The sequence below is a fragment of the Marinihelvus fidelis genome (genome assembly GCF_008725655.1).
Taxonomy (GTDB): Bacteria; Pseudomonadota; Gammaproteobacteria; order Xanthomonadales; family SZUA-36; genus Marinihelvus; species Marinihelvus fidelis.
Map to the genome: position 1 here is coordinate 56,255 of NZ_VYXP01000001.1, position 115,343 is coordinate 171,597.

At 62.4% G+C, this 115,343-nt stretch carries 88 protein-coding genes and 1 pseudogene (2 of these 89 running past the window's edge); 49 read left to right on the forward strand and 40 right to left on the reverse strand.

Annotated elements, in window-relative coordinates; genetic code table 11:
* A protein-coding gene (locus tag F3N42_RS00270) for a carbohydrate-binding family V/XII (RefSeq protein ID WP_150862371.1) crosses the window boundary here: on the forward strand, window positions 1-875 show its final stretch. It extends 1,399 nt beyond the left edge of the window; the window shows 875 of its 2,274 coding nt (coding positions 1,400-2,274); its start codon lies beyond the left edge, outside the window; the stop codon is at window positions 873-875.
* Window positions 876-895: 20 nt separating this feature from the next.
* Here the strand turns inward: F3N42_RS00270 and F3N42_RS00275 are convergent, their stop codons facing one another.
* The 4 genes from F3N42_RS00275 to F3N42_RS00290 all read right to left on the reverse strand — a co-directional run bounded on the left by F3N42_RS00275 (window position 896) and on the right by F3N42_RS00290 (window position 6,816).
* Entirely contained in the window at window positions 896-2,368 is a 1,473-nt protein-coding gene (locus F3N42_RS00275; protein WP_191621128.1) for an MBL fold metallo-hydrolase, read from the reverse strand.
* 508 nt (window positions 2,369-2,876) lie between these two features.
* Complete coding sequence (locus tag F3N42_RS00280) at window positions 2,877-3,911, reverse strand: DUF1611 domain-containing protein (RefSeq protein ID WP_224784599.1); 1,035 nt, start codon at window positions 3,909-3,911, stop codon at window positions 2,877-2,879.
* Window positions 3,912-3,915: 4 nt separating this feature from the next.
* Window positions 3,916-4,890, reverse strand: a complete 975-nt coding sequence (dgcA, locus tag F3N42_RS00285) for an N-acetyl-D-Glu racemase DgcA (RefSeq protein WP_150862373.1) — start codon at window positions 4,888-4,890, stop codon at window positions 3,916-3,918.
* 15 nt (window positions 4,891-4,905) lie between these two features.
* Entirely contained in the window at window positions 4,906-6,816 is a 1,911-nt protein-coding gene (locus F3N42_RS00290; protein WP_191621129.1) for a serine hydrolase domain-containing protein, read from the reverse strand.
* A gap of 136 nt (window positions 6,817-6,952) precedes the next feature.
* Here F3N42_RS00290 and F3N42_RS00295 point away from each other — a divergent pair, with 136 nt between their 5' ends.
* From F3N42_RS00295 to F3N42_RS00320, 6 genes are all read left to right on the forward strand, one after another.
* A complete protein-coding gene (locus tag F3N42_RS00295; protein WP_150862375.1) occupies window positions 6,953-7,999 on the forward strand; it encodes a helix-turn-helix transcriptional regulator in 1,047 nt (348 codons plus the stop codon).
* 97 nt (window positions 8,000-8,096) lie between these two features.
* Window positions 8,097-10,331, forward strand: coding sequence for a TonB-dependent receptor (locus tag F3N42_RS00300; RefSeq protein WP_150862376.1), 2,235 nt, complete (start codon window positions 8,097-8,099; stop codon window positions 10,329-10,331).
* Between the two features lie 63 nt (window positions 10,332-10,394).
* A complete protein-coding gene (locus tag F3N42_RS00305; protein ID WP_150862377.1) occupies window positions 10,395-11,954 on the forward strand; it encodes a serine hydrolase in 1,560 nt (519 codons plus the stop codon).
* A gap of 13 nt (window positions 11,955-11,967) precedes the next feature.
* A complete protein-coding gene (locus F3N42_RS00310; RefSeq protein WP_150862378.1) occupies window positions 11,968-13,128 on the forward strand; it encodes a DUF819 family protein in 1,161 nt (386 codons plus the stop codon).
* Between the two features lie 126 nt (window positions 13,129-13,254).
* Window positions 13,255-14,457, forward strand: coding sequence for a cation:proton antiporter (locus F3N42_RS00315; protein WP_150862379.1), 1,203 nt, complete (start codon window positions 13,255-13,257; stop codon window positions 14,455-14,457).
* A gap of 45 nt (window positions 14,458-14,502) precedes the next feature.
* The gene (locus F3N42_RS00320) at window positions 14,503-15,282 is read left to right on the forward strand and encodes an outer membrane protein (RefSeq protein ID WP_150862380.1); all 780 of its coding nucleotides are present in this window, start codon (window positions 14,503-14,505) and stop codon (window positions 15,280-15,282) included.
* 27 nt (window positions 15,283-15,309) lie between these two features.
* On the opposite strand, the gene F3N42_RS00325 is transcribed toward F3N42_RS00320, so the two are convergent.
* The 3 genes from F3N42_RS00325 to F3N42_RS00340 form a co-directional block, all read right to left on the reverse strand.
* Window positions 15,310-16,497, reverse strand: a complete 1,188-nt coding sequence (locus F3N42_RS00325) for a hypothetical protein (RefSeq protein ID WP_191621130.1) — start codon at window positions 16,495-16,497, stop codon at window positions 15,310-15,312.
* A gap of 24 nt (window positions 16,498-16,521) precedes the next feature.
* On the reverse strand, window positions 16,522-17,055 hold the full coding sequence (locus tag F3N42_RS00330; RefSeq protein WP_191621131.1) for a BON domain-containing protein: 534 nt from the start codon (window positions 17,053-17,055) through the stop codon (window positions 16,522-16,524).
* Window positions 17,056-17,307: 252 nt separating this feature from the next.
* Window positions 17,308-17,859 (reverse strand): DUF7010 family protein, encoded by a 552-nt coding sequence (locus F3N42_RS00340; RefSeq protein ID WP_150862384.1) that lies wholly within the window; start codon window positions 17,857-17,859, stop codon window positions 17,308-17,310.
* A gap of 91 nt (window positions 17,860-17,950) precedes the next feature.
* Between F3N42_RS00340 and F3N42_RS00345 the strand changes: the two genes are divergently transcribed.
* The 9 genes from F3N42_RS00345 to F3N42_RS00385 all read left to right on the forward strand — a co-directional run bounded on the left by F3N42_RS00345 (window position 17,951) and on the right by F3N42_RS00385 (window position 33,611).
* Entirely contained in the window at window positions 17,951-18,835 is an 885-nt protein-coding gene (locus tag F3N42_RS00345) for a hypothetical protein (RefSeq protein ID WP_150862385.1), read from the forward strand.
* Between the two features lie 86 nt (window positions 18,836-18,921).
* Entirely contained in the window at window positions 18,922-19,494 is a 573-nt protein-coding gene (locus tag F3N42_RS00350) for an ECF-type sigma factor (protein WP_150862386.1), read from the forward strand.
* Between the two features lie 10 nt (window positions 19,495-19,504).
* Window positions 19,505-22,132, forward strand: a complete 2,628-nt coding sequence (locus F3N42_RS00355; protein WP_150862387.1) for a serine/threonine-protein kinase — start codon at window positions 19,505-19,507, stop codon at window positions 22,130-22,132.
* Between the two features lie 62 nt (window positions 22,133-22,194).
* A complete protein-coding gene (locus tag F3N42_RS00360; RefSeq protein WP_150862388.1) occupies window positions 22,195-27,588 on the forward strand; it encodes a VWA domain-containing protein in 5,394 nt (1,797 codons plus the stop codon).
* A 69-nt stretch (window positions 27,589-27,657) separates the two neighbouring features.
* Window positions 27,658-28,251: a peptidoglycan-binding domain-containing protein gene (locus F3N42_RS00365; protein ID WP_191621132.1), complete on the forward strand. Its 594-nt coding sequence runs from the start codon at window positions 27,658-27,660 to the stop codon at window positions 28,249-28,251.
* Window positions 28,248-29,738: a peptidoglycan-binding domain-containing protein gene (locus tag F3N42_RS00370; RefSeq protein WP_150862390.1), complete on the forward strand. Its 1,491-nt coding sequence runs from the start codon at window positions 28,248-28,250 to the stop codon at window positions 29,736-29,738. The genes F3N42_RS00365 and F3N42_RS00370 overlap by 4 nt, the downstream gene beginning before the upstream one ends.
* Window positions 29,738-32,029, forward strand: a complete 2,292-nt coding sequence (locus tag F3N42_RS00375) for a transglutaminase domain-containing protein (protein ID WP_150862391.1) — start codon at window positions 29,738-29,740, stop codon at window positions 32,027-32,029. The genes F3N42_RS00370 and F3N42_RS00375 overlap by 1 nt, the downstream gene beginning before the upstream one ends.
* Window positions 32,030-32,064: 35 nt before the next feature.
* Window positions 32,065-32,493: a hypothetical protein gene (locus tag F3N42_RS00380; RefSeq protein WP_150862392.1), complete on the forward strand. Its 429-nt coding sequence runs from the start codon at window positions 32,065-32,067 to the stop codon at window positions 32,491-32,493.
* 5 nt (window positions 32,494-32,498) lie between these two features.
* A complete protein-coding gene (locus F3N42_RS00385) occupies window positions 32,499-33,611 on the forward strand; it encodes a Yip1 family protein (protein ID WP_150862393.1) in 1,113 nt (370 codons plus the stop codon).
* A 13-nt stretch (window positions 33,612-33,624) separates the two neighbouring features.
* On the opposite strand, the gene F3N42_RS00390 is transcribed toward F3N42_RS00385, so the two are convergent.
* The gene (locus F3N42_RS00390; protein ID WP_150862394.1) at window positions 33,625-34,608 is read right to left on the reverse strand and encodes a nucleoside hydrolase; all 984 of its coding nucleotides are present in this window, start codon (window positions 34,606-34,608) and stop codon (window positions 33,625-33,627) included.
* Window positions 34,609-34,614: 6 nt separating this feature from the next.
* Window positions 34,615-36,162, reverse strand: a complete 1,548-nt coding sequence (locus F3N42_RS00395; RefSeq protein ID WP_150862395.1) for a TolB family protein — start codon at window positions 36,160-36,162, stop codon at window positions 34,615-34,617.
* A 139-nt stretch (window positions 36,163-36,301) separates the two neighbouring features.
* Here F3N42_RS00395 and F3N42_RS00400 point away from each other — a divergent pair, with 139 nt between their 5' ends.
* Both F3N42_RS00400 and F3N42_RS00405 read left to right on the forward strand, forming a co-directional pair.
* Window positions 36,302-36,802, forward strand: a complete 501-nt coding sequence (locus tag F3N42_RS00400; RefSeq protein ID WP_150862396.1) for a hypothetical protein — start codon at window positions 36,302-36,304, stop codon at window positions 36,800-36,802.
* A 99-nt stretch (window positions 36,803-36,901) separates the two neighbouring features.
* Window positions 36,902-38,482 carry a glycoside hydrolase family 43 protein gene (locus F3N42_RS00405; protein WP_150862397.1) on the forward strand — a complete coding sequence of 527 codons (1,581 nt, stop codon included), beginning with the start codon at window positions 36,902-36,904 and terminating at the stop codon, window positions 38,480-38,482.
* Here F3N42_RS00405 and F3N42_RS00410 read toward each other — a convergent pair.
* Window positions 38,431-38,907 carry a type II toxin-antitoxin system VapC family toxin gene (locus tag F3N42_RS00410; protein ID WP_150862398.1) on the reverse strand — a complete coding sequence of 159 codons (477 nt, stop codon included), beginning with the start codon at window positions 38,905-38,907 and terminating at the stop codon, window positions 38,431-38,433. The two genes, F3N42_RS00405 and F3N42_RS00410, sit on opposite strands and share 52 nt — an antisense overlap.
* Window positions 38,904-39,173, reverse strand: a complete 270-nt coding sequence (locus F3N42_RS00415; RefSeq protein WP_224784600.1) for a DUF6364 family protein — start codon at window positions 39,171-39,173, stop codon at window positions 38,904-38,906. The genes F3N42_RS00410 and F3N42_RS00415 overlap by 4 nt, the downstream gene beginning before the upstream one ends.
* Window positions 39,174-39,325: 152 nt before the next feature.
* Between F3N42_RS00415 and F3N42_RS00420 the strand changes: the two genes are divergently transcribed.
* Complete coding sequence (locus F3N42_RS00420; RefSeq protein WP_150862399.1) at window positions 39,326-40,012, forward strand: carbohydrate-binding family 9-like protein; 687 nt, start codon at window positions 39,326-39,328, stop codon at window positions 40,010-40,012.
* A 23-nt stretch (window positions 40,013-40,035) separates the two neighbouring features.
* On the opposite strand, the gene F3N42_RS00425 is transcribed toward F3N42_RS00420, so the two are convergent.
* Window positions 40,036-41,274, reverse strand: a complete 1,239-nt coding sequence (locus F3N42_RS00425) for a cation:proton antiporter (protein WP_150862400.1) — start codon at window positions 41,272-41,274, stop codon at window positions 40,036-40,038.
* A gap of 182 nt (window positions 41,275-41,456) precedes the next feature.
* Here F3N42_RS00425 and F3N42_RS00430 point away from each other — a divergent pair, with 182 nt between their 5' ends.
* From F3N42_RS00430 to F3N42_RS00445, 4 genes are all read left to right on the forward strand, one after another.
* Entirely contained in the window at window positions 41,457-44,924 is a 3,468-nt protein-coding gene (locus tag F3N42_RS00430; protein WP_150862401.1) for a methylmalonyl-CoA mutase family protein, read from the forward strand.
* Between the two features lie 99 nt (window positions 44,925-45,023).
* The gene (locus F3N42_RS00435; RefSeq protein ID WP_150862402.1) at window positions 45,024-48,395 is read left to right on the forward strand and encodes a hypothetical protein; all 3,372 of its coding nucleotides are present in this window, start codon (window positions 45,024-45,026) and stop codon (window positions 48,393-48,395) included.
* An 8-nt stretch (window positions 48,396-48,403) separates the two neighbouring features.
* Window positions 48,404-48,829, forward strand: a complete 426-nt coding sequence (locus tag F3N42_RS00440) for a response regulator (RefSeq protein WP_191621133.1) — start codon at window positions 48,404-48,406, stop codon at window positions 48,827-48,829.
* Window positions 48,829-50,064: a phosphorylase family protein gene (locus tag F3N42_RS00445; RefSeq protein WP_150862404.1), complete on the forward strand. Its 1,236-nt coding sequence runs from the start codon at window positions 48,829-48,831 to the stop codon at window positions 50,062-50,064. The genes F3N42_RS00440 and F3N42_RS00445 overlap by 1 nt, the downstream gene beginning before the upstream one ends.
* Window positions 50,065-50,166: 102 nt before the next feature.
* On the opposite strand, the pseudogene F3N42_RS00450 reads toward F3N42_RS00445, so the two are convergent.
* The 3 genes and pseudogenes from F3N42_RS00450 to F3N42_RS00460 form a co-directional block, all read right to left on the reverse strand.
* Window positions 50,167-50,836 (reverse strand): annotated as a pseudogene (locus F3N42_RS00450) (DNA/RNA helicase domain-containing protein); the annotation flags it as partial.
* 231 nt (window positions 50,837-51,067) lie between these two features.
* Complete coding sequence (locus F3N42_RS00455; protein WP_150862406.1) at window positions 51,068-52,270, reverse strand: hypothetical protein; 1,203 nt, start codon at window positions 52,268-52,270, stop codon at window positions 51,068-51,070.
* 127 nt (window positions 52,271-52,397) lie between these two features.
* Complete coding sequence (locus tag F3N42_RS00460) at window positions 52,398-53,555, reverse strand: hypothetical protein (protein ID WP_191621134.1); 1,158 nt, start codon at window positions 53,553-53,555, stop codon at window positions 52,398-52,400.
* A 91-nt stretch (window positions 53,556-53,646) separates the two neighbouring features.
* Here F3N42_RS00460 and F3N42_RS00465 point away from each other — a divergent pair, with 91 nt between their 5' ends.
* Entirely contained in the window at window positions 53,647-55,233 is a 1,587-nt protein-coding gene (locus tag F3N42_RS00465) for a winged helix-turn-helix domain-containing protein (protein WP_150862408.1), read from the forward strand.
* A gap of 224 nt (window positions 55,234-55,457) precedes the next feature.
* Window positions 55,458-55,679: a type II toxin-antitoxin system RelB family antitoxin gene (gene relB / locus F3N42_RS00470; RefSeq protein WP_150862409.1), complete on the forward strand. Its 222-nt coding sequence runs from the start codon at window positions 55,458-55,460 to the stop codon at window positions 55,677-55,679.
* Between the two features lie 239 nt (window positions 55,680-55,918).
* Here relB and F3N42_RS00475 read toward each other — a convergent pair whose 3' ends face one another.
* Window positions 55,919-56,848, reverse strand: a complete 930-nt coding sequence (locus F3N42_RS00475; RefSeq protein ID WP_150862410.1) for a LytTR family DNA-binding domain-containing protein — start codon at window positions 56,846-56,848, stop codon at window positions 55,919-55,921.
* Window positions 56,845-59,211 (reverse strand): TonB-dependent receptor, encoded by a 2,367-nt coding sequence (locus F3N42_RS00480; protein ID WP_191621135.1) that lies wholly within the window; start codon window positions 59,209-59,211, stop codon window positions 56,845-56,847. Before F3N42_RS00480 ends, F3N42_RS00475 begins: the two co-directional genes overlap by 4 nt.
* 369 nt (window positions 59,212-59,580) lie before the next feature.
* On the opposite strand from F3N42_RS00480, the gene F3N42_RS00485 reads away from it, so the two are divergent.
* From F3N42_RS00485 to F3N42_RS00495, 3 genes are all read left to right on the forward strand, one after another.
* Window positions 59,581-60,756 carry a hypothetical protein gene (locus F3N42_RS00485; protein ID WP_150862412.1) on the forward strand — a complete coding sequence of 392 codons (1,176 nt, stop codon included), beginning with the start codon at window positions 59,581-59,583 and terminating at the stop codon, window positions 60,754-60,756.
* A 430-nt stretch (window positions 60,757-61,186) separates the two neighbouring features.
* On the forward strand, window positions 61,187-62,368 hold the full coding sequence (locus F3N42_RS00490; RefSeq protein ID WP_224784601.1) for a thrombospondin type 3 repeat-containing protein: 1,182 nt from the start codon (window positions 61,187-61,189) through the stop codon (window positions 62,366-62,368).
* 56 nt (window positions 62,369-62,424) lie between these two features.
* The gene (locus F3N42_RS00495) at window positions 62,425-63,633 is read left to right on the forward strand and encodes a hypothetical protein (RefSeq protein WP_150862414.1); all 1,209 of its coding nucleotides are present in this window, start codon (window positions 62,425-62,427) and stop codon (window positions 63,631-63,633) included.
* 68 nt (window positions 63,634-63,701) lie between these two features.
* On the opposite strand, the gene F3N42_RS00500 is transcribed toward F3N42_RS00495, so the two are convergent.
* From F3N42_RS00500 to F3N42_RS00510, 3 genes are all read right to left on the reverse strand, one after another.
* Complete coding sequence (locus F3N42_RS00500; protein WP_150862415.1) at window positions 63,702-63,917, reverse strand: RNA-binding S4 domain-containing protein; 216 nt, start codon at window positions 63,915-63,917, stop codon at window positions 63,702-63,704.
* A gap of 123 nt (window positions 63,918-64,040) precedes the next feature.
* The gene (locus F3N42_RS00505) at window positions 64,041-64,391 is read right to left on the reverse strand and encodes a nucleotide pyrophosphohydrolase (protein WP_150862416.1); all 351 of its coding nucleotides are present in this window, start codon (window positions 64,389-64,391) and stop codon (window positions 64,041-64,043) included.
* Between the two features lie 75 nt (window positions 64,392-64,466).
* Window positions 64,467-65,432 (reverse strand): MBL fold metallo-hydrolase, encoded by a 966-nt coding sequence (locus F3N42_RS00510; protein WP_224784602.1) that lies wholly within the window; start codon window positions 65,430-65,432, stop codon window positions 64,467-64,469.
* 108 nt (window positions 65,433-65,540) lie between these two features.
* Here F3N42_RS00510 and F3N42_RS00515 point away from each other — a divergent pair, with 108 nt between their 5' ends.
* The gene (locus F3N42_RS00515; RefSeq protein ID WP_150862417.1) at window positions 65,541-66,413 is read left to right on the forward strand and encodes a TIM barrel protein; all 873 of its coding nucleotides are present in this window, start codon (window positions 65,541-65,543) and stop codon (window positions 66,411-66,413) included.
* 18 nt (window positions 66,414-66,431) lie between these two features.
* Here F3N42_RS00515 and F3N42_RS00520 read toward each other — a convergent pair whose 3' ends face one another.
* From F3N42_RS00520 to F3N42_RS00530, 3 genes are read right to left on the reverse strand one after another with little or no spacing between them, the layout of a single operon-like run.
* Window positions 66,432-67,142 (reverse strand): CPBP family intramembrane glutamic endopeptidase, encoded by a 711-nt coding sequence (locus tag F3N42_RS00520; RefSeq protein ID WP_150862418.1) that lies wholly within the window; start codon window positions 67,140-67,142, stop codon window positions 66,432-66,434.
* Window positions 67,143-67,189: 47 nt separating this feature from the next.
* Window positions 67,190-68,014 (reverse strand): trypsin-like peptidase domain-containing protein, encoded by an 825-nt coding sequence (locus F3N42_RS00525; protein ID WP_150862419.1) that lies wholly within the window; start codon window positions 68,012-68,014, stop codon window positions 67,190-67,192.
* A 2-nt stretch (window positions 68,015-68,016) separates the two neighbouring features.
* Complete coding sequence (locus F3N42_RS00530) at window positions 68,017-70,143, reverse strand: PDZ domain-containing protein (RefSeq protein ID WP_191621136.1); 2,127 nt, start codon at window positions 70,141-70,143, stop codon at window positions 68,017-68,019.
* Window positions 70,144-70,385: 242 nt separating this feature from the next.
* Here F3N42_RS00530 and F3N42_RS00535 point away from each other — a divergent pair, with 242 nt between their 5' ends.
* On the forward strand, window positions 70,386-71,780 hold the full coding sequence (locus F3N42_RS00535; protein ID WP_224784603.1) for a Gfo/Idh/MocA family protein: 1,395 nt from the start codon (window positions 70,386-70,388) through the stop codon (window positions 71,778-71,780).
* Window positions 71,781-71,802: 22 nt separating this feature from the next.
* On the opposite strand, the gene F3N42_RS00540 is transcribed toward F3N42_RS00535, so the two are convergent.
* Window positions 71,803-72,201: a hypothetical protein gene (locus F3N42_RS00540; protein ID WP_150862421.1), complete on the reverse strand. Its 399-nt coding sequence runs from the start codon at window positions 72,199-72,201 to the stop codon at window positions 71,803-71,805.
* Between the two features lie 112 nt (window positions 72,202-72,313).
* Between F3N42_RS00540 and truD the strand changes: the two genes are divergently transcribed.
* Both truD and F3N42_RS00550 read left to right on the forward strand, forming a co-directional pair.
* Window positions 72,314-73,411, forward strand: a complete 1,098-nt coding sequence (gene truD / locus F3N42_RS00545) for a tRNA pseudouridine(13) synthase TruD (RefSeq protein ID WP_150862422.1) — start codon at window positions 72,314-72,316, stop codon at window positions 73,409-73,411.
* 41 nt (window positions 73,412-73,452) lie between these two features.
* On the forward strand, window positions 73,453-74,214 hold the full coding sequence (locus F3N42_RS00550) for a hypothetical protein (protein ID WP_150862423.1): 762 nt from the start codon (window positions 73,453-73,455) through the stop codon (window positions 74,212-74,214).
* A gap of 5 nt (window positions 74,215-74,219) precedes the next feature.
* On the opposite strand, the gene F3N42_RS00555 is transcribed toward F3N42_RS00550, so the two are convergent.
* The 3 genes from F3N42_RS00555 to F3N42_RS00565 all read right to left on the reverse strand — a co-directional run bounded on the left by F3N42_RS00555 (window position 74,220) and on the right by F3N42_RS00565 (window position 76,868).
* Window positions 74,220-74,954, reverse strand: a complete 735-nt coding sequence (locus F3N42_RS00555; RefSeq protein WP_150862424.1) for a creatininase family protein — start codon at window positions 74,952-74,954, stop codon at window positions 74,220-74,222.
* A 147-nt stretch (window positions 74,955-75,101) separates the two neighbouring features.
* Window positions 75,102-75,950, reverse strand: coding sequence for a glycosyltransferase (locus F3N42_RS00560; protein WP_150862425.1), 849 nt, complete (start codon window positions 75,948-75,950; stop codon window positions 75,102-75,104).
* A gap of 345 nt (window positions 75,951-76,295) precedes the next feature.
* Window positions 76,296-76,868 (reverse strand): hypothetical protein, encoded by a 573-nt coding sequence (locus F3N42_RS00565; RefSeq protein WP_150862426.1) that lies wholly within the window; start codon window positions 76,866-76,868, stop codon window positions 76,296-76,298.
* 149 nt (window positions 76,869-77,017) lie between these two features.
* Here F3N42_RS00565 and arfB point away from each other — a divergent pair, with 149 nt between their 5' ends.
* Complete coding sequence (gene arfB / locus F3N42_RS00570) at window positions 77,018-77,425, forward strand: alternative ribosome rescue aminoacyl-tRNA hydrolase ArfB (protein WP_150862427.1); 408 nt, start codon at window positions 77,018-77,020, stop codon at window positions 77,423-77,425.
* Between the two features lie 153 nt (window positions 77,426-77,578).
* The gene (locus F3N42_RS00575) at window positions 77,579-78,190 is read left to right on the forward strand and encodes an ECF-type sigma factor (RefSeq protein WP_191621137.1); all 612 of its coding nucleotides are present in this window, start codon (window positions 77,579-77,581) and stop codon (window positions 78,188-78,190) included.
* Here the strand turns inward: F3N42_RS00575 and F3N42_RS00580 are convergent.
* Window positions 78,169-80,832 (reverse strand): protein kinase domain-containing protein, encoded by a 2,664-nt coding sequence (locus F3N42_RS00580; protein ID WP_150862429.1) that lies wholly within the window; start codon window positions 80,830-80,832, stop codon window positions 78,169-78,171. The genes F3N42_RS00575 and F3N42_RS00580 overlap by 22 nt on opposite strands.
* Before the next feature lie 148 nt (window positions 80,833-80,980).
* Between F3N42_RS00580 and F3N42_RS00585 the strand changes: the two genes are divergently transcribed.
* From F3N42_RS00585 to F3N42_RS00605, 5 genes are all read left to right on the forward strand, one after another.
* Complete coding sequence (locus F3N42_RS00585) at window positions 80,981-81,538, forward strand: dTDP-4-dehydrorhamnose 3,5-epimerase family protein (protein WP_150862430.1); 558 nt, start codon at window positions 80,981-80,983, stop codon at window positions 81,536-81,538.
* A gap of 6 nt (window positions 81,539-81,544) precedes the next feature.
* Window positions 81,545-82,810, forward strand: coding sequence for a glycosyltransferase (locus F3N42_RS00590; RefSeq protein ID WP_150862431.1), 1,266 nt, complete (start codon window positions 81,545-81,547; stop codon window positions 82,808-82,810).
* 79 nt (window positions 82,811-82,889) lie between these two features.
* On the forward strand, window positions 82,890-84,806 hold the full coding sequence (locus F3N42_RS00595; RefSeq protein WP_191621138.1) for an alpha/beta hydrolase family protein: 1,917 nt from the start codon (window positions 82,890-82,892) through the stop codon (window positions 84,804-84,806).
* 41 nt (window positions 84,807-84,847) lie between these two features.
* Window positions 84,848-86,302: an MBOAT family O-acyltransferase gene (locus F3N42_RS00600; protein ID WP_150862433.1), complete on the forward strand. Its 1,455-nt coding sequence runs from the start codon at window positions 84,848-84,850 to the stop codon at window positions 86,300-86,302.
* 1 nt (window position 86,303) lies between these two features.
* A complete protein-coding gene (locus tag F3N42_RS00605) occupies window positions 86,304-87,266 on the forward strand; it encodes a hypothetical protein (RefSeq protein ID WP_150862434.1) in 963 nt (320 codons plus the stop codon).
* On the opposite strand, the gene lepB is transcribed toward F3N42_RS00605, so the two are convergent.
* Window positions 87,217-88,017 carry a signal peptidase I gene (gene lepB, locus F3N42_RS00610; protein ID WP_150862435.1) on the reverse strand — a complete coding sequence of 267 codons (801 nt, stop codon included), beginning with the start codon at window positions 88,015-88,017 and terminating at the stop codon, window positions 87,217-87,219. The two genes, F3N42_RS00605 and lepB, sit on opposite strands and share 50 nt — an antisense overlap.
* A gap of 19 nt (window positions 88,018-88,036) precedes the next feature.
* On the reverse strand, window positions 88,037-89,476 hold the full coding sequence (locus F3N42_RS00615) for a M20/M25/M40 family metallo-hydrolase (protein WP_150862436.1): 1,440 nt from the start codon (window positions 89,474-89,476) through the stop codon (window positions 88,037-88,039).
* 168 nt (window positions 89,477-89,644) lie between these two features.
* On the opposite strand from F3N42_RS00615, the gene F3N42_RS00620 reads away from it, so the two are divergent.
* The 4 genes from F3N42_RS00620 to F3N42_RS15680 all read left to right on the forward strand — a co-directional run bounded on the left by F3N42_RS00620 (window position 89,645) and on the right by F3N42_RS15680 (window position 93,117).
* Window positions 89,645-90,499: a DUF7933 domain-containing protein gene (locus F3N42_RS00620; RefSeq protein WP_150862437.1), complete on the forward strand. Its 855-nt coding sequence runs from the start codon at window positions 89,645-89,647 to the stop codon at window positions 90,497-90,499.
* A gap of 68 nt (window positions 90,500-90,567) precedes the next feature.
* Window positions 90,568-90,843, forward strand: a complete 276-nt coding sequence (locus tag F3N42_RS00625) for a hypothetical protein (protein WP_150862438.1) — start codon at window positions 90,568-90,570, stop codon at window positions 90,841-90,843.
* Window positions 90,840-91,628: a DUF2306 domain-containing protein gene (locus F3N42_RS00630; protein WP_150862439.1), complete on the forward strand. Its 789-nt coding sequence runs from the start codon at window positions 90,840-90,842 to the stop codon at window positions 91,626-91,628. The genes F3N42_RS00625 and F3N42_RS00630 overlap by 4 nt, the downstream gene beginning before the upstream one ends.
* Window positions 91,629-91,668: 40 nt before the next feature.
* Entirely contained in the window at window positions 91,669-93,117 is a 1,449-nt protein-coding gene (locus F3N42_RS15680) for a cyclase family protein (RefSeq protein ID WP_224784604.1), read from the forward strand.
* On the opposite strand, the gene F3N42_RS00640 is transcribed toward F3N42_RS15680, so the two are convergent.
* Both F3N42_RS00640 and F3N42_RS00645 read right to left on the reverse strand, forming a co-directional pair.
* Window positions 93,110-94,402, reverse strand: coding sequence for a type II toxin-antitoxin system HipA family toxin (locus F3N42_RS00640; protein ID WP_150862440.1), 1,293 nt, complete (start codon window positions 94,400-94,402; stop codon window positions 93,110-93,112). The two genes, F3N42_RS15680 and F3N42_RS00640, sit on opposite strands and share 8 nt — an antisense overlap.
* Window positions 94,399-94,740, reverse strand: a complete 342-nt coding sequence (locus F3N42_RS00645; RefSeq protein ID WP_150862441.1) for a helix-turn-helix domain-containing protein — start codon at window positions 94,738-94,740, stop codon at window positions 94,399-94,401. Before F3N42_RS00645 ends, F3N42_RS00640 begins: the two co-directional genes overlap by 4 nt.
* Before the next feature lie 358 nt (window positions 94,741-95,098).
* Between F3N42_RS00645 and F3N42_RS00650 the strand changes: the two genes are divergently transcribed.
* A complete protein-coding gene (locus tag F3N42_RS00650) occupies window positions 95,099-97,801 on the forward strand; it encodes a DUF3857 domain-containing protein (protein WP_191621139.1) in 2,703 nt (900 codons plus the stop codon).
* A 12-nt stretch (window positions 97,802-97,813) separates the two neighbouring features.
* On the opposite strand, the gene F3N42_RS00655 is transcribed toward F3N42_RS00650, so the two are convergent.
* On the reverse strand, window positions 97,814-99,361 hold the full coding sequence (locus F3N42_RS00655; RefSeq protein ID WP_150862443.1) for an amidohydrolase family protein: 1,548 nt from the start codon (window positions 99,359-99,361) through the stop codon (window positions 97,814-97,816).
* Between the two features lie 176 nt (window positions 99,362-99,537).
* Here F3N42_RS00655 and F3N42_RS00660 point away from each other — a divergent pair, with 176 nt between their 5' ends.
* A complete protein-coding gene (locus F3N42_RS00660) occupies window positions 99,538-101,934 on the forward strand; it encodes a TonB-dependent receptor domain-containing protein (RefSeq protein WP_224784605.1) in 2,397 nt (798 codons plus the stop codon).
* A 41-nt stretch (window positions 101,935-101,975) separates the two neighbouring features.
* On the opposite strand, the gene F3N42_RS00665 is transcribed toward F3N42_RS00660, so the two are convergent.
* From F3N42_RS00665 to F3N42_RS00680, 4 genes are read right to left on the reverse strand one after another with little or no spacing between them, the layout of a single operon-like run.
* Window positions 101,976-103,505 (reverse strand): flavodoxin domain-containing protein, encoded by a 1,530-nt coding sequence (locus tag F3N42_RS00665; RefSeq protein ID WP_150862444.1) that lies wholly within the window; start codon window positions 103,503-103,505, stop codon window positions 101,976-101,978.
* 12 nt (window positions 103,506-103,517) lie between these two features.
* Window positions 103,518-104,339 (reverse strand): DUF4198 domain-containing protein, encoded by an 822-nt coding sequence (locus tag F3N42_RS00670; RefSeq protein WP_150862445.1) that lies wholly within the window; start codon window positions 104,337-104,339, stop codon window positions 103,518-103,520.
* 36 nt (window positions 104,340-104,375) lie between these two features.
* Window positions 104,376-104,897 (reverse strand): DUF2271 domain-containing protein, encoded by a 522-nt coding sequence (locus F3N42_RS00675; protein WP_150862446.1) that lies wholly within the window; start codon window positions 104,895-104,897, stop codon window positions 104,376-104,378.
* Between the two features lie 9 nt (window positions 104,898-104,906).
* Complete coding sequence (locus tag F3N42_RS00680; protein ID WP_224784606.1) at window positions 104,907-105,524, reverse strand: PepSY-associated TM helix domain-containing protein; 618 nt, start codon at window positions 105,522-105,524, stop codon at window positions 104,907-104,909.
* Window positions 105,525-105,798: 274 nt separating this feature from the next.
* Here F3N42_RS00680 and F3N42_RS00685 point away from each other — a divergent pair, with 274 nt between their 5' ends.
* A complete protein-coding gene (locus tag F3N42_RS00685) occupies window positions 105,799-108,114 on the forward strand; it encodes a TonB-dependent receptor (RefSeq protein WP_224784607.1) in 2,316 nt (771 codons plus the stop codon).
* A 121-nt stretch (window positions 108,115-108,235) separates the two neighbouring features.
* Here the strand turns inward: F3N42_RS00685 and F3N42_RS00690 are convergent, their stop codons facing one another.
* On the reverse strand, window positions 108,236-108,748 hold the full coding sequence (locus F3N42_RS00690) for a hypothetical protein (RefSeq protein ID WP_150862448.1): 513 nt from the start codon (window positions 108,746-108,748) through the stop codon (window positions 108,236-108,238).
* Window positions 108,749-108,965: 217 nt separating this feature from the next.
* Between F3N42_RS00690 and F3N42_RS00695 the strand changes: the two genes are divergently transcribed.
* On the forward strand, window positions 108,966-111,338 hold the full coding sequence (locus F3N42_RS00695; RefSeq protein WP_150862449.1) for an SUMF1/EgtB/PvdO family nonheme iron enzyme: 2,373 nt from the start codon (window positions 108,966-108,968) through the stop codon (window positions 111,336-111,338).
* A 15-nt stretch (window positions 111,339-111,353) separates the two neighbouring features.
* Here the strand turns inward: F3N42_RS00695 and F3N42_RS00700 are convergent, their stop codons facing one another.
* Window positions 111,354-112,553 (reverse strand): Vgb family protein, encoded by a 1,200-nt coding sequence (locus tag F3N42_RS00700; protein ID WP_150862450.1) that lies wholly within the window; start codon window positions 112,551-112,553, stop codon window positions 111,354-111,356.
* 53 nt (window positions 112,554-112,606) lie between these two features.
* The gene (locus F3N42_RS00705) at window positions 112,607-113,908 is read right to left on the reverse strand and encodes an MFS transporter (RefSeq protein ID WP_150862451.1); all 1,302 of its coding nucleotides are present in this window, start codon (window positions 113,906-113,908) and stop codon (window positions 112,607-112,609) included.
* Between the two features lie 390 nt (window positions 113,909-114,298).
* On the opposite strand from F3N42_RS00705, the gene F3N42_RS00710 reads away from it, so the two are divergent.
* Both F3N42_RS00710 and F3N42_RS00715 read left to right on the forward strand, forming a co-directional pair.
* A complete protein-coding gene (locus F3N42_RS00710; RefSeq protein ID WP_150862452.1) occupies window positions 114,299-114,940 on the forward strand; it encodes an RpiB/LacA/LacB family sugar-phosphate isomerase in 642 nt (213 codons plus the stop codon).
* 89 nt (window positions 114,941-115,029) lie between these two features.
* On the forward strand, window positions 115,030-115,343 hold the beginning of the coding sequence (locus F3N42_RS00715) for a JmjC domain-containing protein (RefSeq protein ID WP_150862453.1). 994 nt of this gene lie beyond the right edge of the window; the window shows 314 of its 1,308 coding nt (coding positions 1-314); it begins with the start codon at window positions 115,030-115,032; the stop codon falls past the right edge of the window.

Consider the following 115,343-nt stretch of genomic DNA (forward strand, 5'->3'; position numbering starts at 1 on the left):
CGTTCCCGTACTACGGCGTGCCGGTTTACGGCACCGGCTGGTACTACCCGCCGTACTGGGGCGGCGCCTACTACCCGCGCCCGCCGACCTGGGGCTTCAACGTCGGCTACAACCCGTGGACCGGCTGGTCATTCGGGCTCAGCTGGTCGAACGGGTTCTTCAACTTCGGCATGAGCTGGGGCGGCGGTTATCCCGGCCCGTACCGGCCCTGGGGCTGCTGTGGCGGCTGGTATGGCGGTGGCTACCACGGCGGTTACCACGGCGGCGGTAACGTCATCATCAACACCGGTGATATCAATATCGGCAACAACATCAACATTGGTAACCGCACCAATATCAGCAACCGTATCGGCAACGACACGCGCCTGAACAACCTGTCGAAGCAGAACAACCTCTACAACCGCCCCGAGAACCGCGCCCGCAAGGCCGACCCGGCGGTGGTGCGGCGTGACCTGCAGAACGCGCGACCGGCGCAGGGCAAGCTGAACAATGTCTACGCCGACCGCAGCGGCGCGGTCACCCGGCCGAATGGCGATCAGTGGCAGGTGCGCGAAGACGGCCAGTGGAAAGACGCCGCCGACCGCGTCAGCCCGGACACCCGTGACCAGGTGGCCAATGCCGGCCAGCAGGCCCGCGACCGTGCCGCCCAGGCCACGCCGGAGCAGCGCCAGCAGGCGCAGAACAGCGCCCGCCAGGCCCAGGAACGGGCCACGCAGGCGGCCCAGAACCGTTCCGCGGCGAACCGGGCCAGCGGCAGCTACAACCTCAATACCCGCGACCTGAACCGCGACTACTCGGCGCGCCAGCGTGGCCGCAGCATGGAGCGTTCACGGCCGATGCCGCGCGGCGGGAATTTTGGTGGTCGCCGCCGCTGACCGGGCGGCGACCGGTTCGGTCAGAGCCCGGCGGTCTTGACCCTGGATGTCAGGCCCAGCGCCGTGTGCAGGTCGGCGATGGGCGCGACGCGCGGGCTGTGCGCGCCGACGATATAGCGGACATCCAGTTGCTCGCGCTCAATCGCGGCAGCCAGCGCGCGGGTGTTTGAATTCGCCGGCACCATGCGGCCGTTGGGCGGGTTGGGGAAGTGGTCGGCTTCAAACATCACGCCCTCTTCCGGCAGCCAGGCCACCAGCAGGTGTTCGACATGCGGGGTGGGGCCCAGGTCGATGATTTCCACGCGCCGGTCGCCGCTCTCAAACACCAGGCGGTCCTCGACGAAAACCAGGTCCAGGGTGTCACCGTCTTCCGCGTTGTCGCGCACCACGGACTCGTTTTCGGCCACGGTGTACAGCGTCGCGCCTTCGGCCTCGTAGTCCTTCACGCCCACCAGGTGGTCGTTGTGGTGATGGGTGAGGACGGCATGGCGGATGGGCTTGTCGACGCCGGCTTCGCGCAGCGCCTCGATGCGGTCGGCGATGCCGGCCGTTGCGCCGACGGCGACCACGTGGTCATCCATCTCGACGAACATGGCGTAGGTGCCGTTGGCCCCGGCCAGGAAGACCCCTTCCTCGAACTCCTCCAGCACCATTTCCGTGGGCTGCGCGGCGCCTTCGACACGCTCGAAGTCATCGGGCAGGGCGGCGAACTGCGCGATCGGCTGGTTCACCTGTGTTGAGCTGTAGTCAATGGTGATGTTCGGCTGGTCGTTGACCAGCAGCTTGAAGGTGCTGGCGAACGGAATGCCGTCGATGGTGGTGTAGTCCAGGAAGCGGTAATCGACCTGGCCGAACGGCGGTAACACACGCTCGGAACGGCTCAGCAGGTGCGTTTCCCGGTCGAAATACAGCGCCAGGCCCGGCCCGACTTCCATGACCAGCGTAATGATGTCGTGCGGGCGACCGTCGACATCGGCCTCGCCCAGCCAGTGCGAGGTCTGGCGGCGTTCCATCAGTTGCCGGACCAGCAACGGCGCGGTGACCCGCACGAACGGGCCGGACGCGGTATTGAAGTCGGCGTTGGGGTTGTCGGTGACCGTGCCGGCCCGGTAGTCGACGTTCCAGCCCTCTTCACCATCGATCACCACGGTGGTATCGAACTCGAAGCCACCGGCATCGCCGGCCTGGCGGCTGGCATACACGCCGTTCTCCAGGTCAATGGCCTGCAGCGTGGACTGCGCGCCCTCGTCCCATGGCGGGCCCGGTTTGCGGCTTTGGTTCGTGGCCCAGGTGGTAAAGGTGCTCTGGCGCGCCACGGTCTTCAGGTTCTCAATGGTCTCCTCGCCACCGTAGGCCGCGATGGCCGCGTCGATGATCTCGCCCGCCTTGTTGACGGACTTCAACGGCAGGGTTTCTTCGGCCAGTACGGTGCCGGCCATCGGCATGGCGGCAGCAGCGGCAAGGGACAGGGCAGTGCGGTGAATGCGTTTCATGGGCGCTCCTCTTTGTGAATCGGCCGGAACGTGTTCGCTCGAACAGTTCCGCGCGCCCAGCATGCGCATCCCCACATCGCCTGTCTGCGGTGATTCGTTGAATGCGCTTTCCGCCGCGCCAGGCGGCCATAAAAGTGCGACGACTGCGACGAAGCGAGTTGGGGTGACGCGTGACGCGTGACGCGTAACGCGGCGCGTTTGGCCAGGTCGCGCAGGACCGAGACGTCGGCGTTGCAGATAGGGCTCGGTTTGGCTTTTGATGTTGGCTTGCAGGCGGCCTGTGGCCTTCGCGTCACGCGTCACGCGTCACGCGTCACAAAAAAAGCCCCGGGAAGGGGAACCCGGGGCCAGTAACAGCCGGCGTTCGGTGCCGACTGACAGGGACCACGTGGAGAGATCCAGAGAGAGGGCGCGGGAGGGGCCGCACCGGGGTCGTGATCCTGACTCTGTTGCTACGGGGGATTAGATGGAAAAGCGGGGGTGGAGTTCCGGGTTTAGCGGAACTTAATCATTCCGTCAGAAATTGCCCGATGGCGTTGCGCGCGATGGCTTCGGCGCCGATGGCGACGGGGTCGATGCAGGGCAGGCCGGTCTCGGCTGCGAGTTGCTCCAGGTGGGGCTGGCGCGCGTCGGCGGGCAGTCCGGAGGTGTTGACGGCAATCCCCAGGCAGCGGATCGCCGGGTTGGTGCGCCGGCCGAGCGCCAGGTGCGTCTCGATCACTTCTTCCAGCGGCGGCAGCCGGTAATGCGGCCAGCCGGAAACCACGGCACGCAGCGGGTCGTGGCAGACCACGAAGCCGTCGGGCTGCGAGCCATGCATCAGGCCCAGTGCGACACCGGAATAGCCGGGGTGAAAAATGGAGCCCTGGCCTTCGATGACATCAATATGGGCCGGGTCGGCCGCCGGTGACAGCACCTCGGCGGCACCGGAGATGAAATCGGCGACCACGGCGTCGATGGGCAGGCCCTCGCCGGCAATCATGATGCCGGTCTGGCCGGTGGCGCGATAGGTGGAATCGGCGCCCAGGTCCTGCAGGGCACGGTGTAGCGCCAGGGCGGTGTATTTCTTGCCGATGGCGCAATCCGCGGCGACCGTGAGAATGCGTTTGCCGGTGCGGGGTTTGCCGTTACCTACCGGCAGGCCTTTCGGCGGTACGCGGACGTCGACCAGGCGGGCGTGGGCGTTGCGGGCAATGTCGGCCAGGCCATCGCGGTCGGCCAGGCGGATATGCAGGCCGCTGACGATGTCGAGGCCGGCGCGGGCCGCCTCGGTGATGATCGCCCACCAGCTGTCGGGTACGGTGCCGCCCACCGGCGCCACGCCGATGACCAGGCTGCCGCAGCCCTGTGCCGCGGCTTCCGCCACCGACATGTCGGGCACGCCCAGGTCGACGTCGGCGCCGTCGAAGCGCAACTGGCCCATGACCTTTTCCGGGCACCACTGGACAATGCCCAGCGCGGTCTTGGCGTAGGTGGCATCGCTCTCCGCGCCGATCAGCAGCAGGTACGGCGGTTTCAGCTGGACGCGGGTCAGCGTGGTCACGTGGCTACCCCCACAACTCGGTAGGCGGCGCGTCGACGCGGCCCTGGTGGTAGCTCATGCCCGGGTCGCGGTCGCGTTCCAGGAACAGCGCGCCATCCAGGTCGACAAAACGGCACATCTGCGCCAGCACGTAGCCGGGCGCCATGGCCAGGGATGTCCCGACCATGTTGCCAACCATGACCTCCAGGCCACGATCAATGGCCATGTCCGCCAGCCGCAGGCCCTCGGTCAGGCCGCCGGCCTTGTCGAGCTTGATGTTGATGACCTGGTAGCGGCGCGCGGCGGCCTCGAACTCGCCGGTATGCAGGCAGGATTCGTCGGCGCCCAGCGGCACCGGCGGTGAATAACCTTCGAGCTCGGCGTCGCCGCCACGGGGCAGGGGCTGCTCGATCATGGCCACGCCCAGGTCGCGGAAGCGGGGCGCCAGGTCCTGCAGTTGTGCAAACGTCCAGCCCTGGTTCACGTCGACGATGATCTCGGCGTCCGGGCGTGCGGCGCGCACGGCGGAGATCCGCTCCAGCGGCAGTTCGCCGTTCAGCTTCACCTTGATCCGGGGGCTGGCGAGCGCGGCGGCCTGTTCGGCCATTTTCTCTGGAGTGTCGATGCCCACCGTTTCGAACGTGGTGGTCGCGCCCGGGTGGACATCGGCCAGGGCCCAGGCGCGCTGGCCGCGTTGCTTGGCTTCCAGGTCCCAGAGCGCGCAGTCGATCGCGTTGCGCGCACCGCCGGCGGGCAGGAGGTCGAGCAGTTCCTGGCGGCCGGCACCCTGGCGCAGCGCGTCGGACACGGACTCCGCCTGCGCCAGCATGTGCGCGACGTCGTCGTCCATGTAGTAGACGCCGGCGCCCTCGCCACGGCCGCTGTGCTCACCCTCGGTGAGGGTCACCACCAGCGTGTCGACGCTGGTGAAGACATGCCCGGTGATGATGAAGGGCTGCTTCAGGTTCCACGTTTCCGTGTGGAATTTGATCTCGCGCATTGCCGTTGTGCTCCGTCAGGCCAGGTACTGGAAGCCCAGGATGTTCCAGAACCAGTAGAACCAGATCATGAACAGCCCGCACAGGGTAACGCCCAGGTAGCGAATCCGGGCCCAGGCACCTTCCAGCAGGCTGCCGCGCCAAACCGCGAACAGCTTGACCAGCAGCCAGGCGCCGGCGACGGCCGCCAGGATGGGCAGCACCAGCCAGGCCTTGAACAGGCCGGGTACTTCGCTGAACAGGCGGTCCTGAACCGCGGAAATCGTCACGACGCCGGCGATGACGACAATCCAGTTGGCCGCCGCGCACCAGGTCGCGGCGCGGATGGCCGAGCGGTCGGCGGCGGGCAGCTTGCGGATGCGCTCACGCTGGTAGAAGCGTTTCAACAGCACCAGTGCGAACACCAGCAGCGACAGGCCCAGCAGCATGAAGTTGAATCCGGCGGTCTCGTACGTGGCCAGGCGACGCAGCGACATGAACGGCAGGCCGTCCATGACAAAACCGGTGATGTTGCCGGCACCGTCTTCCTGGAAGGCAATCTGGCGCGGGCTGATACCGGGCACCATCGACGCCCCCGGGTTGGATTCGCGGAACAGGTTCTCTTCGATCTCGACGTAGCGCTTGGCCTTGCCGGAGAATGCGACCACCAGTTCATTGTCGACCGGGTAGACCTTGACGCCGCCGCTCAGGCCCAGTGATTTTTCGATCTTGGAGAAGTTGCTGCGCCAGAAACCGTAATCGCCGGCGTAGCGCCCGGCGCGCGTGGCGAAGTCCGCCGGCGGCTCGGGCATGGCGTCCTGGCGCGGGAAGTACTCGGCGTAGAGCGCCGGCGTCAGTGACGAGCGCGGAATGCGGCCGCCGGTGGCCGCAAAGGACACGAAGAACGCCAGGCCGTTCTCGGCGTCGATGCCCAGGTAGGAATGGAACCACTGCGTGTCGCCGCCGTGACCCATGACCCGGTGGCCTTCCAGGTCGGTGGCGTAGAAGCCCAGGCCCATGCCCATCAGGCGTTCGTCATGGCTGAACTGGTCGGACAGTTGCTCGCGCACGGTGGCCTCGGAGAGGATCCGCTGGCCATCGAGCTCACCGCCATTCAGGATCGCCTGCGCGAACCGGACCATGTCGGTGGCGCTGGCGGACTGGCCGCCGGCGGGGCCGAAACTGGCGACGATTTCAAAAGGCTTTTCGACATAGTCGCCGTTTTCGAACGCGTAGCTGGTGGCCATCTTGTCCGCGAGTTCCGCGGGCAGCGGCTCTTCAAACGTCGCGTTGCTCATGCCCAGCGGCTCGAAAATATGGTTGTGCACGTAATCTTCGAAGGATTCACCGGAGACATTGGCGACGATCAGGCCGGCCAGTGCGGTGGCGTAGTTCGAGTAGGCCGTCTGCTTGCCCGGCGGATTGACGCGCTCCTGGCGGTACTTCGACATGGCCTCCTTCAGCGGCACCGCGCGTTCGGGGTCGTCGATGATCAGGTAGCCCAGGGCGCCGTCTTCGAAGCCGGCCGTGTGGGTCATGATGTGGCGCAGGGTGATGGGCTCATCGAAGGTATCGGGAATCTCGACGCTGTCGAGATATTCATTGACGTCGGTGTCGAGGTCGAGCTTGCCCTGTTCCACCAGCTGCATGACCGACACCCAGGTGAACAGCTTGGACACGGAACCGGGGCGGAACAGCGTGGTGTAGGGGTCGACCGCCTTGCCGCTGTCGATGTCCTGGTAGCCGTAGCCCTTGGCGAAGATCAGCTCACCGTCCTTGGCAATGGCGACCACGCCGGACGGGCTGTTGTTGTTCTTCATCAGCGGCTCGACCACGCCGTCGACGAACGCTTCCAGGGCGACCGGGTCGTCCATCGTGGGTGCGGCGAATGCGGCGGTGCCGACCAGTGCGGCCAGCGCGGCGGCGGCAATGCGGGAGAAAAATGTCATGGGACCCGTCCTCGTTGTGCGTTTATCCGGCATATCCGGGGGTGTCCGGCGATGTTACCCGCCCGCCTATCGAGTTTGGTAGGCGAAAAAGACAGTAAAATATGCATATTGGACAAAGGGCGGTACACTGCGCCCTATGCGATATGACGACGAGTACGCCGCGAACCTGCCCCCCGGCTTTGACCCCGAAGCGGCATCACCCGCCGAACTGGGCGCGCTCTTTGAAGGTGCGCGCTGCATTTCCCGGTTTCACTCGGCGGCGGATGGCAGCTTTGTCAAGGAACTGCAGCAGGCCCGGCTGGGTCGCTCCTACAGTTACAGGATTGACGCTGGGGGTCTTCTGGAGGTCAACGATTCGTTCCTGAGAACACCCGTCGTCATTCGTAATGAAGTTGATGACCTGATCAGTTTTCAGTTCGTGTCCTCGGTAAAACGGGCCGAATTCCTGGGCGAACGCAAAAATGTCCACGACCTGGGTCCGGCGGTCATCGTGTCCGCGATCCCGCGGCCCGAGTACACCTATCGTGTTCCCCGAACCAATGAAACGATCCGCCATGTCGTGGTGTACACCACGCTGTCAAACCTGATGGAACGCATGGGAGAGTGTGCCCTCGATTACCCGGTCTGGTTGCGGGAGATTCTCGAGCTTCGTCATACAGCGCCGCGCCAGCGCGTGCTTTTTCTCGAGGATGTTCATCGGGAACTGACATGGCCCTTTTTCCACCAACCCGTTTCCGGTCACCTGCTCAATCACTGGATGAACGCGAAATTCAATGAGCTGCTGACCATAGGCCTTCAAATCCTGAAGAACGACCATGCCTGGCTGGACACCGGTCAGCAGGACGCCGACGTGCCTCGCGGTGACATTATCCGCCGGGCCCGGACCATACTCGATCGCGAGTACGCGAATCCGCCATCACTGCCGCAACTGGCGCGGCACCTTGGTATTTCCGGGACGCAGCTGAAGAGTGGGTTCAAGTCAATGCACGGCACGACGGTTGGCCAGTACACCATCGAGCGGCGGATCGAGGCCGCCCGACTTTTGTTGAATGAGAACAGTCATTCCATTTCCGAGATCGCCGACATCGTTGGGTACCAGGATCATTCCGCGTTCACCCGGGCCTTCCGGCGCCTCAGTGGCTGTACGCCGAGAGCCTGGAGGCTGTCACGCAGGCGCGTCTGAACTGCATATTAAATTGTCGAATCAGCCTAATTATATGGCTGGGGACGGATTAGCATGATGCGGCACCCCCCAGTTTGATGACAACGGGAATACAAAAATGATTCGCACAGCATGCTACCGACTCTCCACCCTGGCCTGCGCCATCGCCGCCGGCCTGGGCGTTTCCGCCACCGCGATCGCCCAGGAAAGCGATGACGACGAAAGCCTTAACACCATCCTCGAGGAAGTGATCGTCACCGCCTCGCGGCGCGAAGAATCACTACAGGATGTCGCCGCCGCCGTCGCCGTGGTCGATACTGGCAAGTACGCCGACGCGGGGCTGGTCGGACTGGCCGACGTCTTGCCATTCGTTCCCGGCGTCTCGGTGATCGATTCCGGGCGGCCGTATTTCAACCTGGTTTACATGCGCGGCATCAATGCCGTGCTGTCGGCCGGCGTGACCAGCTACCTGGACGAGATTCCCGTGGGGTCGTCCACCGTTTACACCACGCCCGCGCCGCTGGATGGCACCTTGCTCGACCTGGGCACCATGGATGTCCTGAAGGGCCCCCAGGGCACGCTTTACGGTGCCAGCGCCATTGGCGGCATCCTGAAATTCAACACCCGCGCGCCGTCGCTGGAGAACTGGTCCGGGAGCGCTTCCGCCAACCTGTCCGACACGCACGGCGGCGGTTTCAACCAGCTCTACCGCGCCAACCTCAATGGACCGATCATCGGTGACACTCTCGGTATCAGCTTCACCGCGTTCTCCCAGGAGGACGATGGCTATATCGATAACGTCGCCCTGGGCAAGGAAAACTGGGATTCCTACGAATATTACGGCGGTTCGGGCAGCCTGTTGTGGCAGGCCACCGAAAACCTGTCGTTCACCTTCCAGGCGATGGTCCAGAACGCGACGCAGGACGGCGCGACGACAGTACAGGCCAACCACGCGCAGGACCAGTTGCAGCCGGGGCTGGCCGCGGGTGAGCCGTGGTACGGCGAGTACGAAACCGGGGCGGCGGATCTGAACCCCAGCGAATATGAAGCCGAGTTGCTGGGCCTGACCATTCGCTATTCAACCGGCTTTGGTGAGTTCCTGTCAGTCACCAGCAGCCAGGAAGTGAATTTTACCCAGGAAACCGACCTGACGGTGCCGTACGCCGCCTACGCTGACCTGTTCTACCCGGACAACGCGCCGCACACCAAGGCGTTGTTCATTGGCGACCTGGGCTTCGAGAAAGTGACGCAGGAGTTCCGCCTGGTTTCCGAGTCGAACGAAACTTTCGAATGGATCGTCGGCGCGTTTTACACGGAAGAAGAAGGCCATAACATCCAGCGACTGGACACCACGCCGGCGTCCGACCTGTTGTTCGTTGACTTTCCGTCGACCTACCAGGAAAAGTCGGCGTTCGCGACGGGCACCTGGTATTTCACGCCCGATTTCGACGCCAGCGTAGGCCTGCGCTACACCGATTATTCGAACGACGTCGAACTGGCGGCGGTGGGGCCGCTGATCGCGCCCCTGCCGTACATCGAGATCGAAGACGACGTGACCAACTACCTGGCCAACTTGCGCTGGCGGCCCAGTGACAATATGTCCATCTACGCGCGAGTGGCCAGCGGCTTCCGTCCGGGTGGCGCCAATTTTCTGTTGCTGGACGCGGATGGTAACCCGCTCACTGACCCCTTTTTCCGGCCCGACGAGCTGGTCAGCTACGAACTGGGTCTGAAAGGCACGACAGCCGATGGCCGTTTCTCCTATGACCTGGCGGCATTTCATATCGACTGGGAAGACTACCAGGTGCGGACCTCGGTAGGCGGTGTGAGCGTTGCGGCCAATGCCGGCAAGGCCAGCAGTGACGGCGTCGAAGCGGCACTGGGCTTCGCGCTCACCGACAACCTGATCCTGACGGGTTCACTCACCTGGACCGATGCCAGGATGGGTGAAGACGAACCCGTGATTGGCAGCCCCAAGGGCGAGCGACTGCCGCTGACGCCGGAATGGCAGGCCGCTCTGGATGCCCAGTACAACTTCCAGTTGGGCAACCTGCCGGCCTACGTTGGCGCGGCCTGGCGTTACAAGGGCGAAATGTTCGTCGGCATGAGTGGTTACACGGACGCTTTCGGCACATTCTATCCGGGCCAGTCACCCAGGATCACGCTGCCCAGTTATGACCTGGTTGACTTGCGAGGTGGTGTCACCGTCGGCGCGTTCGACTTCTCGCTGTACGTCACCAACGTATTCGACGAATGGGCCTGGACGAGTTTTGACTCGCTGGCCGCGGGTATTTCCACTGGCACCCCCACCCGTCCGCGTACCGTGGGTGGCGTTGTACGCTGGAACTTCTGATACATTTCCCGGCATTAAAGGGGCCCCGGTAACGGGCCCCTTCTTCTTTACAGGCATCCCGATATGAATCGTATCCCGCTTGGTTCCGTGGTGCTTGCCGCCACCCTGGCATCGACACCGGTCTTCGCCAACCCATCCGACGACGACATTGCCGCGATTGCCCACCGCGCCATGGAGACGTTCAACGCGCCCGGCATCACCGTGTCCGTTGTTAAAGACGGAGAGCTGGTCTACGCCGGTGGCCAGGGCGTGCTGGAGGCTGGCAAGCGCGGCGATGTCGATGCCGACACGCTGTTCCAGATCGGCTCGGTGTCCAAGGCCTTTACCGCGGCTGCGCTGGCGGTGCTGGCCGATGACGGCAAGCTGTCCTTCGACGACCGGGTCATCGACCATATCCCCGAATTCCGCATGTTTGATGCCTGGGTGACACGCGAGTTCACCGTGCGTGACCTTCTCACGCACCGCAGCGGCCTGCCGCTGGGCGCCGGCGACCTGCTGATGTTTCCCGAGGCGGATACGAGCCGGGATGAGATTATCGCGGCGCTGGCGCACCTGGAGCCCAGCAGCAGCTTCCGCTCGAAGTACGACTACGACAATACGCTGTACATCGTTGCCGGCGTGGTGGTCGAGCGCACCTCGGGGCAGTCCTTCGAGTCGTTCGTCGAAGACCGGCTGTTGAAGCCGCTGGGCATGAACGATTGCGCAGCCACGTTTGGGCGCGCGCCGGAAAAGGCCGACAAGGCCGTGCCGCACATGTACATCGACGGCGAGTACCAGGTCACCCCCACGGGCCTGAAGGGTGACACGGCGGCGCCGGCCGGCGGCGTCATCTGTAGTGCCAACAGCATGGCGAAGTGGATGAACTTCATCCTGGCAGGCGGCACCACGCCGGACGGCCAGGCCCTGATCAGTGCGGGCCAGTTCGCCCAGTTGCTGAACCCCGTCACCATCACATCAACACCGGGGTTCCTGCGTGAGCATGCCGGCGCCGAACTGTCCGCCTATGCACTGGGCTGGGGCGTGTCGACCTTCCACGGCCAGCCGCTGCATTCGCACGGCGGCGGCCTGCTGGGCATGACCTCGCACCTGGCCCTGTGGCCGCGCCAGAACCTGGGCGTGTTCGTCAGCAACAACCAGATGTCCGTGGCGCCGCGGCCGGTAGCCTACGACATCGCCGAACTGTTCCTGGATGACGCGGCCAACGATCCGGACTGGATCGCCGTGGTCGATGAACTGATCGGCCAGATGCGAGCGGCCGGCGACGATGTGGTCGCGCAGGCCATGGAAGCGCGCAACGCCGACAGCACACCCAGCCTGCCGCTGGACGCCTACGCCGGCACTTACCGGGATGACTGGTACGGCCCCATCGAGCTGAGCCTGGAAGACGACGGCCAACTGTGGTTCACCTCGCCGCGCAGTGCGCCGCTCCGTGGGCCGCTGGAGCATTTCCAGTACGATACCTTCATCGTTCGCTGGCAGGACCGGCGCCTGAACGCCGACGCCTACGTGACCTTCACGCTGGGGGCACAGGGCGACATCGAGGGCATCCGCATGAAAGCCGTTTCACCCAACACGGACTTCTCGTTCGACTTTCACGACCTGGACCTGGTCAAGGTCCAGTGAGCGGCCGCGCTTCGTGATCCAGGCCGACTGGACGTTCATTCTCTGGGCCGTGCTGGCGGCCCTGGCCGCGCTGGGCTTCTGGGCCGACCGCACCCGCATCGGCAGCCAGGTCTCCGGCCTGGCCATCGTGCTGGCCACCGGCATGCTGCTGTCCAACATCGGCGTGCTGCCCAAGTCGGCGCCCACTTATGGCGTGATCTGGGTCTACCTGGTGCCGGTGGCAATTTCGCTGCTGCTGCTCAAGGCCGATCTGCGGCGGGTGCTGACCGAGACCCGCGGCATGCTGCTGCCATTTGCGCTGGGCGCGGTGGGCACCACCATTGGCGCGCTACTGGGCGTCTGGTTGCTGCCGCTGGGCGAGCACTCGGCCAAGCTCGCGGGCGTGTTCAGCGCCACCTATATCGGTGGCTCCATGAACATGGCCGCAGTCACCCAGGCGGTTGAACTGGACCCGTCCATCGCCACCGCCGCGGTGGCTGCAGATAACGTGGTCGGCGTGCTGTACCTGGCGTTCCTGGCGCTGGTGCCTTCGATGGCGCTGTTTCGGCGCTGGTTTGGGGTTACGGGTGACGGGTTACGCGTGACGCGTGACGACCCCACGGCCGGCGACAATGGTGACGAAGAAGACGTTACGCGTCACGCGTCACGCGTCACCCACCTCGACCTGGTGCACCTGGGCCTGGCACTGGCCATCGCCTTCGTCATCTGTGGCATCGGCCAGTGGCTGGCCAACCTGATGGGTGTCGGTGGCTACGCGGTGCTGTTCATCACGGCGCTCACGGTGCTGGTGGCAAATGTTTTCCCGCGCCAGCTGGCCAGGCTCCAGGGTGATTACGACATCGGCCTGTTCTTCATGTACCTGTTCTTCGCCGCCATCGGCATCAGCGCAGACGTCGCGGCGATGGTCACTTCCGCGCCGCTGCTGGCGCTGTACGCGGCCATCATCGTGCTCTGCCACGCACTCGCCGTGTTTGGGCTGGGCCGTTTCCTGCGTACCGACCTGATGGACTCGGTCATCGCCTCCAACGCCTGTGCCTCCGGCCCGGCCAGTGCCGCCGCCCTGGCCGCCGGCAAGGGCCGCCCGGACCTGGTCGCGCCGGCGGTTTTGCTGGGCGTTTTCGGTTACGCCGTCGCCAACTTTATCGGCATTGGCCTGGTGACCTGGCTGGGCTAGTCGTCCTTTCGCCAGTCACCGACGGCCCGTCTGGTGCAACGATATCCATCCTTGACCATAATGAGGCCTGGATTGACCAATGCCCGGAATTCGCCGGGCACCTTTCCATGACTGGCGGAGTCCGTAATGGAATTGCACGAACAACTGGCCGTCATCGCGCTGTTTGTCTTCGCCTATTCACTGGTGGCCAAACGGGTGGAGCAGTCGTGGGTGTCCGGGCCCATGGTGTTCGTCACGGCCGGCTTCCTGATGGGCCCGGCCGCACTCGGCTGGTTCAGTGGCGAAGAATCCCGTCACACGCTGCGGTTCCTGGCCGACCTGACGCTGGCGTTGTTCCTGTTCAATGATTCGGCCAATGCCAACCTGAGAACTCTGAAGCGTTATTACGGCTTGCCGGCGCGCATGTTGCTCATCGGCCTTCCCGGGGCCGTGCTGCTGGGTTTTCTCGCCGCGTTCGTGATGTTCGACGCGCTCAGCCTGTACGAGGCGGCGGCCCTGGGCGCCATGCTGGCGGCCACGGACGCCGCGCTGGGCAAGGCTGTGGTGACCAACCCCGCCGTTCCATCACGCCTGCGCGAAGGCCTGAATGTCGAAAGCGGCCTTAACGACGGCTTGTGTGTGCCCATCCTGCTGCTGTTCGTCGGCCTTGAGGTCGGCAGCGAAGCCCATGCGGGTGGCGGCGCGGTCCTGCACCTGCTGGCAGAGGAACTGGGTATTGGCACGTTGGTGGGTGTGAGCCTGGCCGCGGTCGGGGTATGGCTGTTCAGGACCTGCTGGGACCGCGGCTGGATGTCTTCCGTCTGGGGCCAGATCACCTCGGCCGCATTGGCCATCGGCTGCTTTTCCGTTGCCCAGAGCCTGGGAGGTAGTGGCTACATTGCCGCCTTCGTTGGCGGCATGCTGTTCGGGCACCTGGCCGGTGAAGAGACCCACGAGGTCCTGCACTCTTCGGAGGGCATGGCCGAAACACTGGCATTGCTCACATGGATGCTGTTCGGCATGGCCGTGGTCTGGCAGGTCATCGGCCAGGTCACCTGGGAAGTGTTTGTCTATGCGCTGCTGAGCCTGACCGTTGTGCGGATGCTGCCGGTCTGGCTGTCCCTGGCCGGCACGGGTGAATCGAATGCCAACAAGCTGTTCCTGGGGTGGTTCGGGCCACGTGGCCTGGCCAGTATCGTGTTTGCCGTCATGGTCCTGGATGCGGGTTTGCCGGGCGCTGAACTCATGAACCTGGTGGTGCTGTGCACCGTGTTTCTCAGCCTGGTTGCGCATGGCATGACCGCCAACCCACTTGCGCGCCGCATATCTGCTTCGCGGCAGGGTTCATAATCGATTGCCAGGCCCCCTGGACATCCGCTAACGAGGAATGGACTGATGAATGGAAACGCGATTTCGAAAGGCTCGGTCCTGGTACGGCCGGCACTGGCTGCGCTGGTGGTGGGCATAGGCATGGCGCCTATCGACACGCGGGCGCAGGCTGGTGGTGAGGATGAATGGAAACAGTCCTTCCACATTTACCTGTTGGGCCCGACCATCGAGGGCACCGCGGGCGTCGGGCCGGCCGATGCGGATGTCGATGTCGACGCCGGTGATGTGTTCGACATGCTTGAGGGCGCCTTTCTGGGTATGTATTCGGCGGAGAAAAACGGTTGGGGCGTTTTCGCAGACGTGGTCTACATGGACCTCGAATCCGATTTCAGTCTGGCCAATGGGGCGGTGACCGGCGAGTTCGGCAATAAGCAGCTGACCGCCGCCGTTTCCGCCACGCGGCGACTGAACGCGAACTGGGAGTTGCTGGCCGGCGGCATGTATACCGACGTGAAGCTGGCGCTGGATACCCAGGGGCCGGCCGGCGGGCAGAGCCGCCGACGCTCGGAGTCGTGGATCGACCCGTTCGTGGGCGCCCGTTTCCAGGCGCCGATGGGCGAGCACTGGACGTTTGCCAGTTTCGGCTACCTGGGTGGCTTCGGCGTGGGCTCCGACCTGATGTGGTCACTGAATGCCGGCCTGGCGTACCAGGTGACCGAGCACAATGCCTTTACCGTGTTGTATCGCTACATCGACTTCGACTACGAAGATGGCGACGGCCTGGACCGCTTCCGGTTCGACATCGCCGAGCACGGCCCGGCCATCGGCTGGCGTTTCAGCTTCTGAGCCGGCCTCCAGGGGGCAGGCCAAGGGTCAGAACGACACGTTCCAGTCGACGCGCAGGCGGTTTCCGGTTTCCTTTGTCGTGTCACCGGGGTTGAACAGGTCGACCGCGTCGATCAGGAACAGCCGAGCGCGGACATTCATGCGCGCGGCTGGCACGTAGGTCACGCGGAACTCGTGACCCTTGATGTTGGTGGCGCGGACCTGGTTGGCGTTGCCCCAGCGCACCCACTCGTCCTGGGTGTAGGAGCTGTTGGCCACCAGGGCTTCCTGGTAGGCGTAGTCGTAACCCAGCTGCCAGTGTCCGGGGTCCTGCGTCGATCCCCACCGCAGGCCCAGCACGTATCCGTCGACATGATCCTGGTGGACATCCGTGAAGCTGCCGGGCTCGGCATCGGCATAGTCCGCGAAGTTGTGGGTGTAGTCGACGCCCAGTCGCGTGGGCTGGCCCAGGAACGCCGTGCGGTAGCGCAGCTGCAGGTGCATGGACTGGTACGCACGGCTGCCGTTGTCGGTCAGCAGGGCGTCGTTGTCCGGGTCATCGGGGTCCGGGTTGCTGACGAAGCCGCCCAGGGCCACGGTCACGTCTTCCCCCGGTGCAAACTCACGCTGATAGCCCACCTGGCCCACAAGCGCACGGCCCGAAAATTCCCGCATGCCCACGGGCAGGGCGACATAGTTGATGGATGCAAACGCGCTTGAGTGGTCATCGAGTTTTCGCCGCACGCGGGCCCCGACACCCAGGTAAGTGAGGTTGTCGATGGTGAAAATGTCGTTCTGGTGCAGGTATTCGAGCTCGTTCCGGCCCACCCAGGCGTTCAGGCCGCCGCGCTGGTAGCCGACGACATACTGGTCAGGATTGAAGTTGTAGGGGCCATCCGGGCCGCCGTCGAAATCATGAATGGTGATATGCGGGGACTGCTGCGAGTGCCGGGAGCCACTGCGGACCCGCGCGCGCACATACCAGTGATCGCCCAGGTAGTATCCCAGCCCGGCGCGAAGGCGGATTCGCAGGCGGAGGCGGTCGTCGCGCTCCGTGCCGTCGCCATTGAGCGAATCCCAGTCCTGCTCAAGGCGCAGCCTGAAATCGGCCATGTAGTCCCAGTCACCGGCGCGTTTCGTTTCAGGGCCTTCGGCCTGCCCGGCGCATGGCAGCCCCAGTGCCAAAACCAGCCCCAGCCGGCAGGCCTGTCGGACAAGTCCATAGCCTGCCTGCACCGGGGCTACCGTCGTCGTCGCGGGTCAGTCGGCCGGTTTCAGGTCCATGCCGTTAATGACCTTCTTGACGCCCTTGACAGTGCCGGCCAGCTGAATGGCCTGGTCGCGCTGCTCAGTGCTGTCGACGAAACCGCTCAGCAGCACCACGCCGCGGTTGACCTCCACGTTAACGTCGATGCCACGTGACAGGTCGCCATCAGCGACAGCGGACTTCACTTTCGTCGACATCACGCCGTCGTCGAGCATCGTGCCGGCGCTGCGGTTGCTCTCGACCACGTAAATCCGGTTCAGCACCTTCTTCACGCCGGTGATCTCGGCCGCCAGTTTGGGCAGCCGCTCCTTCAGTTCAGGGTTGGTGGTGAATGCCGCCAGCTGCACGTAGCCGTGGTACACCTCGATGTTGACGCTGCCGCCCTGGTTGGTGGCCAGGTTGGCTTTCACCTTGGTGTGAATCCAGGTGTCATCAACGACATCGCCCGCGGTCTTGCTGTCCTGCGCGGCCACCGGCAATGCGATCGCGAGCAATGCGCAGGCGATAAAACGGGAGAATCTGGTCATGTCATTCACTCCATCGGGCATGGGTTGGATGGCCCGTAGTTTAATTCACCAACTTTCGACTGGGCCACTGGTATTCAGTTCCGAAGGGGGGACCGGGGCGCCTGTCCCGTCGCTTGCGGCGGGTGGGCGCCCCATTTTTGTTTTGGGAGGTGGGCTCCAACAGGTTTTTACCGCAGATTTCGCGAATTTCGCAGATTACGCGAAAGGAGTTGACGTGGGTGGTCGTGGGCTGGAGCCTTGTCGCGTGACGCGTCACGCGTCACGGGCTCGTTTCTCGAGGACCACGATGGTGACGAGATAGATGGCGACGATGATGAAGGGGATCACTACGAAGCGCTGGTCGGGGAACAGGTACCAGGCCGCGACCACCAGGCCCGCGCGCGCCAGGCCGTGAAACAGGCCGATCCAGTGGCTGGCCAGCCAGCTGAACGGTATCCACATCAGTCCGGTCAGGATCCCGACGGTCATCGGCAGCGAGGTGTAGTCGACCAGGAAGAAGGGGATGGCAATCGCGTAGACGGCCAGTGCCTGGACGATGGTCATGAAGAACAGGCGGTCGAAGGTGTTTTTGGGCTTTGACTTGTCGAGGAAGTCTTCGCCGGTGAACTTCGACAGCGCCATGCCCAGGTAGACGGTCGAGCCGCTGCCGATAAAAACGGCCCACACTGCCACGACAGGGCTCGCGACGGCACCGATGAGGCCGATCACGGCCCACGCGATGGTGCCGGCCAGTGGCATGGCCAGGAAGCGTCGGTGCTCAAAGGCCTGCTTCTGTTGTTCGAGTGTCAGCGTGGCGTCGATCATGTTGAGTTTCCCCTGGCCTTTAAATTCCGTGCTGGCAGTTAGAATACGCCTCCCAATCACGACTCGCGCAGGCCGTAGGTCATTGTCCGTAATGCAACGCCAGGTCACATCACTTTTGCAGGCTTCCACTTTGTGGTTCGCCGCGCTTTGGCTGCCTGGCAGCCTGGTGCATGCCCAGGAGGGCGCGGAGCTTCTGGACAGCGAGGCACCGGTGAACTGGGCGCTCGCGCCCGTGCTGGGGACCGGCTGGTACACGCTGGGGGACGGTCGTGATGCCTTCATCATTTACGCGCCGTACACGCAGACGCTGCGCGAGGTCGATGCCGGTGGCACCGGGCTGGAGGCCGCAGGCTGGTACATCAACTGGGCTGGCTCGCTGGGTCTGTTCGAACTGGACCTGGACCCCGGCATCATCGATCCGGACAACTTCGGCACCTTCAGCTTCACACCGGGTATCGAGGCGGAGATCCCGATGGGGGCGCGCTGGTCGTTGCGGCCCTACCTGCATTTCGGGCGCGGCGTGAGCATCGGCGACGGGCCGGAGGCCTGGATCTATTACGGTGGCTTAAAAAGCCGGACCTGGCTCGATGATGACCAGCGCCTGTCGCTGATGGTTGGTGCGGGATATGCCGGCTTTGACCCCCAGGGTGGGCGCTCGGGTGGGCTGTGGACGCTGTACACCGGTGGTGAGTATCGCTTGCCCCTGGAACCGGTGTCAGGGCCGGCGCTCGACCTGTTCATGCAGGCGGGCTACCGCGCCATCGACGACACGGCCGACTTCGGGCTGCGCAGTGACAGCAATGCGCTGAAGGCCATCGGTGACACGGTCGAAGTGGGCCTGGCGATGGGGCCGTCGACGGGCGAGTTCCGCTGGGGCTTCCTTGCCGTGGAGCGCATTGGCCTGACCTGGAACTTCGAGCCGAGTGGCGATTTCAACTCGATTACGCTGGATTTCCGTAGCTGGTTCCGCCAGTAGCGGCGGCCCGGGAGCCGGCCATTTGTCTTTGGCCGGCATTGATTGCAGACTAGTCGCACTGTACGGGTTGAGGGGCAGCAGACGTCGTGGACGCAAGTAAACAACGGGTCGACACCGCAACGGCTGGCCCCGGTGAAACGGCATCCGTGCAGGATCGCCTGGTCGCCACCGTCTACGACGAACTCAGGCGTATCGCCCACGCCCACAACCGCCACGAACGCTTCAACGCCACCCTGCAGACCACGGCGCTGGTCCACGAGGCCTGGTTGCGCCTGGCCGAGAGTGATGCCGCGCTGCAGCCGAAGACCGAGGCACACCTGAAGGCGCTGACCTCGCGCGTGGTTCGCCATGTGCTGGTCGATTACGCGCGCCAGTCCACGGCCCGCAAGCGCAGCCCCGACGCCAACGATATCGCCGAGATGCAGTCGACGCTGATCGACCCCGGTCTTGATGTCGACCTGCTTGACCTGGACGAGGCCCTGCACGCACTGGCCGGGCAGTCGCCACGGCTGGCTGAGCTGGTGGAGTACCGCTTCTTCGGCGGACTGAGCATCCCGGAGACCGCCGAGGTGCTGGAACTGTCCACCCGCACGGTCGAGCGCGACTGGATCAAGGCGCGCGCCTACCTGGTGAGCCAGCTGCGCGAGCAGAAGGGCTGAGCGCGACGCGATGGGCGACCCGCGCGACTTCGAGACACTCGACGCGTGGTTCGACCGTTTGCTGGATGCCGCGCCCGACGAACGGGAGCGCACACTGGCCGACCTGCGCCGCGATGACCCGGAACTGGCTGATTCCCTGGTCGCGCTGCTGACCGACGTCACGGCCAGCGAGGGCTTTCTCGAAAACGAGGCCAGCGCAGCTCGCGACCGGATGCTGGCGGAGATGCTGACCGACGATGGCTGGCGGCCCTCCGGCGCATCGCCAAAGGACCGTTGTGGCGAAACACTGGGTCCGTACCGTCTCGAATCGGTGCTGGGGCGCGGGCAGAAGTCGGTGGTCTACCTTGCCCGCCGTGCCGATGGCGAGTGGGACGAGCAGGTCGCCGTGAAAGTGCTGTCGCGCGGCGTTGACACGGACGACGTGCTGCGCCGCTTCCTGGCCGAGCGGCAAATCATGACCGTCCTGCGCCACCCGCATATCGGCGTGATGCTCGATGGCGGCGTCACCGATGATGGCCTGCCGTACTTCGCCATGGAATATATCGATGGCCAGCCGATCGACGATTGGTGTCGTGAGCAGGCGCTGCCGCTGGCCGGCCGACTGGCGCTGGTCAGAAGCGTCTGCGAGGCCGTGGCCTTCGCACACCGCCGCCTGGTGGTGCACCGCGACATCAAGCCATCCAACATCCTGGTCAACCGCGATCGCCAGGTGAAACTGCTCGACTTCGGCATCGCCAAGTGGCTGGATCCGCAGGCGCAGCCGGGCTTCAGCGCGCGCACGCAGCACATGGTGCGGCCGATGACACCGGCCTACGCGGCACCCGAGCAGCGCGAGGGTGGCCCGGTCTCCACAGCCACCGATGTCTACCAGCTGGGCCTGCTGATGGTCACCCTTCTGTGCGGCGTGGACCGGCCCAGGCACGCAATGGGCGTTGACGACAGGGGCGCCCCGCAACGCCGCGCCAGCACAGTGGCCACCGCGGCCAACTTGCCCTACCCGCCAGCGGAATTGCGGGGCGACCTGGATGGCATCATTCACAAGGCGCTGTCCGCCGACCCCGAGCAGCGCTACGGTTCCGCGGCCGAACTGCTGGCCGACCTGGACAACTACCGCGAACATCGCGCCGTGCAGGCGAGAACACCGGGTGCCGCCTACATGTTCGGCAAGTTCGTCCGCCGCCGTCCGCTGGTCACCAGTGCCATCGCCTTCGCACTGGTGGCGCTGTCGGTCTGGGCGCTGCTGGTCGCGCACTACAACCGCCAGTTGCAGGCCGAGAAAGCTGCGGCACTGGATGCGCTGGAACGTGCCGAAGAAACCCGCAATGTGCTGGTCCGCTTCATGACCGAGGCCGACCCGTTCAATAACGAAGGCAGCGGTGCCGACGCCCGCATCCGCGACGCCCTGGCCGGTGCCGACGAGATCATCGGCCACGAGCTGGCCGGCCGCCCGGCGCTGCAGGCCGACCTGTACGGCGTGGTCGCCGATGTCTGGGATGGCTTGAGCGAGGGTGAGGCGGCGGGGCAGGCACGCCGTGGCGAGCTGGCGGCCCTGGCATCCCTGCCCGATGCGGATCCGGTACGGGTGCTGATGTCGCGCCACAAGCTGCTGAATGCTGACGCGAGCGACCTGGACACGGCGACATTTCTTGCCGAGATCGAAAAGATTCGCGATACGCTGGCCCGCGACTGGCCCGACGCCGTGGTCGAACGGGCCACGGTGGAGAAGGACCTGGGTTACCTGCATCGCCGATACGGTTCACCGGATGTCGCCCTTGCGCATACCCGGGCGGCCGTCGAGCTGCTGGACACGGAGCCGTCACCCGACCCGATACAACTCAGTTTTGCGCTGATCGACCTGGGCGAACAGCTCGCCGTGGACCGGCAGTTCGACCAGGCCATGACCATGATGGAGCGTGCGCTGGCCATTCGCCTGGAGCGCCTGGGTGAAACCCATGCATGGACCCTGACCAATCGCCTGCAAATCGCCTCGTTACTCACCGACATGGGCCGGCTGGAAGAAGCCATCGAACTCTACGACGCCCTGGTGCCCGGCTATGAGCAGCGCCTGGGGCCGCTGCACGGCCAGACTGTCTCGGTAATGAATAACCACGCGATGTCGTTGATGGGGATGGGTCGCTACGAGGAGGCCGAGGACGTCTTGTCCGACGTGGTGGCACGTCGGCGCAGGGCGGGTGGTGAAAGCAGCCGCAGCCTGGCCGACGGCCTGCAGAACCTGGGCGCGATCCAGCTTCGGCTGGGCATGATTGACCAGGCCGTGGTGAACCTGAACACGGCCGCCGAGATCTACCAGCAGGTCCTGCTGCCCGGCAACCCGCTGCTGGGATACCCGCATCTCACCCTGGCCTCGATCCACGCGGACAGGGGTGATGTCGACGCGCTGATCTTTCATGCAGGTCAGGCAGAGTTGCTCCTGCAAGGCAACGTCCCTGAGCACCATCCCGCATGGCAAAAAGTTCATTGCCTGGTGGGTGATGCGCAGTTGCGCCAGGGGCAGCTGGAAGCGGGCGAGGCCAGGGTGCGCCAGGGCCTGGCCGGGTTCGAGGCCATCCCCGGCATGGAGGCCCGTCACCTCGACGAGTGCCGCGCGGCGCTGGCCCGGGCCGGTATCGCCGAGTAGGCCATGTCGGGGTTTTACCCTCGAGTTCGCACTCTGGGTATGACGAACGTTGGAGATGCAAGGTGACGAAGCTCAGGTTTCTATTCTTCGGAGTACTGACCTTTACCGGGGCGCTGGTCGTGACCGACAGCCTGGCCCAGCCCACGGTCTACGAAGCCGAACCCAACGACACGCCGATGGACGCCAACCCCATCAGCGGTCCGGTAAAGCTCTACGGCAGCATGGTGAACAAGGACCAGGACGGTTTTATCTGGACCGTCACCGATGATGATGCCCGCAAGACCTGGGATTTTGAACTGCACGGGATTCCCGGCGCCCTGACCGTGGTGGACCTGGTCAAGGTCGAAATGACCGAGGACGGTACCGGGGTCGAGTCGTACCAGACCATCATGAAGATGGGTACTCGTGACGGCGTCACGCCCTCCATCCATCGCAAACAACTGTTCGAACCCGGCGAATACCTGTTGGGTATTGCCTACGCGGGTGGGCCGTCGCAGGGTGGCGGCGTGTACCGCCCGCCCATGGCGACGCTGTCGTTCGGCGACGAAGCGGGTGACGTGAATGAATCGATCACCAACGAGTTGCCGGCCGCCGATTCCAATCCTGGGCGTGCACGCGCATGGCAGTTCCTGATCCGTGAGAGCGGCTCACTGACCGTCAGCCGCAACCCTGGCGGGCGCGAACAGCGAGAGCAGGCGCAGTCCGTGCGCCTGGGCAGCTATTTCGCTACCTACGAGGCGCTGGAGACCGCCTGGTACTCTTTTACCTTCAACGAGCATGACGCTACGCAACGCTGGGACATCGAAATCAGGTCCCCGATCGGTCGACCGTTGCGCGCCCGACTGGTCGACGGGGAAGGCCAGGCCCTGGTTGATGGCAAAACCGACAGCCACGGGCGGATCCTGTTTCCCGGGCTTGCGCCGGCGCCAGGCACCTGGTACCTGGAACTGACAACGTCCGAACCCGGCTTCATCCAGGCGGTGTTTGCGACCGCCGCCGGCCAGCGGGTAGAGGGTGAGGAGGCCGAACCTAACAACACCAAGGAGATCGCCAACCGCGTGGAGTTCAGCCAGCCGGTGGTCGGGCGAATCAATCGTTCCGATTCTGCCGACATTTTTCGCTTCGAGATCGATGAACCCACATCCGACCAGGTGCTGGCTTTCCGGGTGGAATCCAATCCACCGGCAAGCATGAAAGTGTGCCTGTTTGATGCCGACTGGACGACAACCCAGTGCCGCAGCCAGGTGTCGCCGGTCGAGTTGACCAACCTGCAACTCTCGCCCGGCGAATGGGGTGTCAGTATTTCGCGCGCTGACGAAACCGAGTACTCCCTGTCGATGCAAACGTTAGGTGCAATCGAGTCGGGCGTGGAAGCTGAGCCCAACGATTACAGGACGTTCGCCACCGGTGTTCCGGAAAACCTGCGGATCAAGGGCCAGTTTGATGGTGCGGATACCGACTGGTACCGCTTCCAGATCGCCGACGAGGCACAGTTGTGGCGCTTCCAGGTTATTGGCGACAACCTTCACGAAGTGAGGTACTTCAACGGTGCCGGCGAAGAGCGGGCCTCCCAGCGGGTCGACAAGGGCCGCCGCAGAGTACGGCTTGAAGATACCTACCTGCTGCCGGGCACGCACTACCTGTCGCTGTCTGCAAAGGAAGAAGAGGCCGGCGGTGAGTACACCGTGCTGGCCCGTCCACTGGGCCCACCTGATCCGGATGGCGAGCTGGAGCCCAATAACTCGGCCAACAAACAAAGGCTCGCCTTTGGTCAGACGCGCAATGGTCTGCTGGCCGATGATGTCGACCACGACTGGTACCGGTTCTTCCTGCCTGGCGAGGACCACATCCGGCTGACACTGACGCCGCCGGCGGATGGGCACGTGTGGATGGATATGTACTGGTATTCGGCCCTGATGGGTAACGGCCGGCGTGACGGACCCGGGGAACCGTTGGTGATTCAGGGCCTGTTCCCGCCCGGCGATTATTCTGTGAAGCTCAACGCAAAAGTGCCCAGCGACGCCGAGTACACCTTGTCGCTGGAGCGCCTGCCACGGTTTTCCTGCCCCGCCGACTGCGAACCGAACGGTATGAAGGCCGTACCACTGGCCGCCCCGTTGCCTGCGGACCTGGTGCTCGAAGGCAGAGCCGGCGACTGGGGTGACTGGGACTATTACCAGCTACCGGCTTTCGATGCCCCCGTGACACTGCGGGTGATGACGCCGGAGCCCATCCGGCAATTGAAGCTGGGCACGGCGTTTCACGCCAGTACGCAGCTTTCGTACGATTCTGAACTTGGCGGTTACCAGGCCGAGGTGCCGGCCGGCGACGCGCAACGGCTGATGGTGAGTTCCTCGGGCGCTACGTATCGGCTGGCCGTCGAATTTCCCAATGGCGAAATTGAAGCGGTTACCGAGGCCCTGCCGGCCATGCTGGACATGACATTCGAAGCCGATACCGTGGCGGCGTTCCGGCGTTTCGGGCAGGAGTTGCCCGGCGAGCTGCGGGTGACCAATACCGGCGACGCTGAGCTGGCGGTGGAACTGGAGGCAGCCACAAGTGATCATCGCTGGCACGTCAACCTTGAGGACACTGCAGTCACGGTACCTGCAGGCGCGGAACGGGTCGTGCCGGTCACCGTGCTGGTACCGGACGATGCCTGGGCCGACCGCCCGGTGCGGATCAGCGCCGTGGCGCGTGATCCGGCCAGGCGGCAGGTTGAAACCGGTCGGGACATCGCGGTAGACCGTGATGTGCTGCCCGTTGGGTCGCGCCTGGACTGGCCGATTGCCGAAGGCTTGCGCGGTGGCCTGAATGCCGCATGGGCGCCGTTCGGCGCTACGTGGATGGATAGCCCCAATCCCGTGGGGCGTGATCGATATATGCGTGACGACGTACTGTTCGGTGGCAAAAACGCGTTCAATTCCTGCCGCCGCGACACCCTCGGTATGCCCGAGTGGTCGCTGGACCTGCCGGGTGACGAACCGCTTCCGGTCGCCGGTTTTGCCCTGAACCATTTTGGCATCGACAAGGCATTCCAGATGGCACACCAGGTCACATTACTGGTGTCCGATGACGGGGTGGAATGGGAGCCGGTGCTGAGTGTCGATGTGCCGCCGTTGATGACCGAGCAGTCATTCGCCATGGAAAGGTCGGTGCCGGCGCGCTTTGCCAGGCTCCGCATCGACGCGATCTGGCAGGAAGCCAGTTACTGCTATGCCGTCCAGGCCGGGGAATGGAAAGTGGTCCTGGAGCCCGGCTTTGACCTGTCGGGTGGCCAGGGCTTCGACATCGCACAGCTGGACCTGGGCGGGCACGTGGTTCGCCAGATCCCGCTGTCCGCGAGTGGCCCGGCTCCAATCCTGGAGGTCGATGGGAACAAGGAAACGGTCTATCCGCGCGGTTGGGCGACGCGGGACTACGTTATCGGCTTCAAACGGAACCGCACCGCCCAGGTGGCACGGGTGGAATGGATCGAACTGGAAGGCCAGGAGCACGGCTTCGACCACCTGACGGTCATGGGCAGCCTGGAATCGCCGTCGGGTCCGTGGGTGCGTCTGGGCGAGGTTGATATTGTTGACGGTGAGAATCATGCCGAGGTGGTTCTGCCCCGGCCCGAGTGGGCTCGATTCATCCGCGTCGCCGCGCGCTTCAAGCCCGACCGGAAAAGCGCGCTTGCACCCGAGCAAATCAAGGTCTGGGAGCGACCCATCGATGTCGAGTACCGCTCGGTGCTGTCCGAGTGGGGCGACATCAATTATCGCGCGTACTACGAACACCAGGCCGGTGTTCCCGCCACGCCCGAAGAATGGACTTCGGACAACACTTCACGTGACCGGGCTGCCCCGCTGGCACCCGGTAAACCGGCCCGCGGCCGCGTGTCGCTGGAAACCGGCACCGCGCACTGGTACCGCATTACCCTGCCAGCGGATCACAACACCCTGACCATCGACCTCAGTGGCGAAAACACTGTCAGGACGATTCTGGCGCTGGAGGACGAGGCCGGTAACCCGGTGCCGTTGCGGCGTATCGACCCGCGAACCAAGGCCAACCTTAACGTGTTCCAGGCCGTTCTCGAACCCGGCGGCAGCGCCTGGCTGAACGTCGAGGAACCACCCCGCAACGTGGTCTTCGCCTGGGACACCAGCCCCAGTGTGGCTTCCCTGATTCCGCGGATCCGCAACACCCTGGTGGCTTACGCCAGCGAGGTCGTGCCCGGTCGAGAGGCGGTCAACCTGATGCCGTTTTCTTCCCCGCCGTTGTTAAAACAATGGCTTGGCCAACCCTACATCCTGCAGACTGCGCTCAACGAATATGACCGTGGGACTGGCTCCAGTGCCGCTTTGACGACGCTCAAGGGCGCGTCCATGGCGCTGGCGCCACGGGCAGGCTCCAAGGCCGTGCTGATCATTACCGATGGCGGCACGACGCCGAACTACGGCGCCTGGCCGGAGATGGACGAGGCCAGGCCGCGGATATTCGGCCTGCAGGTCGCGGGTGATTCGCGCTGGAACCTGGACGTCATGCGCGACTGGTCCAGCGTTAACGCCGGCCATTTCAGCCAGCTGCGCTACGACGGCGAAATGGAAGTGGCTTACGACCGTGCCGCCACGCTGATGCGCCGGCCGGCCGAGTACGTGCTGACCGCAAACACCGAGTTTAACGAGGCCCCCGGGCCCGGGTTGTTGAATGTTCTTCGGGGGGAGAACGGCCCGGGCTCCGGCGGCGCTGCCATCGCGCTGATCCTGGATGCCTCCGGCTCCATGCTGCAGCGCGTTGATGGCAAGCGCCGCATCGCCGTTGCCCGCGAGGTGCTGACCGAGGCCGTGCGGGAGCAGATTCCCGCCGGCACCCCGGTGGCCCTGCGGGTGTTCGGCCATCGCGAAGTCGATTCCTGTCGTACCGACCTGGAAATCCCGTTGGGGCCGCTCGACCCCGCCGCGGCAGCGGAGAAGATCGCCGGAATCCAGGCCATGAACCTGGCGCGCACGCCCATCGCCGATTCGCTGGCTGCCGTTCCCGGCGACCTGGGCGGCCGAACCGCTGGCACCGTCGTGCTGGTCACTGACGGCGAAGAAACCTGCGATGGCGACCCGGCTGCGGTGGTCGAGTCCCTGCGTGAAAAGGGCTTCAACGTCACCCTGAACATTGTCGGCTTCGCCATCGACGAGCCGGAGCTGGCAGCGCAGTTCGAGGCCTGGGCGACGGCCGGTGGTGGCCGCTACTTCGGCGCCGCGGACCAGGCCGGCCTGAGTGGCGCGCTGGCGCAGGCGCTGCGGGTGCCGTTCCGGGTGCTGGATGCCGGCGGCAACGAAGTGGCCAGCGGCCAGGTGGGCGGGGACGCCGTGGAACTGGAGCCGGGTATCTACCGCGTCATCGTCGCGACAGAGCCCGCGCAGGTCTTCGAAGACATCACCGTACTGGGTGAAGACCAGCAGGACATTGTCATCGACTGAATGTCGGGGTTTTCGCCGCCAATGCGCACTTGCCCATGAAACCACGTGAACATCAACGGGGGTGTAATGATGGGCAAACGAGCAGGAATGATCATGATGCTGCTGCTGGGCCTGGTGCTGGTGCCAGTGGCCGGTGCCGATGACCTGACAAAGATGGCGCAACAGGACCTGGCGACGCTGGGTTACGAGGTGGGCGCCATCGATGGCAATGCCGGCACCCAGACGGTAATCGCGATATCAAAGTTCCAGGCCGAGCAGGGCCTGGATGTCACCGGCGAGGTCAGCCCGCAGTTGGTGGGCGCCCTTCGGGCCGCCATCAAGAAGCAGGGCCAGCCGGCCACCGGTCGCCCGGCCCCGGCCACCGTCGCCGCGACCAGCCCGCAGAGCAACCCGCGGGCGGACCTGCAGGCACGCCAGCAGGCCTGCCTGCAGCAGAAAGTGGAAGCCAGCCAGAAACAACAAAAGACGAAACGCGCATTTATGCGTATCCTAAATACCGTATCTCGTTCCAGTTCGCGCTATGGCAGTGGCGAGCTGGCCAAGACCATTTCGACCGCTTCCGGCCAGGCCTACGACGCCAACGCCACCTATGAAGACGTCAAGGGTGCGGCGCAGGACCTGGGACTGTCCGAAAGCGACATGGAGGAGTGCCGTAACCCATGAAGCAGAATACCCGCGCGATCGTCCGTTTTCCCCGCCCTCGTTCACTGGCCATGGCGACCGCCATCGCCCTGGCGACCAGCGCTGCCGGCGCCGTCGCCGACCAGCGTGTCATCGTCACCGGCACCATGACTGACTCCCAGTCCATGGGGAACCCGTCCGGCAACATGGGTGGGCAGAACATCAGCCTGCAGGACATCTGCAACGCCGCCAGCATGGCCGGCATGTACGCCGGCGCCGCCGAGGTCGAACTGGCCAACCAGATGGCCCGGATCGGCGCGCCGCCGGATACCGCGGCCCAGGCACGCGAGGCCATGGGCGATGCCATGGACCAGGTCTGCAACGACCCCATTGATGAGGGTGAAAAGACGGCGCCCTTCGTCATCGAGTACACGCAATGCATGATGCGGATGGAATCCGCCGGCCAGAGCATGGCCATTCGCCTGGTGCCCAGCGCCAACGAGGCCATCATGGAGATCGTCGACCACAACACCCGCGAAGCGCAGACCATCGATATGAATTACGACCTTGGCCAGGTGCAGCAAGTCACCGGCCGGGGCGAGGCCACCGCGCTGCAGATGAGCCCCAGTGGCCAGACCGGCACCCGGGTGGGCTATGACGTGAAGGAATACACCTTCAACTACAGCATCAGCGCCGGCGACGGCATCTTCGGCCAGATGGAAGGCGGCGAGGCCATGGCCGGCATGTTTGGCGGCCTGTCTGAAATGACCCGCGTGACGACCACCGGCAGCGCGTGGATCGCCGCCGATGCCCCCGGCGTCGGCATCGTCAGTGATTTTTACGACAACCTTGCCGGCATCGCCGAGGATGGCCAGGGCGCCGGTTTCTTCAGCGGCATGCTCAAATCCATGGCCGGCATCGTCGAGCACGGCATCCCCATGGAGACCCGCACCACGGTGTCCGCCGCCATGGGTATGGGTGGCGACTCGCACTCGGTGGTCGAGAGCGTGCAGCTGGCCTCGTTTGATGACGCCGCCTGCGCCCGGACCATCATTCCCGAGGGCTACAACGTCCAGTCCATGGACGAAGCCATGAACGCCGCCATGGGCGGTGGCAACCAGGGCGACCAGGCCGAGGCCGCCGCGTCGATGAACGAGGCCATGTCCGAGCTCAACAAGGCCATGGAAAGTATGACCCCGGAGCAGCGTGAGGCCATGCAGAGCATGGGCCTGGGCGGCCTGTTTGGCGGTGCCGCCGCCGGAGGCAACCAGGCCGCCGCCTCTGCACCGGCTGCCGCCAGCGCATCGGGCGCGTCGCGCTCGGCCGCAATGAGTACCGGTAGCCTGGAACAGAGCGCGCAGAAGATGCTGCAGGCCCTGGGTTACGACGTCGGCAACACCGACGGCAACATCGACACCACCACCATGATCTCGATCTCGCAGTTCCAGGCCGAAAACGGCCTGCCGGTGACCGGCGAGGTCTCACCACAACTGATCGGGGTGCTGTCGGCGAAAGTGGACGCGCAGTAATGGCCAGGGCCACCGTGATGGCCCTGGCGTTGCTGCTGGCCGGTGCGGGCACCTGTGAGGGTGCCGGCGCTGAGCCGGAGGTTGAGCAATCGCTGCAGCGCGTCTCCGATTTCATGGGGGCCATCAACCAGGAACTGTACCGGCCGGCGTTTGAGCTGGACGCGCTGCTGGACGAGCTGGCTTACGACGAGGTCGCCATTTTCGAGTTCGTTCGCGACCACGTCGCCTACCAGGTGTATCCCGGCATCATGCGGGGTGCGCAGGGCACACTACTAAGCCGCGCGGGGAACGCCGCCGACCAGTCGGTGCTGCTGGCGCGGCTGATGCGCGATTCCGGGTACGACGCGCGCATGGCGCGAGCCCGTTTGAGTGAAGACCAGGCGCTACTGGTGCTGCAGGCGCTGCGACAGCCGGTCAGTGAAGCGCCCGCGATGGGCAACGCGGCGGCCATGGTCGAGGTGCTGAACCAGTGGCGCGGGAGCGACGACCCGCTTTCCGACGAGCAGATCCAGGCTTACCGTGACTACATCCAGGCGCCGTACCGGGTGGGTGTCCAGGGTGACCAGCAGGCCGCCGAGCTGGAGACGATTTCTGCCCGGATTCGCGGCACGCTGGACGCGGCCGGCGCCGCGTTCGATGTCTCGTCGCTCAACCAGGCACTGGTCGAGGACGCCCGTGACTACTTCTGGGTCCAGGTGCGGCCTTCGCCGAGCGCCGATTGGCAGGATCTCCATCCCGTGTTCCAGGGCGAAGCGCCCCTGTCCGCCCTGGAAGCCACCCAGCACATCGCCGACGAGATTCCGGACGACCTGCTGCACAAGCTGCGTTTCCAGGTCTTTATCGAGAAAACCCAGGGCCAGGCCATCGAGGCCCTGCCGATCACGGCGGCCTGGGAACGGCCGGTGGCCAACCTGGTCGGCGTGCCCCTGACATTCACGAACGTGCCGGACGCCATGCTGCAGTCCGGCGCCCTGGGCCAGAACATGGAAGAGCTGCTGCAGAAGGCGCGCTCTTTCGTGCCTGGCTTCGGCTCCGAGATGGCGCCCGGCGGGCGGTTCTTCGACTACCGCGCCAGCCTGATCGACCCGATGGCCGCGGCCAGCCCAGCAGCGGGCCTGTTTGCCACGCTGGGCGACAGCCTGGCCGGTGCCACCCTGGATATCGACCCCAACGCGGCATTGCCGATGCTGACCGGGCAGTGGGTCGAGTTCACGCTGGTCTCGCCCAACGGCGAGGAGCAGGTGTTCCGACGCATGACCATGGACCGCATCGGCGCCGATGCCCGCGCGCGCGGGGAGCCGCCGGCAGACCTGGAGCCGACTGACAGTGATGATGTCCGCACGCTGATGCGGCGGCACACGTTCATGGTGCAGGTGGGTGAGATCGCACGTGGGTACGTGGTCGACGCGGCCTACCGGCAGTACCAGGCATCGCGGCCCGGAATCGAGGCCACGGTGGCCCTGGTCAAGGGTGAAGAGCCCAACGAGGACGCGATGGCCGGCCTGCCGCCGGGCTGGCCCGGTCACCTGGGCCTGTTCACGGTCTTTGATGCTGCCGGCGGCATTGGCGACCAGCACCGCAATTTCCGCTCCGGCCCCGCGCTGGTGATCCACAGCGAGGGCCTGGGCGGTCCGGACGAGTGGGTCGAGTCCATCGATATCGTCAGCAATCCGCGCCGGGCGGTCAGCCTGGCCGGTGATGTGCCGGTGATCGACCCGTGGGTGGCGCTGCAGTCGGGCATCTGGGAGACCCGCGTGGAAGGCGTGCTGCTGGAGGGCGACTCACAACTGAGTACGGACAAGGTTTTCGAGCAGGCGCGGGATGCGGGCATCGACACCATCGCGGTGACCGATCGGGCAACGCTGGCACAAGTGGGTTACTCGGCTGACATCCAGGCCGCCATGGCGCGCGAGATCGACCGCGGTTACTACCTGGTCACCCCGTCACGACCGCCGGCGCAGGACCTGGTCGCCTGGTGGCGTGTTGACCCGGCTTCGGGCGAAACGCTGGGGCAGATTGCCGACGGGCAGGGCGGCGAAATGGCGCAGTACGTCATCGGCCTGACGTTTTCACTGGGTGCTTATGCCTATGGCATGTACGGCTGCACCCAGACATCCTCCGTGGGCGCGGCGACCTGCTGTGCCGTGGCCAATACCGGCCTGGCGCTGTTCACATTTGGCATCGGCACGCAGTTGAAAGGCGCCATGGGCGTGATCGCCGGCATGGTGCTGGACACCAATCGCATGCTCATCCCCATTCCGGATGTCTGCGACTCGGCGTTCTCTGATTGAAACAACAAACTGGAAACGATTAAAGGGGGTATTCCATGGGTTTTAACCTGAAGGTTCTTACGCTGGTGACCGGCCTGGGTACCGCGCTCGCGGCCTCGGCCGCCGACCTGGAATGGCAATTCACCTACGCGGGTGACATCGAGGGCGAAGTCGCCGGCGAAGTACTGTCGTCGACCGCCGTCATGACCAACCTGACCATCGCCGGCGGCGCCTACGGCGAACAGCCGGGCAAGCGCGCGACGCAGAAATTCCGCATGACGGTCAGCCGGTCGCCGGATGGTGCGCCGGCGTCGGTGCTGTTCAACCTGACCCTGCCGGACGGCACGAAATGCAACAACACCGGTGCCGTGGAAGCCGACATCCAGGATGACAACAAGAAGACCCTGGAGGCGACATTCGCCGGTGAAATGGACTGTGACGGCCAGCGCGCCGACTTCGAGGGCTGGGTCAACGCGGACCCGTAAGCAACATGACTGAAAATAACGAGGAGAACGGGATGGAGTTCGATATCAACAAGACGGTCGCGCTGGTCAAGGGTGGCGTGCTGGAGCCGCAGACAACCTGGAGCGAGTACCTGGCGGACAACCCGGGCTGGCAGAAGACGCTGTTCCTGCTGACCGGGCCGTTGCTACTGGCCAACGTGCTGTTGTCGACCCTTTTTACCTGGATTTTTGGAGGCCTGAGCAAGTACGCCATGGGGGACAGCTTTATCGCGGCCCTGCTGTTCACGCTGGTGACCGCCGTGGCGGGCTTTCTGCTGGCCGTCTTTATCATCAGTGCCCTGGCGGGTGTGTTCGGGGGCAAGCCCAGTTTCGACCGCACGTTTGCCGCGGTATCGCTGGTGGCCATCCCAGCCTGGCTGGCCGGTATCGTCGGCGCGTTAATTCCATGGGTCGGTTTCCTGGTCGCCCTGGCGGGTGGTATCTGGTCCCTGGTGCTGCTGTACAAGATCATCCCGCTGGCGCTGGAGGTGCCCGATGACAAGCGCGTCGGCCACTATATCGTCAGCATTATCGCGGTCATCATCTGCAACATGATCCTGGGTGCCGTGCTGGCGTTCAGCGGGCTGCGCCCCGGGCCAGACCTGTCCGACATCGGTAGCCGCAATGACGGCAAGACCAGCATTTCCGGCGATATCGCCTCCGGCACCGGTATCTTCGGCCAGGCCCAGCGCCAGGCCGAGCTGGTGCAGGCCGCATCGCGAGACCAGTTCGAGCCGCCCAGCGACGGCAAGGTCAGCGAGGACCAGGTCGAGGACCTGGTCGAGGTGGTGAAAAAGGCCGAGGCCGCGCTGGCCGATCGAGCCGAGCGGCTGAAGAAGATCTCCGAGGAGGTCGAGGAAGGTGAGGTGAAATCCCCCGGCGACCTGATGGCCATCTACGAGGGCATGGGCACCGCGGTGAGCCTGCAGAACGTGGAGATGGAAGTGGTCAAGACCGGCGGCGGCAACTGGGCCGAGTACCGCTGGGTCAAGGAGCAGCTACGCGTGGCCAAGCTGCAGCAGGGCAGCGGCTCGGACGCGCTGGAGCACAACTTCGAGCTCTACAAGGAGTACGAAGACGTGCTGGGCGACCTGTTCTGAACGACAGCAGTCGCTATTTCATCATCCATTCGCGGATGACGGCGGCGATGTTGTCCGGCGCCGTTTCCGCCACCAGGTAGCGGTGCCGGCCCTGCGGGTCGGGCTGCCAGCGGTTGCCGCCCTCGTCATCGGCGAGGACGGTGCCGGGCTGGGACAGCGACCACCACTCGCCTTCACCACCCAGCACGGCAAACAGCACCGCGGTCTGGTCGTAGGATGCATTGTCCAGGATCTGCCCGGTGAAACGGTCCTTCATCCAGAACGCGTGTTGGCTGAAATACCGGTAGCCGACCCGTAAAGGGTGTTTTTCCGGCAGCTTGGCGAGCGCCGGGCCAGTACGAATGGGCTCACCCAGTTCGTAGCCGGAAAAGACCACCGGGACGTCGATCATCTCCAGTGTGCGGCGGGTCACGCCCGGCTGGTCGCCGTCAAAGTTCCATTCGTTGTCACCCTGTGGGTACTGGCCGCCCATGATGACGAAGCGCTGTACGCGGCTGGCGACCAGCTCGCGGCCGCCCATGTCCGAGTGCTCGTCCGGACCGGATTCCAGTAGCGCCAGGATGTTGGCCAGCGGCCCTACGGTGACGAATTGCACTGTGCCCGGTGCTTGCGCGGCCAGCGTGGCGCGGTACACGTCCACGACCGACGGCGCGGCTTCAGTGGGGTCGGGCGCCAACTCCGGCAGCGCTTCAGCCACCGGGCGCGAGTACTGCCAGTCGGCCGCCCAGCCATCGCCCGGCCGCAGGCCGACCGGGATGTCGCCCTGGCCATAGAAGCGGTTGGTGGCCACGATGGCGGACTGGGCGTAACGCTCGGTGTTCCAGTTGCCAATGGCCAGCAGCTCGCAGTGACCCGCTTTTTGCAGGTTGTGCAGCATGGCCAGGGCGCCCAGGTCGTCGGCATCGCCGCCGAAATCGGTGTCGAAGATGATTTTGGGCGCAGCCAACGCGGTCGCGCCGGACCACATCAGCAGCAGTACAAGGATAAATGTCTTCATGGTGGCTCAGTCGACCTGTTCGGCCGCAAAACGATAACTGACGAACGCCACCCGGGTGCTGTCCGGCGACCACGACGGCACGTTGATGGTGCCCTGGCCACCGAACAGCTTGGTCAGCGTCCGGGGCGGCTCGCTGCCGTCGGTGGGCGCAATGCGCAGCTCCACGCGGCGGTTGGGCGGGTGGTCGTTGACGTCGATATCGGTGTAGAAAGCGATGTACACCATCCAGCGGCCGTCCGGCGAGAAGTGCGGGAACCAGTCGCGGGTGTCGTCGCCGAAGGTGACCTTCTCGGGCGCGCTGCCGTCCGCGCGGGCGCGCCAGATCTTCATCTGCCCGGAGCGTGATGAGTTGAAGTAGACCCACTGGCCGTCCGGCGTGAACTCGGCGCCGTCATCCAGCCCGTCTGAACCCACCAGCCGGAACTCGTCACCGCCGGACAGGCGCTTGGCCCAGATGTCGTAGACGTCGGAGACCTCTGGCCGCCGCGCCGTGTAGCCGACCAGGTCGCCGTCCGGGTGCCAGGCATGCCAGTAGGAGCGATCGGTGGGGTGGCCGACCACCAGTTCCGGGTTGTCACTGCCGGTGATCGGCAGGATATAGATGCGCGACAGGTCGTCCGGCTCGGACTGGTCAGAGATGATCAGCCGGGTGCCGTCCGGCGAGATGCCGTGGTCGTTGTTGTTGCGGTTCAGCGGCCCGGTGTTGATGACCTGCGGCGTGCCGCCCGCCACCGGGATGCGGTAGATCAGCCCGCCCTGGTTGTAGATCAGCTGGTCGTCGGCGCTCCAGTTGGGCGCCTCGAACTTGGTGCCGGCCAGGTGGTGCACCACGCGGCGGTTGCCGTCGCGGATGTCGATGACCTCCAGCGTGCTGTCCACCTCGGCGCCATAGCCGGGGTCCGGCGGCGGCGTGAAATCGATGGCCTCGAACACCACGTCACTGAACACCGCGGTTTCGGTGACGGTGTTGTTGTGTGCGCTCAGCGCCAGGCCGACATAGACCTCCGGGCCCAGGTCCAGGCGCGCGTTGCCGCCGGCGCGGGCCAGTGGCTCGCCCTGGCGCGCGAGCGACCAGTAGACGGCGTCGTCGATGCGCTCGATCTTGAGGCGTTCGGCATGCGTTTCGTTCCAGGTGATCTGGTGTGTCTCACTGCCCTGGCCGTCCCGCCACTGCATGGAGGTGAGACCATCACCGTGCAGGATGACATCGACATAGGCCGCGTCGTCATCCAGCGACTGGCGGATCATCAACCCGGCCTTGCGGTGCGGGTCGGCGCCTTCGCCGACAAAGGCGATATCGGCGGCCAGCGACAGGTCCTGTGCGGGGATCTTCTTCCAGACGAAATGAAAGCCGTCACGGTCGCCCCACAGGTTGCGGCCGCTGGCGGTGACCCGGTAGCTGCCTGCATCGGCGTCAAACACTGCCGAGCCGGTGTGACCGACATCGCCGATATCCTGGCTACTGTCGAACTGGCCGACCTCGGCATGCGCCGCCAGCAGGCCGGCGAAGGGCAGGGTTGCCAGGGCAAACGTACGGATTCCGGACTTGGCCATGGGTTTTTACCTGTGTGTGAGCCTGCTGACAGGTTATAACGCCGCGGCGCCGTTGCAAACGCGGCGGCGCCGTCTATATTTCGATAATCCGGCGGTCTGGCCATCCGGTGCGGCGCCGGGTATTCGGGAGATCACACTCATGTCACGCTCTATCCAGCGCGCTGGTTTTGCCGGCGCGGCGCTGCTTGTCATGCTTTTTGCGCCGACATTTGCATCCGCGGAGATCGGCTCAGACCCCAAGAACAATGGCCGAGCGAACCGCATCGTCGGCATCTGGGATGTCGATGTGGCCGTCGGGCCCTGTGGCGGTATGGCCGGCCCGCCGTTCCAGGCCCTGCACATGTATGCGCAGGGCGGCACCGGCCAGGTCGTGCCATCCAGCAACCCGGCCGCGAACTCCGCGCACCTGATGGTCTGGGAGCACCTGGGCGGCAACCACTACCGCGCGGCGATGAAGTTCTATCGCTATGACCTCGCCACCGGCGCGGCCATCGGCTACAACATCATCACCAACGACGTCACCATCAGCGATGACGGCAACGAGTATGCCGGCTCCGGCGTGGCCGAGTTCTACGCCATGGACGACACCTTCCAGGGGCAGGTCTGCCCGCAGTTCGCCGGGACGCGGTTTTCCGGTTAGCGCGTTGTGCCAGGCGGGTCCGTCCATCGGTGATGGGCCCGCCGCCGGCAAATCACTTAAAGTGGGGCCGTCCCGTACTTCATTCCGCGGATGGCCCGGATGCGCTTACGAAAAACCATCTTCTTCCTGTTCGTCACCCTTGCCGTGTCGCCGATGACGGCGCGATCGGACGAGGCAGGTGCCCGCAACCCCGTCATCTGGGCGGACGTCCCGGACGTGTCGGTGATCCGGGCCGGTGATCGGTACTACATGAGCAGCACCACGATGCACATGAACCCGGGCCTGCCGATCATGCGCTCGCCGGATCTCGTGAACTGGACGCTGGTGCGTTACGCCTACGACACGTTGGTGCACAACGATTCGATGAACCTGGTGAACGGCGAGGACGCCTACGGTGCCGGGTCGTGGGCCAGCAGCCTGCGGTATCACGAAGGCCGCTATTACGTGTCGACGTTCTCCTCGACGTCGGGCCGGACCCACGTGTACTGGACCGACGACATCGAAGACGGCGAATGGCAGTCGTCGTCATTCGAGCCGATGCTGCATGACCACTCGCTGTTTTTCGAGGACGGTCGCGTCTACATGGTCTGGGGCGCCGGGGAAATCCGCATGGTCGAACTTGAGCCGGATTTCTCGGGCATCCGTGCGGGCACCGAGCCGCGGGTCATCATCGCCGACGCCAGCGCGCCCATCGACGGCGAGATCATGCTGAAGGCCGAGGGCTCGCAGCTGTACAGGGTCGACGGCCGCTACTACCTGTTCAACATTGCCTGGCCGCGCGGTGGTATGCGCACGGTGCTGGTGCACCGCGCCGACTCGCTGGACGGCCCCTGGGAAGGGCGCATCGCGCTGCAGGACGCGGGCATCGCCCAGGGTGGCCTGGTCGACACACCGGACGGCCGCTGGTACGCCATGCTGTTCGGTGACCGCGGCGCCGTTGGCCGCATCCCCTACCTGGTGCCGGTAACCTGGGAGGACGGCTGGCCGGTGCTGGGCGAAGACGGCCAGGTGCCAGACACGCTCGACATCGCGGTGGCCAACACGAATGTCGCCGGTATCGTCACCTCCGACGAGTTCGACGGCCCCGGGCTGCCGTTGGCCTGGCAGTGGAACCACAACCCGTTGCCGGCGTACTGGTCGCTGGACGCGCGACCCGGTTTTCTGCGCCTGACGACCGACCGCGTTGATAACGGTTTCCTGGATACGCGCAACACCCTGACCCAGCGCACCTACGGCCCGGTCAGTGACGCGACCGTCAGCCTGGACGTGTCCGGCATGCGCGACGGTGATGTGGCCGGGCTGGGATTGCTGCAGCGGCACTATGGCTACGTGGCGGTGCGCCAGGAAGACGGCCAGCGCTTCATGGTCATGGTCAACGCTGGCGGTGATGCGCCTTTAGAGCAGGCCCGCGTGCCGCTGGACGGCGACGTGGTGCATTTCGCCGCCCGCGCGGATTTCCGTGACCTGGCCGACACGACGAGCTTCGAATTCAGCACCGACGGCACCACGTGGACGTCAATCGGCGAACCGCTAATGATGCGCTACACGCTGCCGCACTTCATGGGCTACCGGTTCGCACTGTTCAACGCCGCCACCCGCGAGGCCGGCGGTTACGTCGATTTCGACCACTACCGGGTTGAGCCGCCACCGGCCTGGGACGCGCCGCCGCCGCTGCCGTAGCGGCGCGTGAAGGACTCGTGGACTTCGTTGATGACCAGTTCATCGGGCAGAACCGCCGGCACAACTGAACCACGAAAGTCGCGCACATTGCGGGTGACGATGTGGGTGCAACCGGCAGATTCGGCAGCGGCCGCCACAACGGCATCTTCAAAGCCGGGCCAGTTCAGGGCCAAAGCCCTGTCGAGTTCTTTCTGGCCCACGGGTATGACCTCGAAGCGGCGTGCCGCCCAGTCCACCGATCGGTTGGCCACTTCACGCCCGGAGTGCTTTCTCATCAGAAAATAAAGTGTTGTTACGGAGTGGGACGCGAGTGCCGCAAGACGCTTGCCCGCCATGATTCGATTCAGCGTTCCCAATGATGTCGAATGAAAGGGGTGCCGAACCTGGAGGACGTCGACGATCACATTAAGGTTGACCAGGATCATAACCCGTACTTCTCTTTCAGATATTCGTATCGAAGTTCATCGACATCGACATCCGGCGGAATGATGCCAACCAGCCACTCCAGGTCGGGGTGGATTTCATCGGGCGTCTCGGCCTGCAGATACTCGAAGTATCGACCGATGACCTCGGTAACGGTCACGCCATGCTGCTTGGCGAACCGCTTTGCGAACTCCACGCGCTCGCGCGGCAAGCGGATGGTTAGTTTGGTGGTTTCAGGTTTCAAAGCCTTGGACTTTGGTTTGCTCATGACCTGCCTCCATAATACGGCTCATTTTTAAAAAGTATACGGCTAATCAGCCAGGTTTTCTGTAGGAACTTGTCGATCGGTCCCCGGTTTTTCGTTTTCCAGCCGGAATCGGGCATGCTGTCCCGGTCTTTGATATCGCCTGGAGCGAATGTATGAGCAACCCGCCCACCCGGTTGGACACAGAGCCCGCGCCTCCCAGCCTCACCGTCCCTCACCGCCCGGACTTCAGCCTGACCGGCGCAGGCGACGCCCCGGCCTGGGCCGACATCGACTGGGTACCGCTGAACCGCCGCCCGGGCGGCGCGCACGACTACAGCGCGCGCTTCAAATTGTGCTGGTCCGATACAGGCATTTACGTGCTGTTCGACGGCAGCGACCGGGTGCTCACCGCCACCCTGGGGGAAGACTTCCTGGACCTGTGGGAAGAAGACGTCTACGAGGTGTTTTTCTGGCCCGACGAGTCACACCCGGTCTATTTCGAGTACGAGATTTCGCCGCTGGGCTACGAGCTACCCATCCTGGTGCCCAACCTGGGTGGCCGCTTCCTGGGTTGGCGCCCGTGGCATTACGAGGGCGAGCGCAAGACCCGCAGGAAGGTGGCGGTTCGCGGCGGCGAGCAGGCGGCCATGGCCGAAGTCACAGGCTGGAGCGCCGAGGTTTTCATCCCCTTCGACCTGCTTAAACCGCTGGCCAATGTCCCCCCAGGACCGGGTACCACCTGGCGCGCCAACGTCTACCGCATGGACTACGACGACGGCAAAAAGACCCAGTGGGACTGGGCCCGGGTGGGCCCCAGCTTCCACGAGTTCCAGCGCTTCGGCGCGCTCGTTTTTGCCTGAGCCGCGACCGTTTCGGTACGCTCTCAGTCGTCGGAAAAACGGCGGGTGAGGGGGATCACGGTGACACCGTGCAGCACGATGGAGGTTGTCACCACCACCAGCGTGGCCGAGGTCAACACGACGGCGTCCGGCCCGTCCAGGCCGTGCTGGAGGGCGTAGGCCAGGTAGTAGAGCGAGCCGATGCCGCGGATGCCGAACCAGGACATCAGCCAGCGATCACGGCGATGGATGCCGGACCCCAGCATCCCCAGCTGCACCGCCACCGGGCGGATCACGAAAAACAGGCAGGCGGCCAGCAGCAGGTAGTGAACGGGCCATGAGTCCGCGAACAGCATGCCCCCCATCAGGATGATCAGGCCGACTTCGCCCAGTCGTTCGAGCGGCTGGATAAAGCGCAGCGAAACGAGTGTCATGTGGGGATCGCGCTCGTCCGTCTCGTCCTCCGTGGCGCACAGGTGGTGCTCGGTGCGGTGCAGCATGTAGCCGGCCGCGAACACGGCCAGGAACCCGTAGCTCTTCAGCAAGAGGGCGGCGCCGTAGGCAATCGCGATCAAGGCAAGCCCGGAGAAGTCCTCCGTGAATGCGCTGCTCAGCCCCCGGCGGTGGAGATGGGCGATGATCCAAGCGAACAGCGCGCCCAGCAGCCCGCCCACCGCCAGGCCGGCCGTCGTGGCCCAGATCACGTCGACGCCAAGCCAGCGCAGGTAGTGGTCGCCGAGTTCGTGCGCGCCCAGCAGACCCAGGCCCAGCATGACGAACGGAAACGCCGTGCCGTCGTTCAGGCCCGCTTCTCCGGTCAGGCTGAACCGCAGGGTGCTGGGGTCACGGATGTCCTTGACCTGGACATCGGAGGCCAGCACCGGGTCGGTAGGCGCCAGGATAGCGCCCAGCAGGACGGCCGCGCCCAGCGAGAGCCCCAGGAAGCCCATGCCGAACATGGCCACCAGCGCGATGCTGATCACCATGGTCACGGTCGCCAGGCGGAACGGTTTCCACCACGAGCGGTTGCCCAGCGGCGCGGCCAGTTTCAGCCCGGCCACGAACACGGAAATGATCACGCCGATCTCGGTCAGCACTTCGAACAGGCCGGACCGCGCGATCGGGTTGAAATGGAACACGGCAAACCCGGCCGGGCCCAGGGCAATGCCCGCCGCCAGGTAGACCATCGAGCTCGAAATCGAGAAACGCCGCACGTGCGCGGCCGTCATGGCCATGACGGCCATGACCGCACCCACGACCAGGAACCATCCCGCTACGCTCATCGGGCACCCGCGCCAGTAAAGGTGAACAAGGCGAAGGCGGGCGCCAATTGCGGGTTCAACATGCTTCTGCTCCTCGGTCGAATGGTTTTTGCCCCGGGGATTAAAGCATAAGCCGTGTCGTGGCACTGTGGCGAAGCAAAAGCGCTAAAATGGTGGGCCTTCACATGCCAACGTGATTCTTCATGAGCCGACCCGCCTCTGAACTCGAGACCGGCAAGCACGACGGCGACGCCGCCCGCCAGGGCGCGCACGACACGCCGCTGCGCTTTGTCACCGCCGCCAGCCTGTTCGACGGCCACGACGCCGCCATCAACATTATGCGCCGCCTGATCCAGGCGCAGGGCTGCGAGGTGATCCACCTGGGCCACAACCGCAGCGTGCTGGACATCGTCCGCGCGGCCATCCAGGAAGACGCCGACGCCATCGCCATTTCCAGCTACCAGGGCGGCCACAACGAGTATTTCCGCTTCATGATCGACCAGCTGCGCGAGCGCGGCGCCGGCCACATCAAGGTGTTCGGCGGCGGTGGCGGCACCATCACGCTGGATGAGATCGCCGAGCTGGAAGCCTACGGCGTGGAGCGCATCTACCACCCCGACGACGGCATGGGCCTGGGGCTGGTGGAGATGATCGAGGACGTGGTCGAGCGGGCAGGGCGCGACCGTGTCGACCCCGAGGACCCGGAAAAACTGCGCCGCGAAAACGCCAACGACGTCGCCGCCGTGCTCAGCATGATCGAGGAAGAGCGCTACGGCGACGCCGAACTGAAGATGAAACGCCACGAGTGGGCCGGCGCTGCGAAGCAGGCCCCCGTGATCGGCATCACCGGCACCGGCGGCGCCGGCAAGAGCTCGGTCACCGACGAGATCCTGAACCGCTTCCTGGCCTGCTTCCCGGGCAAGAACGTGGCCGTACTGGCCGTCGACCCCACCCGCCGCCGCACCGGCGGCGCGCTGCTGGGCGACCGCATCCGCATGAACAGCTTAAGGTCCGAGCACGTCTACATGCGCTCAATGGCCACGAGACGCCAGCACCTGGCCACCAGCAAGATGCTGAAAGACGCCGTGGATTTCCTCAAATCCGCCGGCTTTGATCTCGTCATCGTCGAGACCGCGGGCATCGGCCAGAGCGATTCCGAGATCGTCGACCTGGTGGATTTCCCGGTCTACGTGATGACCAGCGAGTTCGGCGCCCAGAGCCAGCTGGAGAAGATCGACATGCTCGACTTCGCCGAGCTGGTGATCCTGAACAAGTTCGACAAGCGCGGCGCCGAAGACGCGCTGCGCGATGTGCGCAAGCAGTGGAAGCGCAACCACCTGAAGTTCGACCTGGCCGACGAGCAGGTGCCGGTCTACCCGACCATCGCCAGCCAGTTCAACGACCCGGGCGTGACCTGGATGTTCGCCAACCTGGCGCGCCTGCTACAGGAAAAGCTGGATCTGCCGAAAGACGAGTGGACCGCCAACCTCGACACCCGCGTCAAGGAACCCAAGGCCACCGTGCTGATCCCGCCGGCGCGCACCCGGTACCTGGCCGAGATCGCCGAGCAGGGCAGGGCGATCAACGAGAATATCGAACGCCAGGCCGAGACCGCCCACCTGGCCCAGAGCTACCACGACGCCCTGGGCGCGCTGGAGGACTGCACCCGCCCGGCGCCGTTCGAGCGCTACACCGCCGAGCAGCTGAAACAGGAAGGCGAAGACGCCAGCCTGCTGACCCTGCGGCAGAAATATGACGCCGCCATCGGCGAGCTCAGCGAGGAAGCCCTGCAGCTGCTGCGCACCTGGCCGGAAAGAAAGGAAGGCATCCGCACCGAGCAATACGAATACCAGGTGCGCGGCAAGACCATCACCGGCAACAACTACCGCGAGAGCCTGTCCCACCTGCAGATCCCCAAGATCGGCATGCCCCGTGACGCCGACTGGGGCGAACTGCTCAGCTTCCTGATGCGCGAGAACCTGCCCGGCGGCTATCCCTACACCGCCGGCGTGTTCCCGTACCGCCGCACCGGCGAGGACCCGACCCGCATGTTCGCCGGCGAAGGCACGCCCGAGCGGACAAATCGGAGGTTCCACTACGTCAGCAAGGGCCAGCCCGCCGCCCGCCTGAGCACCGCCTTCGACTCGGTCACGCTCTACGGCGAGGACCCGGCCATCCGCCCGGACATCTACGGCAAGGTCGGCAACAGCGGCGTCAGCATCGCCACGCTGGACGACATGAAGAAGCTCTACAGCGGCTTTGATCTCTGCGCCCCCACCACATCGGTCAGCATGACGATCAACGGCCCCGCGCCGATGATCCTGGCGTTTTTCATGAACGCCGCCGTCGACCAGCAGGTGGAGAAGTACCTGAAGGAAGGAGGTAGGTGGGAGGAGGCAGAAAAGACCATCGACGCGTACTTCCAAGACAGGGAGCGCCCCAAGTACCACGGCGACCTCCCCGAAGGTAACGACGGTCTCGGCCTGGGCCTGCTCGGCATCACCGGCGACAAGCTGGTCGACGCCGACACCTACGCGAAGATCAAGAAGGACACGCTGAGCAAAGTCCGCGGCACCGTCCAGGCCGATATCCTGAAAGAGGACCAGGCCCAGAACACGTGTATTTTCAGCACCGAATTCGCCATGCGCATGATGGGCGACATCCAGCAGTACTTCGTCGACCACAACGTCCGCAATTTCTACAGCGTCAGCATCTCCGGCTACCACATCGCCGAGGCCGGCGCGAACCCGATCAGCCAGCTCGCGTTTACATTGAGCAACGGCTTCACCATCGTCGAGTACTACCTGGCCCGCGGCATGGCCATCGACGACTTCGCCCCCAACCTGAGCTTCTTCTTCAGCAACGGCATGGACCCCGAATACACGGTAATCGGCCGAGTCGCCCGCCGCATCTGGGCCCGCGCCATGCGCGAACGCTACGGCGCCAACACAAGGAGCCAGATGCTCAAATACCACATCCAGACGAGTGGAAGGAGCCTGCACGCCCAGGAAATCCAGTTCAACGATATAAGAACGACGCTGCAGGCCCTCTACGCCCTGTTCGACAACTGCAACAGCCTGCACACCAACGCCTACGACGAAGCCATCACCACCCCCACGGAAGAAAGCGTGCGCCGCGCCGTGGCCATCCAGATGATCATCAGCAAGGAACTGGGCCTGAACTACTGCGAAAACCCCTGGCAAGGCAGCTTCATCGTGGATGAATTGACCGACCTGGTCGAAGAAGCCGTCTACCAGGAATTCGAACGCCTAAGCGAACGCGGCGGCGTCCTCGGCGCCATGGACACCATGTACCAACGCTCCAAAATCCAGGAAGAATCCCTCTACTACGAACACAAAAAACACGACGGCTCCCTGCCCCTGATCGGCGTCAACACCTTCCTGGGTGGGAAAGACCCGCATGCCGAAGGCGGCGAGCTGGAGTTGATGCGGTCTACCGATGCTGAGAAGGATCAGCAGGTGGAGAACGTGGAGACCTACCGCTCAGCGCATGGGGATGAGAGTGGGGCGTTGCTTAGGGAGCTGCAGGACGTGGCTCGGAAGCGAGAAAATACTTTTGAGGCGTTGATGGCGGCGGGCAAGGTTTGTTCGCTGGGGTCGATGTCGCACGCGCTTTATGAGGTTGGGGGGGAGTATCGGAGGAATATGTAGAAGGGTTATTTCTGTAACAAAGATTCCCTTTCTTGAGAATGTAGAACTATCATGTCCTTCGGCCATTGGTTTGAGTAAATTTTTCTATCTGGAATCAAGATGGGGCTTCGCGAAGACGTTCAAAAATATGGTTTAGAGAAAGTTGTAAAGAGGAAGATCAAGAGGCTCTCCATTGAGGAAGTTCCGGAATTTATATCCTCGCTATTTTCGGTAGAAAATAGCCCTCCATTGGTTAAGAAAGGTGACTATTTCCCAACTATTGAAGGGTTAGGAAATGCGCCGATTTTTATTGAAGGGCCTGCGGAAATAAAGCTGCAGTTTCTACTAGCACTACAGAAAACCTTCCAATCTGAAATCGAATTTTTCTTAGATATTCGTGAATCAATCGCCGATGCTTTCCTCGTAAACGATTTTACGAAGGTCGATGCACTTGTCGCTGACCTTGAAACTCGCTGTGGTATTTCTTACTGGTCGGTGCAATGCCGACTCTTAATCGATGTTTTTGGAAATGACCATACGAAAAGAATTCAAAATTTAGAGAGTCACGCAGAATCGTTTTTCTCTCGTTATTGCAGCGCACTTCTTCGCCTCAAATTTACGCCAGGAATTAATATCTTTGAATTCAAGAATGTTGTGGCGTCAGTCAACGACGATTTGGGGGCAGAATACCAACACAACAGTGGTTTCAAAAATTTTACATCTCACTCTTCAGTAATCGAGCTGCTCTTGCTTCCTTCGACCTCATGGGAGCCGAGAGTCTCAATATCGCGGTTCTTAACGTCTCTTCAGTCGTTGCCCGTAATTGACCAGTTCTATGTGCTTCGAAAACTGTTGAGTCAACCCAAGGCATTGAAATCGATAAAAATGTCTGACGAAGAAGTTGCTCGAATTCTACCCGTTGATAAAGACCGTGTTTTCGCCAACCTGCGAGTTTCAATTGGCGATTTCAATGATCTGGGCAATTTTGAGTTTCCGATTGAACTGCATCAGAAGTATACGGTGGGTAAATATGCTGACGTAGTGAATTCTCGAAACGAGTTTTGTCAATCGGCAGCATTGTTTAGTGACACATTAGAAATAGTGGCGAATAGCATTCGGCGATGTAAACGAGATTTCGGTTCTCAGCAAGATATAGCCGAGCGTATCCAGTTCTCTGTCTCGACGCTCCTAAGAGGTGGAACACCTTCTGAAAAAGATCTGATCTCCCTACGGTCGATGTGTTTATTGTTTGCAAACTTTGACTGGTCCGAAATACTTTCAGATCTTGTTGCTAAATACTCGTCCATGATTAGCCCTGACGAGAGAATGCAGCTACGAACTGCTGATTTTTTTCGATGCCCAGTCAATCCTCGCTCGATCAAACTCATAACCGATCGCCGAACGCGACAAAAATTCATCAACTATTGCCGAAAGTTGTACGGTGATTCAGATGTTCTAAATCTGGTTGAAGCCGTTGAAAGTCAAAACTCAGAGCAAGTGAATCTGCTCACTTTGCCGGAATACAGGAAGCAAAAATATTGCGCAAAAATTGCTTTTACGACCGGGGAAATAGAGAAACTAGAAAGGATATTGGTGGCCCTTTCTACATCAAATGACCAGATAGCCGCAGGATTCGCAATTCAGTTTTTGGCATATGCCTTTCTCAAGACCGGTCAGCTTGAAAAGTCCATAAATTTGATTTCACAAGAAATAGCGGAAGACGAATTGAGGCACAGGATGCTTCCTGTCGTTGATATCGTTACTTTGATCAAAAAAATTGGTTTGAAAAATCTTCAGCGAGAGTTGGGAATTTGTAATGTTATTGGTGTTCATGAACGGTTTTTTGAAGCCAATTCCGAGTCATTGCTAAGGGCCGCCTTTCGAAATTACCTGGACGCTCAAGGTGTACGATCTCCCGCAGAATTGTTACGTCTAGGTATTGATGGTGATCAGCAGCTAATCTACTTTCTGGGTCGCGTCTGTCAAACTAATCTGCTTGACTGCCTTGAAACATTCGATAGCCAATCGTCTATTGATGAAGAACGAGTAAGAATTCTGCTAGAGCTACTGCGAACCGATTCTCAGTTTTCGCAAGAGGTTGAGAAAGAACTTCTCGCGATTACACGTGAGCGAGAACTAAGAAAGATTCTAGACCAACTCGGAGCAGGTAAGATTAACGTTGATCACGTTCGTCTTTTTGAAGCGATTAAAGACAAGTTGGCCAATGATTTTTCTAAACTCGAGGCACAATTGTCTGAAGGGATTCTTCCAAAGATCACTCGAGCGCAGATATTGACGGGAGAGAGAAAGGCCGGTCAGTTATTAGTGGCAAATCAGTCTTATCAGTATTTGACATCGATATTCAACAAAATCAAAGAAGGCTTTCTGTTTAGCAACGAGTTTGGCCTTGACGGCTACTTGAGCGTAAAGATTCGACATGCCGTGCTATCGGGCCGGATACTTGCTGTTTTCAAACAACGTGACCTGGTGTTGACCCAAACCGGCAACAACTCCTACGAGCATTCCGAGAGTTGGAAAGGTTTATTAAAAAGCGAATATAGCATCGCATTTGATGCGCTAAGGGCACTCAACGACGCGATTCATCAAATGAACTCATGGCTCCTAAAGGAAGTCATTCAAATTGAAATAGAGAATCAGAACCATCAGGCAGCTTTCAACTTCCATTACTCTCATGAGCAATTTGATGAAGTGTGCCGCGACGTTACCAAAGGTATGTCACTACCTGAAGTCTATGATGTTTGTATAGACCACCTTTATCGCCGATTAGCACGTTGTTTGGAGCGGGCAAAGATCGTCATTCAGGGGCGAGCAAAGGGTGAACTAGTTTCTGCGATTGATCAAATGCATGCTTTTGCCTTGACCCTAAATAATTCCCAGCAATTAGCTGACAATGCTACGGCTGTGAGAACAAGCATTCCTTCTGCAATTAATGAGATTTCAGACTGGTTTTCTCTCTCGAATGTGAAGAAGTACGTTGACTTTTCATTGGATACTTTAATTGATGCTGCCGTACGAACAATACGCCTTCGCCACCCGAATACTCAATTGGAAGTGACAAAGAACATTGCCACATTTTTACGTTTTCCAGGAAGTGCGCTAGAGCCCGTTTTCGACATTCTTCTTCTCGCGTTTGGCAATGTAATGACTCACTCGAAGCGTTCTAGCGAAGGTTGTGCTTGTGAAGTTGGATTATTCCAGGAGGAAGAAAAATACCGCATTGAATTTACGAATGAGGTGAGGTTCGCAAATTTAGAGGAATGTAGAGCATTAAATGATGACTTGGTTCAACGTCAGAGTTCCTATGATTCTGATACGCCAGATCTAATTCGAACGGAAGGTGGTAGCGGACTTGCGAAGATTCGCAAACTGGCCCGGGTGGATTTAGAGGCGGAGATTTCCCCTGAGTTTGGGATAGAGAACGGTAGATTTTATCTCAAAGTTTGGTTGCCAAGCATTTGTCGAGTCCAATGAAAATACTTGTGGTTGAAGACGATTCACGGAAGAGCGATCAGATAAAGGATGCGATTGACAATTTGACTGGTTCGAAAGGGGTTAATGTGGCTGATTCATGGCAATCGGGTTTATTGATGCTTAAGAGTGACGAGTGGGATTTTCTGGTTCTTGACATTTCGATTCCTCAGTTTTCCGGAAAAGGAGATGAAGGGCGTTTTAGGCACTTCGGAGGGATGGAGATACTCGAAGAATTAGAAAGAGTCGAAAAATTGATTCCTTTTGTCGTTATCACTGGATTTGATGAAATTGGCCATGGTGAAGACAAGAAGTCGTTTAACGAGCTCAAGTCCGATCTGCTTCGGCAGTACCCGAGCTTTTGCCGCGGCGTTGTCAGGTTCAAACCAAGTTCTACGTGGCGGCATGAACTTTCATTGGTAATGGAAGCATTCTGATGACCGGACTGAAAGTTCTTATTGTCGACGACAATCCAGTCAAAGCGAGAGAGATTTCTCGAGAAATATTAGGAATTGATCTTGAAGCATCAGTAGATGTCGCTAATACCGTAAATGAAGCCAAGAGAAAGCTTGTAGATTGGTATGACGTGCTGTTCTTGGATCTTGTCTTGCCCTTAAGGGATGGTGAAGAGCCAAGATCGGGCTCCGGGATTGAATTGTTGGGGGAAATCGAAGAGAACGACCGGTTTCGTTTACCTCCTCATGTTTTCGCTATTTCAGAGTATGGAGATCAGATAGAACAACACAGTGAACACTTCGAAAATCGAATTCTGGGGTTGCTCGCGTATGATGAAACATCGAATGAATGGAAGAAAAAACTTCGAAACCGGTTAGGTTATTTGTTGGAATCAAGGCGCCGCCGAGAAGCGTCTGTTTCTGATGGTTACGACGTCGATGTAGCTATCATATGTGCGCTTCGCGATCCGGAATTGAAACAAGTGCTCGCGTTGAGTGATAGTTGGAGCGATGAAGTTCCATTTAATGACACGACTCGGTATTGGCGAACAGAACTGCAACCTCAAGAAAACAGCATTAGTGTTGTGGCCTGTCATGTTGGCGACATGGGATCTACACCATGTGCAATCTTGTGTTCAAAGGTCGTGCGTTTGTTTAGGCCAAAGTTCCTGATTCTCACCGGAATTTGCGCAGGAATGAAGGAAACAGGTTTGGGGGACGTTTTAGTCGGAGACCCGGTTTGGAATTACCTTTCTGGCAAGTTGTGTCAGGAGGAGGGACTCTTAAAGCTTTATGCAGCGCCTAAGCAACTAAGGCTTGATCCGAGGGTGATTCCAATAATAGAAAAGGTCGAAGACTCGGGTGTTGTGAAGGAAGCGTACGATAGTTGGAAACAGGCCAAGCCACAATTTAGCCCGAAAGTTCATATTGGACCAATTGTTAGTGGTTCATCGGTTGTCGCTGATGACTCTGGGAATATTCAAGATATGGTGCTTTCTCAAAACCGCAAAACTGTTGGGCTAGAAATGGAAGCATACGGAGCAATGTACGCGGCATCTGTAGCGCCTGCACCACCACCAATTGCAATCGTTGTTAAATCAGTATGTGACTTCGCGGATGGAACTAAGAATGATGACTATCAAGACTACGCTGCATACACGAGCGCAAGGTTCTGTGCTCATTTAATTCCAAACTTGGTGTCCAACTTAAATCCATGAATACCTAGCCCAAATGGGTCTTTGCGCTCATTGCGCAACAGTAAGCTTACTCGGTTTGAGTATGAGTCAGCACGCAAACGCTAGGGGTTTGTCATTCTTCTCGGCAAACACGCGGCGCAGTTCGGTGGGGGAGTCGCAGACGCGGAAGTCGTAGTCGATGTCTTCCAGGGTGGTGTTGGCGGTGGGGCGGATTTGCAGGGCGTGGTCGAGCCAGGCTAGGTAGCCGTCGGAGCTGTTGCACCTGAATTGCGATTCCAGGGCGAGTTCGGTGACTTTTGCGCCGGCGCGTTGGGCCCAGGCCTTGATTTCTTCCTTGGTGCCGATGTCCTTCAGGGTCACACGCTGGTCTTCGTCGATGAAGAATACGCTGCAGCGCGCGGCGTCGATCAGTTCCTTGACCTGGTTTTCGCCCAGGTTGCCGTACAGGCCGGACTTCTCGTTCAGGCGGTGGGCCTCGTCGACCACCAGCACGTCCATGCCGTTGGGCTCGGCGTTGCGGGTCACGTAGTGCACCAGCTTCTCGCGGGCGGTGAGTTCGACCAGCAGGTTGATGGCCACCACGGACTTGCCGGTGCCGGGGCCGCCTTCGACGATCAGCTGGAACTCGCGGTTGCTCTGCAGCAGGCTGGACAGGTGGTCGGCCAGGTTCTTGGACGGCTTCAGCTCGATGTGGTCCTGCTGCACGGTTTCGTTGAAGTCGCGGATCAGGGTGGCGTAGGTCCAAGCTTGGTAGCTGGGGTTGGGGCACCTCGCGGTGGGCGCCGCCAGCATAGCGATGTTGGGACTGGTTTGCGAGGATTGAGGGCGAAACGGTTGTGGGTTTGAACTTTCTTACCTGTGATTTTGAACATTATAGGTTCACAGTAAAAACATGCAGAATAAACACTTGAACCTGAAGGAAATAACCAACGGCGTAACGCTTGAGACTACGGCCTAAAATGCCACAGGACCCGGTTTCAGAATGAAACCGGGTCCTCTTTCCACCCCTGACGGGGAATTTCAACTAGTTACCGTTGCCCCGGTTCGGCCAATCGCAACCCTCGCCGTCACAGGCGGGTACATCTGTCGATCGTTGACCCTGTGGGGTATTGAGCAAACGTATGGTTTCCAGTTGTCGCGCCAGGGAGGTTTCAAGAAGGGCCTGATTGGCATCAACAACTGCCTGAAGAGTGGCTAATAGCGCCTTGACGTCACCATCATGCAACGCCACTGCGGACTTTATATCCGCATCGTGATTTGCGACGGTGGTTTTTATGTCCAGATCGTGGATCGACACGATGCTCTTCATGTCTGAATCGTGATCCGCCAGGTTGGTATCGTGCGCCGCGATCTGGTTCCCAAGCGCGGTCTGCCCATTCAGCAGGTCGGCGTGGTCGTCTGACAAATCACTGATATCACTAAACAGTTCGTCGTGATCCATGTTCAGCTCGGCATCGGTATCGATAAGCTGGTCGTATATGACAACTGTATTTTCGAAAGCGGCCTCGATTTCAGCGGAATCCACCAATGCGTCCTGCAACGAGCATTGGGCCATAGCGATCTCAAGGCCCGACACCGTTGCAGCGACTACAGCGGCAGCCACGTAACAGACCTTGTCAGCAATAGGCGGCAAGGCAGCGCAGGCAACATTCAAGGAATCAATGGTGCCCGTTGCCGCGATACCAATTTCCAGCCCCGCCTCATAGTCAGCACTGCAGCGTTCGTCATTCAGTTTTCCGTCACCATCTGAGTCGGTCAGCGCACCCAAACCTTCCAGCGTTGCCGTGAAAGCAGTGTAGTTTCCGGCACCACCTGGGCTCGCAGGGTAAGGAGGAACCGCAGGGTTCCAGGGTGAAGGATCACCTCGAATAATGTTCTGTGTAGATATCTGCGGACTATCCTTCAAACGAATATCGGGCCCGCGAGCATAGATGTTTGGATCCAGTGACCGCTCGAGATAGTCAAGACTCAGGGACAGCGAGTCCAGGTCGCCCATCACACTCCGCAAAGCTTCGAGTGTCGTATCGTCGGCGTTCTCCAGCACCGATCTGTAGTCAGCAATACCGGGTCTGATAACGGATCCATAATCGTGAAATCGAAGCAACGTATTACGAAACTCTTCATTCGATTCACCGAATGCCGTACCCGGTAGTGCCAATACAAAAAGCGTTGTCACGAACGCGGCCTTCTGCAAAGGGTTCCACCCGAACTTTCCCAATAGCTTCATTATTGATTTCTCCCTTGGAATTCATGACCCGAAATGAGTCACTGAAATGGAATCCCCCTCTCACTACAGATTGCGGATTTTTAGGGGGATTTGTTTGCCTCCTGTCCGCTAAAGGCTCCATTTTCGATTACTGGTCGCTTCGCACCGTCCAAACCAGAGATGCATATGTGTTCCACCCCCGAATAAAACCCAGCACCTGGCCGGAATTGTTGATATCGGTGGCTTCAGATCTTTCCCCTTCCGGTCGGTTGTCCGGAATGGGCAGGCGGATCATCTTGTTGTTGGCATCCCAGATCACCGGGATGGTTAACCCATTCCAGTCATTTGCAATTTCGCCGGTGAAGACCGTTCCGGCAATCTGGCCGCGATCGTTGATGTCCGCGGAGTCCGCAGCCATGCCCGGGGGGTGCTCCAGCAGCGATGCCGAACCGTCTCGTTCCCACCTGACGGCATCGCCATAGCCCGGGGCGGCGCAGGCACCGGTCGCGACATTGTTGTTGTTGATGGCTCTCGGAAACGCGTTATTGCAGGTGTTTGGCCCTGGGGGCAATTCGAGTTGAGTCGGATTGCCAAACCGGTCCCAGCGAACCGGCTTCATGAAGTTGTTGTAGTCGAGGTCCCACCAACCGCTTCGACCAATCGCCGTGCCACCATTATTCACATCCGTGGCAATGGCGACGTCATCACCCGGAAGCGGAACCAGGATTTCCAGTTCATGACCAGGGTTCCAAAGCACCGCGGTGGAATAGGTAAAGTTGGTCGGGTTGCTGTCACCGACGGCGATACCGCGATTGTTCATCCCCCTGAAAAAAAGTTCTGAGTCACCGCTCAGTGGGTAGGTGATTTCTATCGTGCCATCGCTGCCCCAGAATACATTGGTCGTCCGCTCGGGAATGCAATTGCCGATCGCGTCACCCTTGTTGTTGATCAGGTAAGGGACGGCGGAGACACTGCATTCGATCGGAATCGGCAGCGCTATGGGAACACCGCTGTTGTCCCATACCACGGGCTGCAGGTTCGGTGAATCTGAGTCTGACAGGCCAACAACGAATCCGGCATCGTTGATGTCATAGGCATAGGCAACCGTGCCGCCTTCGAGCGGAGCGAGAATCACCGGATCACTGATCTCAACCTGGGCGAGCGCCCCGGAACTGAGGGTCATCATGGATGAAAAAAATATGCCCCGGGCACATGTGGATAATTTTAGCTGGCTCATCATTTCGTAAGCATCCCTGGTTCCATGGGTGTCAATTGCGCCGTTCGAAATCGCAATCGCACTAAACACATTTACAGTAGACAAGTGCCTGTATCGAGTCCTGAGGGTGACATGATTTTTTTATGATGGGTGACCGGCCGGCGTGCTAGGTTATCGGTCAATGGAAGCCTGCGAAGACAACGCGATGAACAGTCGCATGCCCTTCTTCATGAATGGCGTGTATATCGAGCCCGACGCCCTGCGGATCAGCAGAAAAAAGTCCGAATTGCGAATTGAACCCAAGGTCATGGCCCTGTTGGTGGCACTTTCCGAGCGGCCGGGCAAGCTGTGGACGCGTGATGAACTCATCACGCGCATCTGGGCGGGTGAATCGGCAAACGACGAGACGCTGACCCGCATTGTCTATTTGCTGCGCAAGGCGCTCTCGAGTGTCGCCGCGGCGGCCGGGGCCGTGAGAACGGTGCCAAAACTCGGCTACCGCCTGGACGCGGAAGTCTGGGCTGTAGGCGATGAGTCCGATGAGGGGGCGTCAAAGACGGCAATCATGACGCCGTTTTCAGTGGCCGTGCTTCCCGTGGTCGATGTTTCTGCTGGAAGTGATGGCGGCTTCCTGGCCGACGGCCTGACCAGGGATCTCACTACCCTGATGTCACGTACGCCCCGTTTTCGCGTTACCCCGCAGAGTTCTGCCGCGCGTTACTCCGCCGACGACCTGGGCACTGTGGATGTTGCCAAGGCCCTCTGTGCTCGTTACCTGGTCACGGCCTCGCTGGCGCGCTCCGGGAACTCGGTACGGATTCGCGTTGACCTGGCTGACGCCGCCGACGACACGCTGCTCTGGGCGGACAAGTTTCAAACGGATCTCGACCACTTTTTCGAAGTGCAGGAAGACGTCGTGTGCAGCATCACGACCGCCATCGCCGCAAAAGTCAATGTCGTACAGCCATTGCGCGTTCGACGCACCGGTCGATTCAATCTCTCGGCCTATGAGCGGGTTCAGGCGGCCGAGTCATTGCGCCTGAATTACGGGCGCGAAAGCGCAAAGAAAATCGTCGCCATGTTGCAGGAAGCGCTCGAGATCGAACCCGACGACCCGATCGCGCGCGCTGCACTTTCTGTGCAACTCAGCCAGAACGTGGTCAGCCAGTGGGCGGATGATCCGGCGGCGACCATCGCCGAGGCGGACCGCCTGATCGCCGAAGCGCTCGCTGCCGCACCAACGGACCCGGAGGTTCTGACGGCCGCCGGCATCGTCGCCACCATGTTTCATCGGCCCGACGAAGCCATCCGCTACCTGGAAGTCGCGACCGCTCGTAACCCCAACGACGCACACGCCCTGGCCGTACTGGGCTGGCAGCATTGCCTGCGCCACTCGGACCCTGCCGGGATCGGCCTGATCGAAACCGCCGAGGATCGCGCCCCGCACCATCCCCGATTCGGCTTGTGGGCGACGTACCGCGCCACCGCTCACTTGTTCATGCTGAACTATGCGGAGGGGCTGCGAGGGGGGCGGCACGCGGTCGAGCGTACCCCCCATTACTACCAGCCACGCCTGACGTGCGCCTGGGCACACACGGGCCTTGGAGACGAACAGTCGGCGTTGCGTGAAATCGACAAAGCCCGCAAACAGGAATCCGAAGACATCATGGAAAAGTTCGTCGCGGAAATGCGTCGGTGGTCAGCAAACTCGCCAAACAGGGACCAGTGCTGGGCAGTACTGGAACAACTCCGCGCCTTGCGGGATTAGATTGCCGCTTGTCCAATCGTTGAGATCGGCCAGGATTTTCTGATCGATGACATTGGCGAAAACGTCCCTTGTGAACTGGGCGCGGGTGCCGCTGTAGATGATCATGGAAATCCCCCTCTAGTACAGCTTACGGATTTTGCTCGGTTTGGTATGCCGGCCATTTTGACTACATGTATTCATGCGAATACAATTTGGATCACTTCACAATGCGCACCATAACTTTCATGCCGACCACAATCCGCTTGAAGCCGGAAACCGAGGCGCGACTTGACCGGTTGGCGCAGCAAACCGGCCGCAGCAAGGCGTTCTACCTGCGCCAGTTGATCGAGGATAACCTCGACGATCTAGAGGATATCTACCTGGCCGAGAAACGCCTGGAAGATCTGCGCGCCGGTAAGTCTTCAACCATGAGCGCGGATGAGGTGTGGGGTGAGCTGGACGATTGAGTTCGAGCGCGCCGCGGCCCGTGAATTCAAAAAGCTCGACTTAGGGGCGCAGAGGCGAATTCGGGACTACTTCAGGAAACGTGTACTCGCCGCTGATCATCCCCGCGTACTGGGTAAGCCGTTGCGTGGTCGTCAGAGCGACTTGTGGCGATACCGTGTTGATCGTTCGAGTAGGGCACCGGGGGCAGGTCTACAAAAGCTAGTCCTGGTACTCTTCCATGATCGGAGGAACGCGTTGACTAGCCCACGCCCCTTTTCGAACCCTTCACCCGTACGATCTTCGTCGATTGTCCGAACCAGCCGGCCACGACCGATTTCTTGCGGCGGCTGATCGGGATTTTCAGGTCGTTCGTCAGCAGGCAGGACCATTGCTGGCCGTCCTTGACGATCTTGACGATGGCGCGGCGCGCGACCCAGTGCGCGCGGTGCACGCGAATGCCGCGGTCGCCCATGGCGTCCTCCGCGCGTTGCAGCGAACCCAGTATCATGCAGCGCCCGAGGTCCGTGTAGACGTGCAGGTAATGCAGGTCGGATGAAATCGCCAGCACGTTGGTGCCCAGCGATTCCGGTATTTCGCCCAGGAACTGGTTGCGGACGTCGTCGGCGTAGCGTCCGGCCTCTTCCTTGTCGACATCCACCACGGGCTGGCGGCGGTGGCCATCGCCGCCGGGGCCCGGCGGGTGGTTGAGTGTCGGCCTGGCGGTGAAAAACGGCAGGTTGATGGCCAGCCATATCACCATGACCTGCGGGCCGGCTTGCAGAAACTCCGCGACGATGCCCTGCCAGGCGCCACTCCGCTCGAAATCATCCAGCCAGCCGCCACCTTCGGTCACCGCCCACGAATCGGGCTGCACCAACTCGAACAGGTAGCCCAGCGGGGCCATCAGGACGGCGCCGGCGACGCCCACCAGCAGCAACGCCAGCCACGGCGGCATGCGATGCACCAGTCTCGGCATCAACAACCAGCTGGCCGCGTACAGCGCACCGAGCGCGAGCACCACGTTGGTCACCCAGAACAGGGTCCGGTCGAGCAGACCGAGTCCGTGGCTCGCCTCGGGTTCGACCAGTATGAGGATGGCGACCAGCACGGCGCCGATAAAGACCATCGACCGGCCCATGGGCCAGAGGCCAAAAACGGTACCGTTGCTGATGACCGTATTCCGGTTCACCAGGCGTACTCCACGATCAGGCCCATCAGGGGCAGGGCCTCTTCCTCGTCGCTGATCAACTCGCCGGTGAGGATGTTCAGTTCGGGCGGCTCGCCGGTCGGGCCACCGTAAACATTCAGCACGTCGAGGAACAGCACCAGGTCGATGGGCCCGACCGGGCGCCGGTAGTCGACGCGCACGTCGAGCGAGTGGAAGGCGTCATCCCTGTCAACGTTTTTCGCGGTGAATTCCTGCGAATAACGCACCGGCGGGAACGGCGCCAGCACGTCGTCGTGGACGATGTAACGATCGATCGGTTGCCCGGAACCGTACTTCCAGCGGGCCCCCAGCTGCCAGCGCTCGTTGATTTCCCAGCGTCCGCCGAGGGATACGAAATGCTCCCGGTTGAAGTCCCAGTCGTACTCGCCACGACCGTCATTGTCATCAACGCGGAAGCGATTCCAGGCGTAGACGAGGTCGGCCGTCCAGCCGTCAGCAAACTCGCGGGTCAGCACGAAGTCGGCACCCAGGTTCGTGCCTTCACCATCATTGGTCACCCGCAGGTCGGTGCGGCTGTCTGCGACCAGCCGGTTGTCGATCTGCTGATAATACGCCTCAACCAGCACGCGCCAGTTGTCGCTGAACCGATAGCTGATGCCGGCGCTGACATGGCCGAGCTCCTCGTTTTCAAGGTCGAAATTATCGGGATCCGCCGCGCGTACCAGGGTGCTCGGTGATTCGTAGAAGATGCCGGCAGAGGCTGACAGGCTCAGGTACGGAGAAATCATGGTGTTAAAGTTGAGCCGCGGCGACACCAGGCTTTCGCCGGTGAAGCCGTCATAATCGTAGCGAAGTCCCGCGCGTAGGCTGGCATCTCCCCATTCGAAGACCTGCTCACCGTAAACGCCGTAATTGGTCTCGCTGGCGTCATAGACCGAGTTGATGTCGTCGGGCTGCAGCACGATGTAGTTCGCGCCGGGCGGCCGTGGGTCGTCCGAGTTGTACAGGTATTGAATCCAGTCTTCGCGCAGCTCGGTCGAGTAATTGATATCTTCGCTGGCCAGGTGAAGTCCCGCGGTAAAGAGGCCGAAGCGGTTGCCGACGGATACATCGCTGCGCCAGCCGAACTCCGTCTCCTCTTCGCGGACCGTAAGGAGCTTATCGCGTACCGGCACCCCTTCGGGCGGCGTGCCGGGTGGCACCAGGTCGGGATAGGCTTCGCCCTCGGACGATACCTTGTCAAAGCCACGAACGTAGACGCGGTTGGTCCACTGTCCGTCACTGCCAAACAGGCGACGCCAGGTGCCGCCGACCAGGGCGAGGTCCTGGTCCTCGTCCAGCAGCGAAACATCCTCGATACCTTCCGGCTCATCCACTGCGGCGATCACGTTCTCGACGTCGCGGGTGGATTCCTCGGGCGCGTAGATCAGGAGGAACTCGAATTCGTCATCGTCATCGAACTGGGTCCGCGTTTTGACGATGACGTCGGTCATGACGGGTGAGCCGATGTCATCCTCGCCGATGAGGTCGAACAACTGCCCGAAGTCGAAGCGACGTGCCTGTACGAACATCGTCGTGTCATCGTGAAAACCGCTCGGGCCCTGGTAAAGAAACTCGAGACCGGCGAGATCCAGCCGCACGCTGCCGACGGCCGATGGAGCGCCATCGACGACATCGAACTGCAGCAGGGATGCCTTGCGCCCACCGAATTCCGCGCTCCAGCCACCGGGTGAAAACTCGGCGCCGGAAACCGCATTGGGGGCGAAAATGGAGTAACGGCCGCCGTTGACGATCTCGGCCTCTTCGCCGAGCGTTTGCTCGAAATGCACCACCTGCTGGAACGGGAATCCATCAACGTAGATCAGGTTGTTCCTGGGGCCGTGGCCACGCACCGAGAAACTCGCGAACTCGCCGGTGGAGACCAGTCCGGGAAGGCCGCTGAGCGCGCGCATGACGTCGCTTCCGCTACCCGGCGCGTTGCGCAGCTCCTCGCGGTTCATGAAACTGCTGGATACGGTGCCGAAAGGATCCGCTTCGCGCGCGCGGCCGATGACGACGACTTCTTCAAGCGTGTCGGACAGCGGGGTTTCCAATACCGGCTGCAGCTCGAAACGAACCCGGCCCGTGCGCCGCTCCAGCACTCTTACCGCCGGCTCCACCGCGGTCACGTAGCCCGCCGATTCAGCGCGAAAGGTGAAAAACCCGTCCGGCAGGTCCTCGATGATGACAGCGCCATTCTCCGTCGCCCCGGAATAGAGCGTGCCGTCACGCGACTCGGCCGACACCATCACCCGGTCGATGGGCCGGCGCGTGATGGCATCGATGGCCTCGACGGACATCGAGCCGGTATCGGCAACAGCGGGCGTGGTGGCAAACAGCAGCAACAAAACGGCTTGCAACCGCCAAAGGATTTGCTGGCAAGAACGTAGCACGGCGAGACCTCATTGGTGAACGTGTATTCGAGGCCGACATTACCGAGCCGGGGTTCAAGGCGGTGTGAAGATTCAACAGGCGGTGTCAAAAATGCATGAATGGTCGCCAATGAACACGGATGGCCACAACGGTACGGTTTTTCCTGATGAGGTGTACTGGTGAGTTGAATCAAGGTTTCTCCGGCCGCTGGTTATTACCCAATGTCGTGCAATGTCGTGCATTGTCGCTTGGTGGTCTCTCCCGCCAGCACCAACAATGTTGATGGATCGATGGATGCCATCGGTTCGGCAAATTTATGGTGACTAAGGGAGGAACGACACATGCATCATCATTACTCGAAGGGGATTCAACTGGTCGCCATGGCGTGCCTGTTGGCGAGCGCGCCGGTGCTGGCGGCGAAGCCGCCGGGGAAGGGCGGTTCGGCGGGTGATATTGAGGAACTCCTGGCGCGTGTGGAAGCGCTGGAGACTGAGAACTCGTTGCAGGGCGCCGACATCGACAACCTGAAATCAGCCACGGCCGGCCAGGACGCGCAGATTGCCGCGCTGGGTGCGCGAATGGACAACGCGGAGAGCGGTGTGGGCAGCCTGGTGGCCTCGGTGGCCGCCAACCAGGGCCTGATCGACGATCTGCTGGTGGACGCCGGCCTGTTGCAGGCCGAGATCGCGGCGCTGAGGGCGACCAATGAGCAACAACAGCAGGTGATCACCTCGCTGCGCAACGTGCTGCGTTCGAATCGCAAGCTGGCCAGGGCGCAGGCGGCGCGCAGCAACTTTGGTAACAACGCGGACTTTGCGCTGGAGCTGGGGACGATTCTTGATCGCACGGAGCAGGAAACCGGAACGCCGGTGGAGATCTCGGCCCTGTCGCACCGCGCCTGGGTCCAGCGCGCTCGCGACATCGGCGAGTCGACGCGCTGCCTGGTGGCCAACCTGGACAAGGCGCCGCATGACGATTGCGTGTTGAGCGACGGCACCGAGATCGAGCTCGAGGACCTGGACAGCGTGGTGTTGTCGCAGGAACAGACCGCGGTGGCGGACAACGTGCAGATCGTGATGACGGAGATGGTGATCGAGCCCTTCATCAGCGAGATGGAGGCCCAGGTCAACGCGCTGCCCGGGCCGAGCGTCTGCGATGTCTGGAAACGGACGCGCGGGATACTGGCCGAATACAGCTGCCTGCACTACCTGGGCAAATGGGAGGCACGGCAAGCGGTACTCGCCTACCAGGCGATGACAAAAGTGATCGATGCCTCGTCGACCGATTTGCTGGACGAAGGCGATTTCGTGCAGGGTCAGTTGGGCTGCGAAAGCGACGCCGTCACCTACGTCCCCGGCGGGGGAGCCGTGATCTGCGAGCAGGAAGACCCTTCCGACCTGGTGGGCACCTGGGAGAGCATCGAAATCAAGGGTGAGCAGGCGGTCCGCAACGTGCGCAACTGTTCGAAGTACGACAACCTGTACGACTTCAACGCTTGCCTGCCCTGGGACGAGTAAAGAGAGATCCCCGCATTTACCGGAGAAGTGACACTGGCCGCGATTTTCGCGGCCAGTTTCCGCTTACGGGTTTCCGGGTAAAGGCATGCCTGCAATCGGGTGGAATGCCTACACGGAATCAATCAGGTTTCCGAGCGTGGGGTGAGCTGGACGATTGAATTCGAGCGCTCCGCGGCACTGTCACAGACGTTTGTACCGATCGAAGTTCCCGGTCGAAACATCGCGTTCAGCTGCAGGTTGCTCATGGGATGTCGGTGTTCCGCCGGCAATTTCGCCCTTCTTTTTAGAAAGCTGAATTCCAGACTACGTGGCCCGTGACCAGCATGGGTTGACCTGGTTTCAGCTTGCCGCCAAAACTGAAGAGGGGATTCCCGATGCGGCAAAGCCGGTTTGCGTCTTCAGACGTCAACTAATGCAGGAGGGTCAGATCATGAAAACCAAGCAACCGTTTTCCTGGGCCAGGGTGCTGGTGCTCGCCATGGGCATTTGCGCTTTTCCCGCCCATTCGTTTGAGTTGATCGAACTGAACACGGATCTTGTCGTTCTGGATCAACAGACGCCGTTTTATTCCTGGGAGTTCCAGGACCAGTTTGGGTCCAACAACGGATTCACCTTGTTCAGCGAGGATTCTGTTGAGCAGGACATCACTTTTGGCTACGGCCCGGCGATTGGACTGCTGCCGAATGAAACTCTTCCAAAGGGGTTCATATTGCTTGATGGCACCCTGTTCCTGGAGGCGACGCCGACTGACCCAAGCGGTGGCCGGGCTGACGTGCTGCGGACTTACCGGCTTAATGTGGACCCGCGCCTGGTCAACGGCGATGTCCGCTATCTGCGCAACCTGTATATCCGGCAGGGTGACCAGGATGTCCGCTATGCGCGGGAAAGGGCACTGGCGACGACGCTGGCGGACGCCCGTGTCATGCGATTGTCCGAGTCCCCCAATGGCGCACGCTGGGTGCGCGCCGTGCGGGCCATTGGCAACGAAGGCCGTGCCGACATCCGCTACATGCCGCGCACGCCGCCGGATGGTGTGCTCGGGCACTATGGCTATGACACCAGGGACGACGGCGCCAGCTATTACGTGTGGGCGGTGATGGATCGCAACAGCCGTTACAGCGTCGGCGTGAACGCGGACAACGACGATGACGGCATCTACAACCTTGACGACAACTGCCGGGACACGCCCAATCCTGACCAACAGGATAACGACGGCGACGGTGCCGGCAACGCCTGCGATGACGATGACGATGGCGATGGCGTCAACGACACGGATGACAACTGCCCGCTGGCCTCGAACCCGGACCAGGCAGATGCCGATGGTGACGGCATGGGCGACCTCTGCGATATCGATCATGACAACGATGGGGTGCCGGATGGTGATGATGAGTGCCCGTTTACCGAGGAAGGCGACCTGGCCAATACCGAGGGTTGCTCCATCGCCGATCTTTGCCCCTGCGAGAACGAGAGCGGCTGGAAGAACCATGGTGCCTACGTCCGTTGTGTCGCCAAGTCGTCCGAGAGCTTCCTCGAAGCCGGCCTGATCGATTCGGCGCTGAAAGACCTGATTGTTTCCGAGGCAGCGCAGTCTGAATGCGGGCGGAAGGACTGACCCCAAGCCGGAAACGGCGATCCAAAGCGCGCCCGGGCCTCGCCCGGGCGTTGCTGGTGTGCGTTCTGCTGGCTGCCGGCCAGGCGCTTTACGGCGCGGATGAACGCTACCGGCTGTTGGCGGACACCGAGGGCCAATTGGGTTCGGTGGTGCTGGCGGTGAACAGTGCGCGGCGCGCGGCCCTTCGAAATGCCGGACTGGTGTCCAACATCGTCAACGGGCTGCCTGAAATACTCCAGGTGAACATACTGGCCAATGACCTGGCCGCGTTCACGGTGGCGAATAACCCCTGGCCCGGCCGGATTCACTTCATCGAGGTGCCTGCGTCGAATCCCATCACCATCTGGACCCAGGACCCGTTCCTGGTTCTGCGCGATGAGGCCGGCAAAACCCTGTTGTTGAAGTCCCGAGAATTCGAACGTGCCGGTGACAGCCTGCTGGCCGATGTGCTGGGCGAGTTCGCCGGCTATCCACTACGCCGCTCCGCGTTGTTTTTCGAGGGCGGCAACGTGGTGTCCGACAGTGACTATGTTTTTATCGGCGCAAATACCATCCGCTACAACGCCGTGAAACTGGGTCAGCCCGAAGAGGAAGTTGTCGTCGCTTTCCAGGAAGAGCTGGGGCGACCCGTGTTGGTGGTCGGGCCGTTCCCGCAGCCTGTCGCGCATATCGACATGATGCTGACGCCGCTGGGCGATGGACGGCTTGCGCTGGCCGACCCCGGTGCCGGCGCTGACATGGCCGAGCGGGCGCTGGCAAATCAACCGGAGTCTGTGGCCGCGTTCGAGGATTTTTGCGAGCAGACGTTTTTTGGCCACCCCGCTATCGGCCAGATCAGCGCTTCGCAGGGCCAGTTGATCCGCCCGCCTTCGCTGTCCGGTCACACCCGGGAAATGGCTGTCAGGAGCCGCGAAATTGCTCCCGTACTTGACGGGATTGCCGCGGCCATGGCCGGGTTTGGCTATGAGGTCGTGCGTATTCCCTGGCTGTATGGCGGTCCGGAGATTTCCCTGGCGGATGAGGAGACGGGGTCCGCGCCCAGCGCCGCCTATCCCATGTTGACGTACAACAACGTGCTGATCGAGCGCACGACGCAGACTGAGCGCGTTTATCTGCCTCGCTATGGCTGGTCCGCGATGGACCAAGCGGCTGAAAAAGCCTGGCGCGACCTGGGGTTCGAGACGACCGCGATAGAGGGCCTTACGACCAGTGCCATGTATGGCGGGGCACTGCGTTGCTCGGTCAAGGTTCTGAAACGCAACTGAGGCGACGCCCGGTTGAAGACGCAGCAGGCCGGGAAGATACCGGTGTGGCGCCCATGACCCGACCGGCGTCAGGGTGTACGTTGCAACACGTATGACTCGCCAGGCATCTCGATAACGTCCCCGTGCACCATCTTGCGGCGCTTGCGTGTCTCGACGATGCCGTTGACCTGTACTTCACCGGCTTCGATGAGATGCTTTGCCTCACCGCCGCTCGATGCCAGGCCCTCGAACTTAAGCACTTTGAAGAGTTCGACGGGCTCGCGGTTGATTTCGATGATTTTCATTGCTCGAGAGTGTAATGCCAGCCCGGGGAAAGGTATAACTGGCAAAAATTGGCCAACGGCCAGGCGTTGCCCGTTCAGCACGGCGTCGTGGTTTTTTGGGGATAGGTTTATGACTTGGGTGGGTCAGTCCTGGTACTCCGTGTACTTCGCCGCACTGCCCCTGACTTTCTCCGCAGGGTACTTGGCGCGGTTCTCTTCCATCTTCTCGGTCACGGCCTGCTCAATATCGATGCCCAGCATGTCGGCCAGGCGCAGCAGGTAAATCTGCACGTCGGCGATCTCGGTGGCGACGGCCTTGCGGGTGTCTTCGCCCAGCTCGGTCGACTGCTCCTGGGTCAGCCATTGGAAGTGTTCCATCAGTTCCGAGGCCTCGACGTTCAGGGCCATGGCCAGGTTCTTGGGTGAGTGGAACTGGTTCCAGTCGCGTTCAGCGGCGAAGGATTCGAGTTTGGCTTGTAGACGTGTGATATTCATTTGTGGACTATGCTGCCTGGATTAATGGCAACTGGATGCCCTTTCAAGGGTCACCAGGCGACCCATCAGTCGGGTTCAGGGTGCAAGGCACAGCCGGTCCCCGGCACGGGCGACATCGAATCCCCGCGCACTGACCAACGCTGATTCCGGTGATGCCGGAAAGCGGATGGGGTTAGTGTGGTTGTAGTGAATAAAGCGCACCTTCTGGCGGAGTTCCGGCGACAGGCCTGAGAGCCGCTCCATGGTGTCCTTCACCCTTGGATGCGGGATTTCCGACATGTCGCGCCCGGTCAATTCACCATCCTGGAAAAACGTGGCGTCAACGAACAGGTGGTCGAGTTCAACGACGCGGGTGGCGAGGTCAATTCCTGATGCTTGCGCCCACTCGTCCCAGCTGTCGAGATCTGGCAGGAACAGCGTTTTTGATGCATTCGTGACGATGACGAATCCCACGGTTTCCGAGAATTCATCACGGTGGGGAACGGTCAGGGGGGTCACATGAATGCCCTTGCTGGCCTGCACCGGTGTTTCCGCGGCGAGGGGTTGGATGACGATGTTCTCCAGTTTGACCAGCTGGCTCCAGGGCCCGTTACCCTGCAGGAACGCGGCGAATCTGGGCATGACAAACACGGGAATGCCATCGGCGCCGGCGCCTTCACGGCCGAAGTACATCAGCCCGGCGTAGTGGCCGATATGGGCGTGGGTCAGAAACACGCCATCGAGGCCCAGCCCTGGGCCATCCGCGGGCGCCAAGGTGTCGAGCAACTGCAGCTGGCGAGTCACGTGGGGTGTCGCCTCAAACAGGAACCGCTCGCCGGCGACATGATCCACGACCGCGATGGACGTGGCGGTCTGGCCCAGTGCGGGGTCGGCCCAGGCGGGGTCATCCGGATAGCCGATGTGCGGCGCACCGGCATCCTGCCCGGCACCGAGGACAAACAACTCGACTTCACATTCCTCGGCCGGCGCCAGGGCGGGGGCGATCAATATCACAAGGGCCAGTAACCCCCTGGTGAACTGCATGAGTTTTTGCGCGTTCATGCCTGGTGTGATCTCCCTTTCCAGACAGCATACGGGATTTTCACATGCAGGTTTCCACCCGTGAATATGGCAACATCAACAAGAACGAGTGCTCAATAAGGAAAACCAATGTTCAAAATAACAAGAAGAGGCGCGATTGGTCTTGGCATCGGTGCTGCGGTCGCAGGGCTGGCTCCCCATGCCTTTGCCGGCCCCAAGCGTGATCCCCTGCTGGCCAGTTATGCGGTCAACGTGGCTTCATGGTGGGGCGATACACCGTTGCTGGACCGGTTTGAGTTGGCCTCTGCTGCCGGGTTCGAGGCGGTGGAAATGTGGGGGGTCCACGATGACGCCTATTCTCCTAAAGATATCCGTCAGCGGCTGGATGAGTACGGCCTGAACCTGGTGCAGATTCTCGCCTGGTACGGCCCCGGCCTGACCGACCCGGCGCAGGAGAAGCCGTTCCTGGAAGCCATGAAACAGGCCATCGAAGATGCCGAGTACCTGGGCGCGGACATGTTTACCGTGGTCGGGCACCAGGATGACCCGTCGCTGGCCATGGAAGAAAAAATGGCCCGGCTTCAGGGTGCCTACGAAGCCGCCCTGCCGATGGTGGAAGACGCCAATAAAACCATGCTGTTGGAGCCCTTCAACGAGTTCAATCACCCCGGGCATTTCATCTACGGCTCACCCGAGGCCCTGCAAATCTGCCGCGCGGTGGACTCGCCCCATTTGAAGCTCAATTGGGACCTGTTCCATATGCAGCGGCACGAGGGTGAGCTGGTGCAGCGCTTCCGCGATGGCATCGACCAGGTCGGGTATGTGCAGATGGCGGATACGCCGGACCGCCACCAGGCGGGCACCGGCGAGCTCAACTACGACTACATCTTCCAGGAATGCCGCAATGCAGGTTATGAAGGCTACTTCGGCCTGGAATGCTGGCCCAAGGACGGCGACGCGGAACAGGCGGTTGCTGACTTCAGGGCCGTGGCACCCGCCTGACGCCTGGCAACTTGCGACTCATGATGACGTCGTCTTCCCCGTCGGTCGGTAGCGAGTCTTCAGGTACCAGGTCACCAGCCCGGGGGCGATGATGGCCTGCAACGTGAAATAGAACAGCGTGTCCCAGTCATTGGTCTGGGCGGGCTCGCCCTGGGGCAGCAGCAGTTGTGAGCCGATGGCCATGGGGGCGGACGAAAACACGATGGCCGTGACGACGTTCCAGCCAAGGTGCAGGCCGATGGGTGCGAACAGCGATTTCGTTTTGGCGAAGGCGTAGGCGAACATCCAGCCGCCCGCGCCGGTGACCAGGAAGATATAGATCAGCACGATCAGCCGGCCCCCGATCAGCCCGTAGCTGAACCAGTGGTAGACGCCAAACACCACGGCGCTTAGCAGACATCCCCAGACCGGCCCGATGTAGCGGATCAGCAGGTAGAGCAGGGCGCCGCGATACACCAGTTCCTCGAACACCACGGCCCTCAGGACCCAGCCGGTGGCCCCCAGGAACTGCATGACGCCATAGTCGGGGTTCAGCGAATAGCTGGTCTGCTTGAAGTACGCCTGCGCCAGGAAGTTGATGACCGCGACCAGGGCCATGAACAGAAACCCGACCAGGAATTCCTTCAACCGGCGCTGATTGGGCACGATGCCCAGCACCGTGATGGGTGCGCGGGCAACGAACCGGAGCAGCAGCCACGAGGCCGCCAGGGCGACGAGTATTCCGATCATTGTTGCTTCCCCCTGAAACGCTACTGGCTATCTTACGATGCGCGGCCTTAGTGTCCGACTTCGTTGGCGCGCTCGGTGGCCCTGGCGACGTCGGCGATGGGCAGGATCAGCCCGAACATGGCGTCCTGCAGGTTAGCCATTCCGGCGCCCAGCATGCCCATGCCGCCGCCGGATTGCCCCATCTCTTCCGGCAGCTGGGTCACCATCAGCCCGATGATGCGGCCGTCGGCGGTAAAGGCCGGCAGGCCCTTGCCGTTCATTGACTGCAGTTGCGGGATGTACAGTTTTCTTGGCTTGCTGCTGATGCCACCAATGTGGGTCTGGGTGGCCACCGGTGTTCGGCCAAAGCTGCTGCCGGCGCGCCGGATGGTGATGATGCTTTCGCCGATGCTGGCATCTGCACTGTTGGAGAAATCCAGGTGGGCGAAGGAATGGTCGCCGGGGTCGGTCACGCGAATCCAGGCCAGGTCCAGCTCGGTGTCTCGCGCGACGATTTCGGCGTCGTATGCATCCGGGCTGTTACCGATAAGGACCTTGAAGTCCTTGGTCGTGGCTGACATGTCGCTGCCGGCAGGGCCGGAAATGCGCTTGATCAGGTCGATGGAGCCTGACAGGTCGTTGTTCGAGCAGATCACCAGCCCATCGGCCGAAACCATGGAGCAGGTCAATTCGTTCTCCTGTTCCTGTTCCATGCCACCCATACCCTGGCCCATGTTGAGGGACAGCACATACTTGACCGTCACCAGGGCTTCCTGGTGCGCGTTGACAACCTGGGCTACGTCCGGCTGTTGTTGCGCGTTGCCGTTGCCGGCCGCCAGCAGGGCAAGCAGTAGCCCGCCCAGGGTCATGATCCTGAATTTCCTTCTATGCATTGTCAGTCCTTTGTCGTGTTGGCGATCTGGGGCGTCCAGTCAGGTTGGACGTACTGAAAGCGGGTTTCCGCGCCCCGCAAGACCAGGAACGTCACTCGCTCGGGGCGCTGACGATCAAGCGCATCCATGGTCTCCCGGAATTGCGCCACGGAGTGCATGGGTTCATCGTTGATGCTCAGGACCAGGTCGGTGGGGCGCAGGTGCCCCAGCTGCGCCCAGCCGGCGCGCTCGACCTTGGTGATCAGCAGACCCTCCATGTCAACGGGCCAGCGGTTTTCGTCGCGGTCCAGGAACGTGAGTTCCCGCACGCCCAGCCCGAAATCATCGTTGTATTCATTGCTGGCTTCACCGGGCGTCAGCCGGGTGCGCTCAAGCTCGACCGGTACATCCAGTTTCTCGTCGCCGCGCTGGACCGTCAGCCTGGCCGTGGCACCGATATCAAGCCTGCGCACCTGGCGGTGGAACATGCCGAAGTCCTGCATGTTGATGGGCTTGAGCGGCTGGTCGTCCAGGGCGAGGATCACGTCACCGGCGGCCAGGCCGGAATCCGCCGCCAGCGTATCCGGGTAAACACGGGTCACCCTGAAACCGGTCGCCTCTGGCGTGCCCAGGTGCCTGGCCAGGTTGGGCAGTACGGGTTGCACGGCGATGCCAATCCAGGCCTTCGCCAGCTCGCGTGGCCTGTCATCGGACGTGCTTTCCTTGGGTTTGATGAGCGTCAGCTGGTTGGTACCCCGCCGGGTGTACTCAATCAGCACTTCTGATTCGGCCGTTTCGTCACTGTCCAGCGCTTCGTAAATCTCAAGAAGTTTGGCAATGGAATTCACCGCCTCGCCATTGACTGCCAGGATGACGTCCTCGTAATTCAGCGGCGGTTCGGCGGTTTGCGCCGGGCTGCCGGACCTGACCCCCTGCACCAGCACGCCCCGGGTATCGGGGAGCCTGCGATTGCGGGCCATGGACGCGGTAATCTCGATGGCCACGACACCCCACTTGCGAAACGATGCTTCCTTGCCGCGATCCGCTTCGAGCTGGGTTGTCACCAGCGTGGCGTTGTGGGTTTCGCCGTCCCGCTGCCATTCCAGTTTCACTTCGCTCCCCACCGGGTAGCCGGCCAGTTGCATCAGCAGCAGCGGTTCTTCCTCCGGAAACCACACGGTGACGGGCTCGTCGTTGATGCCCAGGATAATGTCGCCCGCTTCAATGCCGGCTTCGGCGGCAGGGCTATCCTCGACCACCGAGTTGACCAGGACCCCTTTGCTGAAACCCGAATTCTTGATCGGCTTGAGCTTCCACCCATACCAGCTTCGTAACACCTGGCCGTGCTCAACCAGGTCAGCGGCGACGTCCCGGGCCAGGTTGCTGGGAATGGCGAAACCCATGTCGCCTCCACGTCTCCTGCCCATGGCATTCACGCCGATCACCTCGCCTTCCAGGTTGACCAGGGGGCCACCGCTGTTGCCAGGGCTGATTGACGAGTCATGTTGTATCCAGCGGGTGAAGATGCCGGTGCGCTGGTCGCGGTTGAAGTGCATCTCCTCGGCGTCATCATCGACGCTGGCCAGCAGCCTGTCGGTATTGGAGATGATCCCCAGGCTGACCGAACGGGACAGGGCCCAGGGGCTGCCCATCGACATCACCGTGTCGCCGATGACCATGTTGTCGGAATCGCCCAGCTTTGCATGGCTCAGGCTGATGCCAAGTTCTTCCAGTTCCTGCATGTCCAGCTTCAGGACAGCCAGGTCCGTTAGCGGGTCTTCGCCCACCAGTTCAGCGGAGATTTCGACCTTGTTGTTCAGCGTGCAGGTGAATTTCTGCCCATTCCGGACCACGTGAAAATTGGTCAGGACATAGCCCTCGGGCGAAATGACCGTGCCGCTGCCTACCGAAAGGCCCTTGTGCTCATCACCGTTGAAGTAGTTGGCCGTGATCACCCGGATATTGACCAGCGAGGGAAAAACCCGGTCCCGTGCCGAGGTGATCAGCGCCTGCAGGTTATGACGGAGCTGGTCCGCGGGATCCTGGTGCTGATTCTGGTCCTGGGCTTCGGGCGCTGTATCGGCCCCGATCGGCAGGCTGATGAATGAGGAAACAAGCGCTACACAGACGAATCTGCAGGTGGCAGACATGCGCTTTGAGAGTTGGCCTGGTTGTTGTTCAGCCACGGTCTTTTTCTTGGAATGCATGCAGCCCCTTGATGACAGTAAAAAATAAACTTTACGCCTTTTTGTTGAAACCGGTGTGGCGCTTTAGTTCCTGACCTCCAGATAATGCCAGAAAGGGCTTGTGCGCCTCCAACATTGGGTTAACCGTGTTTTCGCTATGATTGCGTTGTCATTCGAAAATAAACCAAAACCCGGAGTCCCAAACCATGCAAAGACGACAGTTTCTCACCGCCATCAGTATGCTGGCCGCGGGCCAGGCCCTTTCGATGTCGTCATGGGGTTTTGCCCAGGGTGATCGCAAGCTGCGCGTGACGCTGGTAGGCACCGGTATCCGCGGCACCAGCTTCTGGGGCAAGCGGCTGGTCGAGCAGTATGGCGACATCCTCGAGTTCACCGGGCTGTGCGACAACAACCCCGGGCGGCTGGCTTACGCGAAGGAGTACATGGGCGTCGACTGCCCCGTGTACGAGGACTTCGAGGCGATGGTGGAGCAGGCGCAGCCCGACCTGGTCATCGTCTGCACCAAGGACTCCACCCATCACGAGTTCATCGTCAAGGGCCTGGACATGGGCTGCGACGTGCTCACCGAGAAACCCATGACCACCGACGAGGACATGTGCCAGCAGATCCTGGACGCGGAGCGGCGGTCGGGGCGCAACCTGATCGTCGGCTTCAACTACCGCTGGAGCCCGTACGCCACGAAGATCAAGGAACTGATCAGCGAGGGCGCCATCGGCGATGTCGTGTCGGTGGATTTCAACTGGTACCTGAACACCTATCACGGCGCGTCGTATTTCCGCCGCTGGCACGGGCTGCGTGATTCCGGCGGTACGCTGCTGGTGCACAAGTCCACGCATCATTTCGACCTGCTGAACTGGTGGCTGGACAGCGATCCGCAACAGGTGTTCGGCTACGGCGCGCTGGAGCACTACGGCGCCAACGGGCCATTCCGCGGCGACAACTGCCGCAACTGCGAGCACACCGCCGAGTGCAAGTACTACTGGGACATCACCGACAACGAACGGCTGGTGAAGCTCTATGCCGACAACGAGCAATACGACGGCTACATCCGTGACAACTGCCTGTTCCGCGAGGAGATCGATATCTTTGACAAGATGTCGGTGCAGGTGAAGTACGCCAGCAACGCCGTGGTCAATTACTCGCTGACCACCTATTCACCGTTCGAGGGCTGGCGGATTGCGTTCAACGGCTCGAAGGGCCGCATCGAGGCCTGGCACGACATCCCTTACCGAAGCGAGCAGGACGTCAGCCAGGCCGACCTGCACGCCGCCGAGATGCGCCAGGACGGCGAAGCGGAACTGGAATACGCACCGCTGATCGTGCACCGGTTGTGGGAGGAGCATGAAACCGTGGTGGTGCCCATGGAGCGCAGCGGCCACGGCGGTGGCGACAAGCGCCTGCATGACAAGATCTTCGCCAACCCCGAGGCGCCCGATCCGTACCGCCGCGCCGCGGGGTCACGCGATGGCGCCATGTCGGTGCTGATTGGCGTGGCGGCGCGGAAAAGCATTGATTCCGGGCAGCCCATCGATATCGCGTCGCTGACAGACCTGTCGCCGCAGGCGCGCCGGCCAGCCTGATCGGCCGCGCCGGGTTCAGCGTTTAACAGTCCTTGTCTGCGCTGGTGGCTTTACCAGCGGCCACGTTGCGCGTGCGTTCCGTCTGTACGTCGCGCAGCACCCAGCGGCCGCCATCCAGCTGGTAGCTGACGATCGAGTCCACTTCGCGCTGGGGCTCGCCATCCGCTTTCGCGTAGTACAACGAGGTGACCCGGTACTCCAGCGTATCGCCCTTGCGGACTGAGCTGCGGATCGCGCTCGAATCAGGCGCATCGGTGCCAACCGGCCCCGTACCAAACGCCGCGCTGCTGGCCAGTTGGTTGTAATTCGCAACATCCGAAATTACCTGTGTGCTGTCCGGTGCCGCGTGGGCTTCGTTGAACGTGGTTTGAAGGGCAAAGGCGGCGAACAGGAGAGCGATCGTGATTCTGGGCGAGGGCATCAGCGGTTCCTTTGTTGTGAGGGTTGTCAGAATCGCTGACCGCCGCCACGCGCTAAAGTTCGGCGCGCGCCATGATCGTCCGGTTGTGGCTGACCACCTACAATATCGCGGCATGGAATCAACCACTCACTCAGCCCCCAGCCCCGGCGACGACCTGCCCCGCGCGCTCGGCGCCTCGGCGGCCACCGCGCGCTTCCGCAGCGAGCCCGGCGATTTTCGTGTCGACGAGCAGATCGACGTGCCGGAGCACGCCACCGGCGCGCACTGGTGGCTGCGAATCACCAAGACTGGCATGAACACCAAGGACGTGGTGCGCCTGCTAGCGGAGATGGGCTCGGCCAAGCCCCGGCAGGTGGGCTATGCGGGCCTGAAGGACCGCCACGCCGTCACCACGCAGTGGCTTTCGCTGCCCCTGGAACATGTCGATCCAGAATCGCTCGCCGAGCGCTTGCCGGCGGGCCTTGAGTTGCTGGACTGGAAACGCGCGCGCCACGCCATTCGTCGCGGTGGCCTGCGCGGCAACCGGTTCCGCATCCACCTGCGCCATGTCGACGGCGACCGGGACGAACTTTCCGCACGGCTGGGTCGCATCAAATCGGGCGTGCCGAACTACTTCGGTGATCAACGCTTTGGTCACAGCGGCCAGAACCTGGCGCGGGCCCGGCGCCTGTTCGCCGGCGAGCTGACCCGGGTGCCGCGTTTCGAGCGCGGGCTGTACCTTTCGGCGGCGCGTAGCTGGCTGTTCAACCTTGTGCTGGCCGAGCGCGTCCGGCGCGGCGACTGGAACCGCCTGCTGCCCGGCGAGGCGGTGATGCTGGACGGCTCGCGCAGCCGCTTTCGCCTGGACCGCGACACCCTGGATGACGCCCAGGCCCTGGCGGAACTCCAGGGGCGACTGGACCGCTTCGACATCCACCCCTCTGGCCCGCTGCCCGGGCTGGGCGAACCGGCGGCCGGCGATGAGTGCCTGGCGCTGGAGAACGAAGTGCTCGCGCGCGAGCCGGAGCTGTTGGCCGGCCTTGAAGACTGGCGGCTGAAGGCTGAACGGCGCGCCCTGCGGGTGGTGCCTGGAGAACTGGAATGGGACTGGGAAGCGTCCGGTGATGCCGTGAACCTGGTGCTGTCGTTCTCGCTGCCGCCGGGCGCTTTTGCGACCACGGTGTTGCGAGAGCTCATGGTGTTGCTTCCGCCGGATCAGGCGCCAGGCTAACGCCAGGGCTGCCCCACCACGTAGCCGTCTATAATCCCCTGATGCTGAGAATTTTTGCCGCCACCGTCGCCGCACTTTTTCTTGCCGGCGCATCCGCTGACGACGTGGTGACCACGTCGGTCGATGACTTTTCCGTCGTCCACAGGTCGAGCCTGCCGGCAGAAGGTGTCACCGGCGTAGCCGGCCAGGTCTCCGATGCGCAGCGCCGGGTGCTGGCCTGGCTCGGCCAGTCTTCGACCTGGTCGGGGCCGCCCTATGACAAACCCATGCGCGTGCTGATCGACCCCGACACCCACACCCCATCGCAAATGCGTTCGACCATTTTCGTGCCGGAAGCGCGGGTGCTGAGCGCACTGGAGCAGGGTGACCTGGCCAGTGCGGACCTGGGCATCGTGCACGAGGTCACGCATGTGCTGGCCGCCAGCGCATTTCGGAAAGACCGCGACCGCTTCTACGATGATGGTCTGGCTGTCTACCTTCAGCACCGTTTTGGCCCGGCCGTCAGCTACCCCACCTTCGGCAAGGCATTGCATGTCGCCACTGCGAACGCTGCGGCGGAGCAGGGTGGCCTGTTGCCATTGAGCGAGGTTGACCAGGCGCGGCGCTCGACCGAGTCTCCCTTGCGGTTGCTTGGCTATCTGCAAGCCGGCTCGTTCACCCAGTTCCTGGTCGACAACTTTGGCATCGACGCCTACTTCCGCATCTACCAAGGTGAGGACATCGCCGCCGTGACGGGGCAGCCTTTCAGCGCGCTCGAGGAACGCTGGCGCGCCTTGATCCAGGACACCGGCAACCCAGGATAGGGCGCTCAGTTTTCGAGCAGCTTCCGCCAGACCTCCATCGCGTCTTCCAGTCCGGCCTGGTACAGCCGCGCGCCGGTTTCGGCGGACGCCAGGTCCGGTTCCGAACCGATGCGACCGTCGGCAAACCGCTGGCGGTAGTCGTGGGCATCACGGATCGGCCCCTTGGGTGCCCGTTTCGGCTCCAGCGTCGCCTGGCGTTGCGCGTTCGGGTAGGCATCCCAGGTGAGCGAGATCTCTGACGGCGTGGCGTGCCAGCCCTCGGCATCGCCAAACAGCTCTTTTGATATTTCGCCCATGCGCGGGCCCATGAACCAGTTGAACAGTTCCAGCACCAGGCCGGACTCACCACCGGCCAGGCTGGCATCGGCGTAGATATCGGCAAACGCCGCCTGCACCGTGGCGATATTGCCGCCATGTCCGTTGAAAAACAGGAAGCGCCGAAAGCCCTGGCTGGCCAGCGAGGTGACCACATCGCGGATCACCGCCATCAGCGTGGTCGGTCGCAACGTGATGGACCCGGGGAAGGCCAGGTGGTGCTGCGCCATGCCGATGCTCAGCGTCGGCGCCACCAGCACGCCCTGTTCCGCCATGCCGCCGGCGATGTGCTCCGGGCAGATGGCATCGGTGCCGACCAGCCCCGTCGGGCCGTGCTGCTCGGTCGAGCCGATGGGGATCAGGATGGCGTCGCAGGTTTCCAGGTAGTCGCGGATGTCGGGCCAGGTAGCCAGTTGGAGTTTCATGGTGGGGTTTCCGGAAATCAGGACATTGAGGTCAATGTAGCGCTGGTCGACTCAAAATGCATACATTCAAAGCCCGACCTTTCTTAACCACCCTTCACTTGCTCGAGAAAACCATGGGCCATGAATGGGAAGATGCCAATGACCGGCTCACGTCAGTTCGTCCAGTCCATGTCGTGTTCGGTAGGCTCGCTTGGCCACCGCTTCCAGCTGCAGTTTGCGGTTGCTGGCAATGACATTCGGGTCACGATAAGGCCGTCCATGATCCAGGTGTAGCGCATTCGCGGTCCAGCGCACCGTCAGCGGCGTCACCCCGTACAGCGCCAGGCGGTTGCCGAAGTCGCCGTCCTCGTACCCATATCCAAAGCGGTTGTCGAACCCATTGACCTGCAGGCAGTCCTCGCGCCAGCACGACGCATTTGCGCCCAGCCAGTAGAGTGTCGTCGGCGAATGATCGTTTAGCCACTGACGTGCTCGCCGGGGTAATGCGAGCTTTAGGTATCGCCGGTCCAGCCGCCATCCGGCATGGGCCAGCCAGCGGACGGTGAAGACTTCGCCCGAGGCAATCCCCTCGCGCGCCACCTGCCCGGTTTGCCGGGCATTCAGGCGGATCAGGGCGCCGTTCAGGTAATGCCGGGGTAGGGCATGTCGCAAGTGCTCGGCGACGAATCCCGGGTGTGCCACGCAGTCACCGTCGATGAAGACCAGGTAGTCCGCATCGGTGGCGTGCACGGCACGGTTCAGGACCAGGGTTTTTCGAAAGCCCTTGTCAGGCTGCCAGATATGTTTCAGCCGGTCACGGAACACCGGGTCGTGTGCTTCGATGACGGAACGGGTTTCAGCCCCGGAGCCATCATCGGCGATCAGCACGGCGAAGTTGTCCGTGTCCTGCAGGCCCAGGGCAAACAGGCAGCGGTCAAGGTGGGCGGGCTGGTTGTACGTAGAAACGATGACCGCCACGCTGTCCGGTCGCGATGTCGACGTGTGGCTTGCTTGCATGAAAGGCCGCTCCTGTTAGTAAAGAAATCGAAAGGAGTTAACCGTTCCAGGTGTTCCCTCATGGGTTTCTGCGTAATTCGACCTTGAAACCAGACATTTTGAGTTGAATACATGCCGTCACTTTGAAACACATCTGGGGGATGTTGCTGCGCCATGCCGATGAGGTCGTTTGGGCCGTGCTGCTCAGTGGAGCCAACCGGGATCAGCACCGCGTCGCAGTGCTCAAAACATTTTTTGATGTCAAGCCAGGTGGTGGGTCAGGGGCTTTATGGTGCAGCTATCAACACTTGTGGGGTCAGAGTAGGGGGTCAGAGTAAAGGGTCAGGGTAAACATGTGCAGCACACCTAAACGGCCACGACCGCGAACTGTCGAAGCGCCCAACTGACCAGGTACGCCAGCATGAGCACGGCAAACAGGGCATGAAACCGCTCAGAGCGAATGAACATGGCCGCGAAACAGAGGCCGGCCTGCAGGAGCGTCAGGGCCAGGTACTCCACCCCAAGTGAGCTGATGTAGTCGCCGCCCTTGATCGCCGTATCGCCAACGTCGATGAAAAACAAAACGCCAATCAGTCCGAAGAACCACTTTCGCCGGGCATAGAAATAGCCCCGGTAACCATCGAAGTCTTCCATGTTGGTTGGAAACATCATCGCGCACGCCAGGAATAGCACGACTGCATAGAGGATGACGAACAGGTAGATCGGCAACGTCCAGGTTTCGATCGTCCCCAGCCGGAATTCCCACCACCACCAGAAAACCAGGTTGAAGAACAGGTTCAAGACCCATAACAGGTGTACCCAGTACGGCCGGTGCCGGTCCGATTGCTGGATCACGCTGACCACGCCTCGCAGCAAATGTGCGATTCCCAGGCCGATGATAATGGACGTCAGTACCGCGATGTATTCGAACATGTCCATGTGTGATGGTCCTGCAGTCCGTGGCCAATGCCCCACATTATCCGAACTCAATGCGAAATGGCGACCGAAGTGGTCCTGCAGGGGCAAAGTGGCGCCGCCGACCAGGTGTTCCGGTTGAACACGTCGAACCATTTTGAAACACTCATTCGATGCTAAACCTCGCCAGCTTCCACCTCCCCGAGAACGAAATCGACTTCAAGGCCGTCCGCGCGCAGGGCCCCGGCGGCCAGAACGTCAACAAGCTCGCGACTGCCATCCAGTTGCGCTTCGATATTTCCGCCAGCTCACTGCCGGATGCCGTCAAGCAGCGTCTGCTGATGACGGCCGACAGTCGCATCAGCAATGACGGCGTGTTGGTCATTAAGGCCCAGTCCCACCGCACCCAGGAGCGCAATCGCGCCGAGGCGCTGGAGCGGCTTGAGCTGTTACTCGAGTCCGTTCGGCGCGCGCCCAAGGCCCGGAAGAAGACGCGGCCCAGCAAGGCGGCGAAGGCCAAACGCGTGGACGAGAAAAAGAAGCGGGGCGAGCTGAAAAAGGCGCGGGCGAAGCCTTACTGACCAACTATTTAAAGAGTATCCATGATCGCGGTGTGAACGAACTTCCAGAAGCATGTCGGCCTTTTCCTTGGGTGTCAGAAATTGCGATAACACTGCCTGTCAGTCGCAAAGCCCGTACGCTTTCCTTTAGACTCAATGGTATGGAAGTTTCCGTTGGGGCAAGTCATTGCGTGTGTTGGTTTTTCTGTGAGAAATAGCTCCCAGACAGATTCGATGGCGGGTGGGCCGAGTGAGTCTTCGGGGAAGGCGTTTGAGCAGCTGCTCACAGCCGTCTACGGCGAATTGCGCAAGATCGCGCATTTCCACCGGCTGAATGAACGACAGAACCTGACGCTCCAGACCACGGCCCTGGTTCACGAGGCCTACCTGAAACTTGCTGAAAGTGACGCGATCGCCAGGCCGCGGGATGAGCGCCACCTGAAGGCCCTGACGTCCCGCATTATCCGGCATGTGCTGATTGACTACGCACGCAGGAACAACTCGCAAAAACGTGATGCAGGTGCCGTGGTGGACGACCCGCTTGCGCCGGATGGCACGGCGCCCGAGCTGGACGTTGGCATCCTGGACCTTGATGCGGCCATGCAACGGCTGGCCGGGCACTCAAAGCGCCTGGAGCAGGTGGTGGAATATCGTTACTTTGGCGGGATGAGCAACGTCGAGGTCGCCGAAACACTGGGTGTTTCAACCAAAACGGTCGAACGCGACTGGCTGCGGGCCAAGGTGTATCTGCTCGATGATCTCGATCAGTCGGCCTCGCCTGCCTGAGGACGATCGCCGACCGTGGCAATTGGCGGGGCCGGGGATAAGCCCCAGCTTTGATTGATACGGTTCAGCAGTTCGGTAAATCGCGGGTCATTGACCTTGTCCCCAAGCAGGTCGCGGAACAGGTAGCGGGCCGAGAGTATCGCCCAGTCGGAGTCTTCGTCCCAACGGCGGACAGACTCGAAAGCGCTCCACGCGGCTTCGTCCTCGCCCAGCGACAGTTCCACCAGGCCCACAAGGAAAAGGTGTGCCCCTCGTTGCTCTAGCTCCGCCAGAACCTGGCGCGTCTCGTCCAGTTGCCCGAGCTTTGCTAATGCCAATGCGCGGGTAGCCAGCGGGCCTTCGCCGGCCCAGGGAATGGACAAACCCGCCAGCAGGTCGGCCGCTTCTTCATATCGACCCAGGTGGTAGAGCACCACGCCCTCGTAGAACTCGATCGAGTCCCAGTTTGCGCGTGGTAGCTGGCTGAGATGAATCGCGTCGTACGCCTGTGTTGGGTGCCCGGTAACCAGCAGCGAGAACACCAGGTTGCTGAAGGGCTCCAGTGCCAGCGGGTTGACCTCGACGGCCTTTTCAGCGGCATCCAACGCTTCTTCAGGTTCGCCGAAAAGCAGTGCGGCCCAGCTCATGCGGCCCAGCAGGTCGGCGTTTTCCGGGCTCAGCTCAAGACTGCGGCGGGCATTCACCAGGGATTCATGGCCATTGAGCTTCAGGTAGTTCACGCCGCCAATTGCGCCGTAGGCTTCACCCAGGTCGGGCGCGAGTTCAACGGCGCGGTCTGCGGCCGTTTCCGCTTCTTCCAGGGCGCCGGGTGGCAGTTCGGTCCCGTAGTCGATCAGCAAGGTAATCGCATCGGCCACGCCAACCCAGGCCATGGCATAGTCCGGGTCCTTCCGGGCGGCTTCCCGAAACAGCGCCAGGGCCTGGCGCATTTCCGCGGTTTCGCGCATGTCGAGCAGGGTTCGGCCCTGCACGTAGAGCCGGTACGCCTCCAGGTCCGTCGCGGGTTTCGACGGCGGTGGATGCACAGCCTCCCTGGGGATCCGCGCCTGTAGTTTTTCCGCGATGTCGTCGGCGATCTCGCCCTGGACGGCAAACAGGTCGTTCACGCCCAGGCTGCGCCGGTATTGCTCTGTCCAGACCTGGGCGCCGTCATTGGGGTCAATCAGCTGAACCATGATGTTGATCTGGTCGTCATGTTGCTGGACGCTGCCTTCAAGCAGCCACCGCACATGTAGCGCCTGTGCGATCTGACGGGGTGAGTCGGCGCTCGCCTGGTACTGCCTGACCGACTGTCGGGCGATGACTTTCAGGTCGGACACATCGGCCAGGCGCAACAGCAGGTCGCCATGGATGCCGGCCGACAGCGGCTCGGACGTGCCTTCGCCGACAGCCGTGAAGGGCAGAATGGCAATGGAGTGATCTTCGGCCACCCCGGTGCGTTGTGGCGCGCGCGGTTCTTGCGGCCCGGTGAAGAACACCATGCCGATGATGACCAGCACCAGTGCCAGCAAGCTGGCCAGGGCATAGCGATGTCGCGAGGCCAGGCGGCCCGCCTTTCCCAACAGCGAGGTGTGCCGGGCGACGATGGGGCGACCGGACAGGCAGTTGTCGATATCGTCGGCCATGGCCTGTGCCGATTCGTAGCGGTCCCCGGGTTCGGTGGCCAGCGCTTTCAGGCAGACCCAGTCGATGTCGCAGGGCCGGCCTGCACCGCCTACTTCGGTAGGCGGCCGGGGTGGCTCGCCGACCGGCAGGCGGCCAGCCAGCAAGTGGTAAAGCACCAATCCAAGCTGGTAGACATCCGATGCCGGGGAAGCGGGCTGCCTGCGCAGTTGCTCGGGTGATGCGTGCGCGGGCGTCATCAGCGCAGGCCCGGTGCCCGTGAGGTCGGCTGCGGGTCCTCCGGATTGCAGCTGGGCGATACCGAAATCCAGCAGTTTCACATCTCCGGCCTCGTTGACCATGATGTTGCCCGGCTTGAGGTCGCGGTGAACGACGCCCCTGGTGTGCGCGAAATGAACGGCCTTGCAGACCCGCTGCATCAGCCTCAGGCGGTCCTGGCTTGGCAGGTCCCCGTTGGCGCAGTGGGTGACGATGTCCTGCCCCTTCACATACTCCATGACCAGGAAGGGGCGCTCGTCGTCGGTGGTCCCGCCGTCGAGCAGGCGGGCGATATTCGGGTGTTCGAGGTCTGCCAGGATCTGTCGTTCGCGCAGGAACCGTTGCATCCCCTGTGCTTCGGCCTGGACGCTGTGCATGACCTTGATGGCGACCCGTTGCTGGTACTGGCCGTCGGCCCTTTCCGCTTCGTAGACGCTGCCCATTCCGCCGCTGTCGATCAGCGCGGTGATTCTGTAAGCCCCTAACTGGGTTCCCGGCTGCAACGCCAGTGATGCCTCCTTCTCGCTGACACCTTGCTGTATCGCCTGGTATAGGCTTTCGGGGTCGGTGTCCGCGGGCGGGACTGGTGTGTCTTCAAGGAAGTCAGTGGAGTTTTCGGCAAGGGCCAGGTAGCGCCTGATCACGGCCTCCAGTGCGACATCACCCTCGCAACACGTCACAAGGAACGTGTCGCGATCTGCACCCTCATACTCGAGGACGCGGTTAAAGATCTGGTCGGCTTTTTGCCAGTCGCTGGGCAATGACTAACACCCTGTTTCCGATAAAAATTCAGTCTGCAGCATTGATTGTGACAGGTTCCCGGTGCGAATGTCCGTAATACACTGTTACGCTTGTCCGCCATGGACACCATCTCTGAATTGGGGGAGTAAAATTTTTAAAGGGGAAAAGATGACGGTTACAGATAACGAAGTCAGCAAGGACAGCCAACTCGTCGACCGTGCATGGAACGTTCTGCAGGACCTGATTGATGGCGTGGTCGTGCGCGAAGTACGCCACGTGCCACGGGACCACGGTGTGATCACCGAGATGTACCGGGAAGAGTGGGACGATACCGGGCTGCCCGTTCACCAGGTTTACCAGTCTCGGCTTTATCCTGGCGCGATCGGCGCCTGGAGTTGCCACCAGGTCAGCATCGACCGGCTGTTTGTCAACCAGGGCCATATCAAGGTGGTGCTTTACGACGGCCGGCCTGAAAGCGGGACGTTTGGGCGCATCAACGAGTTTCATGTGGGCGACATGCGCCCGGCGTTGGTCAAAATACCAACGGGTGTGTGGCATGGGTTGCAGAACCTGGGGACTACCGATGCGTTGGTGGTGAACCTGCCGACGCTGCCATACCAGTACGAGGATCCCGATCACTACCGTCGTCCTTTCGATACCGCGGAGATTCCGTACGACTGGAATGTCTCGGGGGTCAGCCGGGTCCGGTCCGTCAAGGAAGGCTAGCGGCGGATGGCTGCGCCGTACGCCACGGTTCTGCTTCCCACCCATGAGCGCCACCAGACGCTGGCACTGGCGCTGGCCAGCGCCCGGGCGCAGACGGTGGAGAACATCGAAATTCTCGTGGCCTGTGACGGTGCGACCGGCGACGTTCGGGAGGTTGCGGCGAGCGCTGCCCGGGACGATGCGCGGATCCAGGTTCTGGACCTGCCGAAAGGCCACAACAACGGTGGGGTGGCGCGGGCCAAAGCGCTTGAACGAGCACGGTCTGACCGAATTCTCGTATTGCAGGACGACGACCTGTGGTTTCCGGAGCACGTGGAAACGCTGGCCCCGATGCTGGACCGGCATGACGTTGTCACCGCGGCGACCCTGGCTGTGCGGCCATCGGGCTCGGTTTGCGCCTGGGTCAGCAATTATGCCGATCCGGGGTACCGCAAACTGGCGCTTGAAGCCGGACTGAAGCTCGTGTTTGAAGCCCATTACGCCTTTTCTCATCGCAGCTACCAAAGGCGCGGCGTGGCATGGGAGCGCGTCGAAAAACGAGGGAATATCAAGCGCTTGCTTGACGCGCACCTGGCCGACCCCTCCGTGCGCTGGGGCAGCACCAGCGAAGCAACTGCACTGTCGTTCAATTCCCCGGTGTTTGAGCAACTGCCCGGCAGCGGTTGGGCCGAGGCGCTGGCGCATTGGCTTGGAAAAATGCAGCAGGGGTTGAAGGCCGAAACAGTCTTGCGAGAAGCGCACTGGGGCCCGACGCTGTGGTACGCGACAAGGCGCGTGCTGCCAGAACCGGACGATACGCTTGATGCCTACCTGGCTCGTTGCGGGCTTGATGGCTCGGGCGCGAAGACCGAGCGTAGCCTGCAGCTATACTTGTCCGCGGATCAGAGGAAGGACCTGGAGCAGTGTTTCAGCCTCTGCAAGCATGGCAGGTTATCGACCGGTATCTCAATGGACATGGCGCTCGACCTTGCCGAGCCTTTCGCCGGGCCACTTCCGCTGAATTGGCCCAAATTGTTTTGTAGTGTGTCTGATGCATCGTGGGTCGACTCGTTGACCGACCAAAAGCTGGGTGCGATCGATTCAGGGCGCCGCGGAATCCTGTTGGCCATTGCCGCGTACAAGGCCTTCACCGCAGGCGATGTGCGGGCAGGCAAAGAGTATTTACGGCGGGCGCGTGAACAAACCCGCCTGCATGAGCCAATATTCCAGGCTGTTGCGGCGCGTATGCCCCGACCAGGACATTCCGCGTTAGATAAGATGGGCGGGGAATAGAATAAGAAAAAGGAGCATGGATGTGCGATTGAATCATGGACTGATTATTGTTTTGTTGTTGTGTCTGCCCGTCACGCTGATGGCACAGACGACGATCGAGGAATTCACCCGGTTGCCTTCGTCCAGGGACGTCAAGATCTCCCCGGACGGCAAACATCTTTCGGCGGTATTTCGTCGAGACGGCGAGGACCTGCTCGGGGTCCTTGACCGTGCGACACGAGAGCCCATCGCCTCGTTCAAGGTCAGCGGCAAGGGCCGTGCCGTGGGCGAAGTCACCTGGGTGAATAACGAGCGCATCGTCTACACCGTCACCGAGAGTTACCACTGGAACAAGCAGCGGTTCAGCAACGGCGAGTTGGTGGGCGTGAATGTCGACGGCAAGAAGCACCGCTTGATATTCGGTTATCGATCCGGTGAGAGCACGCTCAACACGCGCATCCAGAAGAACAAGGCCAACTACGGCAACCAGGAGATCATCGACCTGCTGGAAGATGATGAAGACCACATCCTGATTGCGTTCTACCCCTGGCGGCTGGTGGGCAACATGTGGATGCACGATCCCGGTGCCCAGACGCTGATCTACAAGCTGAACGTCTACACCGGCAAGACCAAGAAAGTGGATGTCCTGCCCTACGCGAATGCCAGGGCGATTACCGACAGCCAGGGTGTTGTGCGCTTTGCGGTGGCCGTGAATGACAGCAACAACATTGTCATTTCCTTCAAGCCCAGCGCAAAAGCGGACTGGCAGGAATGGCAGCCGGAAGACCTTGATGCGGAAGACGTGACCCCGCTGAGCTTTACCGCGGACGACCAGAAAATCTACATGCTGGCGAACGTGGAGCAGTCCACCCAGGGTTTGTACCTGTTTGATTTCCAGACCAAGGCTTTCGAACAAGTGGTGCACGATGAAGACGTCGATATCACCATGCTGATCCGTGACTTCTCCGACCACCGCGTAGTGGGTGTGGGTACGGACCTGGGCTTGCCGAAGTACAGCTACCTGGACGGCAACGACAAGAAGGTGCAACTGCATCGCATGTTGTTGAAGGCCTTCCCCGGCCAGGACGTGGTCATCACCAGCGCCACTGAAGACGGCGCTCTGGCCATCGCGTTTGTTTACTCGGATACCAACTCCGGCCACTACTACCTGTTTGAAACCGAGAGCCTGCAGGCGTCCTACCTGCTGAGCAAGCGCAAGTGGCTGGACCCGGACGCGATGGCGCCCACGAAGGCGATGACCTTTGAGACCCGCGACGGCGAAACCATCCACGGGTATGTCACGCTACCCAGGGGCAAGGGGACAAACCTGCCGCTGGTGGTGCTCCCGCATGGCGGGCCGCATGGTGTGCGCGACTACTGGGGTTTCGACTGGGAAGTGCAGTTGCTAGCCAGCCGCGGTTACGGCGTTCTGCAGGTCAACTTCCGTGGCAGTGGTGGCTTCGGCCTGGACTTTGAAAAGTCCGGTTTCGGCAAGTGGGGCACGTTGATGCAGGACGACATCACCGACGCCACCCTGGCCCTGGTCGAATCGGGCGTTGCCGACGCCAGTCGGATCTGCATCTACGGCCATAGTTATGGCGGCTACGCCGCGCTGATGGGTGCCGTACGCGAACCGCAACTGTACCAATGCGCCATCGGTTCCATGGGCGTTTACAACCTGCCGATGATGTTCAAGGAAGGCGATATTCCGGACCGGGCCAGCGGCCTGGCCTACCTGAAACAGGCGCTGGGCGAAGACCAGGCGGACCTGCAGGAACGCTCCCCCGCATACAACGCAGACAGGATCGAGGCCGACATCCTTCTGATCCACGGCGCCCGTGACGAACGCGCGCCTATCGAGCAGGCCGAGTCGCTGAAATCGGCGCTGGACGATGCCGGCAAGTCGTACCAGTGGCTGGAAATTGGCGACGAGGCCCACGGTTACTACGACGAAGACAACCGCCTGGCGGTGTACGAGAAAGTACTGACGTTTCTCGATGCGAATATCGGCGACTAAGCGTTATTCCGCGCCGCTATGAATGAAGCCAGGCTGACCTGATGCTGTTCAACTCGGTTCAGTTCCTGGTCTTCTTCACGGTCGTTGCGGGCGTCTATTTCTTCCTGCCCAGGCGCGGCAAGCTGGTCTTCCTGTTGCTGGCCAGCTACTGGTTCTACATGAGTTGGAAGGTCGAGTACGCGTTGCTGATCGTGATCTCAACGCTGGTCGACTACTGGGTCGCGCTGGGGTTGTTCAGGGCGGACAGCCGGGCGAAAAAGCGCTGGTTGCTGGTGCTCAGCCTGTTCACGAACCTGGGCATCCTGTTCACGTTCAAGTATTTCAACTTCATCAGCGCCTCGTTCCAGGACCTGGTAAACCTGTTCGACGCCAGTTACCAGTCGCCGGTGCTGAAGGTGCTGCTGCCGGTGGGCATCTCGTTCTACACCTTCCAGACGCTGAGCTACACGATTGATGTTTACAGGGGTGACCGCGAGCCGGAGCGCAACCTGCTGGTGTTCGCGCTCTACGTTTCGTTCTTTCCGCAGCTGGTAGCCGGGCCCATCGAGCGCTCCACCCACCTGCTGCCGCAGTTTCATACGGACAAGCGCTTTGAATGGAGCCGGCTGACGAGCGGGTTCGCGCTGGTGCTGTGGGGGTATTTTCTGAAGCTGGTGATCGCCGACCAGCTGGGGCCCTATGTCGACGAGGTGTTCGGGTCGCCGCGTGGCTACAGTGGCGGGCACTTCCTGTTGGCGAGCTACTTCTTCGCGTTCCAGATTTTCGGGGACTTTGCCGGTTACTCGTGTATCGCGATTGGTGTCGCCCGCATGCTGGGCTATGACCTGATGGAGAACTTCCGCCGGCCGTATTTCAGCCGCAGCGTGCGCGAGTTCTGGACGCGTTGGCATATCTCGCTGTCCAGCTGGTTTCGCGACTACCTGTATATCCCGCTGGGCGGTAATCGTCGACGGCAGGCGCGGAACCTGCTGAACGTGATGCTGGTCTTCGTGATCAGCGGGCTTTGGCATGGCGCCAACTGGACCTTCGTGGCCTGGGGCGCGCTGCACGGCGCGTACCTGGTGGCCGGCCGCTGGCTCACCCCGCCTGGCGCCCGGGATGGCAAGCGATCGGGCCTGATGAACCTGGTCAACGTGTTCATCACTTTCAACCTGGTGGTGTTCGCGTGGATATTCTTCCGTGCAGAGAGCCTGTCCGATGCCTGGTACATCGTCACCCACCTGGCTGACTTCCCCGCCATCAACGCGGGTTATCTCGCCAATGTCGTGCTGCCGTTCACCAACGATTACTCGTCCATCTCGATGTTCGCCAGTTGCCTGTTCTTCATCGGCGTGATGGAGGCCGTGCACGGGCTGCAGGAGCATGGCAATAACTCGCTCACCCGGTTGTGGGCCCGGTCCGGGCTGTTTCGTGCGGCTTGCCTGGTGGTGTTACTGAACGTCATTCTCTTGTTCGGCAACTTTGACTCCAACAGCTTTATCTATTTCCAGTTCTGAGATGCGAAAACTGGCCTACACACTGGTGTTTTTCGTCGCAGCGGCGGCACTGTTTGGCCTGTTGATGTGGGCAAAGTTCATGTTCTCCCACCAGGCGGCCCCTAGTTCAGTCGGGTTCGAAATTCCACTCAACCAGCCGCCTGACGTGCTGTTTATAGGTTCGTCGCACACGCGCGATGGGTACGACATCCGGGCCTTTGAGCAGGCCACCGGCCGGGATGCATTCATGCTGGCCTATAACGGCCTGAGTTACTGGTTGATGCTGCCAGTGATTGAGCACTTGCTGGAGCAGCCGAACAAGCCAGGCCTGCTGGTGATTGAGAACTTCCTGGACAGCGCGCACGGTGAACCCCGGCTGTTCGACAAACGGCTTTATGCCCAGGCGCCACCGGCCGTTAAACGTGCATTGCTGCAGCAGTTGCGTGCCGAAGGAATGAGTTTCGAGCAGGGGTACGACCTGGCCGTTTCCGGCAAGAACCAGGACATCGTTGCCAGCCCGTTGGTGAACCCGGTGTTGGATCGGTCCTTCTACCGCGGTGGCCACGTGCTTTCGACCCGGCGCCAGATGAACGCGGCCCGGTTTCGCCGGATCAAGGTAAGAGAGCCGTATGGGCGTGTGAACCCCCAACACCTGGCGGCGCTCGAGGCCATCCTGGGCCTGCTCGAGCACCACGGGGTCAGCACCGTGTTTATCGAAACGCCCATGGCTGGCCCCATCGAGCGTGATAAGGCGTTTATTCGGGCCAAGCGACAACTGGTCGATGTGATTGAAGATGCGGGATTCTGTTACATCGATGGCGCTGCCGGGTTCGATGTCGATGCGCCATCCAACTTCCGGGATGCGGGCCACCTGTCCGGTAAGGGGCGCGCGCTGTTCACGGCGCAGGTCGCCGAGATGTTGTTCCCGGGCCAGGTTACTCGATGCCCTCGCCCACCCGGCCCCAGTCGGCGCAACCCTGGTTGAAGTCGAAGTTCAGCCACGTGGCTACCGCGCGGCCCATGATGTTCTCCTCGGGCGCGAAACCCCAACTGCGGCTGTCAACACTCTGGTCGCGGTTGTCGCCCATCATGAAGTAGTGGCCTTCCGGCACCACCCATTCGCCTTCGGGGCCGCGCATGCCGGTGTGAAGCAGGATGTCGTGGCGCTTGCCACCCAGGTCTTCTCGGTATCGAACGGCGTCCCGGCGCGGCGTTGAGCACTTGAGGTCGCCGCTGGCCAGCGGCGCGCCGCCCTGGATGGTCATGACCTCGCCGTTGATGGTCAGCTGCTTGTTGCGATAGACCACGCGGTCACCGGGCAGGCCAACCAGGCGTTTGACCAGCGTGACGCCGGGCTCGGCCGGATGGCGGAAGACAATGACGTCACCGCGCTCCGGGTCGCCAATCGGCACGAACTTGTTGTTCAACACCGGCAGGCGCAGGCCATAGTTGAACTTGTTAACCACGATAAAGTCGCCCACCAGCAGGGTGGGAATCATCGAGCCAGACGGGATCTTGAACGGTTCGAACAGGAATGACCGGAAGATCAGCACGGCGAAGAGCACGGGAAACAGCGAGCGGGAGTACTCGACTGCCGCCGGCTCATTGACCTCGATTTTGCCGGCGCGCTCCGCGCGCTGGATGCGCCGGGCGCGGAAAAACAGGTGATCGGCCAGCCAGATCAGTCCGGTCAGCAGCGTCAGTACGACCAGCACCAGGGCGAAATCCAGGTTCATGGTTGTTTTCCTCGAACAGTCATTCCATGCCCGGCCGGAATGTCATGTCGGTATCCGCCACCAGCCAGGTGAACATAACCCACGCGGCCACGTTCTGCGCCATTTCGGCAGGCACGATCTTGTCGAAGGTGTCGTTGGGCGTGTGGTGAAACTCGAAGTAGTCTTCGCCGTTCTGGTCCAGGCCCGCCACCGGCATGCCCATGTACTGCAGCGGGTACATGTCGGGGCCGCCGTTGCCCTCGTTGTTACCGCGCGTGATACCCAGGTGCTGCATCTGCACGTGCATGGCGTCGAAAAACGGCAGCGCGTGCTCACCGACGTTTGAGTTCAGGCGCCAGATCTCGCGGGCGCCGAAGTCGCTTTCCGAACCGATGACGTGGTTGGCCAGGGTGCCGTCGTCCTTGCGGGCCTGTGCGTAGGCGCGCGCGCCGATCAGGCCGACTTCCTCGGCGCCGAACAGCACGACGCGGATAGTCCGGCGCGGGCGCTGGCCAGCGTCCATGATCAGTTTCGCGGCCGCAGTGACGATGCCCACGCCGGCGCCGTCGTCCAGCGCGCCGGTGCCGTTGTCCCAGCTGTCCAGGTGCGCGCCGATGATGACGATCTCTTCCGGTGCCTCGGCGCCGGTAATTTCAGCAATGACGTTTCCGCTGGTGGCCTCCCCGCGCCAGCCGGCGGAGGTCTTCAGGCGCACGCGAAGGGTCTCACCGGACTCGTGAATCCGCTCGATCTGGTCGGCGTCCGGGGCCGAAACGGCCAGTGCCGGGATCTTCGCCTTGCGGCCTTCGGGGCGGCTCATCATGCCGGTGTGCGCGAAGCGGTTCGAGCTGGTGCCCACCGAGCGGATCAGCACGCCGGCGGCGCCGCGATCCTCGGCGTGGAACCAGGCTTTCTGGCGTTTGCGGTTGGCCCAGCCGTAGCCTTCACCGGTCCGCGTGGCCACCATCCGGTCATTGATGAAGACCAGCTTGCCGGCCAGCGCGTCGTCGCTGTCATCGAACGCCAGCAGGTCGTCGAAGCTGCTGAAAAACACCACCTCGGCCTCGAGCCCCTCGTCCGGCGTGGCCGCGGCGCCGCCCAGCGAAATCGCGTGCAGGTGCTGCGGGTAGGGTGCGGTAATGGCCGCCTCTTCAATGACCGAAGTGCCGCGGGTCCACAGATCGAGATCGAAAGGCTCGACACGGACGTTCTCAAAGCCAAGCCCGGTCAGTTTTGCGACCGCCCATTCGCGGGCGCGGGCTTCCTGCGCGGTGCCGGCCAGGCGCGGGCCGATCTCGGTGGTCAGGCTGCGCGTGATCTCGTAGGCCAGGTCGCTCTCCAGTGCCGTGTCGGACAGGTCATGAATGGCCTGCAGCGTCTGCTCGTCGAACCGGTAAGTGTCATCGGCAAGCGTTAGGCCGGGAATCAGGGCGGTGACGGTGGTCAGCAGGAACACGGGGAGGGCGGTCAGGACGCGCATGGGCAATGTATCCGGGGTTGGCAAGCGCAGCAGTTTAGCGCTTCACGGTGCGTAATGGGCCGCGCGTGAACCTCCAGGGGCGTAATTCCTGCATTAAGGGCCTGAAGGGTTCCGTTCTGACGGAGGCCGAACGCTATTCAATGTTTTACCACTGCAGGGAGAAATGACATGACAACAAGAATCCTGGTTGCGCTGCTGGCGCTGGCCGGTGCGAATGCGGCGATGGCGCAGGTGGAGCTGACGTGCTCGAACCCGACGCAGTCGCCGGACTCCACGGTGTCGGCCGTAGATATTGGCACCGTGATCACGCTGTCGATCGACACCACGGGCGCTGCTGATGCGCGGATTGATGGTGTCTCGCTCACGCCCGATGTTGACCCCGATGCCAACGACAACGTCACCTGGACGGCCACCCACACGGCGATACAGGATCGAACGATCGATGTCGTCGCCTGGTCGGCCGGCGATGCGGCGTCCGTGACCTGCAGCTGGACCATCGAGGTGGAAGAAACGCCCCCCGGATTCAGCAAGGCATTTTCACCGGCGGTCATCGACGCCGGTGATGTCAGCACGCTGACGTTCACCATCGACAACTCGGCAGGTTTCCTGGCGTCTGACCTGGACTTCATGGACACTTTCCCGGCTGGCCTGGTGGTCGCGGGCCCCGCCAATGCGTCGACAACCTGCACGGGTGGCACCCCGTCCGCGGTGGCGGGTAACGGCTCGGTGGGTTACACGGGCGGTTCGGTGGGTGACTTTGCCGTATGCACTGTCGCCGTGGATGTCACTTCGGCATCTGCCGGCAGTTACGTCAATACGTCCGGCGACCTGACCTCCAGCGCTGGCAACAGCGGCCCCGCAACGGCGACGCTGAATGTCAACGCGGCGCCGCCGCCCCCACCGCCGCCCCCGCCGCCGGCCGCGCCGGCTATACCCATTCCGTCGCTGGACCGCATTGGCCTGGGCGTGATGGTCCTTATGCTGATGGCGTTCGGGCTGCGGTACTGGCGCAACATGGGGTAGGCCGCTGGCGGATTTCGGAGGGCCTATAATGACCGGCGTTTTCCAGGTTATTTTCAGGCCCTGCTTTCATGAAATCCGACCCCGACAAGCTGCTGAAAAGGCACCGCGAGCTGACGCATTCCGAATCGCTGAAGGTGGTGTCCCATGTCCAGCGCCAGTCGGGTGACTGGTACCTGAACACCCTGATGCTGGAAGGGTACGACGTGCCCTTCCAGTACAAGCGCCAGGTGAAATACAAGAACCTGCAGGGTGGGCGGGTGAACCTCACCTACTACCCGACCACGAAAAACGTGGCCGGCATGGCAGTCGAAGTGATGAACGTGGTGCGGGTCAGGCGGGCGTGAGCGGCTCACGGGTTTACCAGGCGGCGACCTGGTCATTGGGGGCGACGGTGTGGAGCAGCGCCTTGCTGTTCGGCATCTATATCCTGGTGTTTTTCTTCGTTGCCCTGCTGCAGGGTAACGGGGGGCAGTGGAATGAAAGCCTGCCCAATCTATACGACCCGGCGACGCCGCGGTCGACGGCGGGGATCGGCCTGCATTTCGCCGGGGGTGGAATCATCCTGGTTCTGGGCTGTATCCAGCTGTTGCCGTCGATTCGCCGCCGCTGGCCCGCCGTGCATCGTTGGCTGGGCAGGGTGTACGTCACCGCCGCGGCGCTGACCGCTGTTGGTGGGCTGGTGTTCATTGCCGGCAAGGGCACCATTGGCGGCGTGGTCATGGATATTGCGTTTGCCGGCTACGGCGTGCTGATGGGGCTGGCGGCCGTGGAGGCGTTCCGCCACGCACGGGCGCGCCGGTTCGACCAACACCGCGCCTGGGCCATTCGCCTGTTCGCGCTGGCCATCGGCTCGTGGTTGTACCGCATGGAGTACGGCTTCTGGTTCCTGCTAACCGATGGTATCGGTCACACCAAGGACTTCCAGGGTTGGTTCGACTATTTCATGGACTTCTTTTTCTACGTGCCCAATTTGCTGGTGGCCGAACTGGTCATTCGCCGCAAACGACTGGCCCGTGCCGGTGTATGGCAATGGGCCGGTGCAGCCGCGCTGTTCGCGGCCACGGGATTCCTGTTGCTCGCGACCTACTATTTCACCCGTTACCAGTGGTGGCCGGCGATTGCGGGTTGACAGAAAATGGCGTTCGGGAATGTTGCTTAGGGGAAGCTGGATGTACAGAAAAAGTCTCGCCAGGTGGCTGGCCGGAACACTGCTATTCAATTGTGCCGCCGTATCGGCCCAGACCATCGACTTCTCCGCCGGCCACTGGGTCGACCTGACCCACGCCTACTCCGAGGACACGTTGTACTGGCCCACGGCCGACGGCTTCCACAAGGACACCGTCTACGAGGGCGAAACACCGGGTGGCTGGTATTACACCGCCTACAACATCGAAACCGCCGAGCATGGCGGCACCCACCTGGATGCGCCGATTCACTTCTACAAGGGCCGCGAAACCGCGGACCAGGTGCCGCTGGAGTCGCTGACCGGCCTGGCGCTGGTCGTGGATGTTTCCGCGCAGGCGGCGGCCGATGCCGACTACCTGCTGACCGTTGGCGACCTGCAGGCCTGGGAGCAGGCACATGGCAGCATTGAGCCGGGTGCCATCGTGCTGGTGCGGACCGGCTGGGCCGAGCGCTGGCCCGATGCGAAAACGTATCTTGGTACTGACCAAAAAGGCGCGGATGCCGTGCCGTTGCTGCACTTTCCGGGTATCGGCGCCGAGGCAGCGCAGTGGCTGGCCGAGCGTGAAGTCGCCGCCGTGGGCATCGACACGGCCAGCGTCGATCGCGGCCAGTCCACGGATTTCATGGCCCACCGGGTGCTGTACGAGGCCAATATTCCCGGTTTCGAGAATGTCGCCGACCTGTCGGCGCTGCCGCCGCGGGGCGCCTGGCTGGCCGCGCTGCCGATGAAAATCGCCGGTGGCAGCGGTGCGCCGTTGCGGATCGCGGCGTTTGTGCCGGGTAGCGCAGCAGGCAACTGGCAACCGCCCGCCGAGGTGCCGGCGGGCCTGCCACCCGCATTCACCTATGCCGACACCATCCCCGGCATCCGCGTCGACCTGCGTTACCTGGGTGAAGACAATTTCGTCGGCCAGCGCATTGACGGCTATGAAGCCGACCGCCTGGTCATGACCCGGGCCACGGCCACGGCGCTTGCCCACGTACAGGCCGAGCTGGCGCCGATGGGCCTGGGGCTGCTGGTCTACGATGCCTACCGCCCACAACCGGCCGTCGACCACTTCGTCCGCTGGGCGGAAGACGTGGATGACACGCGCATGAAGGCCGAATACTACCCGGACGTGCAGAAGGGCCAGCTGTTCGCGGAAGGCTACATCGCCGCCAAGTCAGGGCACAGTCGCGGTAGCACCGTCGACCTGACCCTGGTTGACCTGGCCAGCGGGGAGCCACTGGACATGGGCACAGCATGGGACTTTTTCGGCGCGGAATCCTGGGTAGCCTGGGACGGCGCTTCTGCGCAGCAGCGGAGCAACCGGATGCTGCTGCGAAGCGTCATGCTCGGGCAAGGGTTCACCCCGTACGAGAAGGAGTGGTGGCATTTCAGGTTCGCGGACGAGCCGTTTCCCGAGACCTACTTCGAAGCGCCGATCAGGTAAAGCGCAGGGTCGAAGCGACGTGCCGGCGGAGCGGCTCCGGGATGGATAACTCCTCCGCCAGCCCCGCCCAGCCCCGGAACGCCTCCACGGTGCGCTCCAGCACGATCTTTTCGCGGTTGCGCGGCAGGCCGGCGTATTCGGCCAGGTGCTTCAGGTCGGCAACATCGAAACCGGTGGTCTTGCCGTTGATGCTGAGCTGGTGGAAGCGGGTGAAGTCGCTGCCCTCGGCGTGGCACAGGTCGTAGGCGGGGGCGATGCGCCAGCGGCCGTCCGGGTTCATGATGAAACCGAAATTCTTGACGTGGTCGTCCTGGTTGCAGCCGACGATGTTGAACACGGCGCGGCGGTACTGTTCCTCGATGTCCTGCATCGGCATGTCCAGCTGCTTCATCGTCATGAACAGTTGCTCGTAGCTGTAATGGCCGCTCTCGTAGTAGTCGAAATGGGCCAGCGCGCCCAGTGACTGCACGAAGCGCTTCTTGCCGTCCTCGGTGCGGTCGAAGCGGCGGGTCATGAAGTGATGACGGCCGTTTTCTTCCAGCAACTGGCATTCGCTGATGTCGATGCCGCATTCGCGGGCGACCTGGTAGTAGCTGTATTCCAGCAGGCCGTAGCCGGCCGGGTCGGCGACACCCCAGTCGCCACTGAACTTGACGCCGTCGAACTTGATCAGCCAGTGCTCGTAGCCGGCGGGCAGGTCGAGCTGGCCCGAGCGCACGTCATGGGTGTCCGGGTTGTAGGCGATGACGGCCTTGGCGCGGGCGCCGCCGGCGGAGGTGCCGACGCTGAGCAGCTCCAGCAGCGGCTCGTCGCCCAGGCCTTCGTCCAGGCGCACCTGCAGCGCATGGCGGCTGGCGAACGCCAGGCTGGCCAGCTCCACCAGCTGTTCCACCTGTAAGGATTGTGAAGAAGGACTGGCCACGGCGGACGCCGGCTCGAACTCCAGCGCCCCCATCGCACGTTTGCCGGTGTAGCAGAGCCGGTCGACGGCGTTGAACTGCTCCGGCGTGCGGCCGTTTTTGGCCAGCCAGACGTTGATCAGCGCGTTGCCGTACTTGTCGGGCAGGGCGTCGGCCAGCAGGCCGGGCAGGCCGTGGAAGGTGCGTTTGTGCAGCTCACGGAACTGGTAAACCCGGCCCTTTTGCAGGGGCATCTGCAGCGGCGCCGGGTTGATGCCCAGTTCGACGAATGCCGGGTCCCATTCAAAGCGGCCGAAGGCCTCGCCCTCGTCCATCGAGGCGTAGCCCACGGTGCGGCCCCATAGCCTGACCTGCGCGGTGCTCATGGCGCCTGGTCGCCCCAGGGGCCGGCGGTGTCATCGGCCGGCCTGCGCCGCGCGCGTGACCTGTTGCCGGCGGCTTTCGCATCGGCCATCGGCGAGCGGATCTCCTGGGCCAGCAACCCGTCCACTGCGTCAATCATGCCCAGTGTCCTGAGCAACTTGATCCAGCTGCCCATCTGGCCGTCACTGCCGCCCTCGATTCGCCGCAACGTGGCCACGCCGATGCCGGCGGCCTGGGCCAGGTCCGGCTGGGTCATGCCCTGGGCTTTGCGGGCTCGCGCCAGGCGGTGGCCGAGTTCTGCGAGCACGTTCTCGGTTGGAGTGAGGTTCTGTATTTTCATATCAAATATGATTTATATTGGCTTTGAATTGCAAAATAATATCATAAATGAGTTTAAATGTATTGATGGTGGAGTAAGAATAGAAATATCAAAAACGATTGTATTACAGGTTTAAGTGAAGCAAACAATCGTTAATGATATCAAGATTGGTTTGGTGCGAGCGCCATTGTGGAACAGGGTAGGTGGTGCCAGTGGTCAACATCTGGCCAGGGACGGTGAACTCAGTGGGATAGGTGCGCTACTGGACCCCATACCACTGCCGAGTGCTGACGGTTAGACTGGGGCGGGCTGTACAACAACAAGAATCGGCGAGCGGATAGCAAGGATGTAGCTCATGGCCAGATCACGGCATGTTCTGATGAAAGGGTGGCTGGCTGGCCTGACGTTATTCGCCTGGGCCGGCATCCAGGCAGGGGTAGTACACGCGCAGGAGAGTGAGGTCGCTTTCGGCCCCGAACCCGGCTGGGTGGTGGATGTGCCGCCGCCCATGGAGGCCCGGGCCGCGGAAGACGAGCTTTCCGGTGGCATGCATTACCTGCTGGTGGACTGGCAGACACAGGAGACCGCGAATGAGCGCGAGTCCTGGTCACACTACGCCGTCAAGGTGCTGGACCGGGCCGGGCTGGAGAACGCCTCCTCGTTTACGGTCGAATTCGACCCCCGCTACCAGGCCGCCACCATTCACACGGCGCGCCTGCTGCGTGATGGCCAGGTCATCGACCAAGCTGATCAGGGGCGGGTCAGTGTGTTCCAGCGTGAATCCGACATGGAGCGCCACCTGCTGGATGGTCGCCTGACGGCGCAGTTGATCTTCGATGACGTGCGCGTCGGCGATGTCGTTGAATGGAGTTATACCGTCAGTGGAAAGAACCCCGCGTTGCGTGGCCATATCGGGTTGTGGCGGCAACTGGAGTGGTCACAGCCGGTCGGGCGGCGCCATGTGCGGGTCCGGGTGCCGGCAGGGCAGTCGTTCAATACGCAGGCGTTGGTGACGGACCAGCAACCTGTCGTGGTCGACGAAGACGGTTGGCAGGCGTTCGTCTGGGATGCGGACAACCTGCCCGGCCGGATGAAGCCGGACGATGCACCCGCCTGGTACCAGTTCTACCCGGCCTTCGAGCTGAGCAGTTTCAATAGCTGGTCCGAGCTCCAGCAATGGGGCATCGATATCTATTCGCCCCGCACGGAAGTGACGCCCGCTATCGAGGCACAGGCCCGGGAGATCCGGGCAGTGGCCGGTGACGACCCGTCGGCGCTGGCCATGGCGGCGTTGCATTTCGTACAGGAAGAAATTCGCTACCTGGGTTTCCAGATGGGCGAGTCCGGCTACATCCCCGCCGAGCCCGACGAAACGTTGTCGCGCCGGTACGGTGACTGCAAGGGCAAGACCGCGCTGCTGATCAGCCTGTTGCAGGCGCTGGGCCTGCCCTCGGCGCCGGCGCTTGCGCATACCGAGGAAGGCAAGACACTCAACCGGAACCTGCCGTCTCCGCTGATGTTCAACCACGTGATCGTGCTGATGGACCTGGGCGGCCAACGTTATTTCCTTGACCCGACACTGACTGACCAGGCAACCCGGCTGGATGCCGTTGTGCAGCCGGCGTACGGCTGGGTGTTGCCTTTGGCCAGGGGCTATGGCGACGGCCTGCTCGACACCACGGACCACCATGACGGCGGCATGATCAGTATCCTGGAGCGCGTGTCGCAGCAGGGCGAGTTTGGCGCAGACCTGGTCATCGAGACCACCTACACCGGTGCCGAAGCGGACCGGGCCAGGGGTAGCATGTCCACGAAGAGCCTGCGCGCGGTCACCGACCAGTACACCGACTTCATGGGCAAGTACTACGAAGGCCTGGTGTCGACGGAAACCGTCAGGTTTGAGGACGACCGGGATCGCAACGAGCTGGTGGCTTACGAGTCGTATAGCGTGTCGGATTTCTGGTTGTCAGAAGATCGTACGCCCGGTTCAGCTGCCGATGCCGCGCTGTACGGCTGGCAGTTGCGATCCACGCTCACGGCCGTGGACACCGCACCGCGCACGGCCCCGGTGGCGCGGGAGTATCCGGCGCGTATTCAGCACGTGGTTGAACTTGACCTGGCCGACGGCTGGGCATTGCCGGAAGAGTCCAACACGGTCGAGGATGCCCAGTTCTCGATGACACGGGCGGTCAGCTACGTCCCTGGCCGTTTCAGGGTCGAGTACCACTACCAGGCCCTGGATGACCATGTGCCCGCTGACGCCCGGGATGAGCACGGCCGGCACATCGATGATGCCTGGGACCTGAGTGCCTACCACATTGAGCGTTATGCACAGGGCGCCGGCGGCGGCGAAGAAGACACCGCCGGCGCGTCACCATGGTTCTGGGTCGGCTCTGTCGTGGTTGCTTTTGCCACCCTGCTGCTGGCCTGGTTGGTCCGGCTGCTTGGTGTGCGGCACTGGTTGCTGGAGCTGATGTTCCAGCCGTACCGGCAATATGCGTCGCTACCGGTGCCCTATGCGGCAGGCATGCTGGTGGCGATGTTCGTGGGCATGGTGTCGATGACGGCCAACCTGATAGAGACCGGGTTGGAAGGCCAGCTCCCGATGGTCGGCCTTTTGGCGGTCATCCTGCTCGCGGGTGTGCTCACGGGCCTGCTCAACATCTTTATTGGTGGTACGGCGTGGGCGCTGGCGGCGCGCCTGGTGGACGGCAAGGGAAAAATCCTGCCGACGGTATGGGCCTGCGCATGGGGCCAGTTGCCCAATGCACTGTTCATGCCCATGACGCTGTTGACCGTCGCCGTGCTGGGCGATGCCCTGTTCAACCCTGACCTGCTGGTGGCCGATACCTACCTGCTCAAGCCGATCCTGATGGCCGGTTGGGGGATGGGCTTGATCGTGAGTGCGGTGTGGTCGCTGATCAACTGCATCTCCACGGTGGCCGTCGTCCAGCAGATCAGCCGCGGCCGGTCGTTCGGCGCGATGTTGATTTCCGTCTGCGGGATGCTCGCCATCGTGTTCAGCCTGGTGTTGCTCGTGCTCATCTTTATGCTCGCGATGGGGCTGGTGGACGGCTTGTGATGATCCCGCCGGTCAATCCCCGAATTGCGCCTTCATGACCGGGCTGTTCATGATCTGCCAGGTGAACTTGGGCCACATGGTCCAGCTGCCGGCTGCGTCCTCGACGCCGGCCAGCAGTTGGTCCAGCCGTTCGCGGGAGTAGGGCGCGCCGGCCAGTACCACGGTATCGATGGCGCGGATGGCCTGGATGTCTTCCAGCGGGTTCTCCCGCAGCAGCACCAGGTCGGCGCGGGCGCCGGGGGTGATCTCGCCGGCGCTGCCTTCCAGGCCCAGGAACCGGGCAGGCTCCAGCGTGGCCGCGCGCAGTGCGTCCAGGGGTGACAGGCCGGCCTGCACCAGGTGGGCCAGTTCGTCGTGCATGGACAGGCCGGGGAATACAAAACTGTCGGGTGCGTCTGTGCCGGCCAGCACGGTAACGCCGGCACGGTGCGCGGCGCCCGTCTGCGCCAGGCCGAACTCGTAGAAGGCGCGGAAGTTGTTATCGCCATCCGCGTTGCCGCGGCGGAGCATGTTGTCAGCATCGCCATTCCACAGCAGTCTCAGCGGGCCCGGGATGTAGGCCAGGCGCGGGTCGTTGCGGTATTGCGAATCGCCGGCGAAGGCATCCATCTTGCGGGTGGTGTGCGTGGGCACGAAGGCGGTGCCGGCCTGCCGCATCCGCTGGTGCAGGTTGGCGCAGCGCTGCTCATCATGCTCGGCCATCATGCGGTCGCGGAGCGCGTTGGTGTAGGTGGCACGGAAGTCGTCGGTATTGCGCAGCTCGTCGATGCCCGGGTAGCAGGACCAGGCGAACAACAGGGCGTGCTCGATGCTGCGCTGGCCCGCGGCGACGACATCGACGGCCGGCACGGCGAGCGGGTGGTGGCCGGCCAGGTACAAGCCGTTCTGCGCGGCTGACTCGGCCAGGGCCAGGTAGGCCTCTCGCGACAGGCGGTTATAGGGCTTCAGGAAGTCGACACCGCGCGCGGCATCGTGGGCCACGCGCTGCCGGGCACCGTCGGCATCCGGTGCGCCCAGCGCGCGGTCGTAGCCCTTTGGCACTTCGCCGCCCCCGTTAATCGCCAGGCTGGTGACCTGGTCGTAGCGGGGGCCGACCAGCTCGCCCGCGCCCACCGCGCGGTGCCAGTCGCGCTTCTGCGGCGCGCAGGCCGCCCAGCCATCGTCGTCACCCAGGCAGCCGCCCATGTCACGTACTGCCGTGACTCCGGCGGCGATGAACAGCGGGTGCGTGAGGACCGGGGACATCTCCATCGAGTGCACATGCATGTCGAACAGGCCAGGCACCAGGTAGCCGCCCTGGCCGTCGATGACCGTGGCGCCGGTGGCGGGCAGGCCAGGGCCCACCGCTGTGATCTGCCCGCCCTCAATCAACACGTCGTACCCGGCCAGCAGCTGGCCACGGCGCACGTCGACCACGATTGCGCCGGTGATGACCAGCCGGTCGGGCCGGGCTTCCGGTACGGGTGGGTCAATCGGCCACCACGCGCCCACGGCGAGTACCAGCAGCAGTAAGGCCACGATGGTGGTGACGACTTTCAGCGTGAACTTCAGAAATGGCATGGGTGGGCCCACGGTTACCGGTGAATGCGCAGGTTAGCAGTGACGACCGCGGCCGCCCCGTGCCGATGGTGTGGGGTGAAGGTGCAATTGTTACTTGAGAATGATAATAATTATCATTACTATTCACGGCTTCTTCGTGCCGGGTTTTCCGGCCAGCACAACTTGAGGAGCAATTGATGAGGGATTTCACGGCCGTACCCGGCTACGGCAGCCTGGCGGCGGCAATCACCATGGCCCTGTTTTCACAGGTGGCCCTGGCGGAAGACACCGATACGGAAGAGGAGCGGGAGCGCGTGCTCGAGGAGATCGTCGTAACGGCGACGGGTTTCGAGCAGAAGATTACCGATGCGCCGGCCAGCATTTCCGTGATCAGCCAGGAAGAGATCCTGGCACGCCCTCATCGCAACCTGCTGGACATGCTGAAGTACCAGGAAGGTATCGACATTGGCACCACCCGTGACAAGACCGGGCAGGGCAGTGTCAGCATGCGTGGCCTGACCGGCGAGTACACGCTGCTGCTGATTGACGGCAAGCGCCAGAACAACCACGGCGACATCTACCCCAACAACTTTGGCGGCAATGCCTTTGGACACCTGCCGCCCACCGAGGCGATCGAGCGCATCGAGATCATGCGCGGCCCGGCGTCCACGCTCTACGGCGCCGACGCCATGGGTGGTGTGGTCAACGTGATCACCAAGAAGTCCGCACCGCGCTGGTACGGCACGGTGAACCTGGGCGGCACGATCCAGGAAGACGACCAGTTTGGTAACGACTGGCAGGGCGAGTTTTTCGTCAACGGCCCCCTGGTGGCCGACAAGCTGTCGGTCGCCCTGCGTGGCAGTTACTACGAGAGCGACGCCTCGTCGCCGCAGTTTGAGCCGGCGGTGGACCCCAATGGCACCACGCATGTGCGGTCGATCGGTTTTGGTGGCGGTGGCCGTACGGTGGACAGCGAGGTCGAGGAATACGGCGCGACGCTGACCTGGGTGGTGGCGCAGAACCAGACCCTGCGGTTTGACTACGATACATCCAACCAGGTCTATGACAACACGCCGGTCATCGACCCCGATAGTGGCACGATTACCTACCCGCTGGGCACCAAGGACAACATCGAGGCGCTCTGGCAGGACAGCCGCGGGCGCGTCAACCCGCGCGCGGGTTACGCGGCCGACCAGGAGTTCAGCCGCGACTGGTGGTCCATCGTTCATGACGCCACCTGGGGTTTTGGTACCAGCTACCTGGCGCTGTCCTACGTGGACACGGCCAACGAAGGCCGTACGCTGCCGCTGACGGTGGCCGAGCGCCTGCACCTGCAGGACATGTACGACGGCGTCGGCGATTACGCCGGCATGCCGGAAGAAGAACGCAAGGCGCTGGCGGAAGAGACCTTCCTGCCCCGTCCAGCGCGACCGCTCAACAGCAGCCAGTACACGCTGGATGCGCGTGTTGATATTCCGTTCCAGGCCGCCGGCGAGCACGTCATGGTGATTGGTGGCCAGGTCATCGACGGTGAACTGGAAGACGGCGTATTTGGCATGGAAACCGGTGAGCCGGGCGGTACACAGGACCAGGAAATGTGGTCGCTGTTCATCGAGGACAGCTGGACCGTGACCTCGCCGCTGACCATCACCGGCGGTGTGCGCTACGACAGCCACGACGTGTTCGGCAGCCAGGTGTCTCCACGCCTGTACGCGGTTTACGCGTTGAACGAGTTCTGGACCGTGAAGGGCGGCGTCAGCACCGGCTACAAGACCCCGCAGACCACCGACCTGTACGACGGCATCACCGGTTTCGGTGGCCAGGGCACCTCGCCGTTTGCCGGCAACCCGGACCTGGAGCCGGAAACCAGCGTCAACAGCGAAGTGGCGGTCTACTGGACCAGCCCGCAGGGCCACAACTTCAACGTCACCTATTTCCGCACCGACTTCGACGGCAAGATCGCCAACGGCGACACCATCTACAGCTGTGAAGTGACCGGCGGTGTGCGGCCCTGCGTCAACCTGGGCGCCTATGATGAGCTGGGTTACTCGACCTACAGCCAGAAGATCAACATCGACAAGGTGGAGATCCAGGGCATCGAGGTGGCCGGCCTGTACGCGATCAGCGACGACTGGACGCTGCGCGGCAACTACACCTGGACCGACAGCGAGCAGAAGAGTGGTCCGGAGGCTGGCCAGCCGCTGACCAACACGGCCGAGCACATGGCCAACGCCAGCCTGGACTGGCAGGTGACCGCGCCGTTCTCCATGACCCTGCAGGCCGAGCTGCGTTCCGACCGCTACCGGGGCTGGGACAACACGCTGGACCGCCCGCAGTACTACGAGAGCTACAACCTGTGGCACCTGGCGGCGAACTACGTGATTTCCGATAACATCACGATTTTCGGTCGCATCAACAACCTGCTGGACAATGACTTCACCAGCTACCAGACCGACTTCATCGATCTTGATGGTGACGGCATCTACACCCTGGCGACCGGGCGTGGGGCAGTGAGCGAAGTGATCTTCACCGACGACTTCAACGTCAAGGATGCGCGCCGGAATTACTGGCTGAGCGTGCAGTTCTCGTTCTGACGGACTGGTTCTGAAGGGCCGGGCCGCCGGCCGTTGCCGCGCTAGTAGACTTCGCGCAGGTAACGGCCGGCGGCCTCGATGTCATCCAGCCGGTCACGGCCCAGCAGCTCCTGCAGGGCCAGGTTGACCCCCTGCGCCATGCCCGTGCGGCTGCCGCAGACCATGATCACCGCGCCGTGGTTGACCCAGTCGACCACGGCGTCGGCATGTTCAAGCAACAGGTCCTGGACGTAACGCGGCGCAGTCGGGCAGCGTGAAAACGCCAGGTCGATGCGCTCCAGGGTGCCGTTGCCCTGCCACTGGCTGAGCTCGTCGGCAAAAGGCCGGTCGGCCACCGGGTCACGCTCGCCGAACAGCAGCCAGTTGCGACCGCCGCCCGCCAGCTCACGCTGGCGCAGCAATGCGCGCAGGCCGGCCAGGCCGGAGCCGTTACCGACCAGGATCACTGGTGCATCTATCGTCGGCGCGTGGAATCCCGGGTTGGGGCACAGGCGGATATCCAGGGTATCGCCCAGGGACAGTGTGCGGGCCAGCCAGTCTGAAGCCAGCCCCGGCTGGCCGTCGGGGCCCACCTGCCAGCGCACCACAAGGTCGAGCCGGCCATCTTCTGGGACAGAGCTGACCGAATACTTGCGGGACATCAGCGGCGGCAGGCTGCCGATCCACCGCGCGGGGTTGGCGATCGCTGCCAGTGGGGGCTGTTCGGCCAGGGCGGGCAATTGCCGTCTCGCCAGGGCGTCGAATGCGGTGGTTTCCAACCCATCCATATCGAGTGGCTGGCCGGGTTGAAGGCCCAGGGCCCGTTCCAGTTCGCGGCGGGCCGCGACGGGGTTGTCCGGCACCAGCTCGGCCACATCGCCGGCCGCCCAGGTGGGGGGCGCGTCACCCTGCGGTTCCAGGACCAGGTGGTACAGGGGCTGTCCCGGCGAGCCGGGGTTGAGTTGCCGGCGTTTCGCCAGCGTCCAGGTGGTCCACGGCGCTGTTGTGCTGCCCGGCTCGTTATCCAGGCCCAGGTCCGCACCGAGTTCGCGTAGCACGGCGCTCCATTGGTCCAGCGCGTCAGCCTGCCCCTGTTCCCCCCGCGCATCCAGCGACAGCGCCGGGCGCAGCGGCCGCGCGCCGTGGCCTTCGAGCGCATCGTGGACCCATTTCCCGAAGGTACAGAACTGGGCGTAGCTGCTGTCACCCAGGGCCAGCACTGCGAATTCCAGGTGCGACAGGTCCAATGACCGGTCTTCGTGGTAGCGCCGCTCGAAGCGGTTGCCATTGTCGGGGGGCTCGCCGCTGCCATAGGTGCTGGCGATGACCAGCAGACGGCGGGCGCCGGACAGTGCGGTATCGTCAACGTGATTCAGGGGCAGCAGCTGTACCTGGCCGTGCAGCGCCGCCGCGGTGCGTTCGGCCAGCCCGGCGGCTGTGCCGCTCTGGCTGGCGAAGGCGATGAGGGTGTCATGCCCGGTGGCCGCGCCCGTACCAAACCGGCGGCGGTGCCGGTACAGGCACCACGCGGTGAACAGGACATAGGCCGCCAGGACCAGGGCGGCCAGCCCCAGTCGCTGGACTTCGGTCACTGGGCGACCCGCTTACTGCGGGAGCACTTCCAGCGTCAGGACGTACGAGCCCTGGCGCATCGTGGCCGGTGGCGTGGCCTGGTCGTCGCCGTACTCGGCTTCCAGCCAGTAACGCCCGGCGCCCGGCCAGTCGATGGCGATAATGCCGTCAGCGTCGGCTTCCACCGAGAAGTCGTCCTGGGCGTCGCGGTAGCGGATGCCGTCGGGCACAACGGTCACCTTGGTACCGGCGGCCGGTTCGCCCTCGAAGAGAAAGCGGAATCGCGCGGTCTCACCGTTGTAGAGATCATTGGGGTGGCTGATGGGCTGCAGTTCCAGGCCGCTGTTACTGGGCGTGAATACTGTCTCCGTGGGCGCGCCGGCGGTGACGTAGGTCTCGTTGCGGCGGGTGCCGTAGACCACTTTCAGGTCATCGGCCTTCTTGGGCACGGCGGTGTCGAAATCTTCCGGGTTGGCGGTCTCGCCACGGCCCGGCCAGCGCCGGCGCTCGCCGTCCTCGTTGGTCCAGGTGGCCACCAGGCCTTCGCTGGCGCCGCCGATGCGGTAGGTGCCTTCCTGCGTCAGCTGCAGGTCGAAGACGCTGCGGTGCTTGCCGACATGCGGGTTCTGCAGTTCCACGTTTGAGCCGTCCGGCGCGGTGGCGGTGATGTTGTCCGGCCGCAGCGGAAAGTGGTTGAAGAAAAACACGTCGTTGGAGACGGCGGCATCGAAGGTCACCCACGGGTCCTCACCGGACAGCACGGTAGCGGCCGGCAGAATCCAGAAGCGGTGCGCATGCGCGGAAAACGACAGGCCCAGGCCAAGCAGGGCGACAATGATCAGTTTGAGTTTCATGACGGGTCCTTTGGTTCAGTCAGATGGGGTGCTGGCTTACGGCGCCAGTGAAAGCGTGACGGTGCCGAGTTCTTCCTCGCCCTCGGCGCTCAGGTTCAGGGGTTCAGCGGCCGGCCAGGCGAAATCGATCTTCAGCAGTTCGCGACCGCCGACTTCGCGCGAGGCCTCGACATGCAGCGTGTACTGGCCGTCGGGCAGGCCGGCGAGCTGGCCGTCCAGTTCGATGTCATAGACACCGGGCGGCTTGGTGGCGCCGGTGAAGGCATCGACGGGCATGTCCAATTTGCGGCCGCTGCGGCGCCACCACTGGCGCAGGTCCTTCAGCCATTCCTTGCCTTCTTCGTCGAGCTGGTACCAGACCGCCAGGTTGGTGACTTCGCCGGTCTGCTGTTCCATGACCCAGGCGGCCAGGTAAGGGCGGTGGTACTCGGCCACGTTCAGCCGCGGCAGTTCCACGCTCAGCAGCGTGTCCGCGCTGGCGGCCGACGGCAGCGCCACCAGGGCGGCCAGCAACAGCGGGTACAGCAACTTCGGCAACGGGGCGTGAGGTGATTTCATAAACAGTCCTTAGTGAACAAAGAGAATGATCAGCAGCAGCGGTATGACCAGGCCCAGGGCCACCGACGGCCAGGTGGCCGGCCGGGTGGGGGCATCGCGCATCAGCAAGACAAGACCCGTGATGCTGAACAGGAAACAGGCGACGGCAAAAATATCGATAAACCAGCTCCAGGCCACGCCGGTGTCGCGGCCCTTGTGCAGGTCGTTCAGGTAACTGATCCAGCCGCGGTCGGTGCGCTCGTAGACCAGGAAGCCATCTTCCAGGTCCAGGCTGAGCCAGGCATCGCCGCCGGGGCGGGGGATCGACAGGTACAGCTCACCGTCGCCCCATTCACCGTCCAGACCGGGGCGCACGTTGACGGACAGCTCATCAGACAGCCAGTCGCGCAGGGCATCCGGCAGCGGCGCGTCACCCTCCGGCACCGGGTCGATCGCTGCCAGGATGTCCGCGGGTACGTCGCGCTCCAGTTCGGTGATGACCGGGTTGGTGGGGATAATCGCGGCGTGGTTCAGCGTGATGCCGGTAAAGGCGAACAGCGCCAGGCCCACCAGGCAGATGGCCGAACTGACCCAGTGCCACTGGCGCAGCGTGCCCAGGTGGCGCGTCATTGTCTTCCAGTTGGCCATGAAACGTCGGATGTCTGCTCGTGCAAATGGTAATGATAATCATTTGTGAGAGTGCGCGCCAACGTTAACGCGCTGTTTCGGCAGGTCGCCGGCCAGCGCGTTTGGCAGTCGTTAAGAAGTTGTTATATAACTTGGCATGAGGGTTGAGGGCGCCATTCAGAACGGACCTGCTGCAGGCCGCACTTTTCGACGGGCTTCCGGGGGCATTCGCGTGCCCGGGACCAGGCCTTTGACGTGTCGTCGTTTCCGCAATACCAACCGATAAGGAAAGATGATGAAGTCATTTACCGCATGCCACCTTTTTTTCGGCGCGCTTGGCGCCACCACGTTGTTGCCGGCCGCGACGGCGCTGGCCCAGGTCGAGGACGACGAGCGCGTTTCGGGCGTGCTCGAAGAGGTCGTGGTGACCGCCACCCGCCGCGAGGAAAGCCTGCAGGACGTTCCCATTTCCATTGCCACGCTGAAAGGCGAGGCGCTCGACAGCCTGTTCTCCGCTGGCGAAGACGTGCTGGCCCTGTCCGGCCGCGTGCCCGGCCTGTACCTGGAGTCATCCAACGGCCGCGCGGCACCGCGTTTCTACATTCGCGGCCTGGGCAACATCGATTTCGACCTGGGCGCTTCGCAGCCGGTGTCCTTCATCATGGACGACGTGGTGCTGGAGAACGTGGTGCTGAAGAGTTTCCCCATGTTCGATGTCGACCAGGTGGAAGTCATCCGCGGGCCGCAGGGCAGCCTGTTCGGCCGCAACACCACGGCCGGTATCGTCAAGGTCGACACCAAGCGACCGACGCAGGAGACCGAGGGCTATGTCTCCGGCTCACTGGGGACTTTCATGACCGGCGACCTGGAGGCGGCACTGGGCGGCGGGCTGGGTGACAGCGGCTTCAGTTTCCGCGCGTCCGGCATCTACCGTACCCGCGACGACTGGATCGACAATGGCTACACCGGCGAAGACGACGCCATGGGCGGCTATACGGAAAAAGCCGCGCGGCTGCAGCTGCAATGGGAGTCGGACAGCTTCCGCGCACTGCTGATGGCGCAGGGGCGTGACCTGGACGGCACGGCATCAATCTTCCGCGCCAACGTATTCGACACCGGCAGCAACGACCTGAACCAGAACTACGACCGTGACCAGGTGTGGTACGACGGTGGAGACAACAACCCGCAGGGCTACGAGGGCACCGGTTACACGCTGAACCTGGACTGGACCTTCGGCAACGGTGCGACGCTGACGTCGATCACCTCCTTCCAGGAAGCCGACGGTTTCAGCCGCGGCGATATCGACGGTGGCGTGGTCGACTTCACCCAGTCCGTGCCGGTGCCGCCGGGCATCACCTTTGACCCGGCGGCAATCAATGGGCCAACCGGGTTGCCCACGCTGACCTTCCCGGGCAGCATCTATACCGATTCGGTCACCCAGGACGCCGCCGACACCGACCAGTTCACCCAGGAGCTGCGCCTGGCCAGTGACACCAGCGGTGCCTTCAGTTGGCAGACCGGCGCCTACTGGTTTGATTCCGACCTGACGGTCACCACCGACTCGTTCGCGTCGCTGGGCTTCCAGGACACCATCGTCAACTACGGCAACGAGGCCTGGGCCGTGTTCGGCCAGGGTGAACTGGACCTGGGTGACCGGGTGAGCCTGATCGGTGGCCTGCGCTACACCGATGACAGCAAGGACTACCACGTGGTGCAGTACTCGGGCTTGTGGGAGATCCTGGGTATTCCCGCCGTCGCCCCGCTGACCGTCTCCGATGACCAGGTCAGCTGGGACCTGGCGGCCAACTTCTCACTGACGGACGATTCGGTGATCTTTGGCCGCGTCGCTTCCGGCTTCCGCGGCCCCACCATCCAGGGCCGCGACGTGGCCTTCCTGGAGTTCCCGACCATCGCCGACTCGGAAACCGTGCTGTCGTTCGAACTGGGCTACAAGGCCGACCTGCTGGACGACCGCCTGCGCCTGAACGCCGCTGTGTTCACCTACGAGGTCGACGATATCCAGCTGTCCATCATCGGCGGCGCGTCGAACAGCAACCAGGTGATCAACGCCGACAAGGGTAAAGCCACCGGTTTCGAGATGGACCTGACCTGGCTGGCCACCGACAACCTGCTGCTGACCTTCGGCATGGCCTACAACGACACCGAGATCGACAGCCCCGGCCTGACCGTCGCGCCCTGCGGCTCCACGCTCTGCGAGGCCTACCAGGACCGTGACGCCAACGGCCAGGTGTCCATCGACGGCAACCCGCTGCCGCGCACGCCGGAGACCAACTACAGCCTGACCGCGCGCTGGAGCCTGCCGATGGGCGGCAGTGGCGAGTTCTTCGTGTTCACCGACTGGGTGTACTACGGCGAGACCCTGATGTCGCTGTACTACACGCCAGAATTCGTCACCGACGACCAGTTCGAAGGCGGCCTGAAAGTTGGCTACCTGAACTTCGAGAACAACTGGGAAGTGGCGCTGTTCGGCCGCAACATCACCGACGAGGACAACGTGAAGGGCTTTGTCGACTTCTCCAACCTGACTGGGTTCGTCAACGAGCCGGCGGTGTGGGGGGTCGAGGCAAGCTATCGTTTCGGCGGAAACTGAGCGTTGCGGCATCAGTAGATAAAGTGCAACCGAAGGCGCCTGGCGGTCCCCCTGTACCCTGCCAGGACGCCTTCAGTTGCGCGCCGAAAGCATTCAGCGTGTTTCCGGAACGTGTCCGGACCTAGTCGGCAAACTCACAGCTGACCCGTGGGTTCCAGTTGGAGAGTACGCCGGACGGGTTTTGCTCGCCGACCCAGGCGTGCAGGGCCCAGATGTCCTGGACCGGGTTGTAGTGCAGGTCGTGCCCCAGGAAGCGTGGCGGGGCGGCGTCGGTCCAGTCCGCGGCCGGGATAATGTATTCCACGCCGACGAAGGCCATGGAGCCATCCTCGGTGGGTGCGTAAAGCAGCACTTCGGGGTGCAGCACCGAGAGCGAGCCACCGTCCATCAGCAGGCTGAGGTTGGCGTAGTGGTAGCCCATGCCGCCTTCCGGGCTCTCCACGCAATCACTGAGCGGTGTGTCCCAGCCGGCCGCCTTGCCCACTTCGAAACTGTGAAAGGCACTGGTGGCCTGGCGCAGGGCGTTCAGGTCGCGGGCCGCCGCACCGTTGCCGGCGGACCAGGCGGTGGAACTCAACAGCAGCAACGTGCCGGCGGTGGCCAGGAGTGTGCGTGTTTGGGTCGTCTTGCTCATGTCATGTCCTCCATTGATTCAGTCAGTATGTCGTGGCGCGTCGCGGACGGACGTGCCGGGGCCGCGACAAGGACAAGACTGTCGCCAAGGGGCCAGGAAGACTTGCAGAAACCCTGATATTTATCTCAGTAAACCTTCAAGCGCCTGAAAAACCGCGTGTTTGCGTGCCTTCAGGCGCACGTTGCCCCGGCCCGTTCAATCGCGTATATATCGGCGCATGGTTTACTGCTTTGCAGAATTCGCGTTCGATCCGCGGCTCGGTACCCTGGTGAGTGACGACGACACCGTGTCCCTGCGACCGCAGGCCAGCCGCCTGCTCGAGGTCCTGATCACCCATGCGCCGGACATCGTCGATGGTGATGAACTGCTCGACGAGGTCTGGGGACGCCGTGCGCTGTCACCCAACGTAGTGCCCCAGGCCATCAGTGAGTTGCGCCAGGCACTGGGTGATCATGCGCAGTCCCCCCGGTTCATCGAAACACGGCATCGCCGGGGATACCGGTTTATCTGCCCTGTGATCGAGGTCGACAGTGACGGCGAGTCCAACCATGGCGGCGCGCTCCCCGTATCGGCCAGTGCCGCGCGCGCATCGTCACGCTCAAGAATCCTGTTTGCGGTCACGCTGGTGGCCGTGCTGGCCGTAGCGGCAATGTCGCTGGCCTGGTGGCGCAGTGGCGCCGACCAACGCTGGCTCGAAACCACGGCAATACCCGAGTTCGAACGGTTGATGGAAACGGACATGTTCCAGGCCTGGCGATGGTTGCGAGAAGCCCGCGAGCGTTTGCCGGGTGATCCGCTGCTGGAGCAACTCTGGCTCGACCTGACCCTGCCAGTCACCCTGGTCAGTAAGCCGGAAGGCGCGACTGTCGAGGTGCTCGACTATGACGGTGAACCGGACTCGTGGGTCCCGCTGGGGGAGACGCCGCTGGTTGACGTCAGGTTGCCACTGGTTCAGATGCGATTCCACCTGGCACTCGACGGTTACCAGGCGCTGGAAACGGCGCCCAGCGTGTTGCCGGCCGCCGAGCCATTCCGGCTGCATCGTCCCGGTGAGGCGCCGGAAGACATGGTGTTTGTTCCCGGCGGGACCGTGCACTACCAGGATGAGGTGCGCGAAGTGCCGGATTTCTGGCTGGATCGTCATGAAGTAACCAACGAGGACTACCTCGCCTTTGTCGAGGCCGGTGGATACGAGCGTCCCGAGTATTGGCCCCAGCCCGCCAAGGTCGATGGGAAGCCTTTGTCATTCGAAGCGATGGTCGCTGGCCTTGTCGATAGCAGTGGCAGCCCGGGACCGGCTACCTGGACACTGGGCATGTATCCGCAAGGTGAGGCGAACCGCCCTGTCGAAGGGATCAGCTGGTACGAGGCCGCCGCCTACGCTGCTTTCGTGGATAAGCGCCTGCCCACGGCCTTTCACTGGTATCGCGCGGCCGGCCTGGGCACGCTGCCGCTGGCCAACTTCTCCGATGTGCTGGGCCGCAGTAACTTCTCCGGCCGCGGCGCCACCGATGTCGGTGAGCTGGGTGGCCAGGGGCCGTATGGCACGCAGGACATGGCCGGCAACGTGGCCGAATGGGTGGCGACGCCGGCCGGTGAGCTGCGGCACATCAACGGGGGCTCCTGGCTCAGCAATAATTACCGTTTTCGTGACCCCGATGCACAACCGCCACTGGAGCGGCGCCCCGGCTTCGGTGTGCGGCTGATGCAACAGGATGAGCCAGTTGCTCCCGAATTGCTGGCCAATGTCGAATTTACGTCGGACCCGGTGCCTGAACCCGTGGATGATGAGACTTTTGCCATCTACGAGCGGCAATTCGACTATGACCCTTCGCCTTTGGAACCACGGGTTGAGCGTGTTGACGACAGTCATCGCGAATGGCGCCGCGAATACGTGAGTTACACCGGTGCGTATGGTTCCGAGCGAAAACACGCACAACTGCTGTTGCCCCGGCACGGTGAGCCGCCGTACCAGGTCGTGGTGCATTTTCCTGGTGGCGATGCGCTGTTGCTGGGCGACAGTGCGGAGGCCGGGCTGAACCAGGTCGAGCTGTTCCTGCGCAACGGTCGCGCGGTGATCTACCCGGTCTATGCGGGCACGTTCGAACGCCGGGAGTGGGTCGCGACCGGGCCAGCGTCATCGCGTGACCTGCTGGTTGCGCAGGTCCGGGACTTGCGGCGCTCGCTGGATTACCTGGCCTCGCGCCCTGACATCGACAGCGAGGCGATCCTGTTGCACGGTTTGAGCTACGGCGGCGTGCGGGCGCCATTTGCGCTTGCCGTGGAGGATCGCATCAAGGCGGCGATCCTGGTCTCGGTGGGATACTACCTGCGCGACGCCCAATTACCGGAAGTGCAGTTGCAGGATTACCTGCCGCGTATTCGCATCCCGGTCCTGGTCATTAACGGGCGCGACGATTTCACCTTCCCGCTGGCGTCTTCACAAGAGCCTTTCTTCGACATGCTTGGCGCAGCGCCGGGAAAAAAAGTGCACCTGTTACGCGACTGGGGGCATATTCCGCCATACGACCGCGAACTGGTGCAGGCACAACTGGACTGGGTCGATCGCTGGCTGGGGCCCGCCCGGTAGGGCTGACCCGCCAAATCACTCGATCTCGACCAGCCCCAGCTGGTTGGTGCTGCTCTGGTGGATTAGCAGGTTGCCATCTTCGGTGACCCAGGTGTGGCGGATGATGCCCACGCCGGAGGGTATGGCCCAGCTCTGGAACGACTCGTCGGCGGGGTCGAAGCGCACCAGCGCGTCCGGCCGCATGCCCGATTCGTTGTACCAGATGATGTCGTCGATGACGGCCATGGAGTAGGGGTGCGATTTCGGGCCGCTGGGCGAGTCCCACTGGGTGATCTCACCGGTTTCCGGCACCAGCCGGCCAATCTTACCGAGCGAGGAATTCACGAACCAGATATTGCCGTCGCTATCCAGGTCCAGGCGACGGATGCGGGTGCGCTCATCGGGGACCTCGTAGTAGCGCACTTCCATGGTGTCGGGGTCCATCGCACCCAGCTTGTTAGTGCCGTTGTAGGCGATCCACACGGTGCCGTCAGCGGCCACCTTGATGCCGTAGGGCCGGGGCTCGGTGTCGATCTCGTCCACTTCGCCGGTTTCCGGGTTCAGGCGCCCCAACACAGCGGCCCGCTGGGCGGTGAAATACAAATTGCCGTTGGGGTGGAAAATGGCGGTGTGCGGATCGCCGGCTCGCGTGCTGTACCACTGGATTTCACCGTTGGCCGGGTTTAGCTTGCCGATCGTGGCGTTACTGTTGCCGGTGTACCAGATGTTGCCGTCGGCATCGGGAACGATGCTGTGCGGCCGGGCAGACGGCGGCAACGGAAACTCCTTCATCTCGCCGCTCGCCGGGTCCAGGCGCCCGACCAGGCTGGCCCACATGCCGGTCCACCAGAACGAACCGTCGGGGGCTTCGATCGGGTCGCGGGTGCGCTGGCCCAGGGTTGGCGTGGTCCATTCGGTGATCTTGATCTTCGTGTCGCCGGGCACCAGCGTCGGCCGGCGCGAGGGGTCTTCGGGGTAGTGTTCCGCCAGGTAGCTTGCGATCGTGTCCGCCGTTTCGTCATCCAGCGCGACCATTGTGCCGAACACCTCGCGCCATCGTTCGGCTGAATCGTAACCCGCCGTTCGGGTAATGGTCGAGACGCCGTGGCAGGCCGTGCAGGCTGCTTCGACCAGGGCCTTGCCGTCGCCGTCGGGGAGATCCTGCGCGGCCAGGTTGCCGGAAAAAATACTGGCGACCAGGGCGATCACGAAATGGCCACGATTCAGGTCTGACATGGGAAACCCCTTAGCTTGTCTGGAATTGGCCTCGATTGTAACCAAGGCGCGGTTTATCGCGCCTTAAGCCGTTCGACCCTGGGAATCAGCAACCAGACCGCGGCCATGGCGGTGACCGCCAGCGACGCACCGATAATGAACGCCGGCGTGTAGTTGCCACCCTGGGTCAGCCACGGCACCAGCGAGGTCAGGCCAACCGCGCCCAGCTTGGCGGCCATGCCGGAAAAGCCTGACAGCGTGCCCACGGCTTTGGAGCTGAACAGGTCGCTGGGCAGGGTCTGGACGTTGCCGATGGCGGTCTGGAAGCCGAACAGGATGACGGCCATGATCAGCACCGCGGTGACCGGCGCACCGGGGTTGGCCATGGCCAGCAGGGCCGGCAGCATGATCAGGCAGCCCAGCGAGATGGTCAGCTTGCGGGTCTTGTTCACGTCCCAGCCGGTCTTGATGCGGTTCTGCGCCAGCAGGCCGCCAAACCAGGCACCGAACATGGCGCCCACGTACGGCACCCAGCCGTAGATGCCGATGGCCTTGACGTCCATCTGGTAAACCTCGTTCAGGTAGATGGGAATCCAGAACACGAACAGCCACCAGATGGGATCGATGGCGGCCGAGGCCACGATCACGCCCCAGCTTTCCTTGCGTGACAGGATTTCGCCGGTGGTTGGGTCATAGTCCACGGTGTCGCCATCGTCCACGCCTTCACCGGCGTCGGCCTTCTGGCCGCTGAGGATGTACTGGCGCTCTTCCTCGGTGATCCACGGGTGCGCGCCCGGCGGCGCCTTCACCAGCACGATCCAGGGGATCAGCCACAGCAGCCCCAGCAGGCCGACCAGCACGAACACGGCCTGCCAGCTGAAGTACACGGTCATGAAGGCGATCATTGGAATCGAGATGATGCCGCCGATGGCCGCGCCGGAGTTGAAGATGCCCTGCGCGAGCGCACGCTCTTTCGACGGGAACCACTCGGCGTTGCTCTTGGCGGCGCCCGGCCAGTTGCCGGCCTCGGCCACGCCCAGGATGGCGCGGAAGATGGCAAGGCTCAGTGCGCCACGGGCCACGGCATGCAGCGCGGTGGCGATGGACCAGACGCCGATGGCCAGCACGAAACCCATGCGCGTACCCACCCAGTCAAAGATCTTGCCGAAGATGGCCTGGCCAAAGGCATAGGCAAACACGAACACGATAGAAATATTGGCGTAGATTTGTTTGCGCTCCATCGCCGACTCATCCGGGAACAGGTCTTCTACGATGGCGGGCCACAGCACGCTGAGCGACTGGCGGTCGATGTAGTTGATGACGGTGGCGAGCGCGATCAGGGTGATGACCCACCAGCGCAGGTTCTTCAGCTGCATGGTTTATGTTCCTCCGGAGCTTGTCTTGTTGTGTCGACCACAATGTCTGTTTTGGTCAGACCAATATATGGCATCTGAGCCCGGCCGTTGAGCGACGGCCCGTATCTCCAGTGCTCCTGCCCGCATATTGAAACGCCGTTGGGCGTGCTGGAAACAGGGTCAAGTGGTCTACCTTTGACGGTCAGTATAGAGGTCATAATCTCCGGATGGTAGTGAAAATTGGTATTAATAAGTGGCCATACCATTCGGGCAGCCTGGCCCGGCAGGACTTTGCCATGGGTTGCGGGAATCATTACGTGCCCTTGAGGGCAGTCTTTGTGGCCCCAATGTTCTAAAATTGACACCGGTAGCATTACTGACCCCGAATTCGACTCAAGACAGGATACGAACATGAAAATTGCTTTGATCAACGAGAACAGCCAGGCCGCCAAGAACTGCATCGTCGATGCAGCGCTGCGCAAGGCCGTCGAGCCGATGGGCCACGAGGTCTTTAACTACGGCATGTACTCGGCCGAGGACGACGCCCAGCTGACCTACGTACAGAACGGCATCCTGGCGGCCGTGCTGCTTAACGGTGGCGCAGCGGATTTCGTTGTCACTGGCTGCGGCACCGGCGCTGGAGCCATGCTGGCGCTGAACGTTTTCCCCGGTGTGATCTGTGGCCATGCCCAGGATCCGGTGGACGCGTTCACCTTCGGCCAGATCAATGCCGGCAACGCGCTGTCCATTCCCTACGCCAAGGGCTTTGGCTGGGCCGCAGAGCTGAACCTGGAATACATTTTCGAGAAGCTGTTCGGCACCGAGATGGGCCTGGGCTACCCGAAAGAGCGCGCCGCCATCATGGCGAAGAACCGCGGCATCCTGAATGACGTCAAGGCGGTCACGCACAACGACATGCTGACCATCCTGGCCAACCTGGACCAGGACCTGCTGAAGGGCGCCATCGGTGGTGAGAAGTTCAAGGAATACTTCTACGCCAACGCCACCAACGAAGACATCGTTGCGGCGATCAAGGGCATTATCGGCGAGTAATCGCTGACGCCCGGCGCCCCGGGCGGCACCCACGGGACCCGGCATTCAATGCGAATGCCGGGTCTTTTTTTATGCGCTACCATCGGCGCATGACGAGCATTGATTTCCACGCGCTGCTTGACGGCGACCCGGTTGATGACGAACCCGCCACCCCCACGCCCGACGGCAGGGAGCTTGAGCGCCTGCTCAGCCCGCTGGCGGTCGAGACCTTCGTCAATACCTACTTCGGGCGCGAGTCGCTGAATGTCGAGGGTGAGGACGACAAGTTCGCTTCGCTGTTTGGCTGGGCGCAGCTGAAGCGTGCGCTGGCCCGCGGGCGCCGGATCGAGGACCGGCGTTACAACATCACGGCCTCGTTCACCGGTGGCGAGGCTTCCGGCAACGGCCGGCCGATGATCGCGGC

Excerpts from the sequence above, each read along its gene's own strand:
- F3N42_RS00275 (WP_191621128.1), bottom strand. The coding sequence starts at position 2,368 with ATGAAACGCATTCACCGCACTGCCCTGTCCCTTGCCGCTGCTGCCGCC.
- dgcA (WP_150862373.1), bottom strand. The coding sequence starts at position 4,890 with ATGCGCGAGATCAAATTCCACACGGAAACGTGGAACCTGAAGCAGCCC.
- F3N42_RS00290 (WP_191621129.1), bottom strand. The coding sequence starts at position 6,816 with ATGACATTTTTCTCCCGCATTGCCGCCGCCGCGCTGGCCGCACTGGTC.
- F3N42_RS00295 (WP_150862375.1), top strand. The coding sequence starts at position 6,953 with ATGCGATATGACGACGAGTACGCCGCGAACCTGCCCCCCGGCTTTGAC.
- F3N42_RS00300 (WP_150862376.1), top strand. The coding sequence starts at position 8,097 with ATGATTCGCACAGCATGCTACCGACTCTCCACCCTGGCCTGCGCCATC.
- F3N42_RS00305 (WP_150862377.1), top strand. The coding sequence starts at position 10,395 with ATGAATCGTATCCCGCTTGGTTCCGTGGTGCTTGCCGCCACCCTGGCA.
- F3N42_RS00315 (WP_150862379.1), top strand. The coding sequence starts at position 13,255 with ATGGAATTGCACGAACAACTGGCCGTCATCGCGCTGTTTGTCTTCGCC.
- F3N42_RS00320 (WP_150862380.1), top strand. The coding sequence starts at position 14,503 with ATGAATGGAAACGCGATTTCGAAAGGCTCGGTCCTGGTACGGCCGGCA.
- F3N42_RS00330 (WP_191621131.1), bottom strand. The coding sequence starts at position 17,055 with ATGACCAGATTCTCCCGTTTTATCGCCTGCGCATTGCTCGCGATCGCA.
- F3N42_RS00340 (WP_150862384.1), bottom strand. The coding sequence starts at position 17,859 with ATGATCGACGCCACGCTGACACTCGAACAACAGAAGCAGGCCTTTGAG.
- F3N42_RS00345 (WP_150862385.1), top strand. The coding sequence starts at position 17,951 with ATGCAACGCCAGGTCACATCACTTTTGCAGGCTTCCACTTTGTGGTTC.
- F3N42_RS00355 (WP_150862387.1), top strand. The coding sequence starts at position 19,505 with ATGGGCGACCCGCGCGACTTCGAGACACTCGACGCGTGGTTCGACCGT.
- F3N42_RS00365 (WP_191621132.1), top strand. The coding sequence starts at position 27,658 with ATGGGCAAACGAGCAGGAATGATCATGATGCTGCTGCTGGGCCTGGTG.
- F3N42_RS00370 (WP_150862390.1), top strand. The coding sequence starts at position 28,248 with ATGAAGCAGAATACCCGCGCGATCGTCCGTTTTCCCCGCCCTCGTTCA.
- F3N42_RS00375 (WP_150862391.1), top strand. The coding sequence starts at position 29,738 with ATGGCCAGGGCCACCGTGATGGCCCTGGCGTTGCTGCTGGCCGGTGCG.
- F3N42_RS00380 (WP_150862392.1), top strand. The coding sequence starts at position 32,065 with ATGGGTTTTAACCTGAAGGTTCTTACGCTGGTGACCGGCCTGGGTACC.
- F3N42_RS00385 (WP_150862393.1), top strand. The coding sequence starts at position 32,499 with ATGACTGAAAATAACGAGGAGAACGGGATGGAGTTCGATATCAACAAG.
- F3N42_RS00390 (WP_150862394.1), bottom strand. The coding sequence starts at position 34,608 with ATGAAGACATTTATCCTTGTACTGCTGCTGATGTGGTCCGGCGCGACC.
- F3N42_RS00395 (WP_150862395.1), bottom strand. The coding sequence starts at position 36,162 with ATGGCCAAGTCCGGAATCCGTACGTTTGCCCTGGCAACCCTGCCCTTC.
- F3N42_RS00400 (WP_150862396.1), top strand. The coding sequence starts at position 36,302 with ATGTCACGCTCTATCCAGCGCGCTGGTTTTGCCGGCGCGGCGCTGCTT.
- F3N42_RS00405 (WP_150862397.1), top strand. The coding sequence starts at position 36,902 with ATGCGCTTACGAAAAACCATCTTCTTCCTGTTCGTCACCCTTGCCGTG.
- F3N42_RS00410 (WP_150862398.1), bottom strand. The coding sequence starts at position 38,907 with ATGATCCTGGTCAACCTTAATGTGATCGTCGACGTCCTCCAGGTTCGG.
- F3N42_RS00415 (WP_224784600.1), bottom strand. The coding sequence starts at position 39,173 with ATGAGCAAACCAAAGTCCAAGGCTTTGAAACCTGAAACCACCAAACTA.
- F3N42_RS00420 (WP_150862399.1), top strand. The coding sequence starts at position 39,326 with ATGAGCAACCCGCCCACCCGGTTGGACACAGAGCCCGCGCCTCCCAGC.
- F3N42_RS00425 (WP_150862400.1), bottom strand. The coding sequence starts at position 41,274 with ATGAGCGTAGCGGGATGGTTCCTGGTCGTGGGTGCGGTCATGGCCGTC.
- F3N42_RS00430 (WP_150862401.1), top strand. The coding sequence starts at position 41,457 with ATGAGCCGACCCGCCTCTGAACTCGAGACCGGCAAGCACGACGGCGAC.
- F3N42_RS00435 (WP_150862402.1), top strand. The coding sequence starts at position 45,024 with ATGGGGCTTCGCGAAGACGTTCAAAAATATGGTTTAGAGAAAGTTGTA.
- F3N42_RS00445 (WP_150862404.1), top strand. The coding sequence starts at position 48,829 with ATGACCGGACTGAAAGTTCTTATTGTCGACGACAATCCAGTCAAAGCG.
- F3N42_RS00455 (WP_150862406.1), bottom strand. The coding sequence starts at position 52,270 with ATGAAGCTATTGGGAAAGTTCGGGTGGAACCCTTTGCAGAAGGCCGCG.
- F3N42_RS00465 (WP_150862408.1), top strand. The coding sequence starts at position 53,647 with ATGGAAGCCTGCGAAGACAACGCGATGAACAGTCGCATGCCCTTCTTC.
- relB (WP_150862409.1), top strand. The coding sequence starts at position 55,458 with ATGCCGACCACAATCCGCTTGAAGCCGGAAACCGAGGCGCGACTTGAC.
- F3N42_RS00485 (WP_150862412.1), top strand. The coding sequence starts at position 59,581 with ATGCATCATCATTACTCGAAGGGGATTCAACTGGTCGCCATGGCGTGC.
- F3N42_RS00490 (WP_224784601.1), top strand. The coding sequence starts at position 61,187 with ATGAAAACCAAGCAACCGTTTTCCTGGGCCAGGGTGCTGGTGCTCGCC.
- F3N42_RS00500 (WP_150862415.1), bottom strand. The coding sequence starts at position 63,917 with ATGAAAATCATCGAAATCAACCGCGAGCCCGTCGAACTCTTCAAAGTG.
- F3N42_RS00505 (WP_150862416.1), bottom strand. The coding sequence starts at position 64,391 with ATGAATATCACACGTCTACAAGCCAAACTCGAATCCTTCGCCGCTGAA.
- F3N42_RS00510 (WP_224784602.1), bottom strand. The coding sequence starts at position 65,432 with ATGAACGCGCAAAAACTCATGCAGTTCACCAGGGGGTTACTGGCCCTT.
- F3N42_RS00515 (WP_150862417.1), top strand. The coding sequence starts at position 65,541 with ATGTTCAAAATAACAAGAAGAGGCGCGATTGGTCTTGGCATCGGTGCT.
- F3N42_RS00520 (WP_150862418.1), bottom strand. The coding sequence starts at position 67,142 with ATGATCGGAATACTCGTCGCCCTGGCGGCCTCGTGGCTGCTGCTCCGG.
- F3N42_RS00525 (WP_150862419.1), bottom strand. The coding sequence starts at position 68,014 with ATGCATAGAAGGAAATTCAGGATCATGACCCTGGGCGGGCTACTGCTT.
- F3N42_RS00530 (WP_191621136.1), bottom strand. The coding sequence starts at position 70,143 with ATGTCTGCCACCTGCAGATTCGTCTGTGTAGCGCTTGTTTCCTCATTC.
- F3N42_RS00535 (WP_224784603.1), top strand. The coding sequence starts at position 70,386 with ATGCAAAGACGACAGTTTCTCACCGCCATCAGTATGCTGGCCGCGGGC.
- F3N42_RS00540 (WP_150862421.1), bottom strand. The coding sequence starts at position 72,201 with ATGCCCTCGCCCAGAATCACGATCGCTCTCCTGTTCGCCGCCTTTGCC.
- truD (WP_150862422.1), top strand. The coding sequence starts at position 72,314 with ATGGAATCAACCACTCACTCAGCCCCCAGCCCCGGCGACGACCTGCCC.
- F3N42_RS00550 (WP_150862423.1), top strand. The coding sequence starts at position 73,453 with ATGCTGAGAATTTTTGCCGCCACCGTCGCCGCACTTTTTCTTGCCGGC.
- F3N42_RS00555 (WP_150862424.1), bottom strand. The coding sequence starts at position 74,954 with ATGAAACTCCAACTGGCTACCTGGCCCGACATCCGCGACTACCTGGAA.
- F3N42_RS00560 (WP_150862425.1), bottom strand. The coding sequence starts at position 75,950 with ATGCAAGCAAGCCACACGTCGACATCGCGACCGGACAGCGTGGCGGTC.
- F3N42_RS00565 (WP_150862426.1), bottom strand. The coding sequence starts at position 76,868 with ATGGACATGTTCGAATACATCGCGGTACTGACGTCCATTATCATCGGC.
- arfB (WP_150862427.1), top strand. The coding sequence starts at position 77,018 with ATGCTAAACCTCGCCAGCTTCCACCTCCCCGAGAACGAAATCGACTTC.
- F3N42_RS00585 (WP_150862430.1), top strand. The coding sequence starts at position 80,981 with ATGACGGTTACAGATAACGAAGTCAGCAAGGACAGCCAACTCGTCGAC.
- F3N42_RS00590 (WP_150862431.1), top strand. The coding sequence starts at position 81,545 with ATGGCTGCGCCGTACGCCACGGTTCTGCTTCCCACCCATGAGCGCCAC.
- F3N42_RS00595 (WP_191621138.1), top strand. The coding sequence starts at position 82,890 with ATGGCACAGACGACGATCGAGGAATTCACCCGGTTGCCTTCGTCCAGG.
- F3N42_RS00600 (WP_150862433.1), top strand. The coding sequence starts at position 84,848 with ATGCTGTTCAACTCGGTTCAGTTCCTGGTCTTCTTCACGGTCGTTGCG.
- F3N42_RS00605 (WP_150862434.1), top strand. The coding sequence starts at position 86,304 with ATGCGAAAACTGGCCTACACACTGGTGTTTTTCGTCGCAGCGGCGGCA.
- lepB (WP_150862435.1), bottom strand. The coding sequence starts at position 88,017 with ATGAACCTGGATTTCGCCCTGGTGCTGGTCGTACTGACGCTGCTGACC.
- F3N42_RS00615 (WP_150862436.1), bottom strand. The coding sequence starts at position 89,476 with ATGCGCGTCCTGACCGCCCTCCCCGTGTTCCTGCTGACCACCGTCACC.
- F3N42_RS00620 (WP_150862437.1), top strand. The coding sequence starts at position 89,645 with ATGACAACAAGAATCCTGGTTGCGCTGCTGGCGCTGGCCGGTGCGAAT.
- F3N42_RS00625 (WP_150862438.1), top strand. The coding sequence starts at position 90,568 with ATGAAATCCGACCCCGACAAGCTGCTGAAAAGGCACCGCGAGCTGACG.
- F3N42_RS15680 (WP_224784604.1), top strand. The coding sequence starts at position 91,669 with ATGTACAGAAAAAGTCTCGCCAGGTGGCTGGCCGGAACACTGCTATTC.
- F3N42_RS00640 (WP_150862440.1), bottom strand. The coding sequence starts at position 94,402 with ATGAGCACCGCGCAGGTCAGGCTATGGGGCCGCACCGTGGGCTACGCC.
- F3N42_RS00645 (WP_150862441.1), bottom strand. The coding sequence starts at position 94,740 with ATGAAAATACAGAACCTCACTCCAACCGAGAACGTGCTCGCAGAACTC.
- F3N42_RS00650 (WP_191621139.1), top strand. The coding sequence starts at position 95,099 with ATGAAAGGGTGGCTGGCTGGCCTGACGTTATTCGCCTGGGCCGGCATC.
- F3N42_RS00655 (WP_150862443.1), bottom strand. The coding sequence starts at position 99,361 with ATGCCATTTCTGAAGTTCACGCTGAAAGTCGTCACCACCATCGTGGCC.
- F3N42_RS00660 (WP_224784605.1), top strand. The coding sequence starts at position 99,538 with ATGAGGGATTTCACGGCCGTACCCGGCTACGGCAGCCTGGCGGCGGCA.
- F3N42_RS00670 (WP_150862445.1), bottom strand. The coding sequence starts at position 104,339 with ATGAAACTCAAACTGATCATTGTCGCCCTGCTTGGCCTGGGCCTGTCG.
- F3N42_RS00675 (WP_150862446.1), bottom strand. The coding sequence starts at position 104,897 with ATGAAATCACCTCACGCCCCGTTGCCGAAGTTGCTGTACCCGCTGTTG.
- F3N42_RS00680 (WP_224784606.1), bottom strand. The coding sequence starts at position 105,524 with ATGGCCAACTGGAAGACAATGACGCGCCACCTGGGCACGCTGCGCCAG.
- F3N42_RS00685 (WP_224784607.1), top strand. The coding sequence starts at position 105,799 with ATGAAGTCATTTACCGCATGCCACCTTTTTTTCGGCGCGCTTGGCGCC.
- F3N42_RS00690 (WP_150862448.1), bottom strand. The coding sequence starts at position 108,748 with ATGAGCAAGACGACCCAAACACGCACACTCCTGGCCACCGCCGGCACG.
- F3N42_RS00695 (WP_150862449.1), top strand. The coding sequence starts at position 108,966 with ATGGTTTACTGCTTTGCAGAATTCGCGTTCGATCCGCGGCTCGGTACC.
- F3N42_RS00700 (WP_150862450.1), bottom strand. The coding sequence starts at position 112,553 with ATGTCAGACCTGAATCGTGGCCATTTCGTGATCGCCCTGGTCGCCAGT.
- F3N42_RS00705 (WP_150862451.1), bottom strand. The coding sequence starts at position 113,908 with ATGCAGCTGAAGAACCTGCGCTGGTGGGTCATCACCCTGATCGCGCTC.
- F3N42_RS00710 (WP_150862452.1), top strand. The coding sequence starts at position 114,299 with ATGAAAATTGCTTTGATCAACGAGAACAGCCAGGCCGCCAAGAACTGC.